Here is a 115,343-nt window from a genome sequence, read left to right as displayed (position 1 = left end):
ACGCGGGTTTCTTTCTTTTCGTCAAACACCCGCGCTTTAGACTTGCCTATACTGAAAATACCACCAGGTCCACCAGCACCTGCCATACGACGCATTACAAATATCCACAAACCAATAATAACGACGAAAGGCAAGAGAGTGAACAGCAAATCGCCAATTACATTTTGTTGGGTTTTGTTTTCACGAGTAGTGCTAAGGTTGTTATCTTTTACAATTTGGTCGAAGCGATTTTCGAAATTGCTCAAGTCGCCTAATTCAAAGCGATATTGAGGTACTTCGCCCGCATTAGCCCCCTGCATAAGAGAATTGCCCGTAGGTTTTACCTCTTTGTGTTCTTCTTTTTTAAGGGCATCCTCGGTGAGGTATACATTAGCCTCTTTGCGGTTTAAGATGATGATTTTAGCTACATCACCATTGCTGAGGTATTCCTCAAATTTAGATTGAGGAATTTCTTTAGGTTGAGACCAAAAGCTCGCTCCTGAATAATAATTGAAGCCTATGAGAATGAGCAGTAATACGCCGTATAGCCAGTAGGCTGAAAAGCGATTTCCGTTACTTTTGTTATCCGACATATATTTAATAGTTAGTTTCTAAATTGATAAATTTGGCATCACCCCAAAGACCTTCGAGGTCGTAATGCTCACGTACTTTTGTTTGGAAGATATGAACGACTACATCCACATAGTCGATGAGAATCCATTCGGCGTTGGCTTCGCCTTCAATGTGCCAAGGGTGTTGATGTCCATCGGCTTGGCTAACGATTTTTTGAATAGCTCCTGAAATAGCCGATACTTGGGTGTTAGAAGAACCATTACACAAGATAAAATAATCGCATACGGTATTTTCAACCTCGCGTAAATCCATAATGGTGATATCAGTGCCTTTTACTTTTTCTATACCAGCAATAATATTGCTAATAAGCTGGTTTGATGATATTTCTTTATTCAATGTTTTTATTGTTTTTACAGTTTAAATTTATAAGTGCTTCTTGAAAGCGCGCAAAGATAATACTTTCCTTTCACAAAAGCAAAAGATTTTAATAGATAGGAAGTAAAAGATAGGAGATAAGAAGTGAAAAAAGCTGTTTAGTGTTGTACTAAACAGCTGATTTTGTGATTTTTGATTTTTATATTTCTTTATTAAGAAGCTTTGAAACTTTTGAAGAGAGCTTCCATTTTTTCTTTTTCTTCTTCGGCTAAAGCGGCATCAACCAAAATGCGTCCGCTATGTTCATCAGTGATAATTTTTTTACGAGAAGCGATTTCCACTTGCACTTGTGGAGGAATAGTGAAAAAAGATCCTCCAGAAGCACCACGCTGGATAGGCACCACAGCCAATTTATTCATTACACTACTGCGGATGCGTTGGTAAGCCTTTAGCAAACGATCCTCTATTTTAGCAGCATATTCTTCAGCTTTTTCTTTAAGAAAAGCCTCTTCTTTCTCAGTTTCGGCTAATACCGAGTTGAGTTCTGCTTTTTTGTGTTTGAGGTGGGCATCGCGTTGAGCTTTGCGTTCGTCTACTTGTTTGATAGCCTCTTTCTTTTGGTCAACTTGAGCTTTACCTTCTTTGATGCGTTTTTCAGCCAACTGTACTTCCAATTCTTGGAATTCAATTTCTTTAGACAAAGAAGTGTACTCGCGGTTGTTGCGAACATTTTTTTGCTGGGTAGTGTACTTTTTGATGAGGGCTTTAGCCTCTTCAATTGTTGCTTTTTTCTCAGCGATACCCGCTTGTAAAGCATCTAATTCTTCTTTAAATTTAGCGTGACGTTTTTTGAGTCCTTCTACCTCATCTTCAAGGTCAGATACCTCTAAAGGTAGTTCGCCACGAGTGTATTGCAACTCGTCAATTTTTGAGTCAATTAGCTGTAAATCGTACAGAGCTCTTAGTTTTTCTTCTACAGTAATATCCACTTTTTGTGCCATATTTACGAATAATATTTGATAGGATTGGTATCCACATTTGATATTGAGAGGGCAAAGGTAGGAAAAATTTTTGAAAGATAGTCAAATAAAAGTGATTTTATGTATTGTTCACTTTCAAAATGACCTATATCGGCAAGGAGAATTTGTCCTTCAGCCTTGAAAAATTCGTGGTATTTGAGGTCGGCTGTTATATAAACATCAGCTTTTGCACGTTTGGCATTTTCTATAGCAAAAGCGCCACTTCCACCTAAAACTGCTACTTTTTTCACATCTTTACTAAGCAATGCCGAGTGACGCACTACACTCACTTGCATACGTTCTTTGAGGTAAGCTAAAAAATCTTTTTCGGGCATAGCTTTATTAAGTTCACCTATCATTCCCATCCCGATATGTTGGTGTTCATTTTCGAGTGTATATATCTCAAAAGCTACTTCTTCATAAGGGTGATTTTGACGAAGAGCCTGCAATATTTGTCGTTGTAAGTGTTTAGGGAAAATCACTCCTATTTGGGTTTCATCTTCAGTATGGAACACATTAGGTTCGCCAATGGTAGGGTGAGATTCCTCATTTCCTTTATAAGTGCCTTTACCTTCAAGATTAAAACTACACTCAGCATAGTTGCCTATATTGCCTGCACCGGCTGCAAAAAGAGCCTTGCGAAGGTTTTCGGCATCGGATTTTGGTACATAGGTGATGAGTTTTTGAATGGTATGAGGTTGAGGAATGAGAATACGTCTGTTTTGCAATTCTAAACGATTGCAGATAGATGCATTTACTCCTAAGAACTGATTATCGAGAGCCGTGTGCATACTATAGATCGCAATTTGATGCTGAATGGCTTTCATCACCACACGTTCTACATAGTTTTTTCCTGTGAGAGATTTGAGTCCGCTAAAGATAATAGGGTGAAAACTCACAATAAGGTTGCATTTTTTGGCAATAGCCTCATCTACAACAGCTTCGAGAGTATCTAAGGTAATGAGCACTCCTTTTACTTCAGCATTGGCATCACCTACTAATAAACCAACATTGTCAAACCCTTCAGCATATTGCAGAGGGGCAAGTTTTTCTAATTCTTGAATAATGTCTGTTATTTTCATTGCATTCCTAAATGTTTATGCACTTCTTTTACAGTGCTTTCAGTGAATAATGCTTCTAAGTTTTTCCATACACTATGGTAGCCATAAGGACCATTAAGCATTTCTTTTTTAGCTTGTTCTATCGTCCAATTGTGATAAATAATACGATACATTGCCACCATTATACCTGTACGATCGGCACCGTGATAACAGTGAATTAGTACGGCTCCTTGTTTTTGGTGTTCGCGTATAATTTTCAGTGTTTGTGCTATTTCAGGGGCTTTGATACGCCAAGTGAGCAAAGGATGATTGATGAGCTTGATATTATCGGAAGCGTTAAAAATCTTCTTATCGCCTGAACGGGTGAAATAGCGTAGATTTACAATTGATTTGATAGGAATATTCTTAATAATAGCCTTATCCTCAGCTACTAATTGTTCGCTTCTGTAGAGCAAACTGTCCACTTTGTACAAATTAGCATCGGCGTGAATGAGTGTTGCCTTATGCTGTGACCACAGAGGTAGCAAAGCGAATAAAATAAAGTAAATTAGAAGTGTTTTTTTCATAAGGTATCTTTTATTTCTTCATATCGTGTAAGGACATCATTCACATTGCGAATTGATTGTTTTGTCCAGTGAATAAGCGTATTAAGTCGTTCTTCATCGCTGAGTTGCCAAGCTATCTCGCTGCGCCGAAGTTTATCAGTGAGTTGTTGTAAGACAATAGCCACAGCTACCGAGATGTTTAAACTTTCGGTAAATCCCACCATTGGTATTTTTAAGAAAGTATCGGCTTGTGAAAGTACTTGTGTTGATAGTCCTTCTTTTTCAGTGCCAAAGAAAAAAGCACTTTTTTTAGTAATATCAAAGTCATTGAGAAAATAGGCATCTTTATGTGGAGTAGTGGCAACAATTTGGTAACCTTGCGCACGAAGCGTATCAATGCAACTTTGAGTGTCGTTATAACGAAATACGTCTACCCATTTCTGAGCTCCCATTGCTATTTTGGCATCAAGGCGTTTGCCGAAGCGCCCTTCAATGCTATGCGCTTGTTGCACGCCAAATACTTCACAGGTACGCACAACGGCACTAGTGTTGTGCATTTGGAATACATCTTCCATCGCTACCGTAAAGTGATTGGTACGCTGTGCTATAATCTCTAAAAAACGCTCTTTGCGCTCTTCAGTAATAAATCGTTCTAAGTAAGAAAGTATTTTTTTGTTCATAATATTTTTTCAAAAGCTTTACGGGGACTTCCCCTGAAAGAGACTTCGCCACAATACTGATAACCTAATTTTTCAAAGAGGTGCAACATAGGGGTATTGTCAAAATTGGTATCAGCGTGCAGAGAGTGAAAACCATTATCGCAAGTGAATTGTTCTATTTGTTGCAATAGTATTTTTGCTAAGCCTCTCCCTAAATGATTAGGTGCAATTGCTACCCTATGAAAGACTACAAAATCGCCAGAGGTGAGCCATTTGCCTTTGATACGAGCATATTCGGGTTCATCATTGATAAGCAAGGCACAATAACCTACTATTTCGTCGTCTTCTACAAGTACATAGCCATAGCCTTTGGCAATATCATTCGCTATTACTTGTTCATTAGGATAACCATCTTGCCACTGATTGCTACCTTCGGTTTTGCGACGCTGGATAGCAGCGGATAAGATTGTCCAAATGGCAGAAGCATCGGCTGGAGTTGCTACTTTGAGTTGTATTTTTTGAGTCATATTCAATTAGATAATCAGGTGACAAAAGGCAGGTAACAGAGGGCAAAAATAGAAAAAACTTTGCTCATTGACAAATTTTCGCTAACTTGCCCCGCTTTTAAGTTTTTTATGTTATGAATACAACCCCAAATGCGATTGAGGTACGACACCTCAGCAAACAATATAAAGAAACTACAGTTCTTGCCTTGAATGATGTGTCATTTGAGGTGAGGAAAGGAGAAGTTTATGGTATTTTAGGACCTAATGGAGCAGGGAAAACGACCCTGATGTCAATACTTTTTGGAAGTATTAAGCCTACAATGGGGAGTTTTACTATTGCAGGGCTTACCTATAAAGATACTTTACTGAGATATAAAATAGGCATTGTACCACAAGAATACGCTTTGTATCCCACACTTACCGCGAGAGAGAATTTACATTACTTTGGGAGCCTATATGGACTCAAAGGGAAGGAGCTAAAAGCAAAAACAGATGAAGCTCTTGAGCGTGTTGCTTTATCAACTGTAGCTGATAAGAAAATTGCTCATTTTTCAGGAGGAATGAAACGCCGTATCAACTTAGTAGCGGGGATATTACATACACCCGAAGTTCTTTTTTTGGACGAACCTACTGTAGGGGTAGATGTACAATCTAAAAATATAATCATTGATTATTTAAAAGAGTTGAACGTAAGAGGAATGTCGGTATTGTATACTTCACACCATTTGCAGGAGGCGCAGGATTTTTGCGACCGCATAGGGATATTGAGTGAGGGGCAATTGATAAAAGAAGATACTCCTAAAAATCTTATTAAAGAGGTACAAGCTTTCAATTTAGAAGAAGTATTTATTCAGGTAACAAGTAAAGCCAGTGAGAGTTCATAGCTGGGTATGTGAATAAAAAGTAACAAAAAAAGCTACCATTTGGTAGCTTTTTTTATTTTTAATTTTATTTGATAATATCTTTGTAATCTGCATTTAGTGCTTTATAACTGTCTGCTTTTTGAGAGGGTACATAAATATTACGTAAGTGTGTTTGAATAAATGCCTTTTTGTTTATATTAAAAGCAGTAGGGTTATGTGTAATTAGAGTGTGCAAATTCTTACATTGCATAAAGGCTTGATCTTCTATTTTGTTTACTTTTTCAGGGAGTATAATAGTTGTAAGTTTATAACAACCTATAAAAGCCCTTTTACCAATAGTAGTAACATTTGAAGGAATGTCTATATTTTGCAGATGATTACAATTAGCAAAAGTTTGTTCTTTTATTTCTGTAATCTGTGTAGTTTTATTTTCATCTGCTTCTACAGTTGTTAATCTAAAACATCCATTGAAAGCCTTAGCACCTATACTTTTCACTTTATTTCCAATGACAAAAGTTCTTAATTCGTATGACACTTGCTCTCCATTAAAAGCTAATTCAGCTATAAATTCTACGTCTTTTAGTTTAGGGTCGGCGTTCATATCGATAAAACGGGTGTTAGGGTTTTTCCATTTCAGAAGTGTTTTGCCGTCAGAACTAAGCTCATAATCGGTAGTGATTATTTGTTGTGCAGAGAGAGATATACCAGTAGAAGGCCAGCCAGTATTGGTTTTAGGTCCGTAGAATATTTTGTCCTCAGTATCAATGTAGTAATCGCCTTCTACACCTTGTGTATTAGGTTTCCCTTGACCTGCGTATATTTTAGATCCGTCTTTACCAGGGAGTCCTCTTTCGCCTTGAGCTTTGATGTTGGTATTTACATTACCGATATACCAATAGCCATCTTTGATATTGGGTTTAGGAGCATCGGCTCCATTTTGACCGTCATTACCTTTTTCTCCTTTTTCACCTTTGGCTTTAGTGTTTGATTTTATGCCATTTATTACCCAATAACCATCGTTATCAATTGTAATAGTAGGGGTGGTTCCATTTTGACCTTTTTCTCCTTTTTCACCTTTGGCTTTGGTATTGGTTTTTACGCCATTGATTACCCAATAGCCGTCGTTGTCGATAGAAATAGAGGGTGTAGTACCGTTTTGACCGTCCTCCCCTTTTTCCCCTTTTTCACCTTTGGCTTTGATGTCAGTTTTTACGCCATTGATTACCCAATAGCCGTTGTTGTCAATAGAAATAGTAGGTGTAATGCCGTTTTGTCCATTGGTGCCATTTTGACCGTCAGCCCCTTTTTCTCCTTTGGCTTTTACATTAGTTTTTTGTCCGTTAACAATCCAATAGCCGTCCTCAGAGATAGTAGGGGTAACGCCATTTTGACCGTCAGCGCCGTTATTCCCTTGTGCTTTTACAGCAGTTTTAGTATTGCCTATATACCAATAGCCATCATCTCCGATGTGAGGTATAGGAGCATCTTGACCGTTTTGCCCATCAGTACCGTTTTGTCCTTGTAGTCCTCTAAGGCTTACAGGGTTTCCCCAACCTTCGGCAGTTTTAGGCCCATATAGGTTTACAGAGGTAAGATCTATATAATAATCGCCTACGTTACCTATAGTAGCGGTAGGGGCTGTAGATCCCGAGAGAATAGTATTAGTACGCTCGCGCTCTACAATGCGTTCTTCTACGATTTTAGTACATTGCACAGAGACAAGACTAAGACCTACAAACATTGCTAAAAAAACAATCTTTTTCATAAAATGCTAAATTACTAATAAATGTTAAAATATAAATCAAAGGTTAGCATCAAAAAATGTGCCAGAGTGTTTCTTTTTATTTGCCGTTTCTATACTCTCGTGGACTTACTCCCATAGCTTGCTTAAAAGCAGTACTGAAATATTTAGATGAGTTGAAGCCTATGTCGGTAGCGATATCGTTGATAGGAAGGTCGGTAGTTTTGAGGAGTTGACAAGCTACTTCTATACGGTACTTATTTAGGTACTCGGCAATACCTAAACCTGTGATTTGCTTCATCTTGTTGTATAAACTAGCACGACTCATCGCCATTGCTTCAGCTATATTATTAGCATCAAGGTCAATTTCGTTGTAGCGTTTTTTGATGAGCTGGTTGAGTTTCATCATAAATTGTTCGTCAGCATTACTAATGGTAGTGAGGGCAGGCGAGGGGAGAAGCACTTCTTTTTGGTATCGTTGCTTGATGAGCTCTTTCTGTTTGAGCAAATTACCTATCACTGATAGCAATAAGTCAATGTCAAAAGGCTTAGAAAGATAAGCATCAGCACCTAATTTATAACCTATTTTCTGACTCTCACCATCACTCTTAGCGGTGAGCAATATTATTGGTATATGACTGATGTTGAGCTGTTCTTTTACCTCTTTACACAACTGATATCCATTCATTATAGGCATCATCACATCGCTTACGATAAGGTCGGGTTGGTGAGTTTTTAAAAGCAATAGAGCTTCTTCTCCATTCACCGCTTTAAGTACATTCTTAAACAACGGACGTACTTCACTATAAAGATAGTTGAGGAAATCAGTGTTGTCATCTACTAAAAGTATACTGTATTGACTCATATCACTCACAGCAGTTTTTTCGGGTACTTGGGTATCTGTTTCTTCGTTATCAAATTTCTCTAATACATTACTATTATTGTAAGGCAATTCCACATAAAAAATAGTTTGTGCTCCTTCGTCATAAGCTCCTATTTTGCCATCGTGTTTTTCTACTAATTCTTTGCAATAAGCAAGACCTATACCACTGCCACCTTGCTGGTGTTTTCCTTGCTGAAATCGACTAAAGAGTTTGTTGGGATCTATATTTTGAAGTCCGATACCTGTATTTTCTACTTGAAAACGTACTATTTCGGAAGTATGAGTACTGCGTAGTCTTATAGTGGCTCCTTCATTGCTAAATTTTACGGCATTCATAAGTAAATTAGAGAGCACTACGCGTATTTTAGCTGTGTCAATAGCTATAGGCGGTAAGTTTTTGTCTAATTGTAGGTCAAATTGTATATGTTTGCTTTCAAATTCTTGTTCAAAATCCTTACTACAATCAGTGATAAGATGATTGAGGTCTGTATAGGTTTTAGAAAGTGTATTTTCTAATGAGGTAGAGCGATTGTAGTCTAATATCCAATTGATGATGTTTTTCATTGTATTGGCTTGTCTAAAAGCTCCTTCTAATTGTGTTTTTTGGGCAGGAGGAAGAGTGGAGGTATTGCTATCACTTAACAGTCGTTTCAAGGGAGCATAGATAAGTGTCAGAGGTGTGCGTAGTTCGTGGCTTACATTCGTGAGAAACTGAATCTTATCTTCGTTCAGTTCTTGCTGATGAAGAGCAATTTGCCATTTCAGTTGTTGCTTTTTGCGGCGCAGATAGCCCCATATTACTCCTGCTGTGATAGCTAACAGCAATAAACCCACGCTTACAAAAAACCAAGTCCGTTGATACCATACAGGTAATACTTCAAAAGAAAGCAAAGGTGTATCGGGAGTCCACGATCCATTTTGAGTCATACAAGCTACTGCAACTTGATATTTGCCTACTGATAGAAGAGAGATATCAAGGCGATTGTCGTAAGTTTCAATCACAGAAGTCTGTTCTTTATTCTTAATTTTGAAACGGAAAAGCAAACGGCGGAACATATCCTTTTCATTAAGTCCTACATTTATTTTCAATGAGTTAAAATAAGGAGGTATTTCTTTAGGAAAATTGTGAGCACTGTATATTTTGCCATTTAGTTCAATGTTTTGCAAGAAGAGTAAGGGAGAGGTTTTCTCACTTGAGCGTATCGCTTTGTTGATTTTTGCTAATCCTCCCACTCCTGCCATATAGATGTAAGGAGAAGCTTTAGTCTGTACATAACCTGTAAGCACATCGTTAGGTAGAAAACCATCATTATCATCCCATATCATTATTTTTTTGTCGGGGATGTGGTAAGAAAAGAGTACATTGCTAGCGTTTATCCATAGGCGTTGTGCATCATCTAATTGCATATAACTGATTTGTCTAAAAAGGTTCTCGGTAGCTACATTCTCAAGTTTTTTATTGGATAAGGAATAACTAAAAAGCCCCTTATCTGTTGCGATCCAAAAGCTGTTATGAGTGTGATCATAACACACAGCACTGATGTTACACTCATTCTCTAAACTAAGAAAGGGTTTTAGTTCAGGCTGTTGTACATTCATTTGGTAAAGAGAGTTACCTTTGCTGAGGTAGAGAGTATTGCCTACTTCTGCCTTTAGTTGTAAAGCTATTTTAGGGGCAATATTTGGGGCAAAAGATATTTTAGTAAACTGTTTGTTACTTAGTTGATAGAGATAAGTATTTTTAGCAGTAATGAGTATTAAATCATTGTTAATTCGGTATACAAAAGGAGTAAACCCAGTGTGACATTCTTGCTGGTTAGTCGTTTCATCACGAAGTAGAAAAGGAGTGTACTTACGAGCATTAGTGTTGTATATAAAAAGCCCTTTACTATAGAGAGATACTAAAAGCTCATTAGGTGAAAAGTAGGTGATAGACGATACCTTGTCGGTATAAGTGTTTAAATGATGTGTAAAATGTTCTGTTTGAGGGTTAAAAGCATTGATACCTCCACCATCAGTACCTATCCATAGTATGCCATTAGGAGCTTCATAAAGGCTGATGACTGCGCGTTCCGAAAGTCCATTATTACTACCCAAGGCACTATCAGTATAGGTTTTGATATAGGTTTCTTTAAAGAGAAAAACACCATCGCGCACAGTACCCGCCCACATATTGTGATTAGGGTCTTCGTAAAGTACAGTGATAGAGTTTACAGGGATGGAGTGCACATTACCCGCACTGTGTTGTATGTTGAAGAAACGCTGATCAGCAGGATTGAATACTGATACCCCTCCGCCATCAGTGGCAAGCCATATTCTATTTTTATAAGGCTTGATATCTAAAATAATATCATTAGGTAAGGAACTGTTTTGAGTGTGGTAATGCCCTATAAATGCTCCTGAAAGACTATAGCGAAAAAGCCCTTTTTGAAAAACTGAAAACAATACTTCTTTGCGATTAGCATCGTAATAAAGACTGCTCAACGGACTGGCATTTTCAGTGATAAAAGCCTTTAGCAATTCATTTTTAAAAGAATAAAGATACAAACCATCACTTTCTGTACCTGCTAAAAGTGTATCGCTATCTATAGGAAATAAATGTGTGATGAGACATTCTTTATCTTTAGAGAGAGGGTCTTTGCGCAGAGGTAAACGCTCAATCTTCTTAGTAGCGTAATCATACTGATAGATAGCAGCATAACCTCCAAAGTACACACCTTTTTGGGTAGTACAGATAGAAAATAACTGCTGGTTGATAATAGGAAGAAAAGTATCTTGGTCTGAATTGTAGCGTAATACACCTTTGGGGGTGATAGCCCAAAGGTTTTGTTGAGCATCTTCCAAGAGCTGGTAAACATAATCGTCAATATACTTCTTAAGGTGATTCCTATCCACTCTATTGATTCCTTGCCGAGTGCCTATCCACAAAAGCCCTTTATGGTCGCGAACCATAGTAGTAACCCCCGATTGCGACAAACCGTGTTCTATAGAAATGCGTTTAAAATAGTATTCAGTAGTGGAACTTTGGCTATATCCTACTAATGAAAGGAAGCAACTTAATATGATAAATATAAAAGCTGGTAGTATTCTCATTCTCATCCTCATTTATTTGGAGTGCAAAGATAATAATAATTTGTCAATATACCAATTTAATGCAGAGTCGAACACACAACGAACACACAACGAACACACAACGAACACACAACGAACACACAACGAAGTTTCCCTAAAAACAATATCACAAAAACTATCAAAAATAACTCTCCTTACAATTTTCCGAGATTCTCAAGCCTCTCTCTAACTAAAAAGTCTATTAATATCACCATCTGCCTCGCCCAACTCGTCCGCACTGTCTAATAATCCCACTCCTCCACTTCCGATTATTATTTATTCACAATCTAATTAAAATACATTCCCCCAATTTTTTTAACAAAATATTTGTATCGTTTCGTTTAATGTCGTATATTTGCGACCTCATACCACAAAAAATAATATGAAGGTACTAAAATTTAAAACTCTCTCACTACTGTGCGTTTTTGTATGGCTAACCCAATGGACTACCGCCCAAACGCAAACAGTAACTACTACTGCTACTACCTCTAAAACCACTACAGCACAAACTCCTATGAACACCATTACGCGCGGGGAAACTTCTATTTCAGGGAATACCAAACCCCTATGGGTGCTCAATGGGGTAATATTGGAAGACGATATAGATTTAAAACCTGAAGATTTAGTCTCCGACGACGCTAAAATGCTCATCGCCGCGGCTATACCTGGCCTTACCGCCGAAAGTATAGAAGGTTTTAAAGTGCTTAAAGACGCTTCAGCTACCGCTATCTATGGCCAGCGAGCCATCGGGGGGGTTGTCGCTATTACCACTAAAAAAGGAAATGTAGGAAGTAGCAACATCACCTATACCAATGAATCTACCTTTCGTTTTATCCCTACCTATGCCGAGTATAATATAATGAACTCGCAAGACCAAGTCGCACTATACAAAGAGTTTTTACAAGCTGGACACTTCAAAGTCGATGATATCTACGCTCAAACGGGCGTGCTCTCGCGAATGTACCAACTGTATAAAATATTGGATGCCAATGGCAACCCTATGGTACCTAATACCGAAGCAGGGCGCGCTGCTTACCTCAGAGCTGCCGGACTTAGGAACACTAATTGGTTCAACGAGCTCTTTCAAACAAGTATAATGCAAAACCACACCCTATCTTTCTCCTCTGGAAATGAAAAATCTACTTATTACGCCGCTTTGAGTGTGCTCAGCGACCCAGGTTGGACGAAAGGAAGCTACTTAAATCAATACTCTGGAAACCTGAATGCTAACTACAACCTCTCTCGAAAAGTACGCCTGAATGTTATCAACGACTTGTCCTATAGAGAACAACTTTCTCCTTATCAAGATTTATATTCTTACGCCCTTAACAACTCCCGTGCCTTAGACCCTAAGGACTACTACACCCAAAAATACACTCCTTACAATATCTTCAACGAAATAGATAATGCCTATCAAAAGAGCTATACCGCCAATTTGCGTTTGCAGGCACAACTCTCTTGGAAAATTACCCCTAAAGTCGAAGCCTCTCTAATGGGCGCTATACGATACCAGTCTTATATCCGAAATACCGACCGCACCGAAAAATCAAACGAGGCAATGTCTTACCGCGAGATGTCAAACTCCTTCATCCGTGATAGCAATAATAATCTCTATAAAGACCCTAACGACCCTTTTGCTCTCCCCAGCATCGTATTGCCCGAAGGTGGCTTGCGCTCTAAACGAGAAATGACCACCCGTAGCAACAACTTCCGCGCTACAATAAGTTATAACGACAGCTTTAAAAACGGTTTGCACCTCATATCGCTGTTTGGCGGTTTTGAAATGGATAATACACAGCGCAATACCGACTCTAACGACAATTACGGCGTCCTCTATAACTCAGGATATTATAGCTATTACAGCTATCTCCTCTTTAAAAAACGACAAGAAGAAAACAAAAACTATTACAGCATCAACAACACCGTGAACAACAACCAAGCCTTCTACGGAAATGTGAGCTATACATTTAAGAAACGTTATACCTTTGATGGAACTCTTCGATATGATGCCTCTAACAAGTTCGGCGAATCGCGTTACATACGATGGATGCCTACTTGGAACACAGGAGTAAAGTGGAACGTAACCGAAGAAAAATTCTTCAGCAAACTCAAACCGCTCTCGCTCTTATCGTTTAAAGCCTCTTTTGGAATAACAGCCATTTCCCCTTCTGTGAGCAATTCGCTTTCTCAAATTTATACTGATATGCCTTGGCGAAACTCAACTGAGCGTGAGATAGGCTTACACATAAAAAATGCTGCCAACCACGACCTTACCTATGAAAAAAACCAAGAACTCAACCTCGGTACTCAGTTAGGCTTATTCAACAATCGCATCAACATATCAGCAGAATGGTTCAACCGAAAGAGTTATGACCTCATTGGCGATATTGTAACCCAAGGCGTAGGAGGAACGATTACCAAAAAAGGAAATATGGCAGAAATGCGCATACGAGGCGTAGAACTTGGCTTGGAAACAACCAATATAAAAACAACCGATTTCTCTTGGAAAACTTCTTTCGTCTATTCCCGCGCTACCAACGAGGTAACCAAACTGCTTACCGCCCCTACCATTAGAGATATGATAGGCTACTCTACCACCAGTAGCTCGCCCGCTGGTTTCGCCAAAGAAGGCTACCCCCTCAAATCTATATTCTCTATTCCTTTCAACGGACTGAATGACAAGGGGCTACCCACTTTCTTGGACGCCAATGGCAACACCACAGTCAGTGGTATTCGATTTGATAACCGCAATGTTGATTTCTTGAAATATTCGGGTACACTTATCCCTACCGATAAAGGAAGTTTCAGCAACTCATTTACTTACAAAGGACTTTCGCTCGGCGTTGTCTTTACCTATTCTTACGGCAATGTGGTGCGCTTGCGTAAAATCACCAATGCTTATGCAACCGATTATAGTACCGCCCCTAAAGAACTCAACAATCGCTGGTTGAGAGAAGGCGATGAGAAAAACACTACAATGCCTACGCTTTTTACCTCTTATATGTTTGAACAATACCAAAGAGCCAATGTAATACAAGCGTACTACACCTATGATTATTCCGATATTCGCATAGCCAAAGGTGATAACATTCGATTAAAAGAAATCTCTATAGGTTATACTTTTGATAAAGAATTCTTGAAAAGAAACCATATCCGCCAGCTGAGTATGAAACTCCAAGGAACCAATCTCGCCTTGCTATATGCCGATAAACGACTCAACGGCGACGACCCCGATTATCTGGCTAATGGAACTCCTATCCAGCCAAAACGCCTTATATTTACTTTAAGAGTAGGTCTTTAATCTTAAAAAACAGAAAAACGATGAAAAAGATATATATACTTATAGGTATAGCCGTATGCAGCTTGACCGCCTGCAACCAGTTACTCGATGAGTTGCCTGACAACCAAGTGCGCATCGATACCCCCGAAAAAGCACGCCGATTGCTCACAAACGCTTATCCTAAAACAAGCGAAATTGTCATAAGCGAACTCTCCTCCGATAATATTGACGATAACGGTACTATCATATCAGGCGCTAACTACTTGAGCAATGAAGCTAGCTATTGGCAGGTAATACGCGAATATAATAATAGCGACGGACTACAGAATGTTTGGACAGCTCATTACCAAGCAATTAATACGGCTAATACCGTGCTCGAAGCCATTGAAAAAATGAGCGCTTCAGCAGAACTCAACGCTTGTAAAGGAGAAGCCTTAGTAGCGCGCGCCTATGCTCACTTTGTGCTGGTGAACCTCTTTTCTAAACCTTATAATCCCAATAGTAGCAGTACCGATTTGGGTATTCCTTATATGCTACAACCTGAAAGCGAACTCAATAGAAAATACGCAAGAGGTACGGTAGCCGAGGTCTATGCCAAAATAGATGCCGACCTCACCACAGGCCTACCTCTCATTAATGATAGTTATTACCAAACACCTAAATACCACTTCAACAAAAAAGCAGCTTATGCTTTTGCGGCACGCTTCTATTTGTATTACCAACAATGGCAAAAAGCTTTAGATGCCGCCAATGTAGTGCTCTCCACTAACGATGCTACTACCGAAGGACTCTTGCGCAATTGGAGCGACTTCACCGATGCGAGGAAAACAGGAGGAAAAGTATTCGGTAGGTTTGCCATTTATTACACCAATGAACGAATCAATGCCAATTTGTTGCTCTTGCCTGTGAGTTCCGAAATATCCGAAACTTATTTTACACCCTATACACGTTTTGTACACAACAAACGCACAAACGGTGAGGAAACACTCGTAACTGCAAACTTGTGGTATCCTCAACGCCAACCTAATAACAACTTCTCGTTTGGCTATTACTATTTCGAACCTTTTACCCCTACCAGCGCCCGTGCCGATGGGGTAGTAGTCGATAAATTTCCCAAATTCAATGCTAAAAATGAAGAAGGTACTACCGTCAAAAAAAGCATCGTTGTCCCTTTCACTACCGATGAAACTCTTTTGGTACGTGCCGAAGCTAAAATACACCTGCAACAATATGCAAGTGCGATCAACGACCTCAATATGTGGACAGGTAAATTCATCAAAAAAGATGTTACTATAGGAAGTTATACTTCTAAAAACCAATTCACCCAACAAGAAATTGTAGACTTTTACAACAATTTGGCTTATTCCTCTACCGCTACCGATAATGGAGCAACTCAAAAAAAACGCCTCGCTCCATCTTTTGCCATTGCCAACGATGGTATTCAAGAACCTCTCTTGCACTACCTATTGCAATGCCGCCGTATCCTCACCCTTGGCGAAGGATTGCGCTGGCAAGATATACGCCGTTATAATATAGAGGTCGCCAGATATCAGCGTGACAACAGAAACCGAAACAACTCAACCATCAAAGCCATCTTGCCTCCTGATGATTTGAAACGCACCATACAACTACCCGATGCCGTTATTGGTGCAGGAATGCAAGCAAACCCAAGATAATAAAAATAAAAACTCAACGTATGAAAAAAATACTATATCCCCTTTGTGCAGCTCTTTTCTTCTTAGGTTGTAGCAACCACGATAAACTCAGTGATGATACACCCGAGAGTGACGGTTCTACCTTAAACCCTCAAAATGAGCTGGATAGATATTTAGATAAATATATTGCAACCCCTTATAGTATCGAGATAGTGTATAGGTATGAAGATAACAAGCTCATCAATCGTGAGTACTCCTATACTCCCACCCAATACGATAAGGCTGTACAGTTCGTCAATGTGTTTAAGTACTTATTTGTAGAACCCTATGTAAAAATAACTTCTACAACTTTCTTGAAGGAACATTCCTTCAATATGCTCATCTTGTTGGGGCAACCTGCTTTCAATAGTGATGGCTCTAAGAACGTAGGGCTTGCTAATGTAGGTAGAAAAGTGCACCTCACCGAGATAAACAACATCCAGCCTAATAATATCTACTGGCTGAACGATAACTTGTTGTCTACTCTCTATCACGAAAATTCACATACCTTGCACCAGTCAATACAGTACACTACCGATTACGAGAAAATATCGCTCAACGACTATCAAGGGGGAAACTGTTTTAGCCATTGGGGTAGCACTCGCGACTACCTAAAAGCTGGATTCATCACCGCTTATTCTAGTTACGACCACGACGAAGATTTCGTAGAACTATTAGCCCGTTACATTGTCTATTACAACGCCTCTTTGGATTGCGGTTGTGCCACTACCAATAGCAGCTTAGATACCGATGGTGATGGCTTCGACGATAGTTTGTACACCGCTTGGAAAGCCAAATTTGTGAATTATGGCGATATAACAGGCTATGAATCTGCTAGCGTTTGGGAAGAAGTACTCAAAGAAGCCGACGTAAAAATAAGAGATACCGAAACCTATACCGGCAAACAAAAATTAGAACAAAAGATAGCTATTATGAAAAAATACCTGTCTGAGACTTGGAACATCAATTTAGATGAGTTTAGAGCCGAAATTCGCAGCCGTTATCCTTATGTAGCTGGTAAAACCTTCGATGGCGTAGCCGTGCCTGCAAAAGATTTTTCAAAATTAAATAACGATTAAAATGAAAAAATACCTATATATAGCACTATCAACATTGATGCTTATCAGTTGTAGTTACAAAGAAGACGATGTGTTCTCTCAAAAACCTTCCGAACGTAACAATAGCATCCTTCAAAAGTACAAAAGCCAATTAGAAGCCCCTAATACCTATTGGGTCTTGAGTAGTTACCCTGGCGAAAGCAATGTAGGCTTTTGGGTATACCCCTATAATCCTACTGTTTTTGCTACCGAAAGAGACTATCCCCGTTTCGACCGCAGTATCGGTGGCTATAACTATATCGTGAAGTTCGCCGATGGAAAGGTAACAGCCTCCTCTGAAGTCTTAAAGGATAATACCGAAGACACCTCTTACTTCAGATATACCATAACAGAAGGTCCTACCTTGAGTTTTGACACCTATAGTAAGGTATTACATCACTTTTCTTTTGTCTCCAACTGCTTTCCTAAGGGAAGAGGTGGCGATATAGATTTTATCTTCCTCAAAGAAGAAAATGGCGTATTTACCTTGCGTGGTCGTACCTCTAACAACCTGATGACACTCAGAAAATTAGAAGGTGATAGAGAAACTTTCTTAAACAAACTGAGAGAAAATACTAATACCCTAAAAAACAAAGCACTGTCTCCTATCAGCGTAAACGGAACAGAAGTAAACCTAAAATTTTTCCCTACTTATAGACAGATAGCCTTCTTGTACAACAACAACCAAAAGTATGAGCAACGCGCTTTCCTAATGACCGAAAAAGGCTTTAAACTCTATGAACCCGTAACCATCAATGGTGTTACTTTCAACGAGTTTTATATCAACAATGCCAAAACAGGACTCACCACCCCCGATGGAACGATTACAACCTCTTTTGTAATCTCCCCTTTCATCCCTACTGATAACACTCATCAAATAAACTTCAGTAGTGGATGGGTATCACCTATTTTGTTAAACTATTTCAATAGAAGAAAAAGAGCCGTTGCACGTGAGTATGGAGCTAATTTTGTTCTGTCCGAGTCGCTTTATTTTATGCCATTGGCTAATGGAAACGATGGCACAAGTGTTTCTCAACTATATGCCGATGTAAGTGGCTATAATTGTTATTACGAAGCCGATTTCGTAGGGGTAGCTGGCGAACCTAATCAAGTCGAAATCCTATTTAGAGACATTGGAGAAGACTATTATAACTACATCTACTTCTTTTCCGATGTAAAAAATCTATTGTTGCAATTAGCAAAATATAGTCCTTATAAGGTAGAAGATCAAAACAATGGTTATTACATCTTCACCAGTGCTCGCAACGACGAAGTCTGGTTTTACATCAAAAAATAACTCTTCGTCTGTATATACCCCTTTTGCATCACCACACTTTGGCAAAGGTTTTAATAGTTTATCAAACAATGACCTTTGCCAAAGTTAATTATTCTATTAATCAACACAATCGCCACCCCTCCTACCATTTCCACTATTTCCACCATGCCCACCGCTCCCACCGCTCCCACCACTCCCACACCTCCCACTATCTTTTTCCAGCTTGTCCCCCTTCGGGGGTTCGGGGGCTATCTCCCACACCGCTCCCATTCCTGCCCGTGCGGCTCGCACCTCCCACCGCTCCCACACCTCCCCCTCCTCAATTCTCAGAGTCTCTCCGCGATTCTCCTTCCTCATCATTTTTGCAAAAAAAAATGTTAAAAATATTTGTTCATTACATTTTTTTTGCGTACATTTGCAGCGTTTTTCAGAGGAGCTTTCCTACTGTGTAAAACAAAAAAACATAAGTTAGTAAATTATAGAATTTTAAATAAAAAATTTAAGACATTATGAGTAAACCAAAAACACTTTCCGTTGATAAATACGGAATTAAAAACGCTAATGTTCGTTACCAATTGTCTGCTGACGAACTTCACCAAGAAACTTTGGACAAAAAATTAGGCGTTGAAGCTTCTTCTGGAGCTATTGCTATCAACACAGGTAAATTTACAGGTCGTTCTCCTAAAGACCGCTTCATCGTAAAAGATGATATCACCAAAGATCGCGTATGGTGGGGTAGTATCAACATCCCTTTCGAACCCGAAAAATTCGATAAACTATACGAAAAAGTAGTAGCTTATCTTTCAAGTAAAGAAATTTACGTTCACGATGGCTATGTTTGCGCCGACCCTAAATACCGCACTAATATCCGTACTATTACTGAACTTCCTTGGAGCAACCTTTTCGCTTACAATATGTTCTTGCGTATAGATGATAGTGAACTCCCTTCTTTCAAAGAAGATTGGTTAGTTGTAAACGCTCCTGGTTTTGAAGCTGACCCTGCTGTAGATGGTACTCGTCAAGCTAACTTCGCTATCTTGAACTTCACTAAAAAAATCGCCCTAATCGGTGGTACTGGTTATACCGGCGAAATTAAAAAAGGTATCTTCTCTGCTATGAACTTTGAATTGCCTGTGTTCCGCAACACTATGCCTATGCACTGTTCTGCTAACGTTGGTAAAGACGGTGATACTGCTATCTTCTTCGGCCTTTCTGGTACTGGTAAAACTACCCTTTCTGCCGACCCTAACCGCCACCTTATCGGTGACGACGAACACGGTTGGACTCCTGAAAATACCGTTTTCAACTTCGAAGGTGGTTGTTATGCTAAAGTAGTTGACCTTACCGCTGAAAAAGAACCTGAAATCTTCGGTGCTATCAAAAAAGGCGCTATCCTTGAGAACGTAATTATGGATGATAAAGGTGTTGTTGATTTCTCTCGCACTGATATCACTGAAAACACTCGCGTTTCTTATCCTATTTACCACATTGCAAATATCCAACCTGGTTCTATAGGGCACAATCCTAAAAACATCTTCTTCCTTACTTTCGATGCTTACGGTGTATTGCCTCCAATCTCTAAATTGACTCCTGAACAAGCTGCTTACCAATTCGTTTCTGGTTATACTTCTAAAGTTGCCGGTACTGAGGTAGGTATCACTACTCCTCAAAAAACTTTCTCTGCTTGCTTCGGAGCTGCCTTTATGCCTCTTCACCCAGCTGAATACGGTAAACGTTTGGCTGAAAAAATCAAAGAAACTGGCGTAAATGTATGGTTGGTAAACACTGGTTACAACGGTAAAATGAAAAGATGTAGCTTGAAAGATACCCGCGCTCTTATCACTGCGGCTCTTACCGGAAAACTTAACAACGTTGAATACAAAGAATTGCCTATCTTCGGATTCAAAGTGCCTCAATCTTGCGACGGTGTTTCTGACCAAAGCATCTTGAACCCAGAAAATACTTGGAGTGACAAAGCTCAATTCAGCGCTAAACTCAAAGAATTAGCTGAATCATTTGTACAAAACTTCAAAGATAAAAAATTCGCTGAAGGTGCAAGTGCCGACGTCCTCGCTGGTGCTCCTAAATTGTAATTTGACTTTAAAGGACATAGTTTGAAAAAGGTTGCTTCCCCATTGGAAGCAGCCTTTTTCTATTATTATCTTCTATATTTTGAATATATTTGTTGTTGATTTTATAATGCGAGTTATACTATATAATTTTGTATGTTAAAAAAATGAAATAGAAAGTGAGTATGGATTTTGAAATTATAAGATAATTTGTTTAGGAATAGTTTTTAAAAAAATAGTATCTTTGCTTTCTCAGAATGAAATTATTAATAAAATGAAAAGAATATTATATTTATGTATGATAATTATTTTTATAACTTGTCATAAAAGTAATGATGAAGCTCCCCAATCAAACCCTAATCCCCCTACAAATACCTATTTGTATGGTATTACTATAGATGACAGTTGGGATAAAACCAGAGTTACTGTTCAACAGATTGTAAATGCTATCAAGGCAATGCCTGTAAAGCCTACGGTGCGCATTGTGATGTCTAAGGGTACAGCGATAGCAAATTACAAACCGATTTTTTCGGCTGTTCATCAAGTAGCTTATGTGATGGCAACACCTGCCGATTCCGAAGATATGAAAAAATACACTAACGTAGATAGTTATGTAAAGAGATTTCAGGATTCGTATGAAGAGCTATCGGCATATACAGATTTTTGGGAAGTGGGCAATGAAATTAACGGAGAAGGTTGGTTGGGTGACGACCCTCAGTTTATTGCCAATAAAGCCTATGGTGCTTATAAGTTTATCCACAGTAAAAAAGCAAAAACAGTGCTTGTGAGCTACTATTTTAAACTTGATGAGCAAAAAGTAACAATGGAAGATTGGCTAAAAAAATATATTCCTGAAGATATGAAAAAACAATTGGATTATGTGTTAGTAAGCTATTACGAAGATGATAACGATGATTACCAACCTAATTGGCAAAACGTATTTAACAATTTAGAAGCTATCTTTCCAAATGTTAAATTAGGCATAGGGGAATGTGGCAATAACGACTATAAGAAGTACTCTGTACAAAGTAAAGTACAAAGAGCTAAACATTACTATTCGATGCCTAAATATGTAAAGAACTATGTAGGCGGTTATTTTTGGTGGTATTGGGTACAGGACTGTGTGCCTCATCAAAACAGTGAAGTTTTTAAGGCTATCAATAATAGTTTAGTTAAATAGTTAATTATATTGATGTGTCTATTTCGCGAAATATAGCAGTAAAAGTTGCTGATCTGTATGTATACAACTGGATAATTGATAATTGAAAAAAACGTATTAAAATTGGTGTGAGATTTAACATAAAAATTAGTACGAATATTCCTGAAGAGTTATCCGAAAAGTCTCAAAATAACACTTACTTCACTACATTCTATCGAAGTTTTTTGCTTCTGCAGATTATATCTATAAAAAGTTGATTGTATTGATAATCAATTAATTTTAAATTGTATTATGTTAGAGATGTTTTGTACCTTCCTCAAAAAAATACTCTTATTTATTCACAATCTAATTTTGTTTTGAAACATAAAAGATTAAAGAAGCTCTTATTATTAGCCATTAAAATGGCACAATTGTTGCCTATTCGTCTTACGATATAAAACAAATTAGTAAAACAAAAAATATGATGAAAAATTATGCAACGATGATAGCTACTGCCTTCCTCGGCGGAGCTATGACCTTAGGAGGGTATAAACTCTTTATAGATAAACACGACGCCAAACAAGAGGCACTTGATTTGCTCTCACGTCCCGCTTTGGTACAAACTAATCACACTACCCCTGAAAGAACGGTAGCAGGCGAAACCAACTTTGTAGAAGCGGCTAACAAAACGGTGAATAGCGTAGTGCACGTAAAGAACACTGTAAAATCACAAGGAGGCGTTACCTCTATCTTCGACCTTTTTTACGGTAATGGGGGAGGCGAACAGACCCAAGTAGGTACAGGCTCTGGCGTTATCATTACTCCCGATGGCTATATAGTAACCAATAATCACGTGATTGCCAATGCTACTACTTTGGAGGTTACCCTTAACAACAATAAAACTTATACAGCTAAACTCATAGGTACAGATGCCGCTTCCGATATTGCCTTACTAAAAATAGAAGCTGACGAAAAACTACCTTTCCTCACCTTTGCCGACTCCGATAATACGCAAGTAGGCGAATGGGTACTCGCAGTAGGGAATCCTTTCAACTTGAATTCTACCGTTACTGCCGGAATCATCAGTGCAAAAGCGCGTAATATCAGCGAGCGCGGTAGCGATAAAATAGAATCGTTTATACAAACCGATGCCGTGGTGAATATGGGAAACAGTGGGGGAGCTTTGGTAAACCTCAATGGCGACCTCATTGGTATCAATACCGCAATCTCATCTACTACAGGGGTATATATGGGCTACTCGTTTGCTGTGCCTAGCAATATCGCTAAGAAAGTGGTAGAGGATTTGATAGAATACGGAAATGTACAACGCGGAGTGATGGGTGTACGCGGACAAGGATTAGACTCCGAAGTAGCCAAAAAACTCAACATCAAAGAAACTGAAGGATTCTATGTAGATTCTGTAGATGATGACTCAGGAGCAGGAGCTGCCGGACTTAAAAAAGGTGACATTATCAAACAAATCGATAATGTGAAGATACATAAATACTCTGACCTTAGTGGTCACATCGCTTCTAAACGTCCTGGCGATATGCTAAAAGTAACTTATGTACGCGAAGGTAAAGAACGCACTGCTAATATCACACTTAAGAAAAATACTACTTATGTAATACAATCCTTAGGTTTGGAAGTGAAAAACCTTTCAGAAGCCGACCAAAAACGTTTTAAAACTAAAAACGGTGTGAAGGTTACCGCTGCAGGTCAGTTTTATGAGTACAACAATATCAATATAGTAGGAAAAGTGTTGCTTTCAGTGAATGGAAAGACCATTAAGGATGTAGATGAATTGAAAAATATAATGTCTACCCTTTCTTCACGCAATCGCAACTCGTTAGAAATCTTGAATGAAAAAGGAGAAAAAGAAAGGTTCTTTTTCTAATATGGTTAAATGGTAAAGGGTATGCTGATACCCTGTAATTGGTTATGTTAATACCCTATACTTTACGGAATGTAAAGTGTAGGGTATTTTTTAATATACAAATTACCTTTTAGAATAATAAAACTTTTTATGACTGTAAAGCAAATATTTGCCATCTATATATCGGTAGAGTTTTTGTTCACTGAGGGCTTTTTTGCCTATTCTTCCCGCCGAATTGCTTAAAAATCCTTTATCTAAAATATCCTTAAATAAAATAGAGGATAGCGTATTTTCAATAAGGTCAGTAGGTTGCCATTCTTGCACTAATGAAGTGCGTTTATATCTCGTTTCTTTCAGCAGATTGCCTTCGCTGTCATACTCAAAAATGCTTCTCCCTTCTTCTTCGTTTGGTTTGATGAATAAATACTCAATAAGCTCATTGTTTTTGTTATAGCGGTACTTATTAGTGTAGTATATCTCGTATGTTTGGGTCTTTTTATTCCAATTCTCTGAAGTAATAGAGGTACTCTGGTTGTTTTCGCCTAATATATCAGTGAGTCTACTCTGATTCTGCCATTTGCTTTGCTCTTTATCCCAAACTTGTACTATATTAGTGAAAATTCTGTTTGTTTTATCTTCTGTATAAGTGATTTTTTGCGTAGGTAGCCACCCATCCTCTTTATAAACATACTGTATAGAGGTTCTTTCATTCTCATTAGGGTCAATATATTCTGTTTTTTCGTCTTCATACCACTCATTATTCCCAAAAGTATAAGTAATTTCTTCTTTAAGGAGCGTATCATTCTCAAACTTTCGTACAATTTTTTTGTCGCTTTGCCACTGCTGGATGTCACTATCCCAAACTTCATCAACAGAAAGCTCTGTACGTCCTTTCTCATTCTCTGTATAAGTATTGCGAGTATCTCTAAACCAACGCTTATTGAGATATTTGTAATACATAGTTTCGGTGGTGCGACCTCTTATATTGTTAATGCGTTTGCTACTGGGGGATAGCTTTTTGCCATTTTCATTGAGGTAAGTAATACTGATGAGTTTATTTTTTCTTTTCTTAGTCTCATCTTTCTGGATTGCTATCCACCTTTTGCTCAAAGAATCTTGGCGGTAAAAAACATTATAAATCTCATTGCCTTCTTTGTCATTCTTAATAACAGTTTTGGTAGCGTAACGATGGGGGAAAATGTGGTTATCGCCTACTACTAATAAATGTTTTTTAGCGTTATAATGTTGCCAATCTGTAACTTGATAGGCACTACTGAGCGAATCTACCCTATAACCTATATGGTTTATACTATCCAATTGATATTGCTGTGCGTGCACTGAGAATATCCCAAGTATTAGCCAAAAAATAAATGCTTTCATAATAGTTCAATTTTAAATGCTATTTGTATCTCTTGTCTCTATTGGTATTATTAAAATCTCCCGTCGGGAAATTATATTACATTAGTGCTTTGCTCCTCCACAGGTGGAAATAATAGTTGCAACTTCCTGAAATATATCATTGCGCGATAGTATCGTGGGATATTGCCAAAATTCAATTCATATTCCTCGCCGTTTTCGTCTTCGTTGATGAGTAGCACGCAATTTCTTTCTGCGTCCCACTGATAATGAAAGTACAGATAAGCAACAGAGCCATCCTCATTGTATTTGCTGTGCTCACCGAGGCTAATTCTCGCAGTGGTTGCCTCTTCGTTACTTACTTTTAGTATGAAATCATCTTTTTGAAGCGTTACATAGCCATCAGCATTCTTTCCTTTTTGTGCGTAGAAATCTTGAAGTCTTTCATTAGCTAAAAGTGACTTGAAGTTTACCTCATTCACTTTTGAAAGATAGTAGATGCGACTGTTGATGAGCTCTTCATAACGCCTGCAAAAGTAAGCAAACTCTTTTTCTAAGAAGGCAAAATATGCAGGATGTGATCTTGGGGTTATACTTATCAAATCCTCATCAGTAAAAGTATTGATTGAGGTGTGCAACTCGCCTTTATATACTTGGGCAAGCACACCATATTCTTCATCGTTTTGAATAAAAACAGAATGAACATCGTAATCGGGGTCGTAATGCACGCGGTAAAGCACATCATTGTCGTCCCACATTTCAAAACGCGGGTGATTGTTTTTATTTAGCTTACATACAAGCGAGAAGAGAGGCGGATAGGTAAAACGAAGTAAATTTTCTATCGAAATTTCGGTATTAGGGAACAGATGCACTTGTTTTTTACTAATTTCATCGCGACGTTTTTGTGTTTCTTCAGGGCTTACGAATATAGTTTCACCTTTGGCTAAAGCGGGAAATAATTTTTCTTCGTTTATCCAGCATTTCCAGCTCCAAGAGATATAATCTAAAATATCGTCTAACGCAAAAGAAAATTCGCGTTTTAAGTACAAAACGATCTTTTCCCCTAACAAAAGCCCTCCGTAATCATCATCGGTGAGGTATTCGGTAATATCGGCATTGCGTCTTTCTTCAAAACGCTTGTTATCGTGATTGTAATCAGTTTCCAAGAACACGTAAATGCTGATATGCCCCATCACGGTAAGGCTTCCGTGATTGTAATCGCCCCAATAGAATCCCGAAACGCGCAAATCACCGCCTACGAAAATCTCTTGCCCGCCGACCACTATGTTTTCGGCAGTGAGATTGCCCAAAACCACTAATCCGCAAGAACCTTCTATCTCACCATTGTAGATATTCGTAGCCTGCATATTGCCTTTTACGAGGATAAAAAGGGGCAGAGAATCGTAGTCATCGGGGTTGTAGTAAGGAGAAAGCTCATCGACAGCGTCTAAATCTAAAGGTTCGTCCAGAATCCAGTCGCCGTCAATCACGATTACGCGATTTCGCCAACGAGTGTCATAATGCTCTTTGTAGAGAGACGACTCAGGTAGCTCATAGGCAATTTCGTCATAAGAAGTAGTTCGATAGGGAAGGTTAGAGAGGTTCATAACAATTATTTTTTATAAGTATCTACGCTGATAAGTGGATTTTCTCCGTTTTTTACCAACTGAAATAAACAATCTGCAGAGAAATAGGAAATTTTTCTACTTCCCTTCCTCTTTTGGTGGTTCGGAGAGAACTTTCCCACCTGCCTTACGGCGTGCCAATACATCGGCGTAGTATTTACGACTGTTGTTGAGCACCTCGAGGGTTTTTACGAAAAACTCATCGGGTTTTACTTGTGCATTGGCATTGATGTAAGCCGAAAGTTTTTGGTAAATATTGGTGAGCTCTTTTCGCAATCCTTTCACGCTATACACTTCTTTTTGAAGGTCTTTGAGCGAACGATGAGAGAAAAGCTCATTGAATGCCGTGTTGGAAGTTTCCAGCTCAAAAATCTTCAAAAAAGCGGGCAATAAACTGACTAAATTCTGCGTTGTGTAGGTTTGCGGTGTGCAACACTACTAATTTGGATGCTTTCATATCTTACTAATATAAATATTGAATTGATTTTACACGACTATTTTTGGCAAAGGTAATAAAAAATATCATTCTGTTTCATTTTGTAATGTAAAAATTTCAAAATTATTTTGTTTTTTTCGCTATCGATTGTGACGGCTTAAAGTAGTTTTGCTTTTGTTCTTCACCAATGCCGACGATGTAAAGCCATTTTGCTTTTTGTTTTCACCATATGTGATGAATTAAAATAGTTTTGCTTTTCGTTTTCACCGTATGTGATGAGTTAAAATAGTTTTGCTTTTCACTTTCACCGCTTGTGACGGCTTGAAGTGATATTTTTGTAATATAAGAAAAAATATTACCTTTGTGCCATTATAGTTAAAGCCATAATATATGAGTAGAGCTTCTGAATTAAAAAGAATTCAACACCTTAATCTTCCTGATTCTTATAAGGAAGTTCTTACGCAATTTGAGTTTTTTTGTTTATATGAATATGAAGGTAGAGAAATAGAGCTTTGGAGCTTTGCTAATTTGTTTTCTTATATAAACAGAGATTATTATCAATGGGAATTGCTTAAGTATTTTTCGGCTCCTAATGCTGAACATACTTTTACTTTGGGCAGCTCGCACGATGACGCCCGATTGTATTTTGACCTTACTGACTTTTCGGTATGGGAATATTGGCTTGATGATGACTCTACTGATAAAGTGGCAGATAGTTTTGATGAAATTATTTCAAAGGCAAAACTTATAGATAAAGAATAACAAAAGATTTAAGCGATGATACACTATTTAAAAGCAGATGCTACGGTGCCACAAGCCGAAGGAAACATTGTTATCGTCCATATTTGTAATGATATAGGCGCTTGGGGGAAGGGATTTGTGTTAGCACTTTCCAAACGCTGGAAATATCCCGAAAAGCAATACAAACAATGGTATAAAGAAGGTGATAATTTTGCCTTGGGAGAGGTACAATTTGTGTCGGTAGAAGAGAAGATATGGGTTGCAAATCTCATTGGTCAACACAATATATATAGAGATGAAAACGGCAATCCCCCTATTCGTTATGAGGCAGTGGAAAAAGGTTTGCAACAAATAGCCGATTTTGCTTATGAAATAAATGCCAAAGTGCAAATGCCTCGCATAGGTTGCGGATTGGCAGGAGGCTCTTGGGACAGAATTGAGAAACTTATAAGGCAAACACTTTTAAGGAAAAACATCGAAGTATTTGTTTGTGATTTATAACCTTATTTTTATTTTTTACCTTTTAGCTTTTATCCTGGAAAATAATGAACATCAAACTTCTCGCGGTGGGCAAGACCGATAATCCTGCTTTGCAACAGCTCATTGATATGTATGAAAAACGACTTTCGTATTACATCAATTTTGAATTGCAACTCTTGCCCGATATTAAGAATAGCAAATCACTATCGGAAGAGCAACAAAAAGCAAAAGAAGGGGAGCTTATCCTCGGCAATGTAGCCTCGTCTCATCATCTGATACTCTTAGACGAACGTGGCAAAGAGTTTACCTCAGTAGCTTTTGCCGATGAATTGCAAAAGAAAATGAATGCCGGCATCAAGCAGCTCACTTTTGTGATTGGGGGACCTTATGGTTTTTCAAAAGAAGTATACGACCGTGCTAATGGCAAGTTGTCACTTTCCAAACTCACCTTTTCACACCAAATGATACGCCTATTTTTTGTAGAACAACTCTACCGTGCTTTTACGATTCTCCGTAATGAACCCTATCATCATCAGTAATTTAAATTTCTCAAAACAACACTCCCTCCATCCAACCCGTCTGCCCGTCCAACCCGTCTAATTTGTCCGACTTGTCTAACTCGTCCAACCCGTCTAATTTCTCAAAACAACACTCCCTCCATCCAACCCGTCTGCCTCCCCCAGCGATTCTCCGAGATTCTCTAAGTCTCTCCCTCCTCCCTTCTCATCGCTACACTTTACCAAAATTTCTTGCCTGTGCGGATTGCCTCCCTTCCTCTCGGAAGGGGGAACGGGGGTAGGCTTTTAAATGCAAATGCCCCACAATTCTCCCTCGCAAATTGGCAAATTCACAAATTATTACTACATTTGCCCCCGAAAACTCAAAATAAGAAAAAACTATGAAATGGGAAGGAAGACGTCAAAGTAGCAATGTTGACGATCGCCGTGGTATGCGCGGCAAAGGCGGACTTATCGCTGGCGGTGGTATCGTCGGTATCATCGTCGTATTATTGCAACTATTTGGTGGCGAAACAGGACAACAAGTAGCCTCTGTTGTAAACCAAGTAGCAGGTGGTAACCAAACACAACAAGCAGTAGAACGTGTAGAACTCACTGCCGAACAGAAAAAAATAGGCGAATTTACGGCTACAGTACTCGCTGATACCGAAGATGTTTGGGAAAAAGTATTTGCTCAAAATGGATTAGGTACCTATAAAAAACCTACCCTAGTACTCTTCACCGAAAATGTCAGCACCGGTTGCGGTAATGCTACGGCAGCCGTAGGTCCTTTTTATTGCCCTGCCGACCAAAAGCTCTATATGGATATGGACTTTTTTGAAGAACTCAAAACTCGATTCGGAGCTAAAGGCGGCGACTTTGCTATCGCTTATGTGATGGCTCACGAGGTGGGGCATCATATTCAAACGCTCTTGGGTACCTCTCAGCAAGTACGCCAAAAACAACAAGGGCTCTCCAAGGCTGCTGCCAATAAATGGTCTGTAGCTCAAGAGTTGCAAGCCGATTTCTATGCAGGAGTTTGGGCTCACCACAATCAAAAATATTTGGATACCGATGATATCGACGAAGCACTTAGTGCCGCAAATGCTGTAGGTGATGATGCTATACAAAAACGTATGCAAGGACACGTAGTCCCCGATTCCTTTACTCACGGTACTTCCGAACAACGAAAATATTGGTTTACCAAAGGCTACACCACTGGCGATATCCGTCAGGGTAATATTCAAACTATTTATGAACAAACAAGTAATCGTTAGAGATTTAGGCAATAAAGATTATAAAGAAACTTGGGACTACCAAGAAAACCTCTTTCAAAAAATTGTCGATCAGAAAACAAATAACCGAGCTAATAACACTCACTTACCTACCGATAATTATTTTCTCTTTGTAGAGCATCCTCACGTCTATACCTTGGGCAAAAGCGGACATATAGAGAATTTGCTTATTGATGAAGAAGGATTAAAGAAAAAAGGAGCTACTTTCTATAAAATTAATAGGGGAGGGGATATCACCTATCACGGTCCTGGTCAAATTGTAGGCTATCCTATTTTAGATTTAGATAACTTTTTTACTGACATTCACAAGTACCTCCGCTTTTTAGAAGAAGTGATCATTCGCACTCTTGCCGATTATGGTCTCAAAGCAGAGCGCAGTGAAGGTGAAACAGGCGTTTGGCTCGATGTAGGAACTCCTTTTGCTCGCAAAATTTGTGCAATGGGTGTCCGCTGTTCCCGCTGGGTAACGATGCACGGATTTGCCCTAAATGTAAATACTGATTTGGGATATTTTGATAATATTATCCCTTGTGGAATTCGCGGTAAGGCAGTAACCTCACTAAATGTAGAATTAGCCAAAGATAAAGTGGATATAGACGAAGTAAAATCGCATATCCTAAAGCATTTCAAAGAAATGTTTGAAGCTGAACTTATATAAAAAAAGAGACTATCTGAAAAGTCTCAAAATCACTTTTGCGTCGCTACACTTTGCCAAAGTTGATTAAAGTTAATTATTCTGATAATCAGTTATTTTTATAGTATGTTGTGTAGGAAAGCGAGCAATAGCTGTTGCAAAACCCCAATACAAATAGAACTTTTTAGACACCTTCTTTTGTTTGTGGTCATACTTTACCAAAAATTCCTGCTCCTACGGTTTGTATCTTTAACAAAGTTGAAGATTTCCCATTAATATTATACTGTCACTTTTACTTCATTAGATTACCCCATTCCTGAAATCTTTAAATTTGAAATTATCTTATTACTAAATATTTTTGTTGTTAAAAATACTATTTACTGATAATTAATATCTTACATAATTGTTTTGGAAAATAAAAGTTAAAAAATTTGTATAGGATAAAAAAATATCGTAATTATGCACCAAAATTGAATAAAGAATAAATATATAACAATTAAAAAATATAAATATTAGCGTTTCGCTTTACATTTTCCTCCGTAGAAAACGACCAATTTTTTAGAAGTGCAGGAAAAGTGAAAGTGGAAATGCCTACGTTCTGAGCGTGGGCATTCCTTTTACTTTGCACTTTAGCCTTTGGTCGGGCTTCTACGGTAAGTAATGGAATGTTCCACGTTTTTTATTGCTTTGAACTGAGTAAAAATGAATTAAACGGGGAATATATTACAGTAAAAACTAACTTAATATATTAAACAAATGAAGTATTTTATTTTTATAACAGTAGCGATGCTAGCTGCATTGACTGTTAGCAGTTGTAGAAAAGAAACTGAAAAAATTATTGAAAGAGTAGAAGTACAGAAAGGTAACCAAATTCTTTCTGGCATAGGAGCTCCTTCTGAAAATCTTGGTAACATAGGAGATTACTACCTTGATCTCTCTAATACCAATCTTTATGGTGCTAAAACAGCACAAGGTTGGGGAACTCCTATTAGTTTAAAAGGAATACAAGGTGATAAAGGAGATAAGGGAGATACTGGAGCAGCAGGACAAAAAGGAGAGAAAGGTGACAAAGGAGAAAAGGGAGACAAAGGAGAAAAGGGAGACAAAGGAGATACTCAAAATGCTGGACAAAAGGGAGATAAAGGAGATACTGGAGCAGCAGGACAAAAAGGAGAGAAAGGCGACAAAGGAGATACTGGAGCTACAGGTCAAAAAGGCGACAAAGGTGATAAGGGCGACAAAGGTGACTCTGGACAAAAAGGCGATAAAGGAGAACAAGGTGTTGCAGGGCAAGATGGAACTAAAATATTTGCAGGAGTAGGAACTCCTACTAATATAGGTAAAGTAGGAGATTGGTATATTGACACCCAAAACAAGCGCCTTTATGGACCTAAATCAAATAGTGGTTGGGGAACTTCTTATATAGTTTTAGGAAACAATGATAATACAAACCCTACACCTTCTAATCCAATAGAAACTGATAAATATAAACTTAGTGGAGATGGTCGCACATTATTAGAGTGGAAATATAATCATTTAGAAGAATTAGATATGAATGATTATGATGAAGAGTGGAGCAATGTAATTCATATAGGCGAAGGTGCTTTTAGAGGCTGTCGTTTTAAATCATTTACATTTTTAAATGACAATAACATAACAACAATCGGTGATAGAGCCTTTCTTGGTTGTAACTATTTACCAACTATTACAATTCCTAATACTGTTATAAAAATAGGTATTGAAGCTTTTAGTAATTGTAAAGCTCTAACTTCTATTACAATACCTAATAGTGTAACAAGTATTGGTGAAAATGCTTTTAATAGATGTTTATCTTTAACATCTATGACTTTATCTAACGAAATCAAAGTTATTAAAATGCAAACCTTTTATGGTTGTAAATCTTTATCATCTATTACAATACCTAATAAAGTGAGAACTATAGGGATACAAGCTTTTGCAGGTTGCGAGTCTCTTGTTTCTATTGTTTTATCTAATAATTTAAAATATATAGAAGAACGAGCATTTATTGGTTGTAAATCTTTAAAAACAATTGTTATTCCAAATAGTGTTAAAACAATTGGTTCTGAAGCTTTTGCAGGTTGTTTTGAATTGACCTCTTTAACTTTATCAAGTAGTCTGAATAATATAGGAAGGGAAGCTTTTAAAAATTGTTTAAAATTAGAGAGCCTTACAATAAATGCAAAAGTTCCTCCTATGTTGAATGAAGGATATAGTTCTAAAACATTTGACAATACCTTAAAAACAATTTATGTACCTGCCGAGAGTGTAGAAATATATAAAAAATCACCAAGTTGGAGTTCCTATGCAAAAATAATAAAAGCTAAACCATAATTTTTCTAGAGTATTGTTACTAATATCTTCTCAAAATATAAAAGGTAAAGTTTTATTTCTAAAACTTTACCTTTTTCTTCTTTCTACATATTCCTCCAAAATAAAAATAGGATAATGAATAAAATAGCTATTAATTAACGTGAGTTCGATGTAACAGAATATTGATTTACAGTTTTTTAACATAATATATTCACAAAATAATTCACCGTCAGGTGAAAATTCGTGAGATAATAAAAAATAAAGACTTTTATACACTCCCTATTTTGTGAAAATTCGTGTAATTCGTGGGAGATTAAAATATTTTACTGATTGTTAAATAATTACTTACATCAAACTCACGTCTGCCTCGTCCGCCCCGTCCGCCTTGTCTGACCTTGTCCAAAAACCCTGCGATTCTCCGAGTTTCTCTGCGATTCTCCCAAAAAATAATCAACTTAAAAATCCCCGTAATTCACTTGAAAGCAAGGTAAATGCAAATCCTTACGCCACATATCTACCACTTGATTGCGGTCATCTAAAAGAAATTCTACAAAGTATTTTCCTTGTATTTCTCCCTCAAAAAGTTCCCTTTTAATGATGTTATCTTTGCGAAAATCGTTAGAGGTGCGCATCAGCAGTAAGTCGTAACCTATTTGGTGTTTATCGAGAAAACGCACTGTAGGTTCGCGGAATTTATCTTCGCGCCCCGAGAGCAAAATCACTTGATAACCTTGTTGTTTAGCCATTTTCAAAGCAGCAGCTACAGGTTCGTTCAGTAAGTCGTTATCACAAGTCGCCGCGTTGTAAGGATCACGACCATTGAGCAAGGAAAGAGTACCATCTAAATCGCAAATCACAGCCTTAGGTAGGTTCTTATCTTGAGTAGCATAGCTGGTAGTTGCCACTTGTACTTTGCGAGGAATAGGAGCAAAATCAAATTTTTCGAGAGTGTGCTTTAGGTTAGCCACATTTCTCTCTACCACACTTTTAGATATGAATTTTCCTGTTTCTTCATAGCGTTTATCGCAGCGTTTTACTAATTCGTTTACAGGTAAATCAAATACTTTAAAACTGATATCAGCGTATTCAGTATAAGTGTGAATCATATCCTGAATAGTGCGCAACGATGTGTTTGTAGCATCGATAATCACATTGGTATCGCTTTTTAACAAGGTGAGCACCGAGGCTTCTACCATTTTGCTAATGCGCTCTTCATAGAACGGAATCATTAGTGAATCACCAAACTGCATCAAGCGAAAGTCATCGCGATTCACGCGTATCCAATTGTCTTCGGTACGTAAAAAATAACGTGCAAAGGTAGATTTACCCGACCCCGGGGCACCCACCAATATAAGAAGTTTACTCATAGTCTGCTGTCTAATTGATTTTCTACCTCTTCCCCTAAAATGCGGTCGAGTACTAAGTTTTTAAATTCGTAATTCTCCTCGTGAATTTCATTATAAGGCGTTTGCAAAAGTTTGGCATTGATAGCCCAATCGTTGATAGAACATTTCAGCTTACCTTTTATATTGCGTTTAGCGATTTGTTCTTCTAATCGGTCTTGAAAATCCACCCCGTAAATGAGTGTGAGGTAATCGTTGTTGCGCACTTTGAAAGCAGGCGGTATGCCTTGCATAAAAGCCTTACGAGGCTTGATAACTACCCCCTCTTCGTCATTGGCGTTCATTCGGTCTACCCAAGCGCGTATTTCGGGGTATTTGGCTTCAAAGTCAGCGGTATCCGTAAAAGTGTAGTGCAAAAATTCATCACTGTTAATACGTGCAAAACTGAGGTTGTCATTCACAAAATGTTCAGTCCCGTCGTCGTAGATTTCCTTTAAAATATTAAAAGGTTTGAAGTAAACAGTTGCGTCTTTGCCAAAGATGTCCAATTGTCTTTTAAACAGAGCAATATTCTTCTCATAGTGAGGCAAATCGAGTAGCTTCATATCGCGTATCGATTGGTATTGACGAATGATGTGGGTAGGGTATTTATCTTTCAGTTCTTTGCCCGAGAGTACTTTGGCGTCAGCCACAAAAGCAAGGTATTCAGGCTTTTCCCTAATAGCGTTTATTTTTTCATACAAGTCGCTCTGTTGCAAGTAGTCGCAATGTATTTGATGAGAGATGTAATAAGCCGAAAACTCATTCGTAATAAGTCCTTTACCTAAAGCCGACCACGGCATCAATTCCGATTGGATAATGCGAATAGTCGTATTATCCCAGCTGAACTTAGCGTGCAACTGAGTGAGCGCTGGCACCCATTGTGAACGGTCTAAATGATTGATTTTATAACCATTTCGGCTTACTAAATAACTATCTTCTAAGTTCTTATGTAAGTAAATATCACAATAAGAACCCATATATTTCTTCTGTATTAAAATCTCTTTGATGTCTCTGTCAAAGAACCATCGCAAGCCCTCATAAAGACTTTCAATTTCATTGCGCCCTACTGATTTAGGAGCTGGTGAAATAGTCGGCGAAAAAGCATTGATTTTGTTCTTGCAAAACCAATCAATACGTTTTTTTATAAGTGTTTTATCTTCCATCGCTTAAATTTGTGGCAAAGGTAACAAAATGCACATAATTACACAAATAATTTGCTTAATCAAACAGAATATACTACTTTTGTAGTCACGCAATAAGAAAAACGATGAAGACCTATTTCAAAAGATTATTCATTTTTACAGCAATTATTTTTAGCTTTCAGGTTGATTGTATTAAAGAAGATGAGGTTTATACGGAACATAAACGTGCTCTGTTACAACACAACTATCTCATTGTAAATACTATCGATGGCACTCCTGCTGAAGTTGAGGTGAGCTATTCAGCTTATATCGCTGGAAATAAAGAAAATACTGTGATAACCGAGCGCAAAACTACTCCTTTTGTGATAGGAGGAGAGAAAGTGATGGCAAAGTACGACAGTATATACGAATCTAATGGTAGAGATAGGTGGTATCTCTACAATCAACCTTATTATGATTATCAGCCTAAAGGGAGCGATTATCTCGTGATAAAAAACACTTCTACTACTACCTTAGAATATGCCGTAGTAGGAGCTCAAAAAGTGCGCTATTATGCTCTGCCTGAACTTAATAGAAAACCTCTCATCAGCCGTAAAGAACCTGTAGATATAAACAAAATGCTAAAAGATTACCCTTTGCCTATTTACAAAGGAACGCCCGTGCTGTATCTGTTTAAACCAGAACTTGCTCCGCAAACTGATGTCTTTACTTTTTGGGAAAGCCTTTCGTCAGACGATAATACACGTATAAGTAAAATCCCCCTTAAAACACCTACTTTTGGAAGTGTAACCCTCAATGCGCCAATGCCTATAACCGATGTCTTAGCTCTTTATAAAGAAGAATTTGAAAAAGGGAATACTTTGTTTGATAGCTATTCTACTTATTACTCTCACCTCTTAGGTGAACCGAATAGAAGTTTAAAAACGCTTAATTGGTATGTATCTGATGGTCTTTGGTATGGAAAACTCTCTGCAGGACAGGAACTTATAAATAAAGAAGGCAAAATAAACTTTACAAATCTCAATAGCAAACCGAATAGACTATAAAACAAAAAAGTAGGGTTTATGGGGTATATATCACTTTTTTTACTATTTTTGCCCTCTTAAACGCTAATTGAATAAAAAAGAAATGTCAGAAAACAAATCACTATCTTTTGATGTACTCATCGAAATTCCCAAGGGGAGTCGCAATAAATACGAGTATGATTTTGAGTTGCGCAAAGTGCGTTACGATCGTATGATTTTCTCATCGATGATGTATCCCGCCGATTATGGAATAAAATGAACGACCTTAGCGATCTAAACCCTCATCTTATCAAAGAAATCGAACACTTCTTTAGCGTGTATAAAGATTTAGAAAAGAAGAAAGTAGCTATCAATGGTTGGGGAAATCTTGAGGAATCGGTGAAGATTTATCACGAATGTAAAGAACGCTACGTTAATAGTGGCAAAAATTTTTCAATAAACTAAACTAATGGCGCTGTCCAAAAAGTCTCAAAATCACTTTTGCATCATAAACTTTGTCATAAACTTTGTCAAAGTCCCAAAACTTTGACAAAGTCTATAAACTTGATAATCAATTACTTTTAGAGTGTGTTATGTAGGAAAGCCAGCTATCGCTGGGTATGTGCTGCAAATGCCTCCTCAAGAAAAACTTTTTGGACCCCCTCATTACCTAATTAATAAATTGACCAATGCCTTTATTCAAACAAGACCCTTTCGGACACACCCTTTTCGTAAAGAAATGGCTCATTCGCGTTTTTGGACTCATTACTCACAGCCGTTATGATGGTTTCAATCAACTGAAGATTGAAGGCTCGGATATTATTCGCGAATTGCCTCCACAAAATGTGATGTTTATTTCTAATCACCAAACGTATTTCGCCGATGTAACGGCTATGTATCACGTGTTCAACGCCAGCTTAAAAGGGCGCAAAAACACCTTAGATAATATAGGCTATTTGTGGAATCCCAAACTTAATATTTATTATGTGGCAGCCTCCGAAACGATGAAATCGGGAATATTGCCTAAAATATTAGGGTATGCGGGAGCTATTCCTGTCAATAGAACTTGGCGTGAAAAAGGGAAAGAAGTACACCGTGAAGTACGCCGAGTTGATGTGGAAAATATAGGGATTGCTCTTGCCGATGGCTGGGTGATTACCTTTCCGCAAGGTACTACATCACCTTGGAAACCTATCCGCAAGGGTACGGCACACCTTATCAAGCAATACAAACCTGTAGTAGTGCCCATCGTAATTGATGGATTCCGCCGTTCATTTGATAAGAAAGGTATCAATATCAAAAAGAAAGGGGTTCAACAATCAATGATTATCAAACCCCCTTTGCAGATTGATTATGAAAATGATACAGTTGAAGAAATTGTAGCTCAAATTGAAATGGCTATCGAACAACACGAATCATTCCTCAAAGTAAAAAAATTAGAACCTGAGAATACGCCAAAGGTAGAAAGTCAAGAGCAACCCTAAACTTGCTAAACCTGCACCCATAAGCGACGGGTAATTGGTGCTGAGTCCATAGAGCAGCGGCAATCCTCCTACATAAGCTCCAATAGAATTAGCAGTGTTGAATCCCGCTTGCATAAAAGCGGCTCCCATCATTTGGGATTGAGGAGCACAGCGAAAAATAAGCATATTCAGCGGAGAGCCTAACGACATCGACATCGCTCCACATACAAACGTAAGTACCCACGCTATAGGCTGAATATGTGAGAAAAAGAAGACTAATAGCAATACATTGATGAGCATCAACGAGATGTAAATAGTCGCTTTGATAGGCAATAGGCGGTCAGTAATCCAGCCTCCTAAGAGGTTACCTACTACCATTCCCGCACCTGCTACTACCATCACCACCGATTTCATATCAGGGTTGATATGCGCCGTCTCTATCATCAAGGGTTGTATATAGCTGAACCACGCAAAAAGCCCGCCACAACCTAAAGCAGTAATACCTAAAACTAATAACGACCTTCTATTGAAAAATAAACGTACTTCGCGCTTGATGCCAAGGTCTCTTTTGTTTTCTATATTGGGTAAGAAAAAGAATATCGATAGCATTGTAAGCAATCCTAACGACGATACACAGCCCATTGCTGTTCGCCAGCCTATCCACGCTCCTATGTAAGTAAGCAAAGGTACCATTATCAAATTGGCGACAGTAAGCCCTGCAAACATAATTGAAATGGCAAAAGCCTCTTTACCTTTAGGGGCTAACTGCTTGGCTACAATAGCACCTACCCCAAAGAACGCACCGTGGGGTAACCCCGAAAAAAAACGCGCTAAAAGCAAGGTAGTATAATTAGGAGAAAAAGCAGAAAGCCCGTTGAAAAGCGTGAAGAGCAACATAAAGAACAATAGTATCTTCTTAGGATTGTATGAAGCTGCCAATGCGATGAGTGTTGGTGCACCTACAACTACACCTATGGCATAAGCCGAAATAAGCCGCCCTGTAATAGCATCTTCTAAAAGTATATCTTCGCCTATTACACGTAATAATCCCATTATTAGGAACTCGGTAGCTCCTAAAGCTAAACCTCCTATGGCAAGAGGCCACAGTTTTTTAATCATAAGTTTTTCTTTTTTAAGTAAATTCTATTATATAATGCCTAATTTCTTCATCAAGAAGGTAGCGTTTTTGTTTTTGCACACCCCATCTCTCAGTTTGTAATCAAAAGTGAGTTCCCCATTTTCAATGATTGATTCAAAACACTTATTTTGTAATTGCAGCGGATATTGTTCGCTGAGGTTACACACTTCTATATCGTGAGTGGCAAGTACTCCTAAAGCCTGTAAGGAAAGCAAACGTTCTACAATTTTGATAGTGCCGTGCTGTTTATCTTCGGAATTGGTACCGCGTAATACTTCGTCTAAGAGTACAAAGCAACGTTCGCTTTCTAAAGTTTTTACAATTTGCTGTATACGGTTGATTTCGGCAAAGAAATATGATTTGCCATCGTTAAGAGAATCAACGAGACGCATAGAAACGAGCAAACGCAAAGGGTATACATTGGCTTTACGCGCACAAACTGGTAAACCTACCAAAGTGAGCAACATATTCACTCCCAAAGTACGCAAAAAAGTACTCTTCCCCGACATATTAGAGCCTGTAAGCAGTATAAAAGCCTGCTCATTGAGAGTAATATCGTTAGTAACGCGGTGTTCAGTAGGAATAAGCGGGTGCCCTACCGCCTCAAAAGCTATTTCGTACTTGTTATTAAGAGTAGGATATGCAAAATCGGGGTGATTATAGCTAAAATTAGCAAAACTACATAACACTTCAATCTCCCCCACCGATTGCAACCACTCTTCTATATGGGCTGCATAACGAGCTTTCCATTGCAAAAGTTGTTGGTAACGATGTATGTGATAGAAAGAAAATGCGTTGAGAGGTATAGAGACTAATATATTGCCTACACTGTCTAAATCGTCTAACAAGCGCGAAAGCTCGGCTATTTTAGTGCTGGCTTGCTGGTTTTTCTCAGGAAAACGGGCTTCTACTTGGGCTATACATTCCCTGAAAGCATACAACATTGTATAAGTGCGCTCAAATCCTAATTTTTCTTTGGAGATTCTACCTACAAAACTAAAGAAAATTACTAAATTTATAGTGAGCAGCAACTTTCCTATAGTCTTTAGCAGTTCGTTATCCCCACCATAACCTATCAACATACTTACAATGAGCAGTATCGGTAAAGCTATAAGCATATAGCGCATAGCATTGCTCAACAGTTTAACAGGGGCTTTTACCCACGCACTCAGTTTGGTGTAGAACTCCTCACTATCGTCTATTTGTTGGGCATAAGCAGTAAAGGTTTGTCGCCAATCAAGGTCGGGAGTAAGGGCTTGTATTTGTTTTTGAGTATCGAGAATACGCTCTGGAATAGGGCAGAGAAGTCGCTCTGCTAATAGTTTTCTCCCCAAAAAAGTATGCGTGCGATTGAGGTAGTGATAAAGTGAGCGTTCACCTAAAATATCTAAATCATAAGCGTAAGGGTGATTCTCTTGTTGGAAAGCACTACCATTATCAGTGAAGAAAATATGTTGTTCTAAAAAAGCAATTTCCTGCTCATTGAGGCGCATTTTAGTTTTAGCAATTGTGCGACGAGCTCTTATCTTTTTGTGTTTTACAATCAATAAAAAGAAGATGATAATAGCCAATACACAAAAGAGCCCCATCAGTATAGAGGGGGCTTTGATGAGTTGGTATACTAAGCCAATAATCAGTAACATATCAGTCAATCGTAGCAACCCCATTTGGTTGTATTGCTTGTTGAGTTTTTGATATTGTGCTGTGGCTTCTGTGAGTTTTTCTTTATATGAGTTTGTCATTTTTATTATTCGTAATTATTATCGAATCCAATCATTCAAGCGATTAGCATCTAATCGTAAGAAGATAAAAAGTAGGATAGTAAATGCCCAAAGTCCAGACCCCCCATAGCTAAAGAAAGGCAACGGAATACCAATGGTAGGTATCAAACTAATTACCATACCTATATTGATACAGAAGTGTACAAACAGAATTGAAATTACACAATAACCATAAACCCTATTGAATTTTGTTTTCTGTCGTTCGGCGAGTACAATGAGTCGCAAGAGTAAGAAGGTGAATAGTATTACTACAGTAGCTGTACCAACAAATCCCCATTCTTCGCCTATGGTGGTGAAAATATAATCGGTGTGTTGTTCAGGGATAAAACTTCCTTTAGTACGTGTGCCTTCCAAAAATCCTTTTCCTAAAGCACCTCCAGAGGTAATCGCCGATTCCGCCATATTGGTATTATAAGCAAAATCACGCTTCATAGCTGCAATTTTCTGAGGGTCGGTTTCAAGGCGTAACCACAAGTTTAGACGATTGCGATGGTGTTGTTTCAGTACATTGTCATACACGGGGTGAGTAGCGAAAGCTGTTAGCAAGCACAATAATGAGAGTATAAAAATATTCTGAAAAGGAATTCGGTTAGTTTTCTTTTTATGCCAAAATCCATAAGCCCCAATACTGATAATAGAGGCTAAAACAGTGAAAGTAGTACCAAATTTCAGCGAAGAGATAAACACTACACCTGATAAAAAGAGATAGAAGAGTAGGGCAGAAGGCATTCCTTCACGGAAGAGTGCAAATGCTAATGAGAAGAATACTAATAAACTCCCTACATCGGGTTGTAACAAGATGAGAAAAGCAGGTATACAAATGATAGCGATAGCGCGTAAGAGATCGGGAGTACGCCGAATATCGGTGTGAATATCACTCACATAGCGAGAAAAAGCAAGTGCCGTAGCTACTTTAGCAAATTCACTGGGTTGTACTGTGATAGAGCCTATAGCATACCACGCTTTGGCGCCATTGGTCTCTTTACCAAAAATAAATAACCCTACCAATAAAACAATAGCAATGAGATAGAAGAGTACTGCAAAATTAGAGTACACTTTTGGGTCTAAAGCCAAAATAAAAGTAATCAGCAAGAAGCTGAGCCCTATAAAAAGCATCTGTTTCCCATAAAACTGATTGATGTCGAAAATGGAAGTAACATTTAGGTCGCTATAAGTAGTGGAGAAAATAGCAATCCACCCACACATTACTAATAATAAATACAATATTACCGAAATCCAATCCAGATTCTTTATAAGGCTATGTTTCATTGATAGTTATAAGATTATTTGAGTTTTTTTCTAAAAAGGAAAAATAAGGTGTATTCGATAGCTAAGTTAAGCCATCTTTTTTCGTTGGTCAAGAAAGAAAACCAAGTATTAGCGAGTAGATTTCCAAGAGTGAGACTCTTAGCAGCTACCGATACTTGTTGGGTGAGTGACAAACGATCTATTTCCTTTTCTAAACGCAGTATTTTAAGGTCGTTATCGATTTCTTCAAAAGAGTGATAGATTTTATTCTTCGTCATCGGGTTCTACTTTAAAATAGATTTCGGAGAGTTTTTCTAATAGAGGTCTTTCAATAAGTTTTTTTCGGAAAGCCAATACTATTATAGCAATTAATATATAGAAAGCTCCTACAATAGCAAATCCTAAGGCGTTGCTACCCAATGCTTCGCCTACTGCATAGGCTATAGCAAAGGACAAGAAAAACAATACCAACAAACTAACAAAAGCTACTATAAAAAAAGTGATGAGAGCATAGGATGATTTACCTATGAATCTAAAAATAAATAATTTATAGTAAGCGATTTGCGAATCGAGGGCGGAACTTGCTTTTGTAGGAACTTCCTCAAAAGATTCTTTGATAGAATGGATAGACATAAGTGTTTATTTCTGTAGTTTAGCGTTAGCTTCTTTTAAGGCAGCTAATTTTTTTTCTAAGAAAGTAATCACATCTTCAGCTTTGTAGCTTGATTTAGAAAGTAAAGACTCTACTTTATCTTCTAAAGAACCTTTAAACTCAGCTGATTTTTCTTTTACACTATCGGTTAAGCGTTCAAGCTGTTCTTTTAGTTTTTCAGCTTTATCACTCACAGAGTCTTTAATTTTTTCGCGAGTGTTTTTACCTTTGTCGGGAGCGAAAAGAATGCCTAATCCTACTCCAATGGCAGTACCTGCTGCCAAACCTAATAATACATTTGCTGTTTTTGCCATAATATTCTAAATTTAAATGTTTATTCTTAAAAGTATCAATTTCTATACCATTTGTGAGCTAATAGTGTGTTTTTCAGTAGCATTGCTATGGTCATAGGTCCTACACCACCAGGAACAGGAGTAATGTAGCTCGCTTTTTCTTTTACTTCATTGAATGCTACATCACCTACTATACGGTATCCTTTAGGGTTGCTATCGTCATTTAGGCGTGTAATTCCTACGTCTATCACGGTTACGCCTTCTTTTACCATATTGCCTTTTAGGAATTCTGGAATACCTAATGCCATTACCACAATATCTGCCTGACGTGTAAGATCAGCGAGGTTAGGGGTATGACTATGAGTGAGGGTAACGGTTGCATTGCCTTGGGCTCCCTTTTGGCTGAGTAATATGCTGATGGGGCGACCTACGATGTGTGAGCGTCCTACTACTACCACGTGTTTGCCTTTGGTAGGCACTTTGTAGCGTTTTAGCAATTCCATAATACCGAAAGGAGTGGCAGGAATGAAAGCCTCCATATCCAATGCCATTCTACCGAAGTTAGCAGGGTGAAAGCCGTCTACATCTTTTGTAGGGTCTATGGCTAAAAGTATTTTCTGCTCGTCGATGTGTTTAGGTAGTGGTAATTGTACTATATAGCCGTCAATTTCAGGATTAGCGTTTAACTTTTCAATTTCTTGCAGTAACGCCTCTTCACTGATGTTAGCAGGAAGTTTTACTAAAGTAGACTCAAAGCCTACTTGTTCACAAGCTTTCACCTTACTCCCCACGTAGGTAAGACTTGCTCCATCGTTGCCTACCAATACAGCTGCTAAATGTGGTACTCTTTTACCTTTAGCTTTCAGTTGCTTTACTTCCTCAGCAATTTCTTGTTTGAGGTCTTCAGAAGTTTTTTTCCCGTCTAAAATAGTCATTATTGATTGTGTTTTTAGTGGTTAGAGAGCTTCTTCATCGGTGATATCGAGTTCTATTTGATTTAAGAGTTGTTTTACTTGGGCTAATGATTCGAACGAGTCACTAAAAGTAACGGCTGTTTTGGTTCTGTCGATTTCGTCTACCAATGCTTTTACCAAATCAACAGGCACAAGTTCTTCTCCTCCTGATAAATCAGCTTTGAAACCAATACCTACGGCCATTGTTTCTACTTGCATTCCAAAGCAAATTTCGATAAACTCTTCTAAGGTAGCTGATTTTACGATTCCTTTAGCCCATTCGTCGGCTTTGCAAGCGGCAGCATTTTTTTCATCTTCCCAAAAGAGTGCTACAGGAATAGCCTCTTTGGTTTCCTCAATATAGAAAGTTTGTGAGCCACACATTGCAAAGGATTCGTCTACCTCTAAGTAGAACACTTCCTTGTTCTTAACTATAGTTTCAATGAATTTTTTTAACATATTTGTATTAATTTATTTTTGTCTCATTCCTTGCATCATCTGCATCATCTTTCTACCGCCTCCACCTTGCATCATTTTCATCATTTTGCTCATTTGTTCGAACTGTTTCATCAGTTGGTTTACCTCCTGAATATCGCGACCACTACCTTTAGCGATGCGTTTTTTACGGTTCAAATCGATGATAGCAGGGGTACTGCGTTCCTTTGGAGTCATTGAGTGGATAATAGCTTCAATGTGTTTGAAAGCATCGTCTTTGATATCGAGATCTTTTACAGCTTTACCTACCCCAGGGAGCATACCAAGTAGGTCTTTCATACTACCCATACGTTTAATTTGTTGAATTTGTTCGAGGAAGTCGTCGAAGCCAAATTGGTTTTTAGCAATTTTCTTTTGTAATTTGCGTGCTTGTTCCTCATCAAACTGTTCTTGAGCGCGTTCTACCAATGATATGACGTCACCCATCCCGAGGATACGGTCGGCCATACGTTCAGGGTAGAACACATCAATAGCATCCATTTTTTCACCAGTACCCACAAATTTGATAGGTTTATTCACTACCGATTTGATAGTGATAGCTGCCCCACCGCGGGTGTCACCATCGAGTTTGGTGAGGATAACCCCATCGAAGTTGAGTACATCGTTGAAAGCTTTAGCGGTATTCACGGCGTCTTGCCCCGTCATCGCATCAACTACAAAAAGAGTTTCTTGTGGATTTAGTGCTTTGTGAATGTCGGAAATTTCATTCATCATTTGCTCATCGACAGCCAATCGACCAGCAGTATCTATAATCACGACGTTTAGGTGGTTTTCTTTGGCGTATTGCACTCCTTTTTTGGCGATGTCTACGGGGTTGTTGTTGTCTTTATCGGAGAATACGGGTACACCTACTTGTTCACCAACGATGTGTAATTGGTCAATTGCAGCAGGACGATAAACGTCGCAAGCGACGAGTAAAGGTTTTTTATTTTTTTTATTTTTGAGATAGTTAGCTAATTTTCCTGAGAAAGTAGTTTTACCAGAACCTTGCAATCCCGACATTAAGATAACAGTAGGGTTTCCTGATAGGTTTACACCTGCAGCATCACCTCCCATCAGTTGAGTGAGTTCATCTTTTACAATTTTCACCATTAACTGACCAGGTTGTAAGGTGGTGAGTACCTGCTGACCTAAGGCTTTTTCTTTTACGTTGTTTGTAAAATCTTTGGCTATTTTATAATTCACGTCGGCATCAAGTAACGCGCGACGTACTTCTTTTAGCGTTTCAGCGACGTTTATTTCAGTAATTTTTCCGTGTCCCTTTAGGTTGTGTAGGGCTTTTTCTAATTTATCACTTAAATTATCAAACATTTTTTTCTGGTTTAAAAACTTGGGCAAAAGTAGTAAAAAAAGTGGAAACTAAAAAGTAAAGAGATAAAAAATAAATAAAATGTGTTTGTAATTCAAAAAAACTTTGTACTTTTGTCGCATTATTAAACACAAAAGTATGAAGAAATTTGGTGATGTCATCAATGTAAATACTCCAGTGCTCCTTTGTTTCTATTCAGAAGGTATAGAGATTTCATTGCATATGAATGCAGTGTTACGCGAAGTGGCTTCAGTACTTAGAGAGCGTGTGAAGGTAGTGAAAATAGATGTAAATAAAAATGCTGAATTGAGCAAAGCTTTGAAGATAAGTGCTTTGCCAACAGTTATTATATTCAATAAACTCAGTCTTATTTGGCGAGCAGAGGGCTTCCAAGACAGCGAAGTGTTACTAATGGAGCTCAATAAATTTCTTTAATATAAAAATAAGAGAGCAACAATCTAAACTCTCTCAACTTCTATAATGAGGTATCAATAGACCTACTACTAAGTCGTAGCTATTGATGCCTTCTTTTTGTTTGTTAGCTTTCAGGAATGCATCGTAACTGGCTTTGAATACGGGTTCAGCTTTGTTCTCGTATTGTTTCCAAAATAAATGTACTTCTTTATAATTTTCAAAAATTCCTTTGTGTACTTGAGAGTGAAGCGTTTCGTACTCAATGGGGGCTACTACAGCTACTTCGTTTAAGAAATAACGGAGAGCAAAGAGTTCAGCACTATAATCAAAATAGGGATTTTTTGTTTTTTTTGCAGCTAAATAGCCTAAGTAATTAGCTTCTTCTTCAGCAGCATAGCCCATTTGGTGAGCTATTTCGTGACAAGCGGTGATAGGGGTACTATAACCTATCATTTTTCCGTTCACTTGAGCTTCATTAGTAAACGGATTTAAATATCCACTATATCCCATATAGGTGAGTACAGTACTATAAATAGAGGGTTTCACACTTTTTATAGCTTTAAAATCACAAATACCTTCCACTGTTAGGGGGTAGCCTTTAGCAGCGATTCGGTATATTTCTTTTTGTGAAAGCCAAAAATCTACTTTGGTACTATCGTTAGGAGCTAATCGAGTATGGAGAGCATTGGCTCTATCAATACACACTTGGGTAGCTTTGAGCAGTTGAGTCTCAGTATATTGTTGGGAGGTGCCTAATGAGTTTTTCAAAGGTACTCTAAAATAGTTAAAGCCCCACAGAAAGAAAAAAACAAAGATTAGACATACAGTTTTAGAAAATATTTTATCTAAGGTTTTGAGAGGTTCTGTCCATAGTTTTTTGTAGTGTTTTATCACAGTTACTACTATACCTATAATGAGCAAAGTGTACAAAATATCGCCCACAGAAAAAGGTATCCACCCCAATAGAAAGTGTAATACTTTGGCTATATACGGGTAGATACCTTTACTGTAGATATGTTCAGTAACAGAGGGAAAGCAACGAAAAACGAGCCAAATTACTATATAAATAGCTAATATACTATATTTTCGCACTTGTTTTCTTTCCATTATTTTTGTTCTTTACCTTCTAAATCTCTCTCAAATTGTTTTACTTCTTTGAGTTGTTCAATAATTTTATCGATAATTTCTTTCTTGTCAATTTCTATAGGAATTTCTACTTTGGTGTATTCCCAACGGATGATGAGATTCAATTTTTCATTAGAAAGACTCTCGAAAGAAAATTCTAAGGATTCTTGTAAATCTTTAGTTTGTATTACAGGTACTGTAAACTCTATAGCGTTTTCATTAGGGTCATAACTATAAGCACCCCAAGCATCGGCATCGTAGTTTAGTACTATTTTCCATTGGTGTTGTTCGGGAGTGATAAAAATGGCATAATCTCCTTTTTTTACGGATTTCCCTCCTACTTTTACAGGTTGTAAGAAGCTTATACTTGTAGCTTGATTAGCTCCTGCGCGCCATACTTTTCCATAAGGAACCAATTCGCCAAAAATCTTTCTACCTCTCACACTAGGGCGACCATAATCAACTGTTATTTGGCTTACTGAAAACTGTTGAGTAATCACTTGTCGCGGGCTTGCCATTGGGTAGCTAAAGTTTTGAGCATAAGAGGTACACCCCATTAGAATACCTATAAAAAATACTATCTTTTTCATACTTATTCAAAATTGAGATTCAACAAGAAACCACGTGTTTTGAGTCCGTTGATATTACCTGTCCATCTACTATTAGCATCTTTATCGGGGACTAATTCGTTGTTTACAGAGAACAAGGCTCTAAGAGAAGGAGATACCCTAAAGTAATGAGTATAGATATCTAAACCTATACCCATTTCGTAGAAAAACACGTTTTTAGTAGCACGGAAAGTTTTCTCGGAGTTATCAATAGTAAGTTTGTCGTTACTACTGAGGTTAAAAACCACAGAAGCTCCTGCGGTTACATAAGGTTTGAAGTTATACCAACGTTTTGCACTGAATTTCAATAATAAAGGAATATAGATGTAGGTAGATTGAGCATCACGTAGTGCATCTTTACTATCGGAAAAACCAGGGAAGATAAGTACGCGCTTGTTGTATACCAATCCTGGTTCTATGCGCAAATCGAGGAAGTTCACCAAGCGAGCAGAACCCGTAAGCCCCACATTGAACCCCACTTTGCGGTCAGTTTGGATTTCGCGTAAACTTGCGTTTCTATAATTGAGATCTTTGTAATCGATTTTGAAATCGAAAGTATTAGCCCCAAAGTAATACCCCCATTGGTAGCGCTTTTCGTCGAAGTGTTCCAAGTTCATCATAGGTTGTTTAAATTGGGCGTACAAATTAGCAAAACCTATACAAAGGAACAAAAATAAAAGGATTTTTTTAAAGTTTACTTTATTCATTATTTATTAAAAAATTCTATTTATTAGCAATATAGATGGTAGCAACCCCTCCTAAGGTTTTAGGGTAATACTGTGTTCGTTGATAGCCTACTTTATCTAATATCTGTTGGAATTTTTTTCCGTAAGGGAAATGAATTGCCGAGTTAGACAAGTATCGATAGGCTGATCGGTCTTTAGAAAAGAGTTTGCCAATAAGTGGCATCACGTAATTAGTATAGCAATAATACCCTTGTTTGAAAGGAAATTTTTCAGGTACAGAAGTTTCTAAAACCACTAATCGTCCGTTAGGTTTTAGTACTCTTCGTATTTCAGAAAGCCCTTTTTCTAAATCCTCGAAATTGCGTACTCCAAAGCCAACAGTTACAGCATCAAAAGTAGCATTGGCAAAGGGTAATTGTTCACTGTCGCCTTGCACCAAATCAATGCGGTTTGAGAGTTGTTTTTTTGCAATTTTATCACGCCCTACAGCAAGCATTCCTTCAGAGATGTCTAACCCCGTAATTTTAGCCTCAGGTATAGCGGTAAGCGCAATGGCTAAATCGCCTGTTCCTGTAGCGACATCTAATACTGTAGAAGGATTGATTTCGGCTACTTTTTGGACGACGAATTTACGCCATTTTACGTCTGAACCCCACGAAATTACACGATTCAAACCGTCATAAGTTTCCGAAATAGTGTTGAACATTTTGGTTACTTGTTGTTTTTTTCCATCTGTTGATCCTTGGTAGGGTGTAACGGTGTTTTCAGACATATATGCTTAATTTTTGGCAAAAATAGTAATTAATTATCAATTAGCAAGTAACAATGAACAATTAAACTGATTTTTCTATTTTCTTCTCAGCTCCTAACTTGTAAATCTTACGTAGAAGATCAAGTATCTCGTTGGCTATTTCTTTTTCGATTGTATCTTTGTTAGGCAAAAGTCCGAAAAATTTTGCCCTCCACTCATCATCTTTAGGTTGTTCACCTGCACCCAACATCTGAATACCGATATAAGAAGTAAAATCTTCTCTTAGTACTATCCTGAACATCAGTGATGTACCCATACCTTCGGAGTCAAAAAGCTGAGCTTGCTAGGTGGTCGTAGGAGCTTCTGTTAAAAGCTCAAAATACGAGTGTCCTTCCAACAATTTATTCACTTCATCTATATCAATAGAAGTTACTTCTCTTTTAGGAATGACAAACTCTTTTTCCATTTCAGTTATTTGTTGGGAGTTACTTATTTAAAAGCCTTTGTATTGTTCTTGATAATCGCTTCTTTTTCAGCGGCAGGAATGTTGTATTTATGCCCATACGCAGCACCTTCCCAATCACCATAGGAGTAGTTAGGTAGTACAATAAAACGTTTGCCAAACTCTGTTTTGTTTTTATTAACTGCCTCGGAGCGTTGTTGAGGAGTACCCCCATCAAAATCTTTAGAAAAGTCGGAAAGGTTATCGCCCATCAAGAGTACGATGTCGTAATCCTTAGCGATTTGCAATCGGCGATTTTCTTTACTTTTTTCGGCAGAACGCAAAATGAGGTGGCTATCAGAAGGTAAAGGAAAGTTGTATCTTTTTAGGTTTTTAGCAGTACCCTCGCGTTCTTTCTCAAGACGATTGGTTACATAAAAAATAGCGACCCCTTTGCTATCGGCGTATTTAAAAAATTCTAAGGCACCTGTTAGAGGTTTAGCTTCGCCTAAAACAGTCCATTCTTCCCACGCTTTTTGTGAATAGCTAATCCCTTGCTTGGCACAATAGGCTTCAAAAGGAGAGTTGTCTAAAAAGGTTTCGTCTATATCGGTAACAATAGCCAAAGGTTTATCTCCTTTTTTAGCGATAGCTTCATCTAACCGCAGTTGAGCAATATTGAAAGCTTGCAAGCATAAGGCTTCGTATTCAGCGGCATTTTGTTGAAAATAAGACGACCACAATTTGCCATTAGCAATTAGGGCACTTTCGCCAGAAGTAGTTTGTGTTGTAGTAGTGTTTTTGGTAGCGTTGCAACTGAGTAATAAAGCGGCTACCCCAATGAGTAAATAATTTTTTTTCATTTCTATTTAATTTGTTGATTTATCAATTTCTAAATTGGCTAATTATTTTGTTAACTATTATTTGTGCGAGTTTTTCTTTGCTTTCAAGTGTCCAGCCAGCGATATGAGGGGTGAGAATTACGTTATCAGCATCTAATAAGTATTTAAAAGATTCAGGCATCTGGCCGTCGCTAAAAAAATCTTCAAAAGAAGCTTTTTCGTATTCTAATACATCTAAACCAGCTCCCAACACTTTGCCATTTTTTAGAGCGTTCACTAAATCATCGGTAACAACACTCTTGCCGCGAGCGGTATTTAGGAACCAAAAACTTTTGGCAAAACTATTGATAAACGCTGTATTAATCATTTTCTCAGTTTGAGGAGTTTGAGGGGTATGCAAGCTCACTATATCGGCTTGACGGAAAAAATCTACCAAAGTTACTTGTTTAGCATTCTCATCGCCTTTGTCAGGAAGAATGTCGTAGCAAATTACATTGCAGTCGAAACCTCGTAATTTCTTAGCAAAACTCTTACCCATATTGCCATAGCCTATGATACCTATGGTCTTGCCATCAAGCTCCCAACCGCGGTTTTCCTCACGCAACCATTTGCCATTTTTAATCTCGTTGTTAGCTTTTTTAAACTTGTTCAAAAGAGCTAAAAGCATACCAAGAGTGTGTTCTCCTACAGCATTGCGGTTGCCTTCAGGAGCAGCAATAAGAGTAATTCCTTTACTTTCGGCATAAGCACCATCTATATTTTCCAGACCAGCACCTACTCTACCTATGAATTTCAATCGAGTAGCCTTGTCTAAAAAAGTTTTATCTATAGGAAAACGACTGCGGATGATAATGCCATCATAATCAGCAATTTTAGATTCTATAGCTTCTTTAGTATTAGTGTAATCTTCTTCATTTTCAAAACCTTGTGCAGAGAGTTGAGAAAGCATCAAGGGGTGATTTTTGTCTATATGTAATATCTTCATTTTGAGATAAAAGTATTTTATTTCAAGTATAAGGAACTTGATAAAGGTACTATTTTGGGGCAAAATTAATAAATAATTACAAACTACAAGAGAGGAAAGATAAATAATTTACTAAATCACAAATTTGCTAATTTGCTAATTATCTCCTACCTTTGCCGTCTATTAATAAAAAAATTATGTCATTATCCTATTTACAACCTATAGATGAGTCTTTTACCTTAGATGATTACAAGCCACAACAAGTAGGTTTTCAACTTCATAAACACCTTCCTTCCTTAGGATTGCCAGATCTTACAGATGTAAAAATAGCTTTCTTCTGTATAGAAACGATGGGGCAGTCGTTTTATCGTTTTCGCCAACATTTGTACTCACTTTTTATGGGTAATTGGAATTTTGGTATTGCAGATTTAGGAAACTTGCCTTTAGGAGCTACTGAAGAAGATACGCATTTTGCTATTAAAGAGATTGTAGCTGAATTGATTAAGGAGGGGGTAATTCCTGTAGTGTTAGGAGGATCGCAAGATTTTACCTATTCACTTTATCGTGCTTTTGATAGCCTTGAACAGATGGTAAACCTTGTATGTGTGGATTCTAAATTTGATTTTGGTAATGCTGAGGAACTGTTTGTGGAGAGTTCGTATATGAGCAAGCTTATTTCAGAACCGCCTGTAAACTTATTAGATTTTACAAATTTAGGTTATCAATCGTATTATGTAGCCCAAGAAGAATTGGATTTGCTTGAGAAAATGTGTTTTGAGGTGCATCGTTTAGGTAATATAGTGAATGATTTGAAGATTATAGAGCCTGCTATGCGCGATGCTGATATAGTGAGTGTGGATATGACTTCAGTACAAGCAAAGGATATGATGGCTATGGGTAACGTAAATGGATTTAATAGCAGAGAAATATGTGCTATTGCGCGTTATGCAGGTATTAGTAGTAATGTACAAGTAGCGGGTATTTTTGATATTCCTAATACAGATTTAGCTGCCCAATTACTCGCAGAAATGGTTTGGTATTTTTATGAAGGTTTTACCTTCCGCATTAAGGAATTGCCTGTAATCAACGATGAGAATTACACTAAATATATTGTGCCTATAGACGATATACAAATAGAGTTTTTCAAGAGTACCCAAACTGAACGTTGGTGGATGAAACCAGGAGGTGACAAATATTCTTCTCCTCAAAATCATGTGCCTTCAGGACTTGTGCCTTGTTTACCACAAGATTATGAAGAAGCTATTCGCGGTATCGTTCCTGATCGTTGGTGGCGTACTTATCGCAAATCGGTTTAATTATTGTTCTAATTTTTCAGTTAACTCAAACCAGCGTTCTGTTTTTTCCTCTATGGCAGTGAGCGTTTGCTGTAAGGCAATTGATTGGGTTTGTATTTCATCATTGCTAAGTGTTCCTTCGGCAAAAGTAGCTTCAATACTCGCTTTTTGCTCTTCTAATTGGGCGATTTCTTTTTCTAAACGGTTATATTCTTTCTGTTCATTGAACGATAGACCTTTCATTCCGTCTTTACGCCAAGTGTTTTTGGTGGTTTCTTTTTTAAGAGATTCGTCTACCGGTAGGGTACTTTCTTCATATACACGATAGTCGGTATAGTTACCAGGGAAATCTTCTACTTCACCCTTGCCTTTGAATACAAAAAGGTGGTCTACGATTTTATCCATAAAATAGCGGTCGTGAGAGACAACAACTAAGCAACCGGGATAGTCTAACAAAAAGTCTTCCAAGACGTTTAGAGTAACGATGTCGAGGTCGTTTGTAGGCTCGTCAAGGATTAGGAAATTAGGGTTTTGTATAAGTACAGTGCAGAGATATAAGCGTTTGAGCTCACCTCCACTGAGTTTTTCTACATAGTCGTATTGCTTTTTACGGTCGAAGAGAAAACGTTCTAATAATTGCCCAGCTGAGAGGGTACGACCTTTGAGTAAGGGGATATAATCGCCGTATTTTTGTATTACTTCTATCACTTTTTGCCCTTGTAATACCTCTATGCCCTCTTGGGTATAGTAGCCAAATTTGATAGTATCGCCTACTATTATTTTACCACTATCGGGGGTGAGCGTTCCTGTGAGGAGGTTTAAGAATGTAGACTTCCCTGTGCCGTTTTTTCCTATAATCCCCACTCGTTCTCCTCGTAGGAAATTGTAGCTAAACTTATTGAGTATGCAGAGCTCATCAAAAGCCTTGCATACGTTGTGAAACTCTACAGTTTTGCTGCCTAAGCGTTCCATATTGATTTCTAATTGCACGGAATGCTCTTTGCGTCTTTTGTGAGCTGCTTCTTTAATTTTATAGAAGTCGTCGATACGCGATTTAGATTTGGTGGTACGCGCTTTGGGCTGGCGGCGCATCCAGTCGAGTTCTTTTACATATAGGTTTTTAGCTTTCTCTACAGAAGCCTGTTCTTGTGCGAGTCGTTGCTCTTTCTTCTCTAAAAAATAAGAATAGTTTCCTTTATAACTGAAGAGTTCACCGTTGTCTAACTCTAATATTTCGTTGCAAACGCGTTCTAAGAAATATCGGTCGTGAGTAACGATGAATAGGGTAAGGTTCTCTTTAGCGAAATATTGTTCGAGCCATTCTATCATTTCTAAATCGAGGTGGTTAGTAGGTTCATCTAATATCAATAAATCAGGTTTACTGATGAGTACATTGGCTAAGGCAAGGCGCTTTTTTTGTCCGCCAGAAAGGTTTTTTACTTTCAAATGGAGGTTATCCAATTTAAGTCGGGAGAGGATTTGTTTGTATTGTGTTTCGAAATCCCACGCGTTATGGCGTTCCATTTGTTCAAAAGCTTTTTGATAGGCATCTTCATTTTCGGGGTGTTGCAAGGCGTGTTCATATTCTCGGATAAGGCGCAAAATGGGGTTATCTGTAGCAAAAATAGTTTCTTCTATTGTTAAATCTTCATTAAAATAAGGATTTTGAGAGAGAAAACCAATGTGTATCCCTTTGCGGAATACCACTTGACCACTATCAGGGAGATCTTTCCCAGCGATAATGTTGAGAAGAGTAGTTTTTCCAGTACCATTTTTGGCTATAAAGGCTATTTTTTGGTCTTTATTGATGCCAAAAGAAATGTTTTCAAGAATTATACGTTCGCCAAAGGCTTTAGATATGTTTTCTACGGATAGTAAGTTCATTTTTTTATGTCAGAATAATTGTGTATAACTTCGTCGTTTATATTAATAGGGTAGGAGGTAAGATATGTTTTTAGTTGATTGTAGTCTCTAAAATTCAGTTGTATATGTATAATAATAATGTTATTATGGTCATAAATATCCAAAAAAGGCCTACACATTTTATCTTTCTTTTCAGATAAATTAAAAAAATGTAATAATTTAATATCTTTTAGAGTTACATCTTTCAGAATTTTATTTTTGTATAGTATTTTTAATTGATTATTGTAAAAATGAAGTGTAAGTAGTGAATATTTGTATTCTTTAAAGGTCATAATAATAGCAAAAAATGCTAAAAAGGCAGTGACTATTCCGAAAATAAATTGGAAAAAGAAAGTAGAAGAATTGAAGTTAAGAGTATAAAAGGTAATAATGGCTATTGGTAGGTTGATAGCTACCAATAGAAGTCTACTTCCCCACTCTTCAGCGGTAAGTTTTCTACCTTTTATGATAAAATCTTCGTTTAGCATAGTCTTATGAGAGGCAAAGGTAACAATAATTTATCAATTACCAAATTTGTCAATTTGTAAATTTGTTAATTAATTTGTACTTTTGCGCAAATTTTTTAAGTTATGAATTTTGATGTAAAGGAGATTATCTCCGCTACTATGGTACTCTTTGCAGTGGTAGATATCATTGGGAGTGTGCCAATTATTATCAACCTACGTAAAAAAGCGGGACGTATACAATCAGAGAAAACAGCTATTGTAGCAGGAAGTTTATTAGTGGTGTTTTTATTTCTTGGTAAGCAATTGCTGAATTTATTTGGGGTAACCGTTGAAGCTTTTGCTGTAGCAGGAGCGTTTATCTTATTTTTTCTCGCCTTAGAGATGATTTTAGGAATTACCCTCTACAAAGGAACAACTCCTGAAAGTGCTTCTATTGTGCCATTAGCGTTCCCTATGGTGGCAGGAGCAGGTGCGCTTACAACAGTACTCTCGCTCAGAGCAAAATTCTATGTAGAGAATATTATTGTAGCGATAATTATCAATATGGTTATTGTTTATATAGTACTAAAATCGTCGGAACGTATAGAAAAATTCTTAGGCAAACAAGGTATTACTGTACTTCACAACCTTTTTGGGGTCATTCTTTTAGCTATTGCTGTAAATTTGTTTACCACTAATATTAGGGCAATGCTTTTTGTTCACTAATCCTCTAATAAATTAAATAAAATGTTAAATAAAGCAGATAATTTTTTTCTCTTAGCAGGACCTTGTGCCATAGAAGGAGAAAATATGGCGATGAAAATTGCAGAACGTATAGTGAATATCACTCAAAAACTGAATATTCCATACACTTTTAAAGGGAGTTTTAAGAAAGCCAATCGTAGCCGTGTAGATTCGTTTACGGGTATAGGCGATGAAAAAGCGCTGAAAATACTCCGAAAAGTAGGTCAAACTTTTGGAGTACCTACCGTTACTGATATTCATCAGGTGAGTGATGCCACGATGGCCGCTGAGTATGTAGATGTATTGCAAATACCAGCTTTTTTGGTACGCCAAACAGATTTGGTTGTGGCAGCAGCCGAAACAGGTAAGATAGTAAACCTCAAAAAAGGTCAGTTTATGAGTCCTGAAAGTATGCAGTTTGCTGTCCAAAAGGTATTTGATAGTAGTAATAAAAAGGCTTTGATTACCGATCGCGGAACGATGTTTGGTTATCAGGATTTGATAGTAGATTTTAGAGGAATTCCTACAATGCGCCAATTTGCTCCTGTTGTGATGGACGTTACCCACTCATTACAGCAGCCTAATCAAACTACTGGGGTAACAGGAGGTCGCCCCGATATGATTGAAACTATTGCTCGTGCAGCCATAGTAAACGATGTAGATGGACTATTTATAGAAACCCATTTTGACCCAGCTAATGCCAAAAGTGATGGGGCTAATATGCTACATCTCGACCTCCTCGAAGGACTTTTAACGCGTTTGGTTGCCATTCGCAAAACAATTAACGAATTTTAATGAACTATACTGAAGCACTCTCTAATCCTATTTTTGAACTTATCAGTAATATTTCAGCTGAAATACCGCTTGAAAGTTACGTAATTGGAGGGTTTGTACGCGATTATTTACTAAAGAAAAAACTCCCTAAAGACATTGATATAGTGTCTATTGGTAGTGGTATTTCATTAGCTGAAAAAGTAGCTGAACAATTGCCTAATAATCCTAAGGTATCTATATTCAAAAACTTTGGTACAGCGATGATTAAAGCCGATGGATTAGATATAGAATTTGTAGGAGCACGCCGTGAGAGTTATGAATCAAATTCTCGCAAACCTTATGTAGAGAGTGGTACACTACAAGATGACCAAAACCGCCGTGATTTTACTATCAATGCGATGGCTTTTTCACTGAACAAAGATACTTTTGGCGACCTTATTGACCCTTTTGACGGCTTAGGAGACTTAGAGCGGAAACTTATTCGTACACCCTTAGACCCTGATATTACTTATTCAGATGATCCATTACGTATGATGCGTGCAATTAGGTTTGCTACTCAGCTGAATTTTGAGATAGAAGAGCTATCGCTGAAAGCTATTACTGATAATAAAGAACGCTTGAAAATTATTTCTAATGAGCGCATTGTAGAAGAACTGAATAAAATATTAGCATCACCTAAACCTTCTGTAGGACTGAAATTGCTATACGAAACAGGTTTATTGCATTATATTCTTCCTGAACTTATTGCGCTGCAAGGAGTACAAGAACAAGATGGACAACGCCATAAAGATAACTTTTGGCATACTTTGGAAGTTGTAGATAATATCTCAGAACATACTGATAACTTATGGTTGCGTTGGGCGGCATTGTTACACGATATTGGTAAAGCCCCTACTAAACGTTTTGATAAGAAGATTGGCTGGACGTTTCACGGACACGAGTTTGTAGGGAGCAAAATGGTATATCACCTTTTCAAACGCTTGCGAATGCCACTGAACGATAAGATGAAATACGTGCAGAAAATCGTAAAAATGAGTTCGCGACCTATTATCATTGCGGAAGATATTGTAACCGATTCGGCAGTACGACGTTTGGTATTTGAATCAGGAGAAGAATTTGAAGATTTGATGACTCTTTGTGAAGCTGATATCACTACTAAAAACCCTAAAAAGTTTAAGAAATATCACGACAATTTTCAAATAGTACGTCAGAAAGTAGTGGAGGTAGAGGAAAAAGATCACATTCGAAATTTTCAACCTCCGGTGAGTGGTGAAGAAATAATGCAAACCTTCAATTTACTTCCTTCGCGACCTGTAGGGGTACTAAAAGAAGCGATAAAAGAAGCAATTTTAGAAGGTAAAATCCCCAATGAGTACGAGGCAGCTAAAGCCTTTATGATGGAGAAAGCAAAGAAAATGAAATTGATATAAAATTAAAAAGGCTGTCCAGATTATTCCGGACAGCCTTTTTTATATTTAGTAATTAAATATTATTTTCTATGTTCTTCTTCTTTAGTATGGTCAGCTTCATCTTTTACAGTATCGTAAATGAGAGGAGCTGCCACGAAGATAGAAGAGTAAGTACCGATGAGTACCCCGATAATCATTGCGAACATAAAGCCACGCAAGGTTTCACCACCAAAGATAAAGATAGTAACGAGTACTGCCATAGTGGTAAATGAGGTGTTTAAGGTACGGCTAAGGGTAGTGTTGAGCGCGTGATTAATTTTCTCTCTTGACCAATGAGGCTCACGCATTACTTCCCTGATACGGTCGTAGATAATCACCGTGTCGTTTAGTGAGTAACCTACTACTGTAAGGATAGCCGCAATAAAGGCTTGGTCGATTTCCATATTGAAAGGCATAATGCTATAAGTGAGCGAGTAGATACCGAGTACCATTAGCACGTCGTGCGCTGAAGATACAATCGCACCCATAGAGAACTGCCATCTTCGGAAACGAAATAAGATATATAGACCGATTACAATAAGCGAACCGATAACTGACCAGAACGCACTGCTCTTAATATCTTCAGCGATAGTAGGCCCTACTTTCATAGATTGCATAATACCAATCTTATCAGTAGAACTAGCTTTAGCAAAACTATCGAATGAAGTACCTTCGGGTAAGAATTTCTGTAATCCTTTGTACAAGAGCTCTTGTATTTCATTATCTACCTCAGTGCTTTCTTCTTGTACTTTATACTTAGTAGCGATTTTCACTTGGTTAGGAGCTCCAAAAGTCTTCACTTCTACATTTCCTAAAGTAGTTTTGAGGGCATCGGCTACTTGAGTAGGGTTTACTTCGTGCTCAAAACGAATTTGGTAAGTTCTACCACCTACGAAATCGATACCTTGGTCGAGACCACGAGTAGAGAGAGAAATGATACCTATTATTGATAGGATAATAGAAAAAGCATATCCTATTTTGCGCTTGCCGATGAAGTTGAGATCTACATTTTTGAACCAGTTCTTAGTAATAGGAGTGGTGAAAGTAAGCGTGTGTTTTTTCTCAACGCTATAGTCGATAAACAAGCGAGTGATGAAGATAGCGGTGAACAAAGTAGTTGCAATACCAATGAGCAAGGTAGTTGCAAAACCTTGTATAGGGCCACTACCAAAGAACAACAAGATAAGAGCAGTAAGCGCTGTAGTAATGTTAGAGTCTAAGATAGATGATAGGGCGTGTTTGAAACCATCGACTACTGCTTGATTGATGTTCTTACCTTTGCGTAGCTCTTCTTTCGACCGCTCGAATATCAGCACGTTCGAGTCGACTGCCATACCAATGGTAAGCACGATACCCGCAATACCAGGGAGCGTAAGTACAGCTTCTATACTTGCTAACACTCCAAATATGAGGAGTATATTGAATACCAAAGCGAGGTCGGCATAAATACCTGCACGACCGTAGTAGAATATCATCCACGCAAAGATGAAGATAGTAGCGATAAGGAAAGAGTTCATACCGCTATCGATAGCTTCTTGTCCCAAAGAAGGTCCTACGATTTCAGATTGTACGATATCAGCGCTTGCAGGTAATTTACCAGCACGGAGCACGTTAGCAAGGTCGACAGCTTCATTTAAAGTAAAATGCCCTGTAATTTCAGAGCGACCTCCTGAAATAGCACCTGTAGTTACTCCTGGTGCTGAATATACGATGTTATCGAGTACGATAGCAATATTGGTATTTTGAGTAAATGCTTTACCAGTAAGCGCTTCCCAAATGCGTGCTCCTTTACCGTCCATTTGCATAGATACGGCAGGCTGGTTGCGAACGTCGTAAGTTTGTTCGGCTTGGGTTACTACGTTACCTGTAAGAGGAGGGGTGTTATCGCGGTTACCTTTTAGGGCATAAAGTTCGATAAGGGAGGTCTTTTTATCAGGTTTACCCCAAGCGAATTTTACATACTGCAATGAAGCAGGAATCAAATGTTTTGCTTCAGGAGAATTGATATAGCTATTTACTTGAGCAGTATCTTTTAAACTTACTGTAAAAAGTACAGGAGAACCTTCATAAGAATTAGCTTTGATAAGGTCAAACAAAGGATTTCCTTTTCCTGATTGAGTAGGAACAGAATCCTTCTTTACATCAGTAAGTAGAGAGTCGATAGCACTACTACCTGATTGAGTAGCGGCTGTGAGCGTATCTTTTACTTTATCTGTAGTTTTAGCAGTAGATTTAAGTTGCTCGTTGAGGGCTTGTAAATAAGGGAAAACATCAGTATTCTTATAAGTTTCCCAGAACTCAAGCTGAGCGGTACTTTGCAAGAGAGATTGCACACGAGTGATATCTTTAGCACCTGGAAGTTCTACAAGAATACGACCTGAGTTACCAAGACGCTGGATATTAGGTTGAGAAACGCCAAATTTATCGATACGTTTGCGCAATACCTCGAAAGCAGATACGATAGACTCGTCTACGCGCTTTCTGATGATAGGGCGCACCTCACTATCACTCATTTGGAAGTTGATTTGGTCGCTGAGGGTTTTATTAGCGAACACATCGGGGGAGGCTAATTTACCTCCGTTTTTAGCGTAAGCCTCGAAGAACAAATCCAAGTAGGTTTTGTCGGTTTTGCGGAGCTGTTCATCGGCTTCGGCTAATGATTTGTTAAAGATAGGGTCTTTGGAGTTGTCAGCAAGACCTTTTAAGATGTCTTTTACGGAGATTTGCAGAATTACGTTGATACCGCCTTTAAGGTCGAGACCGCGGTTTAATTCTTTTTCTTTCACTTCAGAGAGAGTGAATTTTGCAATTCCGAGGTTGTAGACCTCTTGCCCCATTTTATCGTCCAAATACTTAGCTTCTATAGCCTCGCGTTTAGCGATATAGTCAGCTTGAGTATTAGGCACTTTAGCCTCGGCAAAAGCTTTGGCTTCATCTTCTACTCTACCTGCCACATAGGTGAATGAGAGTTGATAAATACATATCAGTCCAAACAATATGGCAAATAGTTTTACAAGTCCTTTGTTTTGCATTTTTTAATTGATAATTTACTTGTTTTACTTCTTCAAACGGCAAAAATACATATTTTGTGGGGATTACAAAAATATTCTTAAAAAAAAGATAATATTTTTTGTTAGTATAAAAAACGAGGAGAGTTTTAATTGTTAAAAATCAACCTTTTAAAGTATTTTTATTAAGAAAGAAGAATGCTTTAAACAGAAAGTATTTTTGCTAATTAAAAAAAAGAAAGTATTTTTGCTCCTATAAAGAAATAGGTATGAAAGAACGCAATCCTCTTATTGATGTGCTCAAAGGTTTTACTATCATATTGGTAGTGATGGGACACGCTTCACAATGGTTTTCAGGAGATGACCGTACAAACCCTTTTTATGTAACTATTTACGCTTTTCATATGCCTTTATTTATGTTCCTTTCAGGCTATGTGAACTTTAATGCACGTGGTGAGTTGAACCTCAGTAAACGCTTTCAAGTATTAGTAATTCCTTTCTTCGTTTGGTTTTTAATTTCTGCCACCTATCACGGTTATATCCTCGATATAGAAAAAGTATGGGAACATCTTTGCGTGCTTATTTATAAACCCACACAAGGAATGTGGTTCTTGTGGTTGCTTTTCTGGGAGTGCGTTCTGCTCTATCTTGCTTTGAAAATCAACAAATACCGTGAAATATGGGTAATGATAGGTTTATGGAGTATTCTTGTATTTTTGCATCGAGTTACAGGAGCACAACCTATCTTTTATGGATTACCCGAATTGTGTTGGTATTTTATCTATTTTTCATTAGGTTATGCTACCCATAAATATAAATCTCAAGCCTTAAAAATTTTGCGCCCTATAGGCTGGGTAGGGTTTGTGGTCTTTCCACTTTTATTGTTTTTTTCAGTTGATAAATCTCATTATGTACTCGATTCTCTTCGCTTGTATGCTTTGGCACTTACGGGTATTGCGGCTTCTTATGTTCTATGGGAAGGGATCTGTCATTCAGAAAATAAAGCAACACAATGTTTGAAGTATTTAGGAAGTATTTCATTAGAAATATATGTTACTCATTACTATATGCGTTTTTTGGTAGATTATATTAAAAAATATATAGGCGATAACTTCTATTTGAACGTAGTGATTTTTACGGTTTTAGCTGTTATCGCCTGTGATATTATACAACGTCTCATACAGCGGGTGAAATGGTTGAGGAGAATACTTTATGGTAGATTTTAATTCTTAATACTCTCATTTTCAGCTTTTCGAGCTATTTCTATATAAGTTTTGAACTCTTTGCCATATTTAGAATTAGCAACATCTTTGTTCAGTTTCCCGTAGATAGAATCTAAATATTTTACACGGGTATTAGGAGCATCTGCTAATACTACATAAGGAGTAATGTAAGAATTGGGGTGAGAGAGGGCGTAATTTAACACAAAAAGGTGGCGACGGAAGTTATTCTTCTCGGAAGCAGTGTTTAGTGAATCGACTAAGGAAGTTTTACCAGCTTTGAAAGCATTTACTTGTTGTTCAAGTAGTTGAGCGTTACGCATCCCAAATTGTCGCATAGTGTGTAGGTATTCATTGTATTCCTTTTGTGATTGAGAGCCACTGATATTGGCTCTTACCTCAAACATATCATAAGCGCTATTGATGTTGATAGTGGTAGGTTCACCAAAAAACATTAAGCGGTCACCGAGGTCAGTGCCAGCTTGTTTCTTCAAATCGAGGTAGATGTAAAAAACTTCAGGACTTTCTAAATGCCGTTTGAAAGTAAATTTACCATCACCATTGGCTACTACTGAGTCGATATTGGTAAGTTTATCATTTACATATTGTTGTAAATAGATAGTTCCCATTTTTAACCCTTCGATATTGCCTTCTACAATCATCGTGTTTTTGTCGTCCTTCTCGCAAGCTACTATCATCAATAGTGCCGACATTGCCATTACTAATCTCTTCATTATAATTTAGTTTTTAGTTATTAAAAAGTGTGATGTTACAGAATTGTTATCATTGTTTGAGCTTTGTTCTGTGTTTCCTCGTATTCTTTTTCGGGTATGGAATCTTTGGTAATGCCACCTCCTACATATAAAAAGGTTTCGTTGGCTGTGATTTGCATACAGCGTAGATTTACATAGAGCGCTTGGTTATTATTAGATACCCATCCACAATAACCTGTGTAATATTGTCTATTATAAAGTTCATTTTCTATAATAAATTTATGAGCTTTATCAGTAGGGTAGCCACAGACAGCAGGGGTAGGGTGCAGACGTTGTACCACTTCAAAAGCTTTATTTTCTTCTATTTTTCCTTTAATTATAGTGCATAAGTGCATTACTTTTCCAGCTTGCACGGTTTGAGGGGCTGAAACTTCAATTTTTTCAGCATATCCTTGTAATTGTTGTACAATGGTATCAGTAACTATTTGTTGTTCTTCTTTTTCTTTAGAAAGCCAATGAATCTTACCTTCTTTGAAAGGTTGTGTTCCTGCTAATGCCATTGTTTGAAAATTGTTACCATTACTTTGAAAAAGTGTTTCGGGAGTAGCAGCGAGCCAAGTTCCCACTTTAGGGTGATAAAACAAATAGCAGAATGCTGAAGGGTATCGTGTTACCATATTGGTAAAGCTCTTAAATGGATTTACCACTTCTTTGATAGTTATCTTGCGCGAAAGTACTACTTTTTCAAAAGTTCCTTGATGTATTTCATTAATAGCTTTGGTTACTAAATCTATATGCTTTTGTTTTTCGGTTTTGGTATCTTCTAAAATATCAATATTAGTATTTTCTACAATCGATTGTGTAGGTAAATGGCTTATGGTAAATTTGTTAGGAGTGATGATAACAGCAGGTTCGTTAGTATCGAAAGGAGCGAAAACAAATCCCTCTTGTTCTTCTTTACCAGTGTTGAAAAAATGAAGTGTATCATCTTCTTGTTCCAACAATATTACTGAAGTGTGATGTGGAGGTTTGTAGCACACAAAAGGTAAGTGTTCAGCATATTTGTGCTGTACTTGTTTTAGAAGTTCTTCAAATGAAATATAATCTTCAGTTTCTATTCTCATAAGTTAAATTGCACAATAGCTTATATGGTTTGGGTATCGTAAAAGGCTTTGAAGACACCATTTTGAGCTAAAAGTTCGTCTTTGGTACCTTGTTCTACTAATTTTCCTTTGTCGAGCATCAGTATTTTATCGGCGTATTTAGTGATAGACACACGATGACTTACTATAATTACGGTTTTGCCTTTTAAGGTATCGCGCAAATTAGTTAAAATCTTCTCTTCGGTATCGATATCTACGGCTGATAAACAATCGTCTAACAAATAAATTTCGGCTTCTTTGAGCAAAGCTCTTGCGATGGCTACTCGTTGGCGTTGCCCGCCACTGAGTGATACCCCGCGCTCTCCAAGCACCGAGTCGTATTGGTTTGTAAACTCTATAATATTATTATGCACTACGGCTTTTTGGCAGGCTTCTATTATTTGTTCTTCAGTAGCATTTTTATTACCAAAGCGCAGATTGTTGCGAATAGTGTCCGAAAACAAAAAGTTCTCTTGTGGCACTACCGAAATAGCTCTGCGCAAGCTGTGTAGATTCAATTCTCTTACGGGTTTGCCTCCTATCAGTACTTCACCCTGATTTGCATCGTACATACGTGCAATGAGGTCTAACAATGTAGTCTTACCACTACCGGTTTTGCCTATAACGGCTACTGTTTGTCCTGCTTCTATATGGAAAGATACGTCTTTAAGAGCTTCTATCCCCGTATCTTCATAACGGAAAGATACTTTATCAAATGTAATATCTCCTTTAATAGGCGTAAGCTCTCCTACCTGATTGCGTATCTGAGGTACTTCGGAAAGAAACTCATTGATGCGCTTTTGCGAGGCTTCCGCTTGTTGTACAATAGAACTTACCCAGCCCACTGTAGCCACAGGCCAAGTGAGCATCATCACGTAAATACTGAACTCTACAATTACTCCAATAGATTGTATTTCACCGGTGTAATAGAGCTTTCCCCCAATAAAGATTACAAAGATAAGGCTCAATCCTATCATCAGTATCATTGTAGGGATAAAGAAAGCCTGTATCTTAGCGAGCTTGATATTTTTCTGACGACCGTCTTCAGCGAGTACTGCTAATTGTGCATCGGTAGCCGCCTCGTTATTATACGATTTTATTACCCCGATACCTGAGAAAGTTTCTTGCGAGAAAGTAGAAAGGTCGGATAGGTAGGCTTGTACCTTCATCGTTTCGATATTAATCTTTTTGCTCATTTTGTAGATAAGCAAAGAGAGAATAGGCAGTGGGATAAGGGTGTAGATAGTAAGTTTGGGAGAGATGATAAACATTAGCGGAATTACGCAAGCAAAAAGTGTAATAGTTTGCACACTATACATAATAGCAGGACCTGCGTACATACGTACTTTCGATACGTCCTCGCTGATACGGTTCATCAGGTCACCTACTCGGTTGCGTTTGTAGAAGCTAAGCGATAGCTGTTCGTATTTTTTAAATATCTCGTTTTTCATATCGTATTCGATGTAACGAGATACATTGATGATAAGCTGACGCATAAAGAACATCAGCACTGCCGATATGATAGTTGTACCGATGATAATAAGCGCGTATTCTATAAGTAAGGAAGTCATTTGTGAGGCATCTTTGTTAGCCGATTTAGCAAAGTCCTCAATGGCTGCAATAGAGTTTTTTACATATCGCGGCATAAAGAGTGAAAACACTCGCGACACTATGGTAATAAGTATCCCAAGTAGTAAGTGGTATTTATATTTATAAAAATATTTACGTATATGTCTCAGATGTGCCATTGGCTTAAATTCTCAATCAGAGTGCAAAAGTAAGAATAATTTGTCAATTAGCCAATTTGTTGATTAGCAAATTAGCAAACTAAAAATTAATCAATCAAATAACTAACTCTTATGGTACGAAAATTACTAATAGACTGAAAACTGGTTTCTATACGTTTGATTTGTTCTTTAGTATGATGTATAGAAAGTTCAGAAGGTTTTACCTTCACTAAAACATCTTTCAAATATTCGTTTCTGATGCGTGAAATTAAGGGAAACTCAGGACCTAAAATTTCTATTCCCTTTTTGGAAGCAAAAGCTTCTTTAAGAGCATTAGCGAACCACTCAGCACCTTCATTTGTACGATTGAAGTTCGTGTGTTTCAGTGTTATTTTAATCATTTGTACAAATGGAGGATACGAGAAAGATTGGCGTTCCTCTATTTGATTTTGATACATCCCCTTGAAATCATTTTGTAATACTTGTTGAATTACAGGGTGTTGAGGATTGTAGGTTTGTATTAAAACTTTTCCTCGTTGAGCACTTCTACCTGCACGCCCTGAGACTTGTAATAACAACTGAAAACTACGTTCATAAGCTCGATAGTCGGGAGAATGAATGAGAGCATCGGCATTCATTACTCCTACTAATCCTATATTTTCAAAATCTAATCCTTTAGAAATCATTTGGGTACCTACCAATATTTGGGTTTCTTGCTGTTCAAATTTGGCTAATATTTTTTCATATCCGTATTTGCCATTGGTAGTATCTTGATCCATTCGGTCGATGGCTACTTGGGGGAAAAGTACTTCTAATTCTTTACTAATCTGTTCAGTACCAAAACCTTTTGTTTTTAAATCTACACTTCCACAAGCAATACAAGTTTTGGGCATAGGTATTGCATAGCCACAATAATGACATCGCAACTGATTGCTACTATGGTGGAAAGTGAGACTCACATCGCAATGTGGGCATTGAGGGACTGTGCCGCAATGCATACACTGTACAATAGGTGCATAACCTCTTCGGTTTTGGAACAAAAGCACTTGTTTTCCTTGTGATAAAGTATTGGTCATTTCTTCAATAAGAATATCGGAAAAATGCCCGTTCATACGTTTGCGATGTAGCTTGTCCTTGATGTCGATAAGTTCGATGATAGGGGGGAGAAAATTAGCATAACGTTTTGATAGATAGACAAAACCATATTTGCCTACTTTTACGTTGTGCATACTTTCTATTGAGGGAGTTGCTGTACCTAATAAAGTTTTCGCTTTGAAGATGTTAGCTAGCATAATGGCACTATCACGCGCTTGCAAGCGAGGAGTAGGGTCGAATTGGCGATAAGAACTATCGTGTTCCTCATCAATTACCACTAAACCTAAGTTTTTGAAAGGTAGATATACTGAAGAACGTACCCCAACCACTAATTGTGCTTTAGGGTGATTGTTCAACACGTTGTTCCAAACCTCTACGCGCTCGTTAGTATTGTATTTAGAATGATATACTGATAGATTTTTACCAAAGTGTTTTTTCAATCGATTGATAAGATGAATTGTCAAGGCGATTTCTGGGAGCAAGTAAAGCACTTGTTTACCTTTCTTTAGGTATTGGTCGATAAGTTCAATGTAGATTTCGGTTTTACCAGAAGCCGTGACACCTTGTAAAAGTACTGTATTTTTAGTTTGAAACTGTTGTTGTACTTGATATAGTGCTTCGTTTTGTATATTGTTGAGTGTTTTTTTTGCTAAAACCTCACTATCAGCGAAACTTACACGATCTTTTTGCAAGTAATATATTTCTAAAATACCTTTTTCTACTACCGATTTGAGTACCGCATTTGAAACCTTAGCTTCTTCTAATAGATTTTCAACTTTTAAAGGTAAAACCTCTCTATTGATATAATTGAAGTAAGCCATTATCAGTTTTTTTTGCTTTTCACCTTTCAGCAATTCTAAAGCTTTTTGTAAACCTTCTTGAGATTGGTAGGCTTCTGCTAAACGTATGAATTTTACGAGCTTTGGCACATATTTTTCAAAAATTCTTTCTGAAATACGAGCAGCACCTTTTTCTACCAAACTCTTTATGACCTTTAAGGTCTTCTTTTTAGGAATGATTTTACTCACTTCACTTCCTTTTAAGGCTGTTTTGTAGTGTAGAGCTTCGTACACCTGAAATTCATCATCGCTAAATAGATTGGGATTGAGGTCTTTTTCAGCAATTTCGATAATAGTTTCACTTTCTAGCAAAAAAGCTGATGGTAAAGCCGATTTTATCACTTCACCTAAAGTACACATATAATAATCGGCAATCCACTGCCAATGAGTAATTTGTTCAGGAGTAACGATGGGAGTTTCGTCTAGAATATATTCAATATCTTTAGTTTCATAAGTAGGTTCATTAGTATGTATTTTATAAACTAAAGCTGTATATACTTTTAATTTGCCAAATGAAACAGCTACACGCATTCCCGTTTGCAAGAAATGCGCTTCATCCTCGTTGATACGATAAGTGTACAATTTAGGAAGCGGAAGTGGTAATATGACTTCTACAAAGTACATTAGTCGTGTTTTTTAAGTTTTAAAAGAGACGCATTTAGTTCAAATCCTAACAAGAGAATATTGGCATTAATCCAAATATATAGCAAGAAAATAAGCAGCGCACCAATAGAGCCATATAGCTGGTTATATTGTGAAAAATTTTCGATGTAAATACCAAATAAATAGGTGGTTAAACCAAAAAGTAACACCGTAAGGAGAGAGCCTGCTGAAAAGAATTTACTTTCTTTACCCTCTACTGTGCCAAAATAAAATAACACACCAGTACCAAAGTAGGTAATCAGGGCAACAAATCCGATTTTTGATATTTTGAGAAGCGTTTCGTAATCGGTGATAAAATTGATTTTATCAAGGTAAGGCACTAAATATATTTCGTAGTAAATGAAAGTAACTACCGCAAACAACACTAATAATGACAAGATGATAGCAACCATTAGAGCATAAAGATATTGCTTGATATAAGTGCGTGTGATTTGACGGTGGTACGAAAATTCAAACCCTCCAAAAATAGCCATAATACCATTGGTCATCAAGAAAATAGATAAGAAAAATACAGACGACAATAAACCTCCACGTTTTTTTTCGGCAATATCAAAAAAGATATCAGAAAAGAAATCGTGAGTACCAGGAGGTAGCATATCATCAATAAATCCCCAAAAATCTACTTGAAAATCATCAATGGGAATATATGGGATAAGGTTTAAAATAAACAATAAAAAGGGAAATATAGCTAAAAAGAAGCTGTATGAAATAGCACTCGCACGATATGTGAGAGTACCTTTCATAATCCCTACAATATATAACTCAAGCAAGTCGTACAAAGAAAAAGCATTCTTAGCTAAACGTATTTTTTTTAGAAATCCGACGAATTGCTTGATGATTGGGAGGTTTTGTATTCTTTCTTTCAATGTCATCAGTAGTTAGTTTTGAGAGGAGGAATCTATATTTTTAGTAGATTTTCGTTCTTTGAATCGCTCTTTTATTACTCCTATTAACCAATAAGGGAGTACCGAACACAAAAAGCACAGTAGCCAAAAACCTATCAGGAAAATGACTACAAAAAGGAGAAAACCTATATATTGATTAAAGTTGAAACTCATATTTTTATTTTCGTCGTCTGCTGAAAAAAGCACCTATATTCTCTGCTAAGCGTTTGAACACAGATTTTGGTTTTCTTATCTCATCCATTTCACGTGCAGAAGCTTCTCTTTCAGAGAGGAATTCATCAGAGAGGAGTACTCTTTCGGCACGTTTGAATATAGCAGTTGCTAATTTGTAGAATTTGCTATGTTGAGCATCTACTTTATAAGTACTAAATTCATAACCATTGCCGTCTTGTGTAAATAGGTTGATAGCAGTACCTTCTTTGTTTGGCTCGTAATGATAGAAAACAAACTGGTAATCACATAATTTATCGTCCCAATATTCTTTAGTAATCGTCATTCGTGAAGAAGTATTACCTTCAGCTTTTCGGAACTGAAAACCATATCGCCCTACATAGAGCACAGCATCAACATCAGTATAATCACTGTAATATTTTTGTACTTCGGGGAGAGAAAGCAACTGGTTATAACGTTCTACTGTTACATTATCTCTAAAGAGTCTTACATAATGCACTACTTCACAATACCTACGCTGGAAGTATTGCCAGCACTCTTGTACAAAATAATATTCACGAGGGTTTTTATGAGCTTCTAAGTATACAAAAGGTGATGCCTCATTAGGTTGCCAAGAGATATGCAACTTTTCACCATCAGTAAATAAATAGAAAACTTGTTCGTTGCAATAGAAATACACGCCTCCTATAGCAGGATTTATTTTAGAAAGTGTAATACGATAGAAGATTTCTCCTTCCCAATATTCATAATATCTCCCCGTTTCATCATCATTGTTTTCAAGTAGGGCAAAATCTTCAGGGTTAATGAAACGTTGTAAGTTTTCTAAATTGATATCGGTACTCTTAAATAAGAAAGTAAAACCATCATTGTTTAAAATCTTTTCTTCGATTTGCTCTTCTTCATAAAGAATTGCACTTCCTTTTTCTAAGGCTTCAAAAAGTTTACCGCGTTTTAACCAAGCTGACCAATCCCATAATTCTATTTTCTCTTCCTCAACCTCTTTTTTAGTGTAGAGGAAAGTTTTAGGGAGTAATGATTTTAATAAATGATTTTTCTTAAATCTATCAGGGTCATCTTTTTTGAGCCAATAACTTACTGTTACCTCATCGGCAGTATCAAAACGCTCAAGGGGATAAATATATTCAGTTTCTATAAATACTCGAATATCTAATGCTTTTTTTGCGGTGAGTTTCCCGATAGCTGTGTCCCCCCAAAAGAAACCTTCTACAAAAAGATTACCTTGTATATATAGTTCTTGTCCACTAACTGCTATATTTTCAGCTGATAGGTTACCCAAAACGATAAGCCCACAAGCCCCTTCACTACGCTGATTGAAGAGGTTGCTCACTACAGCATTGCCTTGTACGAAGATAAAGGTAGGGACATCTAGTTCTTGATAATGATAATCAGGGAAGTGTGTGCTGATATTGTCTAAATTTACAGTACTTTTAGGATGCCAATCACCTTGCACTACTACTACATACCTATTTTCATAAAAAGTATGGGCATAAGAATAGAACTGGCTATAGCCAGCATATTCGCTATCATTTGGAATGAGATGTTTGATTTCCTTGACGGTTTTTATTTGGTACTGCATAGTAATTATATCTATTTGAATAATCCTTTGAAGAATGAGACTATTCGTTCAAAAAAGTTTTTATTATCATATACTTGCAAAAAATTGTTAGAGGTAGAAGATGGAGATTTTTTTTCAGCACTTTCTATAGTAACTTCATATACACTTATATCCGTTGCTTTAAATATTTTTTGTCCTTCAGCATCACTTTCTAATGTAGTCTCTATTGATAAATATAAAAAATTAGGATTATTAAAATCATCTTCAGCTGACATTTGAACTCCTAAAAAATACTCTCCTAAAACCATAAGATAGTAAAATTGTATTTCTCCATCACAAATATTGATCTTAAGTATGGAGGTTAGATTTTTAAAATCTTCTTCAGTAATTTTTTTCCTCCTTGCTCTTCTAATTGTTCATTGATTTGTCCTACTTCTATCATTGCAAGAAATGACTTAGCCTTATTGTTTAGTTTCTCTAAATTTGCAAATACAGATTCAGACAGTTTAAAAACTCTATTAAAATCCCATTTTTCGTGTGTAAGAACTATTTCAGCTGTAATTTTTTCATACTCAAATTCAGCTTGATATATGTGATTGTCATTAGGGTCTACTGTAAAATCACTTAGTTGTAATGGTTTCATATTTGATACAATTAGATCTAGTTACTTTTTTTATCATATTTTTTTGAATCATCTTCCAGTATTATACTAAAAAAATGTTCTAAAAATTCTTGAAAGTTATTGGCATATAGATGCTCTTCATTCATTATATAATCTCGAATGTAAACAGGATATTCATTAGCTTGACCAGCTTCTTCTATTTTAAAGAAATAGGTTTCTTCGTCCATCTCTAAGAAAGCTAATTCGTCTTTTTGAAATAGATTGTTTTGCAAATTTACTAGATAAGTATAATAAATATCAATATCAGCATCCTCTTGATATTCAGGTGGCACAATAGTTTTAAAATCGACTCCACAAACAGTGATAAATTCATAGTTTAATAACATCTCTTTATAACTATCAGGTAAAGGAAAACCTAATTTCTTTTCTGTTTGCTCAATCCAAGTTATATTTATGAAGTCTTTGGTTCCTACAGCTATTCTGTCTTTATACTTTTCGATGATGGATTGTATCATTTTCTACAGTATTATGCCTTATTATATCTTATCTTTTGATACTATCTAATTACCAGTTTATGGCTTCCTTACCTACAGATGTAAGGTAGGCATTAGCTTTGCTGAAATGTTTGTTACCAAACCAATGCCCTCTATTAGCACTCAAAGGTGAAGGATGACCAGAAGTGAGTATGCAGTGTTTAGAACTATCAATAAGGTTAGATTTCTTTTTAGCATAGCTTCCCCATAACATAAATACTACATTATTACAATGTGCTGAAACAGCTTTAATAACAGCATCGGTGAATGTTTCCCAACCTTGATTTTGGTGACTACCTGCTTCGTTGGCTCTTACCGTGAGAGTGGCGTTCAGCAGCAAAACTCCTTGCGATGCCCAGCGCTCCAAATTGCCACTGATAGGGTAGGAGGTTCCTAAATCTTGCCCTATTTCCCTAAAAATATTGATAAGTGAAGGTGGATGGGCAATGCCATCGTGTACTGAAAAACACAAACCGTTTGCCTGCCCTTCGCCGTGATAGGGGTCTTGCCCGATGATAACTACTTTCACCTTGTCCAGCGGACAATGGTCGAAAGCCGAAAATATTTGCTTTCCTTTGGGATAACAGATATTTTCGGCATATTCTTTCTTTACAAAATCGGTGAGCTGACTGAAATACGGCTTATTAAACTCTTCTTGTAATACCGACTTCCAACTTGAATCTATTTGTACATTCATTATTTTACTTCTTTGATTTCCATATTGTCGTACTGAACAATGTAAACGCCTTGGTTTTCATATCCTCCTCCTTTATAAGAGTTTTTGAGGTAGGCAAACTTGTTCTCTAAGAATGAGGTTTCACCTATACGGGTATTGGTACTATTTAAGTTACCAGATACTCCTAAACGCAATACAGCGTCCATAGTGAGATCGAAGCCACGGATAGCATATTTATTAGGTAAAATGCCATAAGTTTTTTGATAGCGGACTGAAAAACTATCACTACCATTAGAGTATTTGTTTACAGTAGGGTAGGTGAAGTGCAAATCGGAAAGTTGATTATTAGACAAACTGTTTGAATCGAATACATTACCTCTTTCTACTGTTGCTAATATAATTTTAGGGTGGGCATTGTTTTTTTTCACTTTCAAAGCGTTGTGTAATAAGCGTACTGCTAATGACACATAACCTATATCGTTAGATTGTAACAATACTACATTTTCTTTGCTGTAGTTCAATGCATTAGCGAATCCATTTGCTGACATTTCTGTTACTACTTTGGCGTTTGGAAATGCACGTTCTAATTTGTCGCGCAAACCTGTGTTTTTGCTATCGGCTAAGATAATCATATTCTCATCAGAATAATTCTTGTTGAGGTAGTTAATCATTTGATTTTGTTGTACTTCGTCAGAAGGTAAGGTTTGATATACATTAGGATTTAACACAATGTTCTTGTTTGCTAAGGGAGCTAATACCGCAGTTTTGTTGTTTGTAATTAGCTCGGCTACAGCATTAAAGGATTTGGTAGTAAAGGGACCTATTACCACTTGTGAGTTTTGTATGCCAGCATTGGAAGTAATCTTTTTGATGTCACCTTCACTATCATAAACATTTACTTTGAACTTGTATCCCATTTTTTGGAGAGAATCCAAAGCGATGAGCGCACCAGAATAAAAATCAGTAGCGACGGGTGTGATTTTATTATCAGTAAGGCGTGCTTTTAGGGCAGCGGCTTTGTTTGTAGATCCTATATCAGCTACTTTGAAAGGTAAGATATAGCTGATTTCTTTTACATTATTAGGAGATGAAGTTGAGCGTAAAGTGTTGTTAGAGTTTTCAAAATCGTAATTAGGGGTACTAGTAAAAGGTGTATTTTTATAGCGATCGTAATTCTCTTTAGGGATCCATATTTGAGCATCGCTTTTTAGACCATCTTTCATCGTAGGGTTTAGTTTTACAATATCAGATTGTGATAAGCCGAATTTGCGTTCTAAGCTGTAAAAACCTTCACCTTTTTCTATGAGGTAAAGCACTAATTCTTTATTGGTTGCAGGACGTGTAGGAACTTCGGGTTCAGAGCTATCTACAGCTGATGCGGGCACCCATATTTCTTGACCTTCTTTTATGTTATTAGGGTTAAATCCTTTTTCTTTTTTGTTGATACGTTCCAATTCTTCAACGCTTACATTGTGGTTTTTAGCAATTTTCCACAAGGTTTCCTGAGGTTTTACCACATAGCGTTTTTGTCCTTGTATTCCTTTTTGTACCATATCATTTGTTTTGTTGAAAAGTGGAATAGTGATACGTTCATTTTCTTGAAGTTCGCGTGTGTAAAGGTCTAAATTATAACGTTTCAAATCGTCTATAGAAATGTTGTACTTTTGCGAAAGACCAAAGAAAGTTTCTCCTGATTTCACCAAATGAGAGGTAAAGCCTACTGGGCGCTGGGTGCTGTAGTGCTTTACCTTACTTGTAGGAATGTTGATAGTTACACCTTTCTGGATACCCTCTTTTATTCCAGGATTGAGTTTGAGAATATCGGCAGGTGAAAGGCGATAAATTTTAGCGATGCTTTCAATACTTTCGTAATTACTTGCGGTATGTTTTTGCTGTGCAAAGCTTAAGGTAATGCATAGTAAGGTGGTTAGTGTTAAAAAACGTTTCATAATGGCTTATGATTTAATTATTAATTTGTTTAACTATTAATTGTTTTATTCCCATTCAATAGTGGCGGGCGGTTTGCTGCTGATGTCGTACACTACGCGGTTTACGCCTTTCACTTTGTTGATGATATCATTAGATACTTTTTGGAGGAATTTATAAGGCAAATCTACCCAATCAGCAGTCATACCATCTATACTTTCTACAGCGCGCAAGGCTACCACACGTTCGTAAGTACGTTCATCGCCCATTACCCCTACACTATTGATAGGTAAGAGGATTGCTCCTGCTTGCCACACTTTGTTGTAAAGGTTGTACTCTTTTAGTGCATTGATGAATATGGCATCTACTTCTTGCAAAACAGCTACTTTTTCTGCAGTAATGTCGCCTAAAATGCGGATGGCCAAACCAGGACCTGGGAAAGGGTGTCGCCCTAAGAGCTCGTTACTAATGCCTAAACTGCGACCTACGCGACGCACCTCGTCTTTGAAGAGCATACGCAAAGGCTCTACTACTTTCAGTTTCATATAATTGGGCAAACCTCCTACATTGTGATGAGATTTGATAGTGGCAGAAGGTCCTTTTACAGATAGAGATTCAATCACATCGGGATAAATAGTGCCTTGTGCTAACCATTGGGCGTCGGTTATTTTGTGTGCTTCATCGTCAAATACTTCAATAAAAACACGTCCGATAGTTTTGCGTTTCTCTTCAGGGTCGGTTTTACCTGCTAAGGCAGAGAGAAAACGAGTTGCAGCATCTACACCTTTTACGTTCAATCCCATACCCTCATATTGTTTCAAAACACTCTCAAACTCATTCTTACGTAAAAGTCCATTATTTACAAATATACAATGCAATTGTTTTCCAATGGCTTTGTTAAGCAATACAGCGGCTACCGTTGAGTCTACCCCTCCCGATAATCCTAAGATAACTTTTTCATTACCTATTTGAGTTTTCAGTTGGGCAACTGTCATTTCTACAAAGTTGTCGGACGTCCAATTAGGGATGAGTTTTGCTATTTTGAAAAGAAAGTTAGCTAATAGCTTCATACCATCGGCGGAGTGGGTTACTTCGGGGTGAAACTGGATGGCGTAAGTTTCTTCACCCTCTATGCGATAAGCAGCATTTGTTACATCAGGAGTACTTGCTAAACAGATTGCACCAATAGGCAATTGTTTGATAGTGTCACTATGACTCATCCATACAACACTTCCTTCAGCAATTCCTTCAAAAAGAGGTTCTTCAGGTTTTATATAAGAGAGGTGAGCACGACCATATTCTCGTATGTTAGAAGGAGCTACTTCACCACCGCAAAAGTGTGCTAAATACTGAGCTCCATAGCATACAGCTAAAAGTGGCATTTTGCCTTTCAATGCTGATAAGTCGGGGTGTAAGGCTTCTGCACTTCGCACTGAATAGGGAGAACCAGAGAGTATTACAGCTGAGAAATCACTTAGATTCTCGGGTAAGTGGTTATAAGGGTGCATTTCGCAATACACATTTAATTCACGCACTCGGCGAGCAATAAGCTGAGTGTATTGTGACCCAAAATCTAATAATAAAAGGCGTGAGCCTTGAAAAGTGTTGTTATTCATCGTTAAGGGTTGCGGCAGCAGTGAGTACTGCTTGTTTCAAACTTTCTTTATAATCAATCATTTTTTGTAAAAGTACAGCATTGGCACTTGCTAATATTTGTACGGCTAATAAGCCTGCATTTTTAGCAGCATTCAAAGCTACAGTAGCAACGGGGACTCCATTTGGCATTTGCAAAATAGAAAGGATAGAGTCCCAACCATCAATAGAGTTGCTGCTCTTTACAGGTACCCCTATTACAGGTAGTGGTGACATAGCGGCGACCATACCAGGCAGATGAGCTGCGCCTCCTGCTCCTGCAATAATTACCTGAATACCATTTTTATGAGCATTTGTGCTGAAATCCATCAGTTTCTGGGGGGTGCGATGTGCTGATACTATATCTACAACTGTTGTAATACCAAAGTTTTTAAGAACATCAATAGCGTCTTGCATTATGGGTAAATCACTTTTGCTTCCCATTACCACAGCTACTTTCATATATTTATATTTTTTCGGGCAAAGATACGAATAATTTGTCAATTAGCAAATTTGTCGATTAGCAAGTTGCATATTAAACTATATGATGAGTTAGATAGTTCATTTAATCTTAATTGTTAAAATTGTTAATTGTTGATTGTTAATTGTTAATTAATTTGTACCTTTGCCATAAAATTTATGAAAGCCTAAAAAGCCACTATGGATATTCTATTAAAATCAGCACGGATTATTGATCCAGAAAGTGCCTATCACAATAAAGTCAGAGATATTCTTATCTCGGGAGGTGTTATTCAGCAAGTTAGTGCATCTATTCCCCTTACTAATGAAATGCAAGTATTAGAGAATATTTATGTTTCACAAGGATGGACAGATAGTAGTGTTTGTTTTGGAGAGCCAGGGTTTGAAGAACGAGAAACTTTAGCTAATGGAATGCGTACTGCTGAAAAAAGTGGTTTTACTCATCTATTAATCAATCCGCTTACGCATCCTGTAGTGGATAGTCAGTCGGGGGTAGTATATATAAAGAATAAAACTGCTCATTGTGCTGCAACAGCTCATCCTATTGGGGCACTTACCATAGAGAGTAAAGGCGAGTATCTTGCTGAGCTTTTTGATATGAAAAAAGGAGGAGCAGTGGCTTTTGGCGATTATAAAAAAGCTATTAGCAATAGTAATTTGTTAAAAATAGCCTTACAATACACCCAACCCTTTGGAGGTATTGTAATTTCCTTTCCTAATGATACTAAAATTATGGGCAAAGGAGTGGTGAATGAACATATTGAAGCTACTCGTTTGGGACTGAAAGGAATTCCAGCTTTGGCTGAAGAACTTATGGTCGCACGCGATTTAGCTGTATTAGAATATGCAGGGGGTAAATTGCATATTCCAACAATTTCCACTGCAAAGTCGGTTGCCTTAATTAGAGAAGCCAAAGCTAAAGGATTAGATGTAAGTTGCAGTGTAGCAATACATAACTTGCATTTTATAGATGAAGTGTTAGAGAATTTTAATACTAACTACAAAGTATTACCTCCTTTACGTGATACTGCTAACGTACAAGCACTTAGAGAGGCTTTGAACGAGGGAGTGATAGACTTTGTTACTTCCGACCATAATCCATTAGATATAGAATTGAAATTTAAAGAGTTTGACTGGGCGGCTTTTGGTACAATAGGATTAGAGAATGCTTTTGGAATTCTTACCCAATATACTTCTATAGAACGATCTATACAATTACTTACTTCAGCTCGCAAACGTTTTCGTATTCCTTCTACACCTATTACTGAAGGGACTTCTGCTGATATGACTTTATTTACTCCCGAAGGCTCTTCAGTTTTTACAATAAATGATATTTTGTCGGCTTCTAAAAATAGTGCTTTTATAGGCGAGACAATGAAAGGAAAAGTTATAGGTGTAATAGCTCGTAATCAGTTGGTATTGAATTAGAAACTACAAAAAGAAAACTTATAATTAAAATGAGTAACAACAAAAAAATCCCATTAGAATATATTGTTAGAGAACCTCAAGTGAGGACTAAACGTCCTCCTGTAATCTTTATGTTACACGGCTATGGAAGCAATGAAGAAGATCTTTTTTCTTTTGCCGATGCTCTACCAGCTGAATATATGATTATCTCTTTTAGAGCACCTTATCATTTGGTAACTTTTGGCTATGCTTGGTATATGATTAATTTTGATACTGAACAAGAAAATTTTAGTGATAATGAACAAGCAATAGCTTCGCGCGACCTTATTATGCAATGTATAGAAGAGCTTTGCAAGCTATATGATTTAGATAACAAAAATATTACATTATTAGGTTTTAGTCAAGGAAGTATACTCAGTATGGCAATAGCACTTTCCTATCCTAAGAAAATACGCAATGTAATTGCGCTTAGTGGATATGTGAATAAAGAGATTTTAAAGGAAGGTTATGTACGTGAGAATCACTCAGCTACTCGTTTTTATGTATCACACGGTGCGAGCGATCAAGTGATTCCAGTGGAATGGGCACGACAAACTCCCGAATTTTTAAAGAATCTTGGTATTAAATACAAGTACGAAGAATTTCCTATAGGACACGGTGTATCACCACAAAACTTTTATTCTTTCCGTGATTGGCTTACCGAGCAATAGTATGGATAAAAAGATTTTCAACGCTAAATACGAACTTTTCAAACGGAAAGCTTATATCATTATTTATGGCACTAACACACCTTTAGGCAAGTTGTTTGACTTAGTGTTATTGGCTCTGATTGTTATCAGTGTGATAATGGTAATGCTTGAAACGGTGCAAGGAGTAAATGAACACTTGCACGGGGTACTCGTGTTTATGGAGTGGGTGATTACTGTTTTCTTCTCAATGGAATATGTTTTAAGAATTATTACTAACAAAAAACCTTATCGTTATATTTTTAGCCTTTATGGTATTATTGATTTGATTTCTATATTACCTATGTACTTGTCGTTCATTACTCCAGGTGCTAAGGCTATATCGGTAACACGTGCATTGCGTTTGCTTAGAATTTTTCGTATTTTAGATTTGGTGAGCTTTATGAACCAAGGCGAAGAATTGAAAATGGCATTGCGTACTAGTAGAAATAAGATTATTATTTTTATCTATTTTGTATCGGTGATATGTGTGCTTTTGGGGTCACTGATGTATGTGATAGAAGGGCGCGAAAATGGTTTTACAAGTATTCCTCGTAGTATTTATTGGTGTATTGTTACAATGACTACCGTAGGCTATGGCGATATAGCTCCTGCAACTACCTTAGGACAAATGTTAGCTTCGCTTATAATGATTCTGGGATATGGTATCATTGCAGTGCCCACAGGTATTGTTACTGCTGAATATACCAAAATGAAAACCCAGCGTCGACGTTGCAAACACTGTAACTTTCAAAATCCTCCTGAAGCAAAATATTGTAGCCAATGTGGCTCACCACTGAATGAACCTATAACAGATGCCGATAAAAAATAAGAAAACACTTCTCACTATAATAGGGCCTACAGCCATAGGCAAAACGAGTTTGGCAATAAATTTAGCTTTACACTTTGGTACAGAAATTATTTCTTGTGATTCTCGCCAGTTTTTCAAAGAGATGAGCATAGGTACTGCTGTTCCTTCAGCTGAAGAATTAGCCCAAGTGAAACATCATTTTATACAACATAAATCGATATTTGACCCCTACTCAGTGGGCGATTTTGAACGTGATACTATTACTTTGCTCACTGAGCTTTTCCGACAACACGATGTAGTGATAATGGTGGGAGGAAGTGGACTTTATGCTGATGCGGTGCTTTATGGATTAGATGATTTTCCTGAAGTTTCTACTGAAATTAGAAAAGAATTGGATGCACACTATCAAACACAAGGAATTGCCTATTTGCAAACAAAACTCAAGGATTTAGATCCAATTCAATACGGACGAATGGATATTCAAAATCCACAACGAATGATGCGAGCTTTGGAAGTGTGTATAGCATCAGGTAAACCTTATTCATCTTTTTTAAATAGGAAGGAAACTCTTAGAGATTTTACAAATATCACTATTGGACTTACTGCCGAACGAGAAGTCGTATATAATCGCATCAACGATCGAGTAGAACTAATGCTTGAAAATGGATTATTGATAGAGGCTCAAAGGCTTTTTCCTTATAAGGAACTCAATGCCTTACAAACAGTGGGATATAGAGAATTATTTGATTTTTTTGAAGGAAAAATATCTTTAGATTTTGCTATCGAAGAAATTAAGAAAAATACACGGCGTTTTGCAAAGCGACAATACACTTGGTTTTGTAAGAATAAAGATATTCATTGGTTTGAAATTAGCCAATTAAATAATTTGTCAATTAGTCAATTAGTTGATTTGTAAGAAAAATAGCCAAAGTAAAAAAACTTTGGCTAATTCTATAACGTTTAATTATGTGACAATTTTATCTTAAAAATTGTTTTACTTCTTCTTTTAAGTGGCTTAATGCATTAGCTGATGGAGTTGCTTTTTCGGCAAACTCTTTAAATATACCCTCTACCATTGCTTGTGAATCTTTTAGTTCATCATTATGAGCAGCTTTCCGAATTATGTGAATAGTAGCTATTTTAGCTGTTCTGATGATTTGCCACAATTGTCCGCTTAAATATATTTGCTGTGCCAAATTGTGTTCAAACTCTTCATCTATAGAATTCACGAGAAGTATTTCGTACTCTTGTTTAGAAAAGTTGTGGGGAGGGATGCGCAAAAAGAGTTGTTGAGGAGCAATGCGTTCCAAGAAGAGTGTCATACGCTCATAAGCTTGCAAACGGATAGGTAAAGCGTATTTTTGGTTTTCTTGTTGTAGTAAGAAAAAACGTTTTCTATCCTCGTTTTGAATGTGCATTCTAAAGAAATAGAAAGCAATAGCCCCTACAATAAGCGCAGGGATACAATACATAATGAAATTGACAATTTGGTCAGACATAAATTTAAGATGCTTTATACAATAAAATTTTTTCTAAGTTAGGGCTGAATATATCTTCAAAAGCTGATATGATACGCCCGTTTTTATCTATAATTACTGATTTATTGATATTGTTGATAAGGAATTTCTGAGACAAATCCATAAAGTTGATGGAGTGATATTGGTCTGTCCATTGATTTTCAGAAATTCTCTTGCGCCATTGGTTTTTATCTTGCCCTATATCAATACCTACAAATTTTACATTAGGGAATAGACTTTTCAGTTGAGCGATTCTATTAAAAATCAAGTTAGAGAGTTCTCTTTGGTTTACTGACCAAAAGTAGTATATGGTTACTTCGGGTTTTTGTATTGCTGAAAACTTAGTGAGAGAGCCTTTGGTGTCTATCAAATCGAAATCGGGGGGGATTTGTCCAGCTTGCAAAGCGATTACATTTTTAAACACTTTATCTAATTCAGCTTTGTGTTCATTATCCTTATTATACTTTGCAAATTTATCAAAATAATCTTGATATTGAGCATGTTCTTGAATGTTAAAGATATAAGCATAAGCGGCATTTCGATATAGATTATCTCTCAAACTTCCTTTATTAAACAAGCTATCAATAATTTTAATTTTCTCTAAGTGAAAACCTAACTCTCGGTTTAGATCTACTAAGGTACTATTGTTGTGAGTGTACTTTGTAAAGGCTAAGTTATTCACATACATTACCATATAGCTATAATAAGGTCGGTAGTATTCTAAAAAGAAGTTATTATAGTCAATTTGTTTCCTATAGTTGTAGAAATCAGAGGGTAAAAGGTGGTTTGTAAGATTTTTATTCTTATCTTGATATATAAATGGATATATTTCAATCTCTTTATAGAGAGGGAATATACTGCTCACTAAGGCTATATTTTTAGCTTTTTCAGAGAGATAAGGATGATTTTTTATGAAATTATCACACTCTTTTTTCTTTATTATCAAAATGGAATCAATTTTTTCTTTATATGTTATAGGGGGGAGGGAATGATATTTTTTCAATTCATCACTTTGGATATCGATGTTACTTAGCTGTGAAAGCAAAAAGTTATTGATAGCCGATCCTTTTCCTGAAAAAGAAATACTCTCCTCAAAGCGCAAAGTATTAGCATAAACCACTAAACTATCCAAAGGTTCTAAAAATACATATTGATATTTTCCTCCTATTTCAAAATTATACAATTTACTTTCTTTGATATTTAAAGAGAAAGTAAAGTTCTTATCTTTGTTCAGGAAGGTGGTGTCAATAGGAGTATCATTAGCATATAAAACCACTAATGAATCTTTAGAGTTTGGAAAGAAACCTGTAAAAAAGGTACTGTTTGTAGGTTGTTTTTTACAGCCTACTAAGGTAATGATAAGGGTTAATAATAAAAGTTTTCTCATCGTCATAAATCAAAAAATCATTCAACTACTGGTGGCAAAAGTACAAAAACTATCTAATCTAAAAAGTTAAAAGCATGTTAAATAAATAGTCAATGTAGAATATTAACATTAATTAACTTTTGTAGATATTTTTTAACATACAATTACTCATTTTCTTTAGTAGCTTGAAAAAGATATTTTTTTTCTTCATCGGTAAGGCTATCATAGCCACTGGTATTAATTTTGTTGAATAATTTTTGAATTTGGTGTTGTTTAATTCTTTGGTTTTCGGATATATGAGACGTTTGAGGTTCTATAATAGAAGGTGTAGAAAGAGTATTGGGGTTTTTCTTGGGAGAAAAGAGGTGTTTATAGCTAAAACCGACTAATATTCCGCTTAGAATTCCTCCAAAATGGGCTATTTTTCCTCCAAAATTATTAGAAATATCTATACAATCAAATAATATAAGGGCGAGAAGGAAAAACAATAATCGGATTCTAAAACTAAAGACATATATTTTATATGAGGGAAAAATAGTAACCACGAAGAACAAAAGACCTATAACAGCTGCCGAAGCACCTAATAAGGCATTGTTGCTCGCTATTTCGGGAGTGATATAACCCCATAATAAAAATGCAATACCTCCTCCTATCAAACTGAAAAAATAAACGCTTATGAAAGTTTTTGTTTTGAAAAGACGGAAAAATACGTGTCCAGAGAAGAACAAAAAAAACATATTCCAAAATAAATGTTCTATACTCACGTGATAAAAAGCATAGCTAAGCAGCGTCCAAGGTCGTTCTAAAAATAAGGGTAGTTGTTGAGGTACACATAACCATTGGTTCAGTTGTGATTGAGAGAATATTCCTCCATATACTAAACCTTGGGTGATACCAAAAGCTATTAGTGTGAATATAATCACTTTATTAGCGGCATTGAATTTTTGTGATAAGGAATTCATTGTTGTTGTTTTAGTATGAGTGATGCTGTTTTTTCACTAGCACCTTCACCTCCTAATTTCTCTCTAAGTTGAACATAGTCTTTAAATACTTCATACCGGTGGCGATAGGTAGAGAGTTTATCTAATTCTATCTTCAGGTTCTTTTTAGTAAGATCTCCTTGAATGAGTTCGGTTACAACTGGTTTATCCATAATGAGATTTACTAATGAGATATATTTTAGTTTGATAATACGTTTAGCGATGTGATAAGAAATCCAATTTCCTTTGTAACATACTACTTCGGGGATATTTAATAAGGCTGTTTCTAGGGTAGCTGTACCACTAGTTACCAAAGCAGCATACGAAATTGACAATAAATCGTAGGTTTTTCCGCTTACAAAATGTACGTTTTCCTCTTTGATGAAGCGTTGGTAAAAGTGATAGTCAATAGAAGGAGCGCCTGCAATTACGAATTGATATTGGTGATAGTCGTCTACTATAGAGAGCATTATCTTTAGCATTTTAGCAATTTCTTGTTTCCTACTGCCAGGTAGTAAGGCTATAATAGGACGATGGTCTAAGCCGTTTTCAGCTTTAAAAGTAACCTCATCTACTTCTTGTCGTTGAGCAATGGCATCAAGGAGGGGATGTCCTACAAAATGTACACGGTATTGATGTTCCTTTTCATAGAAGTCTTTTTCAAAAGGCAAAATCACGTACATAGCATCTACATCGCGTTTGATGGCTTTGATGCGATTTTCTTTCCACGCCCATATTTGAGGAGATATATAGTAATGAGTAGGGATGCCTTGCTGTTTAGCCCATTTGGCAATACGCATATTGAACCCAGGATAATCTATAAAAATGAGTATATCGGGTTTAAATTCAGAGATGTCTTTCTTACAAAAACTAATGTTTTTGAGGATAGTACGTAAGTTGAGTAATACCTCTAAAAAACCCATAAAGGCTAGATCTTTATAGTGTTTTACGAGGGTACCTCCGACTGCTTGCATACGATCGCCTCCCCAAAATTGAAAGTTTGCTTGAGGATCTTTAGCTAAAAGGGCTTTCATTAGGTTAGCAGCGTGCAAGTCACCCGATGCTTCTCCAGCGATAATATAGTATTTCATTTGTTTATTTATTAAGGATTATTACTTTCATTTTGATGTCTTTAGTAGGCCAATTATCTCTGCCTTCAGTGGGGACTTGGTTAATTTTATCTACCACGTCCATACCTGCTATTACTTTGCCAAAAGCTGTATAGTTACCGTCTAAATGATATGCACCAGGTTTTTGTACTACAATAAAAAACTCATAAGGTGAAGCGAATTGGTGTGGATTGTCGATATCGCTACTAGGCATAGAAACAATACCGCGATGGTGTTTGAAACCTTTTTTGGTATCTGGAGGTAATAAATAAGACCCTATGGCAGCTCTTCGGCGGCTTATTTCCCAAGTTTCGGAATTGCCTCCTTGTATGACAAAATTTTTTACCACTCGGTGAAAAACAGTGCCGTCAAAATATTTTTGTTTGGTGAGAAAGATAAAGTTAGCGCGATGGTAGGGAGTTTCATTAAACAATTCAATATCGATATTCCCATAATCGGTAATGATTCGTACAAAACGCTCTTTGTTTTCTTTCTCATATTGATTGAGAAAGGGGATTACATTATCAGTAGTGAGTGTTTCTACAGGAGCTACCTTTTCTTCTGCAACAGTTGTTGTAGTGTCTTTTGAAGTTGTTGTACTACTTTGTGTAGTAGTTGTTTTAGGTGAAGGCTCGTTACAAGCTACAGTCAATAAGCCTATCAATAATAAGCATTTTCTCATATTTGTTTCATAAAATTACGCAACACCTCTATGGTGGCTGCTTCGTTTTCAATATATACCAGATGTCCGCCCTCTAATACAGCGCTTTGCATTCCTATAGATTCGCCTAAAGCTGTCATTTTTTGGTAAGGAATTAAAGTATCTTCTTTTCCTAAGATAAAGAGTTTTTTAGCTGAAAGATGTTGAAGTACTGAGGTACGATCGGGGCGCTCTTTCATTCCTAAAGAAGCGGCTACAATCCCCTCATTAGGTGTTGTGATACCAATGTTGATGAGTTGTTGTAGAGCAACTGTCATTGTAGTGCGGTTTTTTTCGCTAAACAAATTAGTAACAGCTGTACGTACAAATAGTTCTTTTTCTTTTTCAATAACTTTCAATACACGGTCGCGATTGGCTTTTTTTTCTTCAGAGTCGGGTAGGGGAGTAGAGTTGAGCAATACTAAACCTTCAATATTTTGTTGGAAACGCTCAGCAAAAGCAAGTGCAACATAGCCTCCCATAGAGTGTCCTACTAAGATACATTTAGAAATGTTCTCATAGTCTAAAACAGCTTTTACTTCATCAGCCATCATTTCCATAGTGTGTACGGGGGCAATAGTAGGGGTTTTTCCGTGTCCTAAAAGGTCTATACACAATATCTTATAAGTATCGGAAAGCGATTTAGAAAGTGTATTCCATACAGTGCTATCTTCTAAGAAACCATGAAGAAATACAAGTGTTTTGTTAGAGAGATTACCTTGTAAAGTATAGTAAGAAATAGGTGTTTTCATTTTAACAAATTATAGAAAGGACAAAAGTAGTAATATTTTTTTAATTTGTTAATAAACAAATTGATAAATTGACAAATTATTTATACTTTTGCACTATGAATATTATTGAATTAAAAACTGTAGATTCTACAAATCGCTATCTAAAAGAGCTTGTACATTCTGAAACTTCATTACCTAACTTTCTCACTATATGGACACCACAACAAACGGCAGGTGTAGGACAGTATGGGGCAAAATGGCAAACAGAACCTTATCAAAATCTTACTTTTAGTATGCTTTTTATTCCTAAAAAGCTATTGCTACAGCAGGCTTTTTTGCTAAATATGTCGGTTGCTATAGCTGTGGTGAGAGCAGTAGAAGATGTTTTAAGAGAACACTCACTCACTGAAGAGCTCTACATCAAATGGCCTAATGATATTTTAATTAATAATAAAAAAGTAGGAGGGATACTGATAGAAAATGTATTACAAGGGCAACAAATAGCTAAAAGTGTCATAGGTATAGGATTGAATGTGAATCAAATAGAGTTTGAAGGGTTGCCTAAAGCTTCTTCATTGAAGAATATTATCAAGAAGAATTTGGATATAGAACAGCTAATGAAGCGCATTATTAGTGATATAGAAAAAGAATTAAGTGTAATAGAGAATTTTTCCTTTGAGGAGATATATAATGAGTACAGAAATTATTTGTTTCGTTTAGAAAAAGTATCTACTTTTAGGTCGCCTGAAGGAATACATTTTATGGGAATTATAAAAGGAGTTACATCTATAGGAGAATTGATAGTAGCAACTGAAGAGACAATTAAAAAATTTTCTCTCAAACAGATAGAACTATTGTACTAATTTCTAACACCTAATTAATGGTATCATATTCAATGATAAAAACTTCTTCATCATCATGTTTTAAATAATACACTTCACGTCCTAATTTTTCTTTGCCTTCATCAGTATAGAGAGCCTCTAATTCTTTTTTGTCTTTTTCAATTTCTTTTTGCAAGAATTGTTTTTGTCGAGTGAGTTTATCTAATTCACTGTTCATATTTCTATGTACCAAAAAGGAAGCATTGTCAAAAAAGAGCATATAGATAGTAAATACCCCCCCTACGACGAGGTATTTTTTGTATCCTTTGAAAATAGACGAAAAATTAGCTGTTTTTTTCATTATTGTTGAAAAATACGATTGTGAACAAGAGTTTTGAGGATTTCTATAGCTACAGTATTGCGGCGATTGTTAGGAATAATAATATCGGCAAATTCTTTAGCAGGTTCTATAAATTCGAGGTGCATAGGTTTGAGAGTAGTTTGGTAACGGTTGAGTACTTCGCTCACATCTCTGCCGCGTTCAGTAATGTCACGTTTAATACGGCGGATAAGTCGCTCATCGGAGTCGGCATGGACAAAAATTTTAATATCAAATAATTGGCGAATATCAGGATGGGCAAAGATGAGAATGCCTTCTACAATTACCACTTTTGTAGGGTTTACCAAAACAGTTTCGGGAGTGCGGTTGTGTTCTACAAACGAATAGGTAGGACTTTCAATTGATTTACCTTCTTTGAGAGCCAAAAGGTGTTCTTTTAGCAATTCAAAATCTATAGAATTGGGGTGGTCAAAATTTATTTTAGTGCGATCGGCAAACGATAAATGACTCAAGTCTTTATAGTAAGAATCTTGTGAGATAACGGTCACTTCTTCGCCAGAAAGTTCTTTAATTATTTGATTAACAACGGTAGTTTTACCACAACCAGTACCGCCTGTAATTCCTATGATAAGCATTTTTTTAAATTTTGCGGCAAAATTAGTAAAAAAGAGGGGATTAAAAAAATAAAAAAAAGAGAAACATTTTGTAGTGTATTAAAAAAGTATTACATTTGTCGCATTAATTAAAAAGAATTTTTCGATGAAAAAAATTATCTTAACTGCGTTATGCGTAGGAGTATTTGGTTTTTGCCAAGCTCAGAAAATTAATTTAGGAAAGGCTGCAAGCGCTGTTTCTAAAGGAGCTCAAGCACTTGCTTTTAGCAACGAAGATGCTAAAAAACTTTCGAAAGAATCGGTAGAATGGATGGATAAGCACAATCCAGTAACCGATAGTAAAAGTCTTTATACCAAGCGTTTGAATCGCCTTTTTGGCAAGCACAAGAGCGAAGATGGACTCAACCTTAACTACAAAGTGTATCACGTGATTGATATCAACGCTTTTGCTTGTGCTGATGGTAGTGTGCGTGTATTCTCTTCATTGATGGATTTGATGACTGATGATGAACTTTTGGCAATCATTGGTCACGAAATAGGTCACGTGAAAAATGAAGATACTAAAGATGCTATTAAATCAGCTTATATGCGTGCAGCAGCCCAAGATGCTGCAGGAGCAGCTTCAGGAGCAGTGAGAGCTTTGAGCGACACCGAACTTGGAGAGATGGCTAATGCTATGCTTGATGCTAAACATAGTAAAAAGCAAGAATCACAAGCTGATGAATACGCTTATAACTTTATGAAAAAACACGGTTATAACGTAGTAGCAGTTTACACTGCATTCAAAAAAATGGCTTTACTTTCAGGGGGTGACACTCGAAGCAAATTTCAGAAAATGATGAGTTCACACCCCGATAGCGAAAAACGTGCTGAAGCTGCTAAAAAACGCGCTATTAAAGATGGTCTTTGGAAAGACCCTGGAGAGGTAACCCTACCTAAAACACCTATAAAATAATAACCTCTCTATCATATAAATGAGAAAAAAACAAAGAAAGGCACCTCGTGCCCTCAGAAGGAAAAAGTCTAACGCTTTTAAATACTTAAGTGTATTTTTAGCGTGTCTTTTGTTGTTGGGGGTAGGAGGTGCTTTTTATATTAGAAACTATTATCCAGCCCTTTACCAAAAAATCCTCAATAAACTCACTTCTCGCAAAATGAATTCTACTTACGAGAGTGCGCGTATTGAACGCATAGTGAGCTTGTATTACGATAAAGTATTCGGTATTGACCTTTCTCATTATCAGGAGCGCGATGAAATACAATGGGATAGTCTTTACATCAAAAACAAAACAGTTCGTTACCCCTTGCAATTTACTATTTTTAGGGCGACAATGGGCAACGAAGCTACCGATAAAAACTTCATTCACTTTTGGAAGGAAGCTAAAAAACATCAACTGATACGAGGGGCTTATCACTACTATCGTCCCGATGAAGATCCTGTGTTACAAGCTCAATCTTACCTCAAAAACACTACGCTTGAAAAGGGTGATTTCCTACCTATATTAGATGTAGAACAGTTGCCCAAGAAAAAAACAAAAGAACAATTCCTTAAAGATATACAAACGTGGTTAGACCTCGTTGAAAAACGCTACAAACGCAAACCTATACTTTATACTTATATCAGTTTTTATGAAGATTATTTGTACCCTATTTTTAAGAGTTATCCTCTTTGGGTAGCTAACTACAACAATGTATCGGTGCCTACCTCGGTATTTACTTGGAAGATGTGGCAATTTACTGAAAATGGCATTACCGCAGGGGCTAAAGTGAAGATAGACTTTAATGTTTTCAATGGAGACATTACCGAAATACAATCCCTATTAATCAAATGACCAAGAAAGAATTACGGCAACTCTACAAACAGAAGCGCACAGCCTTATCGGTAGCTAAGCGAGAGATGATGAGCCTACAAATCGCTCAGCAGCTTTCACTATGTGATATATGGGGGTATAATTGTTATCACCTATTCCTATCTATTAAAAAACTCAATGAGGTTGATACAACCCCTATTCTACAACTTCTTTATGAGAAAAATAAACAAGTAGTGGTACCAAAAATGAACTCTGAAAAGCGAACTCTTACTTCTATACCATTTACCAAAGATACTCTTTTACAAACGAATAGTTGGGGAGTGCCAGAACCTAAAGATGGAATTGCTATTTCTGCACATAAAATAGAAGTAGTATTTGTTCCTCTTCTCGCTTACGACCTATATGGTAATCGTATAGGTTACGGAGGAGGCTACTATGACCGATTTTTAGCAGAATGCCGTCCAGAAACTCTTAAAATAGGGCTTTCATTTTTTTTACCTGAAGAGAATTTTTCGTCTATTTCTCTTCCTACTGATGTTCGTCTTACACATATAGCAACCCCAGAAAAAATTATAACAATTGAATGATTATCAGTTGTTTTCGACTTATAGATGCTTTATTAAAAATTTAAGTCTTTGACAAAGTGTTCTATAATTCCTCTAAATAATTTGCGTAATACTCTTATTTTCTTTATTTTTGCCCTCAAAATTAGTGAATTAAGTCAATTATCAATTGAAATGAAATATAAAAGAATTTTACTTAAACTCAGCGGGGAAGCTCTTATGGGGAGTCGTCAGTACGGTATTGACCCTGCTCGATTAAAAGAATATGCTACCGAGATAAAAGAGGTAGTAAAACAAGGAGTAGAAGTAGCTATCGTGATTGGTGGCGGGAATATCTTTCGTGGGGTAGCAGGAGCCAGCAATGGTATGGATAGGGTGCAAGGCGACTATATGGGAATGCTTGCTACTGTTATCAACTCGCTTGCTCTACAAAGTGCGTTGGAAGATGAAGGTATCTTCACTCGTTTGCAAACAGCTATTAAGATGGAAGCCATCGCAGAGCCTTTTATCAAGCGTCGTGCTGTACGCCATTTAGAGAAAGGGCGTGTAGTTATCTTCGGGGCAGGAACTGGTAATCCTTACTTTACAACTGACTCGGCAGCCGTACTTCGCGCTATTGAAATCAATGCTGATGTAATCCTCAAAGGGACTCGCGTAGATGGTATCTATACTGCCGACCCTGAGAAAGACCCTAAGGCAGTGAAGTTTAGTCACATCTCTTTTAATGAATGTATTGATAAAAACCTTAAAGTAATGGATATGACGGCTTTTACTCTTAGCCAAGAGAACCATTTGCCTATTATTGTATTTGATATGAACAAAAAAGGCAATCTCGCTAAAGTAGTAGCAGGGGAAAATGTAGGAACCGTAGTTAATGATTAATGATTACTGATTAATGGAAGTATTGTTCAATTGGTGTTGTGAAGTAATGCAATCATTGGCAAATTTTACAGGGTTTACCTATAAAGAAGTGAATGCTATTGTCTTTATTTTTCTAATGCCTATGGTAGATATAGCTCTTTTGGTACTTTTTGTAGTTAAATACGTACAATACAGAGAGAAAAAGCGCTTTATTAAACAATTAGAATCACACTACTAATGGAACAAAATCTATTACATAGATATTTTGACCTTGTAGTGGAAGGCTTGCATTTATTAGCAGATTCTTTTGGAACTACTTATGAAGCAGTGAATATCTATTTGTTTGTGATTATACAACCATTATTGACAATTTTATTGATTGTAGGTATTTTCTTCTTTCATAAGAAGAACAATAATCTACAAATGAAAATTAAAAAGTTATTATCTAATAAAACTAATACTAATAAATAAAACAATATACAATGAACGAAGAAATTAATATTATCTTAGACACTACAAACGAGGCGATGCAAGAGGCGTTGCAACACTTGGACAAGGCTTTGGGCAATATTCGCGCAGGTAAGGCTAGTCCGCAAATGGTAAGTAGCGTAATGGTAGACTATTACGGAGCGCAAACCCCTCTTAGTCAGGTAGCTAACGTGTCAGCTCCCGACTCACGTACCATTTCTATTCAGCCTTGGGAAAAGAAAATGATTCAACCTATTGAGAAGGCTATCCAAATAGCTAACTTAGGCTTTAACCCTATGAACAATGGCGAAATGGTGATTATCACTGTTCCACCACTTACCGAAGAACGTCGCCGTGAGCTTGTAAAACAAGCTAAAGGTGAAGGTGAAGACGCTAAAATCAGTGTACGCAATGCTCGACAAGATGCTAACAAGGAAATCAAAAAAGTAGAAACTTCTGACGATATCAAGAAAGATGCTGAAGAGCGTGTACAAAAACTTACTGATAAATACATCAAAAAAGTAGAAGAAGTATTGGCTACTAAAGAAGCTGAGATACTAAAAGTTTAGGTTAGGTAAGAGATAAGAGAGGATAGGGTATAGTAATATAATAAGTAATAAGAAATGACAAATAACGAACAAGTTAAGGATTTAGTGAATCGCCTGGGTGCGTTAAGGAGGTATCTTTGACATAGATGCCAAACGTATTGAAATAAGTAACGAAGAAGAGAAGACTTTTGCACCTGACTTTTGGGATAACGCCAAAGAGGCTGAAAAGGTGATGCGTGAACTTCGCACCCAAAAGAAATGGGTAGAAGATTATGAGGAAGCTGAAAGCCTTACCTCAGATGTAGAGGTGTTGCTCGACTTTTTTAAAGAAGGCGAAGCTACTGCCGACGAGGTAGACCAGCAATACGCACAAGCCCTACACGCTATTGAGGCATTGGAATTCCGCAATATGCTCTCTGATGAAGGCGATGCGATGAGTGCTGTACTACAAATTACTGCAGGAGCAGGCGGTACTGAAAGTTGTGATTGGGCTTCAATGCTCTTGCGTATGTACACAATGTGGTGCAACAACCAAAAGTATAAGGTAAAAACGCTCAACTTCCAAGAAGGTGATGTAGCAGGCATTAAAACAGTTACTATTGAAATTGAAGGTGAATATGCCTTTGGTTATCTCAAAGGAGAGAATGGCGTACATCGCTTGGTGCGCATCTCACCTTTTGATAGCAATGCTAAACGCCATACTTCTTTTGCCTCGGTATATGTATACCCGCTAGCAGATGATACTATTGAAATAGAAATTAATCCTGCCGATATTACTTTCGAGACGATGCGTTCTAGCGGGGCCGGTGGACAGAATGTGAACAAAGTAGAGACTGCAGTACGCCTCCGCCACCACCCTACGGGAATTATTATTGAGAACTCCGAAACCCGCAGTCAGCTCGATAATAAAAACAAGGCATTGCAATTGCTCAAATCACAACTGTATGAAATAGAACTCAAAAAGCGTCAAGCCAAACGCGATGAGATAGAAGCAGGCAAAATGAAAATAGAGTGGGGTTCACAAATACGCAACTATGTGATGCACCCTTATAAACTCGTAAAGGATGTACGCACTAATTACGAATCTACTGATGTAGATAGCGTAATGAACGGCGAACTCGACGAATTTCTTAAAGCCTACTTAATGCTTATGGGTACGAGTCGTGCAGGCGATACTGATTAATAAAATATAACTTTGCCAAAGGTTGTAGCACAACAGGCTATAAAACCTTTGGCAAAGTATTTTTTAATAATACATCTATTTATGTACACCTATTTTACCGACAAATACAATTTAAAAATCATTTATTCCCATCAAGGGTATGGCAATTTCATACGATTATACAGAGGAATACCTGTGGAATTATTTTTTATGGATAAGGATATAAAATCATTTGATGATTTTTTGCCTTTTGCTGATACTGTAAAAAGTATAAATTTTTTGAGGTGCACTTTAGATGATTTGAGTGCACTTACTGAATTTAAAAAGCTCAAGGAATTATATATTTCTGATAGCATTATCTATTCAAAGCGATTTTGTCAATTTCTTCAGTTACCTTCTTTAAAAGAATTGACTATTTTTAATCGAAACTATCCAGAAGAAAATCCTTATGTATATTCGTTGGCAGAGGCTCATTTGCCTTCTCTGAGGAGTTTAGGCATAGGAGGTTTCAAAACAGATAGTTTAAAAGATGTATATTTACCTTCTTTACGGGAGTTGGCATTGCCTTATTCGGTTAATAGTTTGAAAGGAGCTTATATTCCTTTGCTTGAGAAATTGGATGCTGAACATTTTAAAGAAATAGATATTGCATTGCCCAAGCTCAAAAAATTACATATAAAGTTGAAAGGTTTTGATTTCTATTCACTCAAAAATACCCCTAATTTGAGAGAATTGTATGCTGTTCATACTTATTATGATGATTCGCAAACTTTTGATGGCTTGGAGGTATGCAAAAAATTAAAATATATTGAGATGCTATCTTGTCCTTTTAAAAACTTTCTTCCGTTTAGTAAATTGAAGTCTCTTGAGCATTTGGATGTGAGTTATGGCTCCGAAATAGAAAGTTTAGAAGGCTTAGAGCAATTGCCAAATTTAAAAAGGCTCTGTTTGTATGACAATGAATTTATCAAAGAAATAGATGATATATCGTTTATTAAGAATTTAAAAGTATTAGAAATAGAAAAACATAAGGTTCTAAAAATAATAGATGAAATAGAGAAACGAGATATTGCACTTTGGATAATACCAGATGAGAGTTGATAATGAACAAAGAAATTCAAATTTATTCAGATTATGATGGAAAAAATCTCGCTTTATTAGAGATAAATAATGCGAGTGATAAAACTATTTTACAACTAAAAGAAATAGAGAATCATATTATTAGGCTTCGTTTTGAGGAAGCTCCTAAATCTGAAAAGTTAGAAGTGCTATCAGAGGTGCTGGCACAGCCTCATAAATCGGTGTTTATATTGCAATTGCTAAGAGAAAATAATCAGGAGGCTTGGATAAATATAGAGGATTTTAAAAGTATATGGAATGTAGAGCAAGTGTTTATTAGTAATAGAGATTGGGGATTTGATTCGCTCAAAGGTATTGAGTATTTTCAAAACCTAAAAGAATTAGTTTTGGCACTTCGGTATGATAAAAATCTAAGTCTTACTCCTTTGGAATCTTGCTATAAATTAGAAAAGATAAACTTAGAACTTCCTCTAACAAAAAAACAACATCAAGAGCTATCGATGTTGCAATCATTAAAGAAAATGAATGTGAGAGGCTTACAAACAGATTTAGTTCAAGTAATGCCCACTATGGAGTTTTTGGAAGTGCAAGGGCTACAAAGTACAGACCTCGACAAAAAGATGCCTAATTTGAAAGAATTGTTGCTATTCAATAGCAATAAGTTAGAAGATATTAGTTTTATTTCGGGGTTAATACATTTAGAAAGTTTATCTTTTTTAGGAGCTAATAAAATTGCTAAACTCCCTTCACTTGCCGAACTAAAACAACTTACCTATCTTTCGCTGATGAATATGAAAGGACTCACTGATATTTTCAGCATCAGAGAGGTGAAGCAACTGTGCCGTTTGCGTATTGCTACCAATTCGTTTAGATTAGAAGATTTGTCTTGGCTCATTCCTGAAGTATTTCCTTTTTTGGAAAGTATTACAATAAAACTCAAAACGATGAAAGAAACAAGAAACTTTTTGGAGAGATTTCCCGAGATAGGTAAGATACAATACGATTAGATTAAAAGAGAAACAACGATTGAAACTATTTTAGTAATGCTATATGGAGTTTGTTTTTGGTTGTTGAACAAGAATAAAGACAATATTTTATTAGACAACAGTGGAATAGAAATGTTTGAAGCATTGAATCCGCAAGGAAAGTTATTTACTATCCTTGAAGATTTAAGTACATATTATAAAATATCTTATGGTGATAAAGTATTTATTATACAGAAAGAAGCTATGAAAGTTATAGAAGGTAGTTTTATAGAAATAGGTACTTTGGTATTGGTAGTAGCTAGTAAAAAACAAGCTATTATAAAAGATCGATATTGGCATTTTAAAGATAGTAAGCCTTTTTATATTTTATTAGGTAGTAGTAGAAGATTTTTTGAGGAAGAATTGCTATATGAAGAAAGAAATATTAATATGTAGCGATTGTAATTATGACAATTTAGTAGCTGAGATTTATATAGATGATAAATATATACATTAGTTAGTTATGATGATAATGGTAATTTCTTTGTAGAAACGCCTACGGTCAAACCAATTAATGAGGATATAATAACTCATAAGGTTGATTATGATGTATTTATTGAGTTATTAGAAGAAGCTAAAACAGTTTAAAATGAACGAAAAAATAGTAGTTTATCAGGTGTTGACAAGGCTTTTTGGGAATACTAATACTACCAATAAAGCGTGGGGCACTAAGGATGAAAATGGAGTGGGCAAGTTCTCTGATTTTACTGAGAAGGCTCTATTAGAAATAAAAAAGTTAGGAGCCACACATATATGGTTTACAGGGGTGTTACATCACGCTCTCACTACTGATTATACGGCTTACGGCATCAGTAATGACTTTCCCGCAGTAGTAAAAGGACGCGCGGGCTCTCCTTATGCCATAAAGGATTATTACACTGTAAACCCAGACCTTGCTGACAATCCCTTAAAACGTTTGGAGGAGTGGGAAGCCCTCATCACACGTACGCACCAGTGCGGACTGAAAGTGATTATGGATATAGTGCCTAATCACGTGGCACGCCGTTATGAGAGTATTGCTAAACCTGAGGGTGTAAAAGGTTTTGGTGAAGATGATGATATTTCGGTGACTTATGCTGTAAACAATAATTTCTATTACAACCCTAATGAGGCTTTTAAACTACCTGAAGGTATTTATGGTGAATATCACGAGTTTCCTGCTAAATGGACAGGTAATGGAGCGCGTGCTTCTCAGCCCGATCGCAATGATTGGTATGAAACCGTAAAGCTCAACTATGGGGTACGCCCTGATGGCATTAAGGATTTTCCAGAACTACCTATAGGTTTTGAGAGTGAAGATACAGAAGTGCATTACCGTTTTTGGCAAGAGCAAATCGTACCTAATACTTGGCAAAAGTTTAAAGATATTGCTTTGTATTGGCTTGAAAAAGGTGTAGATGGATTCCGTTATGATATGGCTGAAATGGTACCTGTGGAGTTTTGGAGTTATCTCAATTCGACCATTAAACATCATAACCCAGAGGCTTTTCTGCTGGCTGAGGTATACAACCCCAATGAATATCGTCCTTATTTACACTTAGGGAAGATGGATTACCTCTACGACAAAGTGCAATTGTATGACACTTTGCGCAATATCGTAGCACACGCACATACCACTGATGCCATAGCCCCTATACAACACAACCTCTCCGATATTTCAGACCGTATGTTGCATTTTTTAGAAAACCACGATGAGCAACGTATAGCCTCACCAGAATTTGCGGGCTATGCCGAAAAGGCTAAATCTGCAATGGTAGTTTCTACCCTCATTAGCGAATCGCCAGTAATGGTGTATTTCGGTCAGGAGGTGGGAGAGAGAGCGGCAGAATGGGCAGGTTTTGGCAGTCCGTCGCGTACTTCTATTTTTGATTATATAGGAGTCCCAGCTCATCAACGGTGGGTAAACAACAAACAATATGACGGAGGTCAGCTTAGTAATTCGGAGCGAGCATTACGCGATTTCTATCAGCGATTACTCAATTTAAAGGTCAATGGTGCTTATATTGATTTGCATCAATACAATCGAGAGCACACCGTTTATTACAACGACAAAGTGTATAGTTTTGCGAGAGGGAATGAAGAAGAGCAATGGGTGATGGTGTGCAATTTTAGTGAACACGAAAGCTATGGTTTTGACTTGCAATTGCCAGCCTATTTGCTAGGCAGTTGGTTCTTGAATGACGGTACATATACCCTTAGCGATGTTCTTTACCACGAAAAGCAAACTACTTTATATATAGAAAATGGCAAAGGAAGATTGCGAGTAGATATAGCCCCTTTGGAGTCTTTAGTGTTTAGAATTTCTTGATAAAGTATTTATATTGGTAATAAAAAAGTGAGAAATAAAACTTAAGATAGTTTTGTTTCTCACTTTTTATTTTTTTTAGATATTTTCGCATTGAAGTAAGGAAAAATTATTTCTTCAGCCAGTTATTTTCAAACTTACAATTTTTATATTCTCCATTTACTGAAATGTAAGTCTTTTCGATATGTTCTTTCATCCACTTGTTGATAGCTTTTAGCTGTTTTTCTTTGAGGGCTAAATCTTGTATTTTTACGTAATCCTTTACAAAATCGGCTTGGTGTTCATCAATACGATTTGTAATTTGGTAAATCTTATAAGTCTTTTTGCCAGTTCTGTCTTCATCAAGGAAAGGGACTGACACCTCGTTATCTTTTAGGTCTGAAATACGTGCGTAAAGGGTAGGCTCTATACGGGTAAGTTCAAAACGAGTAGAAAGATCTTCAGGGTTGATAAGCTGACCGCCATCGTTACGAGTTTCTTTTTCATCAGAGAAATTACGTGCAGCCTCATCAAAAGTAAGTTCTTTGTTAATGATGCGTTCACGAATTTTGGCTATTTTTTCTTTAGCTTCGTTGAGAGCTTCCTCAGGGATATCAGGCATTAATAAAATGTGGCGTACACTCACTTCTTTACCACGAATCTTGTCCATTTGGATAATATGCCAACCGAAACTTGACTCAAAAGGTTTAGATATTTCTCCTTCTTGCAAGGAGAAAGCTACATCTTTGAAAGCTTTATCGAAAGCAGAATTACGGTTGAAAGTAAGTACTTGTCCGCCAGTAGCACGGTCTTGAGAGTAGAGAATGGCTTTGGTAGAAAAACTCATACCATTTTCTTCTACATCCTTTTTAATATCATTGAGTTGATCTATTACTTTTTGTACTGAACTTTTTGGAGCTACAGGGTTTACCACAATTTGTGCTATTTCTAATTCAGTACCAAAATGCGGACGCTCATCGGCTGGTATAGCATTGAAGAAGGTGCGTATTTCTTCAGGAGTTACTTCTACATCTTTTATAATTTGTTGTTTCATACGCTGAGCGAGCATACTCACCTTTAAAAGGTTGAAAAGTTCGTCGCGCATAGATTGTTCATCATCTTTTTTGTAGAACTGTAATAGTTTTTTGATGTCACCACCTAATTGAGCAGTTAAAAACTCAATACGTTGGTTCACTTGGTCGCGTACTTCGCTATCGGTGAGCTTCACACTATCTTGCACTGCTTGGTGAGCATAGAGTTTATCCTCCATCAGTTTGCCTAACATCTGGCAACGGTTGATTTCACGGGTATCTACGTCTTGTTGTTGCAAATCAATATACGCTTTGTCGATATCCGATTCTAAAATTAGATAATCACCTACTACAGCTGCCACGCCATCTACCTTTTTACGCTCGTTGTTTTGGGCAAAAAATGGAGTGGAAAACAACAACATTACAAGAACCGACCAAATTTTTGTTTTATTCATAAACTTTGTTATTAACTTTAAACGTTCTATTATCATATCAAAAGATGTGCCTAATTGCACTAACTAATTTGCAAAAGTAGTATTTATATTGGAAAAATGAAACATTCTACGTTATTTTATTTTAAAACTACCGATGAGCCACCCTATTGCAGGGAAGTAAAAAGGAGCAGTGAATAACCACAAATACTCATAAAAATTGCTAAAAATAGGGTAGTTTCCAATAACTGAAAATCCCTTATAGGTGATTAATCCTTCGGTGGTGATAAAACAAAAGAGAAATAGATAAATAAGCCAACGGTTTACTTTATAAACATCTTCTAAAAACAGCAGGAGACCTATGGTTACAATCCCCAGAAAATTGAAGTGCAAATAACTAATTAACAGGTCGATGTTTTTAAATAAATAGGGAGTAAGCATAGGGAAAGCACCAGTGAACATCATTGCTACTTTGGCAATAAAAAAACAAATAAAAACTGTTGCTAAAAAGTTCTTTGGTTGAGTTTTTAGGTATAGGCACAATATCATTATTACAGAGGTAAGCCAAATAAGTACAGAAATACCTCCAACGATATAGTAGATAGGATAACTGAAATAGCCTACCCACGAGATAAAAAGCGACCCTATAATTCCCACTTGAAATAGAATAAATATGCGCTTGATAAGTTGAGGGTATTGTATATCCCAACCATATTTTTTCACAAAGAGTCCCATTAGGCTACTAAGCATCCATCCATTGTATTGAAAGTGCAAAAAGAAGGCAATGGAACACATATACATTTCAGAAAATTTACCAAACTTTACGATAGTTACAGGCATAAACCATATTCCTAAACTTGATAAAATAAGATAAAAGATACCCATCTTTACAAAAGGGGAGGTTGCATATTTTATAAAGAATCTCGCAAAGAAGTAGGTACAAATGATAAATACTGATGAAAAACTGATAGAAATAGCTCCATATCCTTGAAAAGGGAAGCTACAGAGCATACCTAATACTGAAAATTGGGTGATGTAGAATAGCCAACGGTAGCGTTTGTGCAGTTGATTGTTGAAAGGGATAAAAGTTCGCGCTAAGATAGCCGAAAGTAGTACGTATACAAAGCCTAAAAGAGCTAAATGAGAATGGGTATGCACAATATTCCGATAATTGAATACAAAAGGATAGTCGGCTACTTGTACTGAGCGCATAAAGATACCCAAGCACACAACTATGGCAAAATAAGCAAATGCCCATCGTATATCGGTTTGTATGTTTAATTTAGTATTCAAAAGTACCGTATTCGCTTTTTATAGTTAGACATTTTTTATCAGAAGCTTCTACATATCCTATTACTTGAGCAGGTACGCCAAAAGATTCTGATATAGCTATCAAATCCTCGGCAATAGCTTCAGGTACATAGAGTTCCATACGATGACCGCAGTTAAATACTTGGTACATTTCCTTCCAATCGGTTTTAGATTCTTCTTGAATAAGTCGAAAGAGAGGAGGAACGGGGAAGAGATTGTTTTTAACAATATGCAAGTTATCTATAAAATGCAATATTTTAGTTTGTGCTCCTCCACTACAATGTACCATTCCATATATTTGAGTATTGTCATATTTTTTTAATATCTTTTTGATAATAGGAGCATAGGTGCGGGTAGGGGAGAGGACAAGTTTCCCCGCGTTTATAGGAGAGCCTACAATACTATCAGTGAGGTGTTTAGTTCCTGTATACACGAGTTCTTCAGGAACTGAGAGATCAAAACTTTCAGGGAATTGATTAGCTAACGATTTGTTGAAAACATCGTGTCGAGCTGAGGTAAGTCCGTTGCTACCCATACCACCATTGTATTCGGTTTCGTAGGTAGCTTGCCCATAAGAAGCCAATCCTACAATTACATTACCCGCTTTGATATTGGCATTATCAATCACTTTACTACGTTCCATACGTGCTGTAACAGTAGAATCGACAATGATAGTGCGTACTAAATCACCTACATCGGCAGTTTCACCTCCTGTAGAGTGAATATGTACCCCAAAGTTAGCTAATTCATTGATAAGTTCTTCAGTACCATTGATGATTGCTGAAATAACTTCTGCAGGAATGAGGTTCTTGTTACGCCCTATAGTAGATGAAAGCATAATGTTATCGACTGCTCCTACACACAATAAATCATCTATATTCATTATGAGGGCATCTTGAGCAATGCCTTTCCAAACACTTAAATCGCCCGTAGTTTTCCAATACATATAAGCCAAAGCCGACTTAGTACCTGCACCATCAGCGTGCATTACAAGGCAATATTGGTCATCACCCGTAAGATAATCGGGGACTATTTTACAAAAGGCTTTGGGGAATAATCCTTTATTGATATTTTTGATAGCTTTATGCACTTCGTCTTTTGCAGCCGAAACTCCGCGTTGTGCATAGCGTTTACTTACTTCCATTATAGTTTAATTTTGAGAGGCAAAAGTAAGAATAATTTGTCAATTGGCAAATTAATTAATTATCCTTATCTTTGCCAAAAAAAGAAATGAATGACATATATGCATTAGTAGGTAAGAATATAGATTATTCTTTTTCAAGAAATTATTTTACCGAAAAATTTAAACGCGAAGATGTAAAAAACAGTCAGTATGTGAATTTTGATATTCAAAATATTGATGAACTGACAGATTTATTGCGTGCTACACCTAATTTAAGAGGAATGAATGTAACTATTCCTTATAAGCGTGATATTATGAAGTTCCTAATAGCGGTAGAACCTACTGCTTATGATATAGGAGCTGTAAATACCATACAAGTAACGCCTAAAGGACTTATAGGCTACAATACTGATTGTTATGGCTTTCGAGAATCATTACGTCCGCTTTTACAACCCCATCACACTTTTGCTCTTATATTGGGTACAGGAGGGGCTTCAAGTGCTGTAGCGTACGCTCTTAAGCAATTAGGAATTAGTACTCAATTTGTATCTCGTACTCCTAAAGAAGGTCAGTTAGCTTATGATGAACTTACCCCTGAACTTTTTCAAAAGTATACTTTGATTGTAAATTGTACTCCCTTAGGGACTTTTCCAAATATTACGGATTGTCCTCCAATTCCTTATGAATATCTCACATCACAGCACTTGCTCTATGATCTCATCTATAATCCTGCAGAAACTACTTTTTTACAAAAAGGGAAACAGCGAGGGGCTACCATTTGTAATGGTTTGCAGATGTTAGTATTACAAGCTGAAAAATCGTGGAAAATTTGGCAAAAAATAGTGAGCTAACAAATTAATGTTGCTCACTTATTACTTTAGTAATACGCACAAAATCGTGCCAAGGCAATTGTTCAGGGCGTTTATCAAATATAGAGTCTTGTTTTAAATTCTCATCTATAAGCAGTGATTTTAGACTGTTGCGAAGGGTTTTTCGCCTTTGATTGAATGCTGTTTTTACTACCGTAAAGAACAAACTTTCATCACAATCTAAATGAAAGTTAGTTTTGCGCACTAATCGTATCACTCCGCTTTTTACTTTTGGAGGAGGATTAAAAACTCCTTCTGAAACAGTGAATAAGTAGCTAGCATCGTAGAAGGCTTGTACTAAAACTGATAATATACCATACGTTTTGCTACCTTCTTGTTCGCATATACGTTCGGCAACCTCTTTCTGAAACATTCCGCTAAACTCAGGAACGTATTCTCGCAGTTTAAGTAGTTTAAAAACGATTTGAGTAGAGATATTATAAGGAAAATTACCTATAATAGCAAATGGTTCGGCTAAATAACCCGCTACATCATATTTCAAAAAGTCATCGGCAATTATTTTTCCTCTTAATGCAGGATAATTTGCCTCCAAATAAGCTACCGATTCCTTATCAATTTCCACTATGTGCACATCAACGTCCTTTTTGAGCAAAAATTGAGTAAGTACGCCCATTCCGGCTCCTATTTCTACTACTTTTTTATAGTTTTTTAGCGATAATGTATCAGCTATTTTCTGTGCAATGTTTAAATCTTTTAAGAAATGTTGCCCTAAATGCTTTTTTGCTTTTACTAATTCCATAAATTTAATTTCTTACTTTCCGGAGTAACAAAATAGCTAAGGTAAGGAAAATAAGGTTAGGCAATAGGACAGCCATCAATGGGGATAAGCCCCCTGAGGTTTGAGCAAGGGTTCCAAACACACGGTCGAAGAATACAAAGCTAAACCCTACGACTACTCCCACCATTAGGTTGATTCCCATTCCTCCGCGCTTTTTCACCGATGAAACAGCCACGCCGATAAGCGTAAGAATAAAGGCAGTACTTATTGCACCCCAACGACGGTATTTTACCAATAGATACATATTTAAATTGGGCGAACCTTTCATCTTTTCGCGTTCAATGAACTTGTTTAGTTCAAACAAGTTCTTATTTTCCGCTGTATATTCCATCGGCATTAGGTCATCAGGCTTGAAATTGAATATCGTGTCTAACTGGTCGCGTTTCACTATTACATCGTCGCCCTCCCCTATCTTTCTTTTGGAGTAATTGGTAAGCCGATAGGTTTTCGTACTGTCTATCCACTGAATCGTTTCGGCATTTATCTTTTCCGTCATCTTAATACCATCAAAATGTTCTACTGAAAAGTTATACCCGCGTTTGTCTTGGTAGTTAAACGAGCTTACATAAAGGTAATCGTTGTCAGAAAACTGATTGTAAAGGTCTGAAACGCTTTCCACCTTCGAAGAACGTATATACTTATTCCAAAAATCATTATACACAGTGCTGGCAGCGGGTACAATAAACATTCCCATAAAAAACACTATCACCGAAATGATACTCGCACCCACGATATACGGACGCAAGAAGCGCATATACGATACACCTGAGCTCTGGATAGCGATTATCTCGGTATTATTGGCTAACTTTGATGTAAACCAGATGATAGAGAGGAATAGCAAGATGGGAAACAATATATTGGCAAAATAAACGATAAAACTGAGGTAATACCACAGTATTTCGTTCATCGGGGCGCCTTTTTGTATCATCTTATCTACTTTTTCAGATAAATCTACGATAATTCCGATAGGAATAAAGAGAATTATCATCATAAAGAAGGTAAGAAGATAGCGTTTTAAAATGTACCAGTCGAGTATTTTCATTTTTTTGTTTTTTAAACCTCCCCCTATCCCCCTCCAAAGGGGGAATTAGCGACGCAAAAGCGTTTTTATCAGAAGTATATTAATTAATTTAATTTGTTTAAAGACGATTTGACATATCAGTAACCATTTTTGTCTTCCACGTAAGGAAAGTACCCGCTACAATTTGTCGGCGAGCTTCCCTCACAAGCCATAAATAGAAACCAAGATTGTGAATTGAAGCGATTTGTTTTCCCAAAAACTCGTTAGCAGCGAATAAATGACGTAAATAGGCTTTCGTGTAATAGGTATCTACGTATGTATGCCCATCAGGGTCTATGGGCGAGAAATCATCTTCCCATTTTTTGTTTTTAATATTGATAATTCCTTTTGCAGTAAAGAGCATTCCGTTGCGAGCATTGCGCGTGGGCATTACACAATCCATCATATCCACTCCCAAAGCAATATTTTCCAATATATTAACGGGTGTACCCACTCCCATAAGGTATCGGGGCTTGTTTTTGGGGAGAATATCGCATACAAGTTCGGTTATTTCATACATTTGTTCTACGGGTTCGCCTACTGATAGCCCCCCGATAGCGTTTCCGTCGGCATTTTTGCTTGCAATATATTCGGCAGACTGTGTACGAAGGTCTTTATAGACTGACCCTTGTACTATCGGGAATAAACTTTGATGATAACCATATTTAGGAGGTACTTTTTCGAGGTGAGCAATGCATCTATCGAGCCACCTATGTGTGAGATGCATTGAACGTTTTGCATAACCGTATTCACAAGGGTAAGGCGTGCATTCATCAAAAGCCATCATAATATCAGCACCTATACTGCGCTCTATTTCCATTACTTTTTCGGGTGAAAAGACGTGAAAAGAGCCATCGATATGGCTTTTAAACTTTACACCTTCTTCTTTTATCTTTCGGTTGGCAGCTAATGAATATACTTGATAACCACCGCTATCGGTAAGTATGTTTCTATCCCAGTTAATAAACTTATGTAAGCCTCCTGCTTTTTCCAAAATGGGTGTTTGAGGTCGTAAATAGAGGTGATAGGTGTTCCCCAAGATGATATCGGCATTAATATCGTCTTTCAGTTCGCGTTGGTGCACTCCTTTCACGCTCCCCACCGTTCCCACAGGCATAAAAATGGGGGTTTCAATCACGCCGTGGCTGGTAGTAATCTTCCCAGCACGTGCTTTAGTATGTTCGTCTGTTTTTAGTATTTCAAAATCCATAGTTGAAACATTTTCGGGCGCAAAGGTAGGGAAGAATTAGCAAATTAGCAAATTAGGAAAGTTAGCAAATAGGCTAATATCTCTTTCAGAATAACTGAGTAAGGGCGTAAATAACCAAACCGACTAATCCGCCTACCAAAGTGCCATTGATACGGATAAATTGGAGGTCTTTACCTACTTCCAATTCAAGTTTTTCGCTCAATTCGCGTCCCTCCCAGTTTTCCACCGTATGACTGATGAGTTTCCCCACTTCCTCTTTGTTTTTTAGCACAAACTGATAGGCAGTTTTCTGTACCCAAGCGTCTATTTGGTGTTGCAGCTCGGTATTTTGGCGGAGTTCATCGGTGAGGCGCTCCGTAGCGGTACGCAGTAGCTTTGCAAGATGTTGTTCCCACTCAGGAGTATTAAGTTTTTCGGCAAATTCATACAATTGTGCTGTAATTTCAGCCCTGATAGGGTGCGTTTCATCTTCCGATGCTTTTAAAGCTAATAAGTAAAGCCCATTGGCAACTTTTTTAGCAACTTTGTTTTTTACAAATGAAGGAGTAAGAGAAGAAAACTGTTCTTTGATTTCTTGATGTATGAGTTCTTCATTTTCAAAGAGATATGTGGCTATTTTCTCAAAAAATTGTTGGAGAAATTCTTGGTGTTTATTCCCATCTAAAAAGGAAATCAGTGCTTCACTTACTTTTTTATTGAGAGGAATGTCCTTTACAAAAGATTTAATCTTAGTTAGTGTACTTTCTTTTGAAAGTTGCTCTATTATAAAGGTAGAGACTTTAATATTGCTAATGTAAGGACGTATTTGTTTAGGTTTCAAAAAGTTCTCTACTACAAAATCACCTAAGTTTTCACCTATATCATTTTTTCGTTCCTCAATGAGGTTAGTATGAGGGATGTTTAATCCTAATGGTTTGTGAAAGAGTGCTGTTACTGCAAACCAATCGGCAAGCGCTCCTACCATAGCGGCTTCGGAAAAAGCCTTTATATAACCTATAAAAGTGAGTTCGGGATCTTTTTTATGCCATACCACCATTACCATATAAATGATGAGCATCAAAACAAAGAGCCCCGTAGCTATATTCTTGTGGTGTTGTAGTTTTCTTTTTTTATTCTCCATTTATTCTATTACTTGTTATCTGATAAAAAAGGCTGCTCAATAGATGAACAGCCTTTTTTGATTTTTTATTTGTTATAAACGCTTTCTTTTTTGAAGTGTTTAGCTAACAAATAATACACAACTGCACGGTACTTATTTCTGTTAGATTTTCCATACTTTTCAAGTACAGCATCAATAGCTTTGTCTAACTCAGGACCATCTTTCAAGCCTAATTTTTTGATTAGGAAATTTTGTTTTACACGGTCTAACTCAGTTTGGTCAGATCCTGATACTTTAGAAGCATCGTTGTTGTAGATAGAAGGGCCTAAGCCTACCGTTACTTTTGTTAAGAACTCTACATCTGGGTTCTTTTCACCACATTTTTCTTTCAAATCTTGGGTGTACACAGCGATTAAATCATCACGTTTACTCATAATTTTTTATATTTAAAATTATTAATGCGGTAAAGGTAGTTATTTTTTCAATACCTCAAAATATTTTAACAAAACTTTATCATTTATTTTTCGTGGTGTATGTACTTCTAAGAGCTTAGGCACATCCGATTTTTCATAAAAATCACTTATTTTTCGTTGTAAATCAGTGATATTGGCAGCTAACTGATAATTGATGTTGTACATTTCACAAAAATGCTCGGCTGTGAGTTTGTGAGGTGTCTCAAAGAAATATTCAAAGTTAGGATCAGTTTTATCACCAGGGAGTATCCTAAAGATACCTCCCCCTTGATTGTTGAGAAGAATTATTCTGAAGTCTTGTGGAATATACTTGTTCCAAAGTGCATTGCTATCGTAGAAAAAACTTAAATCACCTGTAATGAATACTGTGGGGGATGCACTCCCTACAGCAGCCCCAATAGCTGTGCTCATACTACCATCAATACCGCTGGTACCACGGTTGCAAAACACTTTCCAAGAGGAGTGCGCTTTCATCAATTGAGCATATCTGATAGCTGAACTATTGCTTATTTGCACAATATAATCATTAGGGATGCTCTTAAATACTTCAGAATACACTTTTAAATCGGAGAAAGGGATTTGATTGATATACTCTAAATGAGTTTGTTGTATCTCGTTTTTCACCTTTAACCACTGTTGTTGATAGTTAGAAGATACACTCATTAATTTAGGGGTAACCTCTTTCAGAAAAGTATTGATATCTGCTTTAAAATGAGCAGTTAAACAGAAATATGAATTATAATCTTTGTGTAAATCTACATTATAGTGATAGGCAGGTTGATAAGAACGCAAGAACTGTTTTATCTTTTTGGAAACTACCAGACCACCAAAAGTAAGTAACAGATCAGGGTGTAAGGATTCTTTTAGAGTAGGGTCTTTTTCGGTATAAGTGAGCAATTTATCGATATAAGGAATAAAATGCGAATGGTGCAAGTTTGATGTAGTTTCAGTAAGTACTACTACAGAGGGGTCTTTGGCAAGCCATTCAACATATTGAGATTCTACACTATTGGGTGTTAATACCCCTACTAATACCATTTTTTTAGCCGAAGTGTTCCAATGTTTCACGAAATTAATAGCTTTATCCTCATTAATAATAGGATTTTTGATTTCTGCAACGATGTTCTCAAAAGGATATTGTTCTTCGGTAGTGAGGTATAAGGGTTCTTCAAAAGGCACATTGATATGCACTGGTAATTGCTCCTCTATAGCTGTATTCAATGCTCTGTTTAGTTCATAAAAATTGCTTTTATCACTATGTGTTTCATCTGATAGATTGGCATTGTAGGCACTGTGGTTTGTTAGTACATTCACCTGACGTATGGTTTGTCCGTCACCTATATCTATTTTGCTTGATGGGCGGTCGGCAGAGATAACTACCAAAGGGATATTACTGTAAAAAGCCTCTGAAAAAGCAGGGTAGTAATTGAGTAAAGCAGAGCCTGAAGTACATACAACTGCCACAGGCTCACGCCGTTGTTGAGCAATGCCTAAGGCAAAGAAAGCGGCACAACGCTCATCAACAATACTATAACAGCTAAAATAAGGATCGTTAGCAAAGCCTATAGTTAGAGGTGCATTGCGCGATCCTGGAGAGATGACGATGTGCTTTATTTGTTTAACTTTACAGGCTTCTATTACGTGTTGAGCTAATTTAATTTGAGGTCTTTTCATCTATTCAGTGAGCTTGTTTTTATGCTGATAATACTCATATAAGGCTACTTGAGAGCGCAAGGCAGGGGTGGTGTGAGGGCGATAAGTATTGTCTTGCGTTTTGTTGATGATACGCGCTTTTACATTATCAGCCCAACTTATTTCGAAGGTATCTATCAACTCTTGCTGTATTGATTTATCGTAAATAGGGCAACCTACTTCTACTCTGAAAGAAATGTTGCGCGTCATCCAGTCGGCTGAGGAGATGTATACTTTAGGGGTACCTCCATTGCCAAATATAAACAAACGTGGGTGTTCTAAGAACTTATCGACGATACTAATTACCTCAATATTCTCGCTCATTCCTTCAATACCAGGTACTAAGCAACAAATGCCGCGTACAATCATTTGTATTTTTACTCCTGCACGGCTGGCTTCGTATAGTTTATCAATCATCTTGTAGCTGGTGATGTTGTTCATCTTTAGCTTGATATACGCCTCTTTCCCTGCTTTAGCATTCTTGATTTCCTCATCTATCAGATGTTTAAGTTGCTTTTTGGTATAATGAGGAGAGACTATTAGATGCTTGAATTTTTGCACATTATAGTTGGTATCAAAGAAGTTGAAGACTTTGTTTACCTCTTTGAGAATTTCTTGATTTGCAGTAAACAATGTATAATCAGTATAGATTTTAGCTGTACTTTCGTTGAAGTTACCTGTACTGATAAAACCATAACGTTTCAGTTCTTTACCTTCTTTACGTTCAATTACGCATATTTTACTATGCACTTTGAGTCCGCGTACGCCAAAAATGAGTTTTACACCTTCTGCTTTTAGTTGTTCAGCATATCGTATATTTGATTCCTCATCAAAGCGTGCTTGTAACTCTATCTGTACAGTTACTTGTTTGCCGTTTTTCACCGCATTGATGAGTGAATTGACAACTTGTGAGTTTTTTGCCAAACGATAAATGGTTATTTTTACCGACTTCACTTTGGGGTCAAGGGCAGCTTCTCTCAAAAACCATATAATGTTAGAAAAAGTATGGTAAGGTGTGTATTGTAAATAGTCCTTTTCGGCAATTTTCTTTAGTAAACTCTCTTCAGAGGTAAGTCCTTGTACGGGTAGAGGTTGTATAGGAGCATAGGTCAAATCCTTACGGCCTAAGCTGGGAAAGCTCATAAAGTCGCGACGGTTGTGGTAACGCCCTCCAGGTATTACACTATCAGTTTTTGCAATCCCCATCTTCTCGAATAAGAATTGTAAGGTGTCCTTATCAATCATCTTGTCGTATACAAAACGCACTGGTTCCCCTTTGCGCCGGTCTTCCACACTGGTAGAGATTTTTTCGATGAAACTTTTGCTCAAATCATCGTCGATGTCTAATTCGGCATCACGGGTGATTTTAATCATATTTGCTGTAAGCGATTCGTAATTGAAGATGTTGAATATTTTGTGCAAACAGAAACGAATTACATCATCCAGCATAATGATATAGTGTTTGTCACCTATCTGAGGTAGTTCTATAAAGCGGTCGAGAGTAGTAGGTAACTCAATCAGTGCATATTGTATTTTTTCTTTGTAGACACGTGATGAAAAGAACTTTTCTACACCTGAAGCTTTCTCGTCCTCTTCCTTTAGTGTCATTTTTACTGCCAAATACGCCACATCATCTTTCAGTTGAGGAAACATCTCCAAATCGTTGAGGATAATAGTAAAGAGGGCAGGACGCACTTTGTCGTAGAAATACGTATTTACAAAGGCTTCGTGCTCAGGCAATAAGGTCTTTTCATCTACTATAAAAATTTGCTCTTTCTCTAATTCTTTGGTGATAGAGTCAATGATTTTCAAACTTTCATCTTGCAAAAGAATTACCTCTTTAGTAATTTCTTCTAAAAGCTCTTTAGCGTGTACTCCTAATTCTTTGTCGGAAGTTTCGTTCATAGCAACACGTTTCACTGTAGCGTAACGCACTTTGAAGAACTCATCTAAGTTGTTAGAAAAAATACCCGCAAAGCGCAAGCGCTCTAATAGAGGCACGCGTTCATCGGCAGCCTCTTGGAGTACGCGAGCATTGAATCTGAGCCAACTCAATTCGCGGTTGATATATTGATTTTCTGTTTTCATTTTATTTCATTTTAAGCCATTTCCACAGTTCTTTATAAGTAGGTTTTTTGCCGTACATCAAGATACCAATACGGTATATTTTGGCTGCCAATTTTATAATTCCGAAGAAAGAAAGATACAGAATAACAAGGGAAATTGCTACTTCCCACCACGCTACTCCAAATGGTATGCGCATTAGCATTACTATAGGTGAAGTGAGAGGAATGTACGAAAATACTACCGAAATGGTGCCGTGGGGCTCTTCGATTACAGAAAACATTCCTACATAGAAGCCTAACATTAAAGGGACTAATATAGGCATCATAAACTGCTGAGTGTCGGTTTCGTTATCAACCATTGCGCCAATCATTGCATAAAGCGAACTATATAGCAAGTAGCCTCCTATGAAGAACAAGAGGAAGACTACGAAGGTTTCGGCAAAAGGGAAATGATATAAAGAATTTACTATATTGTTGATATCCGATAAGTTACCTGCTCCTTGTACTGCTTGTGTAGAAGTGTTTATATCAAAAAAAGAAGGAGCTAATGCTAACAATATCCCCCCTATAGCAACCCATATTACAAATTGAGTGATGCCCGCTAACGAAGTACCTAAAATCTTTCCTAACATCAATTCAAAAGGTTTGACAGATGAAATGATAATTTCTATAATTCGATTGGTTTTTTCCTCTATTACGCTGCGCATAATCATATTGCCATAGATGATGATAAACATAAAAATTAGATAACCAGCAATTCCTCCAATGCTTATTTTCATCACGCTATCAAATTCGGAGCTCTTTTCCCCTGTGAAATTCTGTAACTCGATATCAATATGAGCTTTAGCTGCGTCTATTTCCTTTTTATCAATTCCTTTTTGAGTGAGATTATGTTGGAAAAGAGTGCGCTCCATTGCAGCTGTCATCTCATTAGTAAGTGATAAGGAGGGTGATTCTTCACTATAAAAAGCAATATTTTGGTCACCTTTAGCGGGAATGTATAACAATCCATATTGACCTTTTTCTAATACATTAGCTTTGGCATCTTTGAGTGAAATATTATTGAGGTATTGAAACTGAGTTGTCTCGGTATTCTCAAAAGTATTGGCATAGAGTCCGCTTTCATCTACAATCACAATATCCTTAGCCTTGCTCTTTCGGTTCATATCACTTAAAAAGCCAATGATAAAAGCAAATAAAACGAATATAAGTGGACTTACGAACGTCATTATCACAAATGACCTATTACGTATTTTATTTAAGTATTCTCTTTGAATAATAATTCCTAAATGTTTCATAATATGAGCCTCACGGGCAGTTTTTAGTTTGACAATTTATTAATGGTTGAGATAAAAATCTCATCAACGGTAGGGATAGCCTCTACAAAATGAGTTACCTCGGCACGAGTTATAAGGTATTGCAACAAATCGTTAGCGGTTTGTCCTTCTTTTTGCTTGATATGCAGTTTTAATTCGTCGTACAATGTTTTGAAATGCGCTTCACTTAGTTCAAAATGCATTTTCAGTTCGTTCAAGAGAGCAGGTTTCTGGTCTTCAGGCAATTTTAAACCTACTTCGTAAGAATTGTTTTTATAAGCACGTTTGATATCAATAAGTTTACCATCTAATATTTTACGTGATTTATTGATGAGTGCAATATGGTCACACAGTTCCTCTACCGATTCCATTCGGTGAGTAGAGAAGATAATGGTAGCGCCTTGGTCACGCAAGTAGAGAATTTCGTCCTTGATAACATTGGCATTGATGGGGTCGAACCCACTAAAAGGCTCATCAAAAATCAATAGTTTGGGGTTGTGGAGTACGGTTACTAAAAACTGTATTTTTTGAGCCATTCCTTTGGAGAGTTCTTGTACTTTTTTGTTCCACCAGTCGCCAATATCGAGGCGGTTGAACCAAAATTTAAGTCGTTCCTTAGCTTCAGCTTTGCTCAATCCTTTGAGTTGTGCTAAATACAAGGCTTGTTCGCCCACTTTCATCGATTTATATAAACCGCGTTCTTCGGGCAAATAGCCTATTTGAGCTGTATGCTTGGGTTGCAAAGGTTCACTGTCAAAAAAAACTTGTCCTGCATCGGGCAGTACAATTTGGTTGATGATACGTATAAGAGAAGTTTTTCCTGCCCCATTAGGTCCGAGCAATCCAAAGATACTACCTTTAGGGATGTGTAACGATACATCGTTGAGCGCGGTGTAGTTGCCGTATTGTTTACTGATATTTTCTATTCTAAGCATTTTGAAAAACCGTTAGTGATAAAATGATTAATGATTAGACAGCTCCGCTACAAAAGTCTTGCACAGATCTCACAGATTTAACACAGATAAATCTCTATTAATAGTTGTGATACGTACGGATTTGCAACTAACGTTGTTAAAATTCACGGAGTAGTAAATACAGATCTTGTATTTCAGAGGGCAAAGATATAGTAAATCAAAAAGAAAAGCAAATAAAAAAAACAGGTTGTTAGGATAACCTGTTTTTTTTATCTTAAGAAAAGCTAGAGAAAGTCTACTTTTTGAGTTTCTCAGTATTGTAAGATTTTAATATTAAGCTACTTGAAGCATATAAAGGGTAGCGAGGATAAGCTAATTTCACCATCAAGTTTTTATAGTTTTACAGTTATTAAAGTGATTATGAAAAATCTACTTATGTGAACTTATTTAAATTAAACTATTAAAAATACAAATGAATATACCTAACCAATATTCAGCATCTTGTGGATGAGTATCTAAATCTAAAACAAACTCTTCTATTTTAGGAAGTTCTTTATTATATACTTCTTTTGTCCATTCATGTAGACGTGGATTGTTTTTTGAACGTATAGCAGTGATTAGGAAGTTGTATCCCTCTTTTAGGTTTTCCTTATAAATATCTCTAAAAGCATTGATGATATCACCCGTATCAGACCAAGAATTAAGAAAAATTCTTACATTTTCACCATTTATATTTTTATTGTAAACAGCCCAAAAATCTCTTTGATAAGGGTTAGCATTTTCATTATTAGGATCAAGTTTTTTAAATTCTTCTATAAAATTATTTTGTAATAGCCATTCATCTATTTTATTAGATAGTCTTGTTTTCCCTTTATCAGCGTAATCTTGTAATAATATAACTTTCATAAATGTATTTTTATTAATTAGTTTTATATTTGCTTGTTATTTTAGATTATAGTCTTTTAAAAAGGCATAGTTTATCAGTGTAAAAAATACTTTGAAGTTGAGTGCAAAGGTAATGTTTTTTCTTATAATATACAATATTTTTCTAAAAATAACAAATAAAAAAAGTCGTCACTTCCCAGCAACGACTTTTCCTCATTAAAACAAAAAATTATGAAAAAAACTAAATTACTTCTCTTTTTCCATCTTGTCTTTCAACTCTTGTAACGCTTCAAGGTCACCAAGTGTTGATTTTTCGACTGTAGATGAGCTGGTATTTACAGCAGCTTCTTTAGCTATTTTCTCTTCTTCTTCTTTGAAGATAGCAGTGTGAGAAGCTACTACACGTTTAAATTCTTTGTTAAATTCAATCACTTTGAAATCAGCAGTGTCTCCTTTGCCCAATTTCTTTCCGTCTTCTTTTTCTAAGTGACGTGAAGGAACAAACGCTAAGATATCTTCGTTGAAAGGAACAGTAGCACCTTTGTCTACCATTTTAGAAATAGTACCTTTGTGAACTGTACCTACCGCAAATTCAGTTTCGTATTTGTCCCAAGGGTTAGGAGTGGTTTGCTTGTGTCCTAATGACAATTTGTGACCTTCAGCATCCAATTCGAGTACTACTACTTCAATTTTATCACCAGAGTTTACAAATTCTGATGGGTGTTTGATTTTCTTAGTCCAAGAAAGGTCGGTGATGTGGATAAGACCA

110 protein-coding genes and 1 pseudogene (2 of these 111 cut by a window edge) are annotated in these 115,343 nt (G+C 36.9%); 41 read left to right on the top strand and 70 right to left on the bottom strand.

Annotation, left to right across the window (positions count from 1 at the left end):
- The 7 genes from ftsH to I7X29_RS03870 form a co-directional block, all read right to left on the bottom strand.
- On the bottom strand, nucleotides 1–572 hold the 5' end (the start) of the coding sequence (gene ftsH / locus I7X29_RS03900) for an ATP-dependent zinc metalloprotease FtsH (RefSeq protein ID WP_198472899.1). The gene continues 1,396 nt to the left of window position 1, outside the view; 572 of the gene's 1,968 nt are visible here — the first part of the coding sequence; its start codon is at nucleotides 570–572; the stop codon falls past the left edge of the window.
- A gap of 4 nt (nucleotides 573–576) precedes the next feature.
- Complete coding sequence (rsfS, locus tag I7X29_RS03895) at nucleotides 577–948, bottom strand: ribosome silencing factor (RefSeq protein WP_198472898.1); 372 nt, start codon at nucleotides 946–948, stop codon at nucleotides 577–579.
- A 191-nt stretch (nucleotides 949–1,139) separates the two neighbouring features.
- The gene (locus I7X29_RS03890; RefSeq protein ID WP_002678914.1) at nucleotides 1,140–1,928 is read right to left on the bottom strand and encodes a zinc ribbon domain-containing protein; all 789 of its coding nucleotides are present in this window, start codon (nucleotides 1,926–1,928) and stop codon (nucleotides 1,140–1,142) included.
- A 2-nt stretch (nucleotides 1,929–1,930) separates the two neighbouring features.
- Entirely contained in the window at nucleotides 1,931–3,028 is a 1,098-nt protein-coding gene (locus I7X29_RS03885; protein ID WP_198472897.1) for a Nif3-like dinuclear metal center hexameric protein, read from the bottom strand.
- Nucleotides 3,025–3,573 carry a tyrosine-protein phosphatase gene (locus I7X29_RS03880; protein ID WP_198472896.1) on the bottom strand — a complete coding sequence of 183 codons (549 nt, stop codon included), beginning with the start codon at nucleotides 3,571–3,573 and terminating at the stop codon, nucleotides 3,025–3,027. The genes I7X29_RS03885 and I7X29_RS03880 overlap by 4 nt, the downstream gene beginning before the upstream one ends.
- Complete coding sequence (locus I7X29_RS03875) at nucleotides 3,570–4,232, bottom strand: TrmH family RNA methyltransferase (protein WP_198472895.1); 663 nt, start codon at nucleotides 4,230–4,232, stop codon at nucleotides 3,570–3,572. The genes I7X29_RS03880 and I7X29_RS03875 overlap by 4 nt, the downstream gene beginning before the upstream one ends.
- Nucleotides 4,229–4,738 carry a GNAT family N-acetyltransferase gene (locus I7X29_RS03870; RefSeq protein ID WP_198472894.1) on the bottom strand — a complete coding sequence of 170 codons (510 nt, stop codon included), beginning with the start codon at nucleotides 4,736–4,738 and terminating at the stop codon, nucleotides 4,229–4,231. Before I7X29_RS03870 ends, I7X29_RS03875 begins: the two co-directional genes overlap by 4 nt.
- 113 nt (nucleotides 4,739–4,851) lie before the next feature.
- Here I7X29_RS03870 and I7X29_RS03865 point away from each other — a divergent pair, with 113 nt between their 5' ends.
- Nucleotides 4,852–5,601, top strand: a complete 750-nt coding sequence (locus I7X29_RS03865) for an ABC transporter ATP-binding protein (RefSeq protein WP_009414212.1) — start codon at nucleotides 4,852–4,854, stop codon at nucleotides 5,599–5,601.
- A gap of 64 nt (nucleotides 5,602–5,665) precedes the next feature.
- On the opposite strand, the gene I7X29_RS03860 is transcribed toward I7X29_RS03865, so the two are convergent.
- Nucleotides 5,666–7,345, bottom strand: a complete 1,680-nt coding sequence (locus I7X29_RS03860) for a leucine-rich repeat protein (RefSeq protein WP_198472893.1) — start codon at nucleotides 7,343–7,345, stop codon at nucleotides 5,666–5,668.
- Between the two features lie 76 nt (nucleotides 7,346–7,421).
- On the bottom strand, nucleotides 7,422–11,303 hold the full coding sequence (locus I7X29_RS03855; RefSeq protein WP_198472892.1) for a response regulator: 3,882 nt from the start codon (nucleotides 11,301–11,303) through the stop codon (nucleotides 7,422–7,424).
- A gap of 394 nt (nucleotides 11,304–11,697) precedes the next feature.
- Between I7X29_RS03855 and I7X29_RS03850 the strand changes: the two genes are divergently transcribed.
- From I7X29_RS03850 to I7X29_RS03820, 7 genes are all read left to right on the top strand, one after another.
- The gene (locus I7X29_RS03850) at nucleotides 11,698–14,616 is read left to right on the top strand and encodes a SusC/RagA family TonB-linked outer membrane protein (RefSeq protein WP_198472891.1); all 2,919 of its coding nucleotides are present in this window, start codon (nucleotides 11,698–11,700) and stop codon (nucleotides 14,614–14,616) included.
- Between the two features lie 20 nt (nucleotides 14,617–14,636).
- Entirely contained in the window at nucleotides 14,637–16,271 is a 1,635-nt protein-coding gene (locus I7X29_RS03845; RefSeq protein ID WP_198472890.1) for a RagB/SusD family nutrient uptake outer membrane protein, read from the top strand.
- 20 nt (nucleotides 16,272–16,291) lie between these two features.
- On the top strand, nucleotides 16,292–17,368 hold the full coding sequence (locus I7X29_RS03840) for a substrate import-associated zinc metallohydrolase lipoprotein (protein WP_198472889.1): 1,077 nt from the start codon (nucleotides 16,292–16,294) through the stop codon (nucleotides 17,366–17,368).
- 1 nt (nucleotide 17,369) lies between these two features.
- Entirely contained in the window at nucleotides 17,370–18,683 is a 1,314-nt protein-coding gene (locus I7X29_RS03835; protein ID WP_198472888.1) for a DUF4302 domain-containing protein, read from the top strand.
- A 488-nt stretch (nucleotides 18,684–19,171) separates the two neighbouring features.
- A complete protein-coding gene (gene pckA, locus I7X29_RS03830) occupies nucleotides 19,172–20,755 on the top strand; it encodes a phosphoenolpyruvate carboxykinase (ATP) (RefSeq protein WP_009414220.1) in 1,584 nt (527 codons plus the stop codon).
- A 274-nt stretch (nucleotides 20,756–21,029) separates the two neighbouring features.
- Complete coding sequence (locus I7X29_RS03825; RefSeq protein WP_198472948.1) at nucleotides 21,030–21,911, top strand: hypothetical protein; 882 nt, start codon at nucleotides 21,030–21,032, stop codon at nucleotides 21,909–21,911.
- 439 nt (nucleotides 21,912–22,350) lie between these two features.
- Nucleotides 22,351–23,766: a trypsin-like peptidase domain-containing protein gene (locus I7X29_RS03820; protein WP_198472887.1), complete on the top strand. Its 1,416-nt coding sequence runs from the start codon at nucleotides 22,351–22,353 to the stop codon at nucleotides 23,764–23,766.
- A gap of 102 nt (nucleotides 23,767–23,868) precedes the next feature.
- On the opposite strand, the gene I7X29_RS03815 is transcribed toward I7X29_RS03820, so the two are convergent.
- The 3 genes from I7X29_RS03815 to I7X29_RS03805 form a co-directional block, all read right to left on the bottom strand.
- Entirely contained in the window at nucleotides 23,869–25,125 is a 1,257-nt protein-coding gene (locus I7X29_RS03815) for a hypothetical protein (protein WP_198472886.1), read from the bottom strand.
- Between the two features lie 71 nt (nucleotides 25,126–25,196).
- Nucleotides 25,197–26,708, bottom strand: coding sequence for a hypothetical protein (locus tag I7X29_RS03810; protein ID WP_198472885.1), 1,512 nt, complete (start codon nucleotides 26,706–26,708; stop codon nucleotides 25,197–25,199).
- Nucleotides 26,709–26,804: 96 nt separating this feature from the next.
- Nucleotides 26,805–27,104 carry a DUF6261 family protein gene (locus tag I7X29_RS03805; RefSeq protein WP_225883650.1) on the bottom strand — a complete coding sequence of 100 codons (300 nt, stop codon included), beginning with the start codon at nucleotides 27,102–27,104 and terminating at the stop codon, nucleotides 26,805–26,807.
- Nucleotides 27,105–27,552: 448 nt separating this feature from the next.
- On the opposite strand from I7X29_RS03805, the gene I7X29_RS03800 reads away from it, so the two are divergent.
- The 6 genes from I7X29_RS03800 to I7X29_RS03775 all read left to right on the top strand — a co-directional run bounded on the left by I7X29_RS03800 (nucleotide 27,553) and on the right by I7X29_RS03775 (nucleotide 33,161).
- Entirely contained in the window at nucleotides 27,553–27,924 is a 372-nt protein-coding gene (locus I7X29_RS03800; protein WP_198472884.1) for an SMI1/KNR4 family protein, read from the top strand.
- A 15-nt stretch (nucleotides 27,925–27,939) separates the two neighbouring features.
- A complete protein-coding gene (locus I7X29_RS03795) occupies nucleotides 27,940–28,404 on the top strand; it encodes a macro domain-containing protein (RefSeq protein WP_198472883.1) in 465 nt (154 codons plus the stop codon).
- A 44-nt stretch (nucleotides 28,405–28,448) separates the two neighbouring features.
- Nucleotides 28,449–28,922, top strand: coding sequence for a 23S rRNA (pseudouridine(1915)-N(3))-methyltransferase RlmH (rlmH, locus tag I7X29_RS03790; RefSeq protein ID WP_009412231.1), 474 nt, complete (start codon nucleotides 28,449–28,451; stop codon nucleotides 28,920–28,922).
- A gap of 359 nt (nucleotides 28,923–29,281) precedes the next feature.
- A complete protein-coding gene (gene ypfJ, locus I7X29_RS03785) occupies nucleotides 29,282–30,157 on the top strand; it encodes a KPN_02809 family neutral zinc metallopeptidase (RefSeq protein WP_198472882.1) in 876 nt (291 codons plus the stop codon).
- On the top strand, nucleotides 30,135–30,833 hold the full coding sequence (gene lipB, locus I7X29_RS03780; protein ID WP_198472881.1) for a lipoyl(octanoyl) transferase LipB: 699 nt from the start codon (nucleotides 30,135–30,137) through the stop codon (nucleotides 30,831–30,833). Before ypfJ ends, lipB begins: the two co-directional genes overlap by 23 nt.
- Before the next feature lie 732 nt (nucleotides 30,834–31,565).
- The gene (locus I7X29_RS03775) at nucleotides 31,566–33,161 is read left to right on the top strand and encodes a leucine-rich repeat protein (RefSeq protein ID WP_198472880.1); all 1,596 of its coding nucleotides are present in this window, start codon (nucleotides 31,566–31,568) and stop codon (nucleotides 33,159–33,161) included.
- Between the two features lie 434 nt (nucleotides 33,162–33,595).
- Here I7X29_RS03775 and I7X29_RS03770 read toward each other — a convergent pair whose 3' ends face one another.
- Together I7X29_RS03770 and I7X29_RS03765 are read right to left on the bottom strand one after the other, a co-directional pair.
- Nucleotides 33,596–34,507, bottom strand: coding sequence for a phosphatase domain-containing protein (locus tag I7X29_RS03770; RefSeq protein ID WP_198472879.1), 912 nt, complete (start codon nucleotides 34,505–34,507; stop codon nucleotides 33,596–33,598).
- A complete protein-coding gene (locus tag I7X29_RS03765) occupies nucleotides 34,504–35,688 on the bottom strand; it encodes a glutathione binding-like protein (RefSeq protein WP_198472878.1) in 1,185 nt (394 codons plus the stop codon). The genes I7X29_RS03770 and I7X29_RS03765 overlap by 4 nt, the downstream gene beginning before the upstream one ends.
- Before the next feature lie 104 nt (nucleotides 35,689–35,792).
- On the opposite strand from I7X29_RS03765, the gene I7X29_RS03760 reads away from it, so the two are divergent.
- From I7X29_RS03760 to I7X29_RS03750, 3 genes and pseudogenes are all read left to right on the top strand, one after another.
- A complete protein-coding gene (locus I7X29_RS03760) occupies nucleotides 35,793–36,713 on the top strand; it encodes a hypothetical protein (RefSeq protein WP_198472877.1) in 921 nt (306 codons plus the stop codon).
- Nucleotides 36,714–36,795: 82 nt separating this feature from the next.
- Nucleotides 36,796–37,136, top strand: a pseudogene (locus I7X29_RS03755) (inorganic diphosphatase).
- 224 nt (nucleotides 37,137–37,360) lie between these two features.
- Complete coding sequence (locus tag I7X29_RS03750) at nucleotides 37,361–38,155, top strand: lysophospholipid acyltransferase family protein (RefSeq protein WP_009412241.1); 795 nt, start codon at nucleotides 37,361–37,363, stop codon at nucleotides 38,153–38,155.
- On the opposite strand, the gene I7X29_RS03745 is transcribed toward I7X29_RS03750, so the two are convergent.
- From I7X29_RS03745 to ffh, 9 genes are read right to left on the bottom strand one after another with little or no spacing between them, the layout of a single operon-like run.
- Entirely contained in the window at nucleotides 38,108–39,253 is a 1,146-nt protein-coding gene (locus tag I7X29_RS03745; protein ID WP_198472876.1) for an MFS transporter, read from the bottom strand. The genes I7X29_RS03750 and I7X29_RS03745 overlap by 48 nt on opposite strands.
- 27 nt (nucleotides 39,254–39,280) lie before the next feature.
- A complete protein-coding gene (locus I7X29_RS03740; protein ID WP_198472875.1) occupies nucleotides 39,281–41,014 on the bottom strand; it encodes a MutS-related protein in 1,734 nt (577 codons plus the stop codon).
- Between the two features lie 18 nt (nucleotides 41,015–41,032).
- On the bottom strand, nucleotides 41,033–42,322 hold the full coding sequence (gene rodA, locus I7X29_RS03735) for a rod shape-determining protein RodA (RefSeq protein WP_198472874.1): 1,290 nt from the start codon (nucleotides 42,320–42,322) through the stop codon (nucleotides 41,033–41,035).
- Nucleotides 42,323–42,336: 14 nt separating this feature from the next.
- Complete coding sequence (locus I7X29_RS03730; RefSeq protein WP_009412247.1) at nucleotides 42,337–42,579, bottom strand: DUF6327 family protein; 243 nt, start codon at nucleotides 42,577–42,579, stop codon at nucleotides 42,337–42,339.
- Nucleotides 42,566–42,934, bottom strand: a complete 369-nt coding sequence (locus tag I7X29_RS03725; RefSeq protein WP_009412248.1) for a phage holin family protein — start codon at nucleotides 42,932–42,934, stop codon at nucleotides 42,566–42,568. The genes I7X29_RS03730 and I7X29_RS03725 overlap by 14 nt, the downstream gene beginning before the upstream one ends.
- Before the next feature lie 6 nt (nucleotides 42,935–42,940).
- Nucleotides 42,941–43,267, bottom strand: a complete 327-nt coding sequence (locus I7X29_RS03720) for a YtxH domain-containing protein (protein ID WP_009412249.1) — start codon at nucleotides 43,265–43,267, stop codon at nucleotides 42,941–42,943.
- 35 nt (nucleotides 43,268–43,302) lie between these two features.
- A complete protein-coding gene (gene folD / locus I7X29_RS03715; RefSeq protein ID WP_198472873.1) occupies nucleotides 43,303–44,181 on the bottom strand; it encodes a bifunctional methylenetetrahydrofolate dehydrogenase/methenyltetrahydrofolate cyclohydrolase FolD in 879 nt (292 codons plus the stop codon).
- A gap of 21 nt (nucleotides 44,182–44,202) precedes the next feature.
- Nucleotides 44,203–44,658 carry a DUF2750 domain-containing protein gene (locus I7X29_RS03710; protein WP_198466125.1) on the bottom strand — a complete coding sequence of 152 codons (456 nt, stop codon included), beginning with the start codon at nucleotides 44,656–44,658 and terminating at the stop codon, nucleotides 44,203–44,205.
- 12 nt (nucleotides 44,659–44,670) lie between these two features.
- Nucleotides 44,671–46,005, bottom strand: coding sequence for a signal recognition particle protein (gene ffh / locus I7X29_RS03705; RefSeq protein ID WP_198472872.1), 1,335 nt, complete (start codon nucleotides 46,003–46,005; stop codon nucleotides 44,671–44,673).
- A 136-nt stretch (nucleotides 46,006–46,141) separates the two neighbouring features.
- Between ffh and I7X29_RS03700 the strand changes: the two genes are divergently transcribed.
- A complete protein-coding gene (locus tag I7X29_RS03700; RefSeq protein ID WP_009412254.1) occupies nucleotides 46,142–46,438 on the top strand; it encodes a thioredoxin family protein in 297 nt (98 codons plus the stop codon).
- A gap of 33 nt (nucleotides 46,439–46,471) precedes the next feature.
- On the opposite strand, the gene I7X29_RS03695 is transcribed toward I7X29_RS03700, so the two are convergent.
- The 8 genes from I7X29_RS03695 to I7X29_RS03665 form a co-directional block, all read right to left on the bottom strand.
- On the bottom strand, nucleotides 46,472–47,524 hold the full coding sequence (locus I7X29_RS03695; RefSeq protein ID WP_198472871.1) for a DUF3810 domain-containing protein: 1,053 nt from the start codon (nucleotides 47,522–47,524) through the stop codon (nucleotides 46,472–46,474).
- Complete coding sequence (locus I7X29_RS03690; protein ID WP_009412256.1) at nucleotides 47,524–48,132, bottom strand: DUF2911 domain-containing protein; 609 nt, start codon at nucleotides 48,130–48,132, stop codon at nucleotides 47,524–47,526. Before I7X29_RS03690 ends, I7X29_RS03695 begins: the two co-directional genes overlap by 1 nt.
- 2 nt (nucleotides 48,133–48,134) lie before the next feature.
- Nucleotides 48,135–48,857 (bottom strand): type IX secretion/gliding motility protein PorT/SprT, encoded by a 723-nt coding sequence (gene porT / locus I7X29_RS03685; RefSeq protein WP_088594091.1) that lies wholly within the window; start codon nucleotides 48,855–48,857, stop codon nucleotides 48,135–48,137.
- Nucleotides 48,858–48,873: 16 nt separating this feature from the next.
- Nucleotides 48,874–49,608: a bifunctional demethylmenaquinone methyltransferase/2-methoxy-6-polyprenyl-1,4-benzoquinol methylase UbiE gene (gene ubiE, locus I7X29_RS03680; RefSeq protein ID WP_009412259.1), complete on the bottom strand. Its 735-nt coding sequence runs from the start codon at nucleotides 49,606–49,608 to the stop codon at nucleotides 48,874–48,876.
- A 61-nt stretch (nucleotides 49,609–49,669) separates the two neighbouring features.
- A complete protein-coding gene (locus I7X29_RS03675) occupies nucleotides 49,670–49,903 on the bottom strand; it encodes a hypothetical protein (protein ID WP_198472870.1) in 234 nt (77 codons plus the stop codon).
- Between the two features lie 27 nt (nucleotides 49,904–49,930).
- Nucleotides 49,931–50,053 carry a hypothetical protein gene (locus I7X29_RS15605; RefSeq protein ID WP_262895889.1) on the bottom strand — a complete coding sequence of 41 codons (123 nt, stop codon included), beginning with the start codon at nucleotides 50,051–50,053 and terminating at the stop codon, nucleotides 49,931–49,933.
- Nucleotides 50,054–50,076: 23 nt separating this feature from the next.
- Nucleotides 50,077–50,892: a 5'-nucleotidase, lipoprotein e(P4) family gene (locus tag I7X29_RS03670; protein ID WP_198472869.1), complete on the bottom strand. Its 816-nt coding sequence runs from the start codon at nucleotides 50,890–50,892 to the stop codon at nucleotides 50,077–50,079.
- 22 nt (nucleotides 50,893–50,914) lie between these two features.
- Nucleotides 50,915–51,856 (bottom strand): 2-hydroxyacid dehydrogenase, encoded by a 942-nt coding sequence (locus tag I7X29_RS03665; RefSeq protein ID WP_198472868.1) that lies wholly within the window; start codon nucleotides 51,854–51,856, stop codon nucleotides 50,915–50,917.
- 176 nt (nucleotides 51,857–52,032) lie between these two features.
- Between I7X29_RS03665 and I7X29_RS03660 the strand changes: the two genes are divergently transcribed.
- Nucleotides 52,033–53,151 carry a formimidoylglutamase gene (locus tag I7X29_RS03660; RefSeq protein WP_198472867.1) on the top strand — a complete coding sequence of 373 codons (1,119 nt, stop codon included), beginning with the start codon at nucleotides 52,033–52,035 and terminating at the stop codon, nucleotides 53,149–53,151.
- Here I7X29_RS03660 and I7X29_RS03655 read toward each other — a convergent pair whose 3' ends face one another.
- Both I7X29_RS03655 and I7X29_RS03650 read right to left on the bottom strand, forming a co-directional pair.
- A complete protein-coding gene (locus I7X29_RS03655) occupies nucleotides 53,152–55,014 on the bottom strand; it encodes an ABC-F family ATP-binding cassette domain-containing protein (RefSeq protein WP_198472866.1) in 1,863 nt (620 codons plus the stop codon).
- Complete coding sequence (locus tag I7X29_RS03650) at nucleotides 55,011–55,520, bottom strand: hypothetical protein (RefSeq protein ID WP_198472865.1); 510 nt, start codon at nucleotides 55,518–55,520, stop codon at nucleotides 55,011–55,013. The genes I7X29_RS03655 and I7X29_RS03650 overlap by 4 nt, the downstream gene beginning before the upstream one ends.
- A 102-nt stretch (nucleotides 55,521–55,622) precedes the next feature.
- On the opposite strand from I7X29_RS03650, the gene I7X29_RS03645 reads away from it, so the two are divergent.
- Genes I7X29_RS03645 through I7X29_RS03635 form a run of 3 tightly spaced genes read left to right on the top strand, consistent with a single transcriptional unit; the run spans nucleotide 55,623 to nucleotide 58,426 of the window.
- Nucleotides 55,623–56,204: a MarC family protein gene (locus tag I7X29_RS03645; RefSeq protein WP_009412266.1), complete on the top strand. Its 582-nt coding sequence runs from the start codon at nucleotides 55,623–55,625 to the stop codon at nucleotides 56,202–56,204.
- A gap of 21 nt (nucleotides 56,205–56,225) precedes the next feature.
- On the top strand, nucleotides 56,226–57,017 hold the full coding sequence (gene kdsA, locus I7X29_RS03640) for a 3-deoxy-8-phosphooctulonate synthase (RefSeq protein WP_198472864.1): 792 nt from the start codon (nucleotides 56,226–56,228) through the stop codon (nucleotides 57,015–57,017).
- Entirely contained in the window at nucleotides 57,017–58,426 is a 1,410-nt protein-coding gene (locus I7X29_RS03635) for a CCA tRNA nucleotidyltransferase (RefSeq protein ID WP_198472863.1), read from the top strand. The genes kdsA and I7X29_RS03635 overlap by 1 nt, the downstream gene beginning before the upstream one ends.
- Before the next feature lie 59 nt (nucleotides 58,427–58,485).
- On the opposite strand, the gene secDF is transcribed toward I7X29_RS03635, so the two are convergent.
- Entirely contained in the window at nucleotides 58,486–61,476 is a 2,991-nt protein-coding gene (gene secDF, locus I7X29_RS03630; RefSeq protein WP_198472862.1) for a protein translocase subunit SecDF, read from the bottom strand.
- A gap of 245 nt (nucleotides 61,477–61,721) precedes the next feature.
- On the opposite strand from secDF, the gene I7X29_RS03625 reads away from it, so the two are divergent.
- The gene (locus tag I7X29_RS03625) at nucleotides 61,722–62,678 is read left to right on the top strand and encodes an acyltransferase family protein (protein WP_198472861.1); all 957 of its coding nucleotides are present in this window, start codon (nucleotides 61,722–61,724) and stop codon (nucleotides 62,676–62,678) included.
- On the opposite strand, the gene I7X29_RS03620 is transcribed toward I7X29_RS03625, so the two are convergent.
- From I7X29_RS03620 to purE, 14 genes are all read right to left on the bottom strand, one after another.
- The gene (locus tag I7X29_RS03620) at nucleotides 62,675–63,406 is read right to left on the bottom strand and encodes a DUF4369 domain-containing protein (protein ID WP_009413573.1); all 732 of its coding nucleotides are present in this window, start codon (nucleotides 63,404–63,406) and stop codon (nucleotides 62,675–62,677) included. The genes I7X29_RS03625 and I7X29_RS03620 overlap by 4 nt on opposite strands.
- A gap of 35 nt (nucleotides 63,407–63,441) precedes the next feature.
- Entirely contained in the window at nucleotides 63,442–64,509 is a 1,068-nt protein-coding gene (locus tag I7X29_RS03615; RefSeq protein ID WP_198472860.1) for an isochorismate synthase, read from the bottom strand.
- A gap of 20 nt (nucleotides 64,510–64,529) precedes the next feature.
- Nucleotides 64,530–66,275, bottom strand: a complete 1,746-nt coding sequence (locus I7X29_RS03610) for an ABC transporter ATP-binding protein (protein ID WP_198472859.1) — start codon at nucleotides 66,273–66,275, stop codon at nucleotides 64,530–64,532.
- Nucleotides 66,276–66,361: 86 nt separating this feature from the next.
- Nucleotides 66,362–68,812, bottom strand: a complete 2,451-nt coding sequence (gene priA, locus I7X29_RS03605; protein ID WP_198472858.1) for a replication restart helicase PriA — start codon at nucleotides 68,810–68,812, stop codon at nucleotides 66,362–66,364.
- On the bottom strand, nucleotides 68,812–69,723 hold the full coding sequence (locus I7X29_RS03600; RefSeq protein ID WP_009413578.1) for a YihY/virulence factor BrkB family protein: 912 nt from the start codon (nucleotides 69,721–69,723) through the stop codon (nucleotides 68,812–68,814). The genes priA and I7X29_RS03600 overlap by 1 nt, the downstream gene beginning before the upstream one ends.
- A gap of 6 nt (nucleotides 69,724–69,729) precedes the next feature.
- Nucleotides 69,730–69,909, bottom strand: coding sequence for a hypothetical protein (locus I7X29_RS03595; protein ID WP_002678812.1), 180 nt, complete (start codon nucleotides 69,907–69,909; stop codon nucleotides 69,730–69,732).
- A 4-nt stretch (nucleotides 69,910–69,913) separates the two neighbouring features.
- Nucleotides 69,914–71,524 carry a hypothetical protein gene (locus I7X29_RS03590; protein ID WP_198472857.1) on the bottom strand — a complete coding sequence of 537 codons (1,611 nt, stop codon included), beginning with the start codon at nucleotides 71,522–71,524 and terminating at the stop codon, nucleotides 69,914–69,916.
- An 11-nt stretch (nucleotides 71,525–71,535) separates the two neighbouring features.
- Entirely contained in the window at nucleotides 71,536–71,811 is a 276-nt protein-coding gene (locus I7X29_RS03585; protein WP_198472856.1) for a hypothetical protein, read from the bottom strand.
- Nucleotides 71,812–71,864: 53 nt separating this feature from the next.
- The gene (locus tag I7X29_RS03580) at nucleotides 71,865–72,146 is read right to left on the bottom strand and encodes a hypothetical protein (protein ID WP_198472855.1); all 282 of its coding nucleotides are present in this window, start codon (nucleotides 72,144–72,146) and stop codon (nucleotides 71,865–71,867) included.
- Nucleotides 72,147–72,163: 17 nt separating this feature from the next.
- Nucleotides 72,164–72,640, bottom strand: a complete 477-nt coding sequence (locus I7X29_RS03575) for an SMI1/KNR4 family protein (RefSeq protein WP_198472854.1) — start codon at nucleotides 72,638–72,640, stop codon at nucleotides 72,164–72,166.
- Between the two features lie 49 nt (nucleotides 72,641–72,689).
- Complete coding sequence (gene ung, locus I7X29_RS03570; protein WP_198472853.1) at nucleotides 72,690–73,355, bottom strand: uracil-DNA glycosylase; 666 nt, start codon at nucleotides 73,353–73,355, stop codon at nucleotides 72,690–72,692.
- Nucleotides 73,355–75,283, bottom strand: a complete 1,929-nt coding sequence (locus I7X29_RS03565; RefSeq protein WP_198472852.1) for a LysM peptidoglycan-binding domain-containing protein — start codon at nucleotides 75,281–75,283, stop codon at nucleotides 73,355–73,357. Before I7X29_RS03565 ends, ung begins: the two co-directional genes overlap by 1 nt.
- Before the next feature lie 45 nt (nucleotides 75,284–75,328).
- Complete coding sequence (gene guaA / locus I7X29_RS03560; RefSeq protein ID WP_198472851.1) at nucleotides 75,329–76,876, bottom strand: glutamine-hydrolyzing GMP synthase; 1,548 nt, start codon at nucleotides 76,874–76,876, stop codon at nucleotides 75,329–75,331.
- Nucleotides 76,869–77,354 carry a 5-(carboxyamino)imidazole ribonucleotide mutase gene (gene purE, locus I7X29_RS03555; RefSeq protein WP_009413586.1) on the bottom strand — a complete coding sequence of 162 codons (486 nt, stop codon included), beginning with the start codon at nucleotides 77,352–77,354 and terminating at the stop codon, nucleotides 76,869–76,871. The genes guaA and purE overlap by 8 nt, the downstream gene beginning before the upstream one ends.
- A gap of 198 nt (nucleotides 77,355–77,552) precedes the next feature.
- On the opposite strand from purE, the gene I7X29_RS03550 reads away from it, so the two are divergent.
- Genes I7X29_RS03550 through miaA form a run of 4 tightly spaced genes read left to right on the top strand, consistent with a single transcriptional unit; the run spans nucleotide 77,553 to nucleotide 81,231 of the window.
- Complete coding sequence (locus I7X29_RS03550) at nucleotides 77,553–78,800, top strand: dihydroorotase (protein WP_198472850.1); 1,248 nt, start codon at nucleotides 77,553–77,555, stop codon at nucleotides 78,798–78,800.
- A 29-nt stretch (nucleotides 78,801–78,829) separates the two neighbouring features.
- Nucleotides 78,830–79,489: an alpha/beta hydrolase gene (locus tag I7X29_RS03545; protein WP_198472849.1), complete on the top strand. Its 660-nt coding sequence runs from the start codon at nucleotides 78,830–78,832 to the stop codon at nucleotides 79,487–79,489.
- 1 nt (nucleotide 79,490) lies between these two features.
- Entirely contained in the window at nucleotides 79,491–80,336 is an 846-nt protein-coding gene (locus I7X29_RS03540; protein ID WP_198472848.1) for an ion transporter, read from the top strand.
- Entirely contained in the window at nucleotides 80,320–81,231 is a 912-nt protein-coding gene (gene miaA, locus I7X29_RS03535) for a tRNA (adenosine(37)-N6)-dimethylallyltransferase MiaA (RefSeq protein WP_198472847.1), read from the top strand. Before I7X29_RS03540 ends, miaA begins: the two co-directional genes overlap by 17 nt.
- A gap of 61 nt (nucleotides 81,232–81,292) precedes the next feature.
- On the opposite strand, the gene I7X29_RS03530 is transcribed toward miaA, so the two are convergent.
- The 6 genes from I7X29_RS03530 to I7X29_RS03505 form a co-directional block, all read right to left on the bottom strand.
- Nucleotides 81,293–81,814 carry a DUF7935 family protein gene (locus tag I7X29_RS03530; protein WP_009413591.1) on the bottom strand — a complete coding sequence of 174 codons (522 nt, stop codon included), beginning with the start codon at nucleotides 81,812–81,814 and terminating at the stop codon, nucleotides 81,293–81,295.
- A gap of 4 nt (nucleotides 81,815–81,818) precedes the next feature.
- Complete coding sequence (locus I7X29_RS03525; RefSeq protein ID WP_198472846.1) at nucleotides 81,819–83,225, bottom strand: TlpA family protein disulfide reductase; 1,407 nt, start codon at nucleotides 83,223–83,225, stop codon at nucleotides 81,819–81,821.
- 137 nt (nucleotides 83,226–83,362) lie between these two features.
- The gene (locus I7X29_RS03520) at nucleotides 83,363–84,160 is read right to left on the bottom strand and encodes a rhomboid family intramembrane serine protease (protein ID WP_198472845.1); all 798 of its coding nucleotides are present in this window, start codon (nucleotides 84,158–84,160) and stop codon (nucleotides 83,363–83,365) included.
- The gene (gene lpxB, locus I7X29_RS03515; RefSeq protein WP_198472844.1) at nucleotides 84,157–85,269 is read right to left on the bottom strand and encodes a lipid-A-disaccharide synthase; all 1,113 of its coding nucleotides are present in this window, start codon (nucleotides 85,267–85,269) and stop codon (nucleotides 84,157–84,159) included. The genes I7X29_RS03520 and lpxB overlap by 4 nt, the downstream gene beginning before the upstream one ends.
- 4 nt (nucleotides 85,270–85,273) lie before the next feature.
- Nucleotides 85,274–85,969: a peptidylprolyl isomerase gene (locus tag I7X29_RS03510; RefSeq protein WP_198466098.1), complete on the bottom strand. Its 696-nt coding sequence runs from the start codon at nucleotides 85,967–85,969 to the stop codon at nucleotides 85,274–85,276.
- Complete coding sequence (locus I7X29_RS03505) at nucleotides 85,966–86,739, bottom strand: alpha/beta fold hydrolase (RefSeq protein WP_198472843.1); 774 nt, start codon at nucleotides 86,737–86,739, stop codon at nucleotides 85,966–85,968. Before I7X29_RS03505 ends, I7X29_RS03510 begins: the two co-directional genes overlap by 4 nt.
- Nucleotides 86,740–86,834: 95 nt before the next feature.
- Between I7X29_RS03505 and I7X29_RS03500 the strand changes: the two genes are divergently transcribed.
- The gene (locus I7X29_RS03500; protein WP_198472842.1) at nucleotides 86,835–87,581 is read left to right on the top strand and encodes a biotin--[acetyl-CoA-carboxylase] ligase; all 747 of its coding nucleotides are present in this window, start codon (nucleotides 86,835–86,837) and stop codon (nucleotides 87,579–87,581) included.
- A gap of 10 nt (nucleotides 87,582–87,591) precedes the next feature.
- Here I7X29_RS03500 and I7X29_RS03495 read toward each other — a convergent pair whose 3' ends face one another.
- Both I7X29_RS03495 and udk read right to left on the bottom strand, forming a co-directional pair.
- Nucleotides 87,592–87,900: a septum formation initiator family protein gene (locus tag I7X29_RS03495; protein WP_002678902.1), complete on the bottom strand. Its 309-nt coding sequence runs from the start codon at nucleotides 87,898–87,900 to the stop codon at nucleotides 87,592–87,594.
- Nucleotides 87,900–88,514 carry a uridine kinase gene (udk, locus tag I7X29_RS03490; RefSeq protein WP_198472841.1) on the bottom strand — a complete coding sequence of 205 codons (615 nt, stop codon included), beginning with the start codon at nucleotides 88,512–88,514 and terminating at the stop codon, nucleotides 87,900–87,902. The genes I7X29_RS03495 and udk overlap by 1 nt, the downstream gene beginning before the upstream one ends.
- Nucleotides 88,515–88,638: 124 nt before the next feature.
- Between udk and I7X29_RS03485 the strand changes: the two genes are divergently transcribed.
- The 12 genes from I7X29_RS03485 to I7X29_RS03430 all read left to right on the top strand — a co-directional run bounded on the left by I7X29_RS03485 (nucleotide 88,639) and on the right by I7X29_RS03430 (nucleotide 98,319).
- Entirely contained in the window at nucleotides 88,639–89,448 is an 810-nt protein-coding gene (locus tag I7X29_RS03485) for a M48 family metallopeptidase (RefSeq protein ID WP_198472840.1), read from the top strand.
- Nucleotides 89,449–89,467: 19 nt separating this feature from the next.
- Complete coding sequence (locus I7X29_RS03480; RefSeq protein WP_198472839.1) at nucleotides 89,468–90,325, top strand: GH25 family lysozyme; 858 nt, start codon at nucleotides 89,468–89,470, stop codon at nucleotides 90,323–90,325.
- The gene (locus I7X29_RS03475; RefSeq protein WP_198466093.1) at nucleotides 90,322–90,891 is read left to right on the top strand and encodes a 5-formyltetrahydrofolate cyclo-ligase; all 570 of its coding nucleotides are present in this window, start codon (nucleotides 90,322–90,324) and stop codon (nucleotides 90,889–90,891) included. Before I7X29_RS03480 ends, I7X29_RS03475 begins: the two co-directional genes overlap by 4 nt.
- A gap of 150 nt (nucleotides 90,892–91,041) precedes the next feature.
- Nucleotides 91,042–91,749 carry a UMP kinase gene (gene pyrH, locus I7X29_RS03470; RefSeq protein ID WP_198472838.1) on the top strand — a complete coding sequence of 236 codons (708 nt, stop codon included), beginning with the start codon at nucleotides 91,042–91,044 and terminating at the stop codon, nucleotides 91,747–91,749.
- A 13-nt stretch (nucleotides 91,750–91,762) separates the two neighbouring features.
- A complete protein-coding gene (locus I7X29_RS03465) occupies nucleotides 91,763–91,966 on the top strand; it encodes a hypothetical protein (protein WP_198472837.1) in 204 nt (67 codons plus the stop codon).
- Nucleotides 91,966–92,199 (top strand): hypothetical protein, encoded by a 234-nt coding sequence (locus I7X29_RS03460; RefSeq protein ID WP_198472836.1) that lies wholly within the window; start codon nucleotides 91,966–91,968, stop codon nucleotides 92,197–92,199. Before I7X29_RS03465 ends, I7X29_RS03460 begins: the two co-directional genes overlap by 1 nt.
- 11 nt (nucleotides 92,200–92,210) lie before the next feature.
- A complete protein-coding gene (gene frr / locus I7X29_RS03455) occupies nucleotides 92,211–92,765 on the top strand; it encodes a ribosome recycling factor (RefSeq protein ID WP_198472835.1) in 555 nt (184 codons plus the stop codon).
- Between the two features lie 54 nt (nucleotides 92,766–92,819).
- A protein-coding gene (gene prfB / locus I7X29_RS03450; RefSeq protein ID WP_198472834.1) for a peptide chain release factor 2 occupies nucleotides 92,820–93,927 on the top strand; the annotation gives its coding sequence in 2 pieces (ribosomal slippage) (nucleotides 92,820–92,882 and nucleotides 92,884–93,927; 1,107 coding nt in all).
- 12 nt (nucleotides 93,928–93,939) lie between these two features.
- Entirely contained in the window at nucleotides 93,940–95,007 is a 1,068-nt protein-coding gene (locus I7X29_RS03445; protein ID WP_198472833.1) for a leucine-rich repeat domain-containing protein, read from the top strand.
- A 2-nt stretch (nucleotides 95,008–95,009) separates the two neighbouring features.
- Nucleotides 95,010–95,993 carry a leucine-rich repeat domain-containing protein gene (locus I7X29_RS03440; RefSeq protein WP_198472832.1) on the top strand — a complete coding sequence of 328 codons (984 nt, stop codon included), beginning with the start codon at nucleotides 95,010–95,012 and terminating at the stop codon, nucleotides 95,991–95,993.
- Between the two features lie 36 nt (nucleotides 95,994–96,029).
- A complete protein-coding gene (locus I7X29_RS03435) occupies nucleotides 96,030–96,407 on the top strand; it encodes a hypothetical protein (RefSeq protein WP_198472831.1) in 378 nt (125 codons plus the stop codon).
- 193 nt (nucleotides 96,408–96,600) lie between these two features.
- Entirely contained in the window at nucleotides 96,601–98,319 is a 1,719-nt protein-coding gene (locus tag I7X29_RS03430; protein WP_198472830.1) for an alpha-amylase family glycosyl hydrolase, read from the top strand.
- A 106-nt stretch (nucleotides 98,320–98,425) separates the two neighbouring features.
- Here the strand turns inward: I7X29_RS03430 and I7X29_RS03425 are convergent, their stop codons facing one another.
- From I7X29_RS03425 to I7X29_RS03415, 3 genes are all read right to left on the bottom strand, one after another.
- Nucleotides 98,426–99,781, bottom strand: a complete 1,356-nt coding sequence (locus I7X29_RS03425) for a peptidylprolyl isomerase (protein WP_034555793.1) — start codon at nucleotides 99,779–99,781, stop codon at nucleotides 98,426–98,428.
- A 111-nt stretch (nucleotides 99,782–99,892) separates the two neighbouring features.
- Nucleotides 99,893–100,981 carry a hypothetical protein gene (locus tag I7X29_RS03420; RefSeq protein ID WP_225883658.1) on the bottom strand — a complete coding sequence of 363 codons (1,089 nt, stop codon included), beginning with the start codon at nucleotides 100,979–100,981 and terminating at the stop codon, nucleotides 99,893–99,895.
- Between the two features lie 58 nt (nucleotides 100,982–101,039).
- Nucleotides 101,040–102,212 (bottom strand): AIR synthase related protein, encoded by a 1,173-nt coding sequence (locus I7X29_RS03415; RefSeq protein WP_198472828.1) that lies wholly within the window; start codon nucleotides 102,210–102,212, stop codon nucleotides 101,040–101,042.
- An 86-nt stretch (nucleotides 102,213–102,298) separates the two neighbouring features.
- Here I7X29_RS03415 and I7X29_RS03410 point away from each other — a divergent pair, with 86 nt between their 5' ends.
- Complete coding sequence (locus I7X29_RS03410; RefSeq protein WP_198472827.1) at nucleotides 102,299–103,042, top strand: shikimate dehydrogenase family protein; 744 nt, start codon at nucleotides 102,299–102,301, stop codon at nucleotides 103,040–103,042.
- 4 nt (nucleotides 103,043–103,046) lie between these two features.
- On the opposite strand, the gene rsmA is transcribed toward I7X29_RS03410, so the two are convergent.
- The 11 genes from rsmA to rpsA form a co-directional block, all read right to left on the bottom strand.
- Complete coding sequence (gene rsmA / locus I7X29_RS03405; RefSeq protein ID WP_198472826.1) at nucleotides 103,047–103,820, bottom strand: 16S rRNA (adenine(1518)-N(6)/adenine(1519)-N(6))-dimethyltransferase RsmA; 774 nt, start codon at nucleotides 103,818–103,820, stop codon at nucleotides 103,047–103,049.
- Nucleotides 103,821–103,824: 4 nt separating this feature from the next.
- Nucleotides 103,825–104,901: an LptF/LptG family permease gene (locus I7X29_RS03400; protein WP_048747472.1), complete on the bottom strand. Its 1,077-nt coding sequence runs from the start codon at nucleotides 104,899–104,901 to the stop codon at nucleotides 103,825–103,827.
- A 97-nt stretch (nucleotides 104,902–104,998) separates the two neighbouring features.
- Nucleotides 104,999–106,129 (bottom strand): tRNA guanosine(34) transglycosylase Tgt, encoded by a 1,131-nt coding sequence (gene tgt / locus I7X29_RS03395; RefSeq protein WP_016479530.1) that lies wholly within the window; start codon nucleotides 106,127–106,129, stop codon nucleotides 104,999–105,001.
- Between the two features lie 85 nt (nucleotides 106,130–106,214).
- Complete coding sequence (locus I7X29_RS03390) at nucleotides 106,215–107,249, bottom strand: DUF445 domain-containing protein (protein ID WP_198472825.1); 1,035 nt, start codon at nucleotides 107,247–107,249, stop codon at nucleotides 106,215–106,217.
- A gap of 65 nt (nucleotides 107,250–107,314) precedes the next feature.
- The gene (locus tag I7X29_RS03385) at nucleotides 107,315–107,662 is read right to left on the bottom strand and encodes a DUF2853 family protein (RefSeq protein WP_198472824.1); all 348 of its coding nucleotides are present in this window, start codon (nucleotides 107,660–107,662) and stop codon (nucleotides 107,315–107,317) included.
- Between the two features lie 39 nt (nucleotides 107,663–107,701).
- A complete protein-coding gene (gene menD, locus I7X29_RS03380) occupies nucleotides 107,702–109,375 on the bottom strand; it encodes a 2-succinyl-5-enolpyruvyl-6-hydroxy-3-cyclohexene-1-carboxylic-acid synthase (RefSeq protein WP_198472823.1) in 1,674 nt (557 codons plus the stop codon).
- Nucleotides 109,376–111,481: a polyphosphate kinase 1 gene (gene ppk1, locus I7X29_RS03375; RefSeq protein WP_198472822.1), complete on the bottom strand. Its 2,106-nt coding sequence runs from the start codon at nucleotides 111,479–111,481 to the stop codon at nucleotides 109,376–109,378.
- A gap of 1 nt (nucleotide 111,482) precedes the next feature.
- Nucleotides 111,483–112,757, bottom strand: a complete 1,275-nt coding sequence (locus tag I7X29_RS03370; RefSeq protein WP_198466076.1) for an ABC transporter permease — start codon at nucleotides 112,755–112,757, stop codon at nucleotides 111,483–111,485.
- A gap of 23 nt (nucleotides 112,758–112,780) precedes the next feature.
- Nucleotides 112,781–113,710 carry an ABC transporter ATP-binding protein gene (locus I7X29_RS03365; protein ID WP_198472821.1) on the bottom strand — a complete coding sequence of 310 codons (930 nt, stop codon included), beginning with the start codon at nucleotides 113,708–113,710 and terminating at the stop codon, nucleotides 112,781–112,783.
- A 426-nt stretch (nucleotides 113,711–114,136) separates the two neighbouring features.
- Nucleotides 114,137–114,595, bottom strand: a complete 459-nt coding sequence (locus I7X29_RS03360) for a hypothetical protein (RefSeq protein ID WP_198466074.1) — start codon at nucleotides 114,593–114,595, stop codon at nucleotides 114,137–114,139.
- A gap of 225 nt (nucleotides 114,596–114,820) precedes the next feature.
- Nucleotides 114,821–115,343, bottom strand: the 3' portion of a protein-coding gene (rpsA, locus tag I7X29_RS03355; protein ID WP_198466073.1) for a 30S ribosomal protein S1. It continues 1,238 nt past the right edge of the window; only the last 523 of its 1,761 coding nucleotides appear in the window; its start codon lies beyond the right edge, outside the window; the stop codon is at nucleotides 114,821–114,823.

Origin of the sequence: Capnocytophaga periodontitidis (genome assembly GCF_016126015.1) — a bacterium.
Classification (GTDB): Bacteria; Bacteroidota; Bacteroidia; order Flavobacteriales; family Flavobacteriaceae; genus Capnocytophaga; species Capnocytophaga periodontitidis.
The sequence above is the reverse complement of the archived record's forward strand: the minus strand, read 5'-3'. Positions and strand labels throughout refer to the sequence as shown.

Excerpts from the sequence above, each read along its gene's own strand:
- I7X29_RS03890 (WP_002678914.1), bottom strand. The coding sequence starts at position 1,928 with ATGGCACAAAAAGTGGATATTACTGTAGAAGAAAAACTAAGAGCTCTG.
- I7X29_RS03885 (WP_198472897.1), bottom strand. The coding sequence starts at position 3,028 with ATGAAAATAACAGACATTATTCAAGAATTAGAAAAACTTGCCCCTCTG.
- I7X29_RS03880 (WP_198472896.1), bottom strand. The coding sequence starts at position 3,573 with ATGAAAAAAACACTTCTAATTTACTTTATTTTATTCGCTTTGCTACCT.
- I7X29_RS03875 (WP_198472895.1), bottom strand. The coding sequence starts at position 4,232 with ATGAACAAAAAAATACTTTCTTACTTAGAACGATTTATTACTGAAGAG.
- I7X29_RS03870 (WP_198472894.1), bottom strand. The coding sequence starts at position 4,738 with ATGACTCAAAAAATACAACTCAAAGTAGCAACTCCAGCCGATGCTTCT.
- I7X29_RS03865 (WP_009414212.1), top strand. The coding sequence starts at position 4,852 with ATGAATACAACCCCAAATGCGATTGAGGTACGACACCTCAGCAAACAA.
- I7X29_RS03860 (WP_198472893.1), bottom strand. The coding sequence starts at position 7,345 with ATGAAAAAGATTGTTTTTTTAGCAATGTTTGTAGGTCTTAGTCTTGTC.
- I7X29_RS03855 (WP_198472892.1), bottom strand. The coding sequence starts at position 11,303 with ATGAGAATGAGAATACTACCAGCTTTTATATTTATCATATTAAGTTGC.
- I7X29_RS03850 (WP_198472891.1), top strand. The coding sequence starts at position 11,698 with ATGAAGGTACTAAAATTTAAAACTCTCTCACTACTGTGCGTTTTTGTA.
- I7X29_RS03845 (WP_198472890.1), top strand. The coding sequence starts at position 14,637 with ATGAAAAAGATATATATACTTATAGGTATAGCCGTATGCAGCTTGACC.
- I7X29_RS03840 (WP_198472889.1), top strand. The coding sequence starts at position 16,292 with ATGAAAAAAATACTATATCCCCTTTGTGCAGCTCTTTTCTTCTTAGGT.
- I7X29_RS03835 (WP_198472888.1), top strand. The coding sequence starts at position 17,370 with ATGAAAAAATACCTATATATAGCACTATCAACATTGATGCTTATCAGT.
- pckA (WP_009414220.1), top strand. The coding sequence starts at position 19,172 with ATGAGTAAACCAAAAACACTTTCCGTTGATAAATACGGAATTAAAAAC.
- I7X29_RS03825 (WP_198472948.1), top strand. The coding sequence starts at position 21,030 with ATGATAATTATTTTTATAACTTGTCATAAAAGTAATGATGAAGCTCCC.
- I7X29_RS03820 (WP_198472887.1), top strand. The coding sequence starts at position 22,351 with ATGATGAAAAATTATGCAACGATGATAGCTACTGCCTTCCTCGGCGGA.
- I7X29_RS03815 (WP_198472886.1), bottom strand. The coding sequence starts at position 25,125 with ATGAAAGCATTTATTTTTTGGCTAATACTTGGGATATTCTCAGTGCAC.
- I7X29_RS03810 (WP_198472885.1), bottom strand. The coding sequence starts at position 26,708 with ATGAACCTCTCTAACCTTCCCTATCGAACTACTTCTTATGACGAAATT.
- I7X29_RS03800 (WP_198472884.1), top strand. The coding sequence starts at position 27,553 with ATGAGTAGAGCTTCTGAATTAAAAAGAATTCAACACCTTAATCTTCCT.
- I7X29_RS03795 (WP_198472883.1), top strand. The coding sequence starts at position 27,940 with ATGATACACTATTTAAAAGCAGATGCTACGGTGCCACAAGCCGAAGGA.
- rlmH (WP_009412231.1), top strand. The coding sequence starts at position 28,449 with ATGAACATCAAACTTCTCGCGGTGGGCAAGACCGATAATCCTGCTTTG.
- ypfJ (WP_198472882.1), top strand. The coding sequence starts at position 29,282 with ATGAAATGGGAAGGAAGACGTCAAAGTAGCAATGTTGACGATCGCCGT.
- lipB (WP_198472881.1), top strand. The coding sequence starts at position 30,135 with ATGAACAAACAAGTAATCGTTAGAGATTTAGGCAATAAAGATTATAAA.
- I7X29_RS03775 (WP_198472880.1), top strand. The coding sequence starts at position 31,566 with ATGAAGTATTTTATTTTTATAACAGTAGCGATGCTAGCTGCATTGACT.
- I7X29_RS03770 (WP_198472879.1), bottom strand. The coding sequence starts at position 34,507 with ATGAGTAAACTTCTTATATTGGTGGGTGCCCCGGGGTCGGGTAAATCT.
- I7X29_RS03765 (WP_198472878.1), bottom strand. The coding sequence starts at position 35,688 with ATGGAAGATAAAACACTTATAAAAAAACGTATTGATTGGTTTTGCAAG.
- I7X29_RS03760 (WP_198472877.1), top strand. The coding sequence starts at position 35,793 with ATGAAGACCTATTTCAAAAGATTATTCATTTTTACAGCAATTATTTTT.
- I7X29_RS03750 (WP_009412241.1), top strand. The coding sequence starts at position 37,361 with ATGCCTTTATTCAAACAAGACCCTTTCGGACACACCCTTTTCGTAAAG.
- I7X29_RS03745 (WP_198472876.1), bottom strand. The coding sequence starts at position 39,253 with ATGATTAAAAAACTGTGGCCTCTTGCCATAGGAGGTTTAGCTTTAGGA.
- I7X29_RS03740 (WP_198472875.1), bottom strand. The coding sequence starts at position 41,014 with ATGACAAACTCATATAAAGAAAAACTCACAGAAGCCACAGCACAATAT.
- rodA (WP_198472874.1), bottom strand. The coding sequence starts at position 42,322 with ATGAAACATAGCCTTATAAAGAATCTGGATTGGATTTCGGTAATATTG.
- I7X29_RS03730 (WP_009412247.1), bottom strand. The coding sequence starts at position 42,579 with ATGACGAAGAATAAAATCTATCACTCTTTTGAAGAAATCGATAACGAC.
- I7X29_RS03725 (WP_009412248.1), bottom strand. The coding sequence starts at position 42,934 with ATGTCTATCCATTCTATCAAAGAATCTTTTGAGGAAGTTCCTACAAAA.
- I7X29_RS03720 (WP_009412249.1), bottom strand. The coding sequence starts at position 43,267 with ATGGCAAAAACAGCAAATGTATTATTAGGTTTGGCAGCAGGTACTGCC.
- folD (WP_198472873.1), bottom strand. The coding sequence starts at position 44,181 with ATGACTATTTTAGACGGGAAAAAAACTTCTGAAGACCTCAAACAAGAA.
- I7X29_RS03710 (WP_198466125.1), bottom strand. The coding sequence starts at position 44,658 with ATGTTAAAAAAATTCATTGAAACTATAGTTAAGAACAAGGAAGTGTTC.
- ffh (WP_198472872.1), bottom strand. The coding sequence starts at position 46,005 with ATGTTTGATAATTTAAGTGATAAATTAGAAAAAGCCCTACACAACCTA.
- I7X29_RS03700 (WP_009412254.1), top strand. The coding sequence starts at position 46,142 with ATGAAGAAATTTGGTGATGTCATCAATGTAAATACTCCAGTGCTCCTT.
- I7X29_RS03695 (WP_198472871.1), bottom strand. The coding sequence starts at position 47,524 with ATGGAAAGAAAACAAGTGCGAAAATATAGTATATTAGCTATTTATATA.
- I7X29_RS03690 (WP_009412256.1), bottom strand. The coding sequence starts at position 48,132 with ATGAAAAAGATAGTATTTTTTATAGGTATTCTAATGGGGTGTACCTCT.
- porT (WP_088594091.1), bottom strand. The coding sequence starts at position 48,857 with ATGAATAAAGTAAACTTTAAAAAAATCCTTTTATTTTTGTTCCTTTGT.
- ubiE (WP_009412259.1), bottom strand. The coding sequence starts at position 49,608 with ATGTCTGAAAACACCGTTACACCCTACCAAGGATCAACAGATGGAAAA.
- I7X29_RS03675 (WP_198472870.1), bottom strand. The coding sequence starts at position 49,903 with ATGGGTACATCACTGATGTTCAGGATAGTACTAAGAGAAGATTTTACT.
- I7X29_RS15605 (WP_262895889.1), bottom strand. The coding sequence starts at position 50,053 with ATGGAAAAAGAGTTTGTCATTCCTAAAAGAGAAGTAACTTCTATTGAT.
- I7X29_RS03670 (WP_198472869.1), bottom strand. The coding sequence starts at position 50,892 with ATGAAAAAAAATTATTTACTCATTGGGGTAGCCGCTTTATTACTCAGT.
- I7X29_RS03665 (WP_198472868.1), bottom strand. The coding sequence starts at position 51,856 with ATGAAGATATTACATATAGACAAAAATCACCCCTTGATGCTTTCTCAA.
- I7X29_RS03660 (WP_198472867.1), top strand. The coding sequence starts at position 52,033 with ATGTCATTATCCTATTTACAACCTATAGATGAGTCTTTTACCTTAGAT.
- I7X29_RS03655 (WP_198472866.1), bottom strand. The coding sequence starts at position 55,014 with ATGAACTTACTATCCGTAGAAAACATATCTAAAGCCTTTGGCGAACGT.
- I7X29_RS03650 (WP_198472865.1), bottom strand. The coding sequence starts at position 55,520 with ATGCTAAACGAAGATTTTATCATAAAAGGTAGAAAACTTACCGCTGAA.
- I7X29_RS03645 (WP_009412266.1), top strand. The coding sequence starts at position 55,623 with ATGAATTTTGATGTAAAGGAGATTATCTCCGCTACTATGGTACTCTTT.
- kdsA (WP_198472864.1), top strand. The coding sequence starts at position 56,226 with ATGTTAAATAAAGCAGATAATTTTTTTCTCTTAGCAGGACCTTGTGCC.
- I7X29_RS03635 (WP_198472863.1), top strand. The coding sequence starts at position 57,017 with ATGAACTATACTGAAGCACTCTCTAATCCTATTTTTGAACTTATCAGT.
- secDF (WP_198472862.1), bottom strand. The coding sequence starts at position 61,476 with ATGCAAAACAAAGGACTTGTAAAACTATTTGCCATATTGTTTGGACTG.
- I7X29_RS03625 (WP_198472861.1), top strand. The coding sequence starts at position 61,722 with ATGAAAGAACGCAATCCTCTTATTGATGTGCTCAAAGGTTTTACTATC.
- I7X29_RS03620 (WP_009413573.1), bottom strand. The coding sequence starts at position 63,406 with ATGAAGAGATTAGTAATGGCAATGTCGGCACTATTGATGATAGTAGCT.
- I7X29_RS03615 (WP_198472860.1), bottom strand. The coding sequence starts at position 64,509 with ATGAGAATAGAAACTGAAGATTATATTTCATTTGAAGAACTTCTAAAA.
- I7X29_RS03610 (WP_198472859.1), bottom strand. The coding sequence starts at position 66,275 with ATGGCACATCTGAGACATATACGTAAATATTTTTATAAATATAAATAC.
- priA (WP_198472858.1), bottom strand. The coding sequence starts at position 68,812 with ATGTACTTTGTAGAAGTCATATTACCACTTCCGCTTCCTAAATTGTAC.
- I7X29_RS03600 (WP_009413578.1), bottom strand. The coding sequence starts at position 69,723 with ATGACATTGAAAGAAAGAATACAAAACCTCCCAATCATCAAGCAATTC.
- I7X29_RS03595 (WP_002678812.1), bottom strand. The coding sequence starts at position 69,909 with ATGAGTTTCAACTTTAATCAATATATAGGTTTTCTCCTTTTTGTAGTC.
- I7X29_RS03590 (WP_198472857.1), bottom strand. The coding sequence starts at position 71,524 with ATGCAGTACCAAATAAAAACCGTCAAGGAAATCAAACATCTCATTCCA.
- I7X29_RS03585 (WP_198472856.1), bottom strand. The coding sequence starts at position 71,811 with ATGGTTTTAGGAGAGTATTTTTTAGGAGTTCAAATGTCAGCTGAAGAT.
- I7X29_RS03580 (WP_198472855.1), bottom strand. The coding sequence starts at position 72,146 with ATGAAACCATTACAACTAAGTGATTTTACAGTAGACCCTAATGACAAT.
- I7X29_RS03575 (WP_198472854.1), bottom strand. The coding sequence starts at position 72,640 with ATGATACAATCCATCATCGAAAAGTATAAAGACAGAATAGCTGTAGGA.
- ung (WP_198472853.1), bottom strand. The coding sequence starts at position 73,355 with ATGAATGTACAAATAGATTCAAGTTGGAAGTCGGTATTACAAGAAGAG.
- I7X29_RS03565 (WP_198472852.1), bottom strand. The coding sequence starts at position 75,283 with ATGAAACGTTTTTTAACACTAACCACCTTACTATGCATTACCTTAAGC.
- guaA (WP_198472851.1), bottom strand. The coding sequence starts at position 76,876 with ATGAATAACAACACTTTTCAAGGCTCACGCCTTTTATTATTAGATTTT.
- purE (WP_009413586.1), bottom strand. The coding sequence starts at position 77,354 with ATGAAAGTAGCTGTGGTAATGGGAAGCAAAAGTGATTTACCCATAATG.
- I7X29_RS03550 (WP_198472850.1), top strand. The coding sequence starts at position 77,553 with ATGGATATTCTATTAAAATCAGCACGGATTATTGATCCAGAAAGTGCC.
- I7X29_RS03545 (WP_198472849.1), top strand. The coding sequence starts at position 78,830 with ATGAGTAACAACAAAAAAATCCCATTAGAATATATTGTTAGAGAACCT.
- I7X29_RS03540 (WP_198472848.1), top strand. The coding sequence starts at position 79,491 with ATGGATAAAAAGATTTTCAACGCTAAATACGAACTTTTCAAACGGAAA.
- miaA (WP_198472847.1), top strand. The coding sequence starts at position 80,320 with ATGCCGATAAAAAATAAGAAAACACTTCTCACTATAATAGGGCCTACA.
- I7X29_RS03530 (WP_009413591.1), bottom strand. The coding sequence starts at position 81,814 with ATGTCTGACCAAATTGTCAATTTCATTATGTATTGTATCCCTGCGCTT.
- I7X29_RS03525 (WP_198472846.1), bottom strand. The coding sequence starts at position 83,225 with ATGACGATGAGAAAACTTTTATTATTAACCCTTATCATTACCTTAGTA.
- I7X29_RS03520 (WP_198472845.1), bottom strand. The coding sequence starts at position 84,160 with ATGAATTCCTTATCACAAAAATTCAATGCCGCTAATAAAGTGATTATA.
- lpxB (WP_198472844.1), bottom strand. The coding sequence starts at position 85,269 with ATGAAATACTATATTATCGCTGGAGAAGCATCGGGTGACTTGCACGCT.
- I7X29_RS03510 (WP_198466098.1), bottom strand. The coding sequence starts at position 85,969 with ATGAGAAAATGCTTATTATTGATAGGCTTATTGACTGTAGCTTGTAAC.
- I7X29_RS03505 (WP_198472843.1), bottom strand. The coding sequence starts at position 86,739 with ATGAAAACACCTATTTCTTACTATACTTTACAAGGTAATCTCTCTAAC.
- I7X29_RS03500 (WP_198472842.1), top strand. The coding sequence starts at position 86,835 with ATGAATATTATTGAATTAAAAACTGTAGATTCTACAAATCGCTATCTA.
- I7X29_RS03495 (WP_002678902.1), bottom strand. The coding sequence starts at position 87,900 with ATGAAAAAAACAGCTAATTTTTCGTCTATTTTCAAAGGATACAAAAAA.
- udk (WP_198472841.1), bottom strand. The coding sequence starts at position 88,514 with ATGCTTATCATAGGAATTACAGGCGGTACTGGTTGTGGTAAAACTACC.
- I7X29_RS03485 (WP_198472840.1), top strand. The coding sequence starts at position 88,639 with ATGAAAAAAATTATCTTAACTGCGTTATGCGTAGGAGTATTTGGTTTT.
- I7X29_RS03480 (WP_198472839.1), top strand. The coding sequence starts at position 89,468 with ATGAGAAAAAAACAAAGAAAGGCACCTCGTGCCCTCAGAAGGAAAAAG.
- I7X29_RS03475 (WP_198466093.1), top strand. The coding sequence starts at position 90,322 with ATGACCAAGAAAGAATTACGGCAACTCTACAAACAGAAGCGCACAGCC.
- pyrH (WP_198472838.1), top strand. The coding sequence starts at position 91,042 with ATGAAATATAAAAGAATTTTACTTAAACTCAGCGGGGAAGCTCTTATG.
- I7X29_RS03465 (WP_198472837.1), top strand. The coding sequence starts at position 91,763 with ATGGAAGTATTGTTCAATTGGTGTTGTGAAGTAATGCAATCATTGGCA.
- I7X29_RS03460 (WP_198472836.1), top strand. The coding sequence starts at position 91,966 with ATGGAACAAAATCTATTACATAGATATTTTGACCTTGTAGTGGAAGGC.
- frr (WP_198472835.1), top strand. The coding sequence starts at position 92,211 with ATGAACGAAGAAATTAATATTATCTTAGACACTACAAACGAGGCGATG.
- I7X29_RS03440 (WP_198472832.1), top strand. The coding sequence starts at position 95,010 with ATGAACAAAGAAATTCAAATTTATTCAGATTATGATGGAAAAAATCTC.
- I7X29_RS03435 (WP_198472831.1), top strand. The coding sequence starts at position 96,030 with ATGCTATATGGAGTTTGTTTTTGGTTGTTGAACAAGAATAAAGACAAT.
- I7X29_RS03430 (WP_198472830.1), top strand. The coding sequence starts at position 96,601 with ATGAACGAAAAAATAGTAGTTTATCAGGTGTTGACAAGGCTTTTTGGG.
- I7X29_RS03425 (WP_034555793.1), bottom strand. The coding sequence starts at position 99,781 with ATGAATAAAACAAAAATTTGGTCGGTTCTTGTAATGTTGTTGTTTTCC.
- I7X29_RS03415 (WP_198472828.1), bottom strand. The coding sequence starts at position 102,212 with ATGGAAGTAAGTAAACGCTATGCACAACGCGGAGTTTCGGCTGCAAAA.
- I7X29_RS03410 (WP_198472827.1), top strand. The coding sequence starts at position 102,299 with ATGAATGACATATATGCATTAGTAGGTAAGAATATAGATTATTCTTTT.
- rsmA (WP_198472826.1), bottom strand. The coding sequence starts at position 103,820 with ATGGAATTAGTAAAAGCAAAAAAGCATTTAGGGCAACATTTCTTAAAA.
- I7X29_RS03400 (WP_048747472.1), bottom strand. The coding sequence starts at position 104,901 with ATGAAAATACTCGACTGGTACATTTTAAAACGCTATCTTCTTACCTTC.
- tgt (WP_016479530.1), bottom strand. The coding sequence starts at position 106,129 with ATGGATTTTGAAATACTAAAAACAGACGAACATACTAAAGCACGTGCT.
- I7X29_RS03390 (WP_198472825.1), bottom strand. The coding sequence starts at position 107,249 with ATGGAGAATAAAAAAAGAAAACTACAACACCACAAGAATATAGCTACG.
- I7X29_RS03385 (WP_198472824.1), bottom strand. The coding sequence starts at position 107,662 with ATGAGTAAACGTGATGATTTAATCGCTGTGTACACCCAAGATTTGAAA.
- menD (WP_198472823.1), bottom strand. The coding sequence starts at position 109,375 with ATGAAAAGACCTCAAATTAAATTAGCTCAACACGTAATAGAAGCCTGT.
- ppk1 (WP_198472822.1), bottom strand. The coding sequence starts at position 111,481 with ATGAAAACAGAAAATCAATATATCAACCGCGAATTGAGTTGGCTCAGA.
- I7X29_RS03370 (WP_198466076.1), bottom strand. The coding sequence starts at position 112,757 with ATGAAACATTTAGGAATTATTATTCAAAGAGAATACTTAAATAAAATA.
- I7X29_RS03365 (WP_198472821.1), bottom strand. The coding sequence starts at position 113,710 with ATGCTTAGAATAGAAAATATCAGTAAACAATACGGCAACTACACCGCG.
- I7X29_RS03360 (WP_198466074.1), bottom strand. The coding sequence starts at position 114,595 with ATGAAAGTTATATTATTACAAGATTACGCTGATAAAGGGAAAACAAGA.